This window comes from Halorubrum sp. Atlit-28R, assembly GCF_003665955.1.
In the GTDB taxonomy this organism is placed as follows: Archaea; Halobacteriota; Halobacteria; order Halobacteriales; family Haloferacaceae; genus Halorubrum; species Halorubrum tropicale.
In genome coordinates this window covers 54,386-163,259 of sequence record NZ_QPLS01000005.1, presented here as the reverse complement: position 1 = coordinate 163,259, position 108,874 = coordinate 54,386, and the positions used below count along the sequence as shown (strand labels likewise).

Annotated in this window: 114 protein-coding genes and 1 pseudogene (2 of these 115 cut by a window edge); 40 read left to right on the top strand and 75 right to left on the bottom strand. The window is 72.1% G+C overall.

Annotated elements, in window-relative coordinates; translation table 11 throughout:
- From DVK06_RS09920 to DVK06_RS09905, 4 genes are all read right to left on the bottom strand, one after another.
- A protein-coding gene (locus DVK06_RS09920; protein WP_053770691.1) for a DUF106 domain-containing protein crosses the window boundary here: on the bottom strand, positions 1–810 show its 5' portion. 96 nt of this gene lie to the left of the window's left edge; the window shows 810 of its 906 coding nt (coding positions 1–810); it begins with the start codon at positions 808–810; its stop codon lies off the left edge, out of view.
- A gap of 115 nt (positions 811–925) precedes the next feature.
- On the bottom strand, positions 926–1,549 hold the full coding sequence (locus DVK06_RS09915) for an adenylate kinase (RefSeq protein WP_053770690.1): 624 nt from the start codon (positions 1,547–1,549) through the stop codon (positions 926–928).
- Between the two features lie 50 nt (positions 1,550–1,599).
- Positions 1,600–2,190, bottom strand: coding sequence for a GNAT family N-acetyltransferase (locus tag DVK06_RS09910; protein WP_121600154.1), 591 nt, complete (start codon positions 2,188–2,190; stop codon positions 1,600–1,602).
- Positions 2,187–2,555: a universal stress protein gene (locus tag DVK06_RS09905; protein WP_053770688.1), complete on the bottom strand. Its 369-nt coding sequence runs from the start codon at positions 2,553–2,555 to the stop codon at positions 2,187–2,189. Before DVK06_RS09905 ends, DVK06_RS09910 begins: the two co-directional genes overlap by 4 nt.
- 89 nt (positions 2,556–2,644) lie before the next feature.
- Here DVK06_RS09905 and DVK06_RS09900 point away from each other — a divergent pair, with 89 nt between their 5' ends.
- Positions 2,645–3,361 (top strand): DUF5806 family protein, encoded by a 717-nt coding sequence (locus tag DVK06_RS09900; protein WP_121600153.1) that lies wholly within the window; start codon positions 2,645–2,647, stop codon positions 3,359–3,361.
- A 2-nt stretch (positions 3,362–3,363) separates the two neighbouring features.
- Entirely contained in the window at positions 3,364–5,013 is a 1,650-nt protein-coding gene (locus tag DVK06_RS09895; protein ID WP_233561656.1) for an ATP-binding protein, read from the top strand.
- Positions 5,014–5,041: 28 nt separating this feature from the next.
- Here DVK06_RS09895 and DVK06_RS09890 read toward each other — a convergent pair whose 3' ends face one another.
- The 6 genes from DVK06_RS09890 to glyA all read right to left on the bottom strand — a co-directional run bounded on the left by DVK06_RS09890 (position 5,042) and on the right by glyA (position 10,712).
- Positions 5,042–6,763 carry an aldehyde ferredoxin oxidoreductase family protein gene (locus DVK06_RS09890; RefSeq protein WP_121600151.1) on the bottom strand — a complete coding sequence of 574 codons (1,722 nt, stop codon included), beginning with the start codon at positions 6,761–6,763 and terminating at the stop codon, positions 5,042–5,044.
- A gap of 94 nt (positions 6,764–6,857) precedes the next feature.
- Positions 6,858–7,400 carry a metallophosphoesterase gene (locus tag DVK06_RS09885; RefSeq protein ID WP_121600150.1) on the bottom strand — a complete coding sequence of 181 codons (543 nt, stop codon included), beginning with the start codon at positions 7,398–7,400 and terminating at the stop codon, positions 6,858–6,860.
- A 36-nt stretch (positions 7,401–7,436) separates the two neighbouring features.
- Positions 7,437–8,438, bottom strand: coding sequence for an ornithine cyclodeaminase family protein (locus tag DVK06_RS09880; protein ID WP_121600149.1), 1,002 nt, complete (start codon positions 8,436–8,438; stop codon positions 7,437–7,439).
- A 95-nt stretch (positions 8,439–8,533) separates the two neighbouring features.
- Positions 8,534–8,788: a hypothetical protein gene (locus DVK06_RS09875; RefSeq protein WP_053770682.1), complete on the bottom strand. Its 255-nt coding sequence runs from the start codon at positions 8,786–8,788 to the stop codon at positions 8,534–8,536.
- Between the two features lie 188 nt (positions 8,789–8,976).
- Positions 8,977–9,387, bottom strand: coding sequence for a DUF3054 domain-containing protein (locus tag DVK06_RS09870; protein ID WP_053770681.1), 411 nt, complete (start codon positions 9,385–9,387; stop codon positions 8,977–8,979).
- 77 nt (positions 9,388–9,464) lie between these two features.
- The gene (gene glyA, locus DVK06_RS09865) at positions 9,465–10,712 is read right to left on the bottom strand and encodes a serine hydroxymethyltransferase (RefSeq protein ID WP_053770680.1); all 1,248 of its coding nucleotides are present in this window, start codon (positions 10,710–10,712) and stop codon (positions 9,465–9,467) included.
- Between the two features lie 232 nt (positions 10,713–10,944).
- On the opposite strand from glyA, the gene tbsP reads away from it, so the two are divergent.
- The 5 genes from tbsP to DVK06_RS09840 all read left to right on the top strand — a co-directional run bounded on the left by tbsP (position 10,945) and on the right by DVK06_RS09840 (position 16,236).
- Entirely contained in the window at positions 10,945–11,766 is an 822-nt protein-coding gene (tbsP, locus tag DVK06_RS09860; RefSeq protein ID WP_121600148.1) for a transcriptional regulator TbsP, read from the top strand.
- 122 nt (positions 11,767–11,888) lie between these two features.
- The gene (locus DVK06_RS09855; protein ID WP_121600147.1) at positions 11,889–13,580 is read left to right on the top strand and encodes a YcaO-like family protein; all 1,692 of its coding nucleotides are present in this window, start codon (positions 11,889–11,891) and stop codon (positions 13,578–13,580) included.
- Between the two features lie 89 nt (positions 13,581–13,669).
- Positions 13,670–14,008: a cupin domain-containing protein gene (locus DVK06_RS09850; protein ID WP_053770677.1), complete on the top strand. Its 339-nt coding sequence runs from the start codon at positions 13,670–13,672 to the stop codon at positions 14,006–14,008.
- Between the two features lie 101 nt (positions 14,009–14,109).
- Positions 14,110–15,387 carry an aminotransferase class V-fold PLP-dependent enzyme gene (locus DVK06_RS09845; protein WP_121600146.1) on the top strand — a complete coding sequence of 426 codons (1,278 nt, stop codon included), beginning with the start codon at positions 14,110–14,112 and terminating at the stop codon, positions 15,385–15,387.
- Between the two features lie 255 nt (positions 15,388–15,642).
- Positions 15,643–16,236: a response regulator gene (locus tag DVK06_RS09840; protein WP_121600145.1), complete on the top strand. Its 594-nt coding sequence runs from the start codon at positions 15,643–15,645 to the stop codon at positions 16,234–16,236.
- Positions 16,237–16,298: 62 nt separating this feature from the next.
- Here DVK06_RS09840 and DVK06_RS18950 read toward each other — a convergent pair whose 3' ends face one another.
- Positions 16,299–16,460, bottom strand: a complete 162-nt coding sequence (locus DVK06_RS18950; RefSeq protein ID WP_167551888.1) for a hypothetical protein — start codon at positions 16,458–16,460, stop codon at positions 16,299–16,301.
- Positions 16,461–16,573: 113 nt separating this feature from the next.
- Between DVK06_RS18950 and DVK06_RS09835 the strand changes: the two genes are divergently transcribed.
- From DVK06_RS09835 to DVK06_RS09825, 3 genes are all read left to right on the top strand, one after another.
- On the top strand, positions 16,574–17,674 hold the full coding sequence (locus DVK06_RS09835; protein ID WP_121600144.1) for an NADH:flavin oxidoreductase/NADH oxidase: 1,101 nt from the start codon (positions 16,574–16,576) through the stop codon (positions 17,672–17,674).
- A 105-nt stretch (positions 17,675–17,779) separates the two neighbouring features.
- A complete protein-coding gene (gene eis / locus DVK06_RS09830) occupies positions 17,780–19,021 on the top strand; it encodes an enhanced intracellular survival protein Eis (RefSeq protein WP_121600143.1) in 1,242 nt (413 codons plus the stop codon).
- Positions 19,022–19,096: 75 nt separating this feature from the next.
- Entirely contained in the window at positions 19,097–19,915 is an 819-nt protein-coding gene (locus tag DVK06_RS09825; RefSeq protein ID WP_053770672.1) for a hypothetical protein, read from the top strand.
- 6 nt (positions 19,916–19,921) lie between these two features.
- Here the strand turns inward: DVK06_RS09825 and DVK06_RS09820 are convergent, their stop codons facing one another.
- The 8 genes from DVK06_RS09820 to DVK06_RS09785 form a co-directional block, all read right to left on the bottom strand.
- Positions 19,922–20,671: a sugar phosphate isomerase/epimerase gene (locus DVK06_RS09820; RefSeq protein ID WP_121600142.1), complete on the bottom strand. Its 750-nt coding sequence runs from the start codon at positions 20,669–20,671 to the stop codon at positions 19,922–19,924.
- A gap of 115 nt (positions 20,672–20,786) precedes the next feature.
- Positions 20,787–20,993, bottom strand: coding sequence for a hypothetical protein (locus DVK06_RS09815; RefSeq protein WP_121600141.1), 207 nt, complete (start codon positions 20,991–20,993; stop codon positions 20,787–20,789).
- Positions 20,994–21,147: 154 nt separating this feature from the next.
- Entirely contained in the window at positions 21,148–22,221 is a 1,074-nt protein-coding gene (locus DVK06_RS09810) for a methionine synthase (protein WP_121600140.1), read from the bottom strand.
- Positions 22,221–23,237, bottom strand: a complete 1,017-nt coding sequence (locus DVK06_RS09805; RefSeq protein ID WP_053770668.1) for a 5-methyltetrahydropteroyltriglutamate--homocysteine methyltransferase — start codon at positions 23,235–23,237, stop codon at positions 22,221–22,223. Before DVK06_RS09805 ends, DVK06_RS09810 begins: the two co-directional genes overlap by 1 nt.
- Positions 23,238–23,312: 75 nt before the next feature.
- The gene (locus DVK06_RS09800) at positions 23,313–23,912 is read right to left on the bottom strand and encodes a HemK2/MTQ2 family protein methyltransferase (RefSeq protein WP_121600139.1); all 600 of its coding nucleotides are present in this window, start codon (positions 23,910–23,912) and stop codon (positions 23,313–23,315) included.
- On the bottom strand, positions 23,909–25,093 hold the full coding sequence (locus DVK06_RS09795) for a mechanosensitive ion channel family protein (protein WP_394345503.1): 1,185 nt from the start codon (positions 25,091–25,093) through the stop codon (positions 23,909–23,911). Before DVK06_RS09795 ends, DVK06_RS09800 begins: the two co-directional genes overlap by 4 nt.
- The gene (locus tag DVK06_RS09790) at positions 25,090–26,001 is read right to left on the bottom strand and encodes a 16S ribosomal RNA methyltransferase A (protein WP_121600138.1); all 912 of its coding nucleotides are present in this window, start codon (positions 25,999–26,001) and stop codon (positions 25,090–25,092) included. The genes DVK06_RS09795 and DVK06_RS09790 overlap by 4 nt, the downstream gene beginning before the upstream one ends.
- Before the next feature lie 73 nt (positions 26,002–26,074).
- Entirely contained in the window at positions 26,075–26,710 is a 636-nt protein-coding gene (locus DVK06_RS09785; RefSeq protein WP_121600137.1) for a DUF655 domain-containing protein, read from the bottom strand.
- A gap of 102 nt (positions 26,711–26,812) precedes the next feature.
- Here DVK06_RS09785 and DVK06_RS09780 point away from each other — a divergent pair, with 102 nt between their 5' ends.
- Positions 26,813–27,616 carry a hypothetical protein gene (locus DVK06_RS09780; RefSeq protein ID WP_053770663.1) on the top strand — a complete coding sequence of 268 codons (804 nt, stop codon included), beginning with the start codon at positions 26,813–26,815 and terminating at the stop codon, positions 27,614–27,616.
- Positions 27,574–28,323: a class I SAM-dependent methyltransferase gene (locus DVK06_RS09775; RefSeq protein WP_121600248.1), complete on the top strand. Its 750-nt coding sequence runs from the start codon at positions 27,574–27,576 to the stop codon at positions 28,321–28,323. The genes DVK06_RS09780 and DVK06_RS09775 overlap by 43 nt, the downstream gene beginning before the upstream one ends.
- A gap of 27 nt (positions 28,324–28,350) precedes the next feature.
- Here the strand turns inward: DVK06_RS09775 and DVK06_RS09770 are convergent, their stop codons facing one another.
- From DVK06_RS09770 to DVK06_RS09760, 3 genes are all read right to left on the bottom strand, one after another.
- On the bottom strand, positions 28,351–28,785 hold the full coding sequence (locus DVK06_RS09770; RefSeq protein ID WP_121600136.1) for a universal stress protein: 435 nt from the start codon (positions 28,783–28,785) through the stop codon (positions 28,351–28,353).
- Positions 28,786–28,860: 75 nt separating this feature from the next.
- Positions 28,861–29,217: an RNA polymerase Rpb4 family protein gene (locus tag DVK06_RS09765; RefSeq protein WP_053770661.1), complete on the bottom strand. Its 357-nt coding sequence runs from the start codon at positions 29,215–29,217 to the stop codon at positions 28,861–28,863.
- Position 29,218: 1 nt separating this feature from the next.
- Positions 29,219–29,512 carry a 50S ribosomal protein L21e gene (locus DVK06_RS09760; RefSeq protein ID WP_006112901.1) on the bottom strand — a complete coding sequence of 98 codons (294 nt, stop codon included), beginning with the start codon at positions 29,510–29,512 and terminating at the stop codon, positions 29,219–29,221.
- A gap of 271 nt (positions 29,513–29,783) precedes the next feature.
- On the opposite strand from DVK06_RS09760, the gene mptA reads away from it, so the two are divergent.
- On the top strand, positions 29,784–30,710 hold the full coding sequence (gene mptA / locus DVK06_RS09755) for a GTP cyclohydrolase MptA (protein ID WP_053770660.1): 927 nt from the start codon (positions 29,784–29,786) through the stop codon (positions 30,708–30,710).
- 15 nt (positions 30,711–30,725) lie between these two features.
- On the opposite strand, the gene DVK06_RS09750 is transcribed toward mptA, so the two are convergent.
- The 3 genes from DVK06_RS09750 to DVK06_RS09740 form a co-directional block, all read right to left on the bottom strand.
- A complete protein-coding gene (locus DVK06_RS09750; RefSeq protein WP_053770659.1) occupies positions 30,726–31,529 on the bottom strand; it encodes a TrmB family transcriptional regulator in 804 nt (267 codons plus the stop codon).
- 124 nt (positions 31,530–31,653) lie between these two features.
- Positions 31,654–33,312, bottom strand: coding sequence for a DUF255 domain-containing protein (locus DVK06_RS09745; RefSeq protein WP_121600135.1), 1,659 nt, complete (start codon positions 33,310–33,312; stop codon positions 31,654–31,656).
- Between the two features lie 177 nt (positions 33,313–33,489).
- The gene (locus DVK06_RS09740) at positions 33,490–33,711 is read right to left on the bottom strand and encodes a hypothetical protein (RefSeq protein ID WP_121600134.1); all 222 of its coding nucleotides are present in this window, start codon (positions 33,709–33,711) and stop codon (positions 33,490–33,492) included.
- Positions 33,712–33,990: 279 nt separating this feature from the next.
- On the opposite strand from DVK06_RS09740, the gene DVK06_RS09735 reads away from it, so the two are divergent.
- Positions 33,991–35,046 (top strand): asparaginase domain-containing protein, encoded by a 1,056-nt coding sequence (locus DVK06_RS09735; RefSeq protein WP_121600133.1) that lies wholly within the window; start codon positions 33,991–33,993, stop codon positions 35,044–35,046.
- 105 nt (positions 35,047–35,151) lie between these two features.
- Positions 35,152–35,808, top strand: a pseudogene (locus DVK06_RS09730) (hypothetical protein); the annotation flags it as partial.
- A 112-nt stretch (positions 35,809–35,920) separates the two neighbouring features.
- Here the strand turns inward: DVK06_RS09730 and DVK06_RS09725 are convergent.
- The 9 genes from DVK06_RS09725 to cheB all read right to left on the bottom strand — a co-directional run bounded on the left by DVK06_RS09725 (position 35,921) and on the right by cheB (position 46,079).
- Positions 35,921–37,162, bottom strand: a complete 1,242-nt coding sequence (locus DVK06_RS09725) for a carbohydrate kinase family protein (RefSeq protein ID WP_121600131.1) — start codon at positions 37,160–37,162, stop codon at positions 35,921–35,923.
- Positions 37,159–38,130: a ribose 1,5-bisphosphate isomerase gene (locus DVK06_RS09720; RefSeq protein WP_121600130.1), complete on the bottom strand. Its 972-nt coding sequence runs from the start codon at positions 38,128–38,130 to the stop codon at positions 37,159–37,161. The genes DVK06_RS09725 and DVK06_RS09720 overlap by 4 nt, the downstream gene beginning before the upstream one ends.
- 98 nt (positions 38,131–38,228) lie before the next feature.
- Positions 38,229–38,921, bottom strand: coding sequence for a class II aldolase/adducin family protein (locus tag DVK06_RS09715; RefSeq protein ID WP_121600129.1), 693 nt, complete (start codon positions 38,919–38,921; stop codon positions 38,229–38,231).
- A complete protein-coding gene (locus tag DVK06_RS09710; protein WP_121600128.1) occupies positions 38,918–39,631 on the bottom strand; it encodes an HAD family hydrolase in 714 nt (237 codons plus the stop codon). Before DVK06_RS09710 ends, DVK06_RS09715 begins: the two co-directional genes overlap by 4 nt.
- Positions 39,632–39,764: 133 nt before the next feature.
- Entirely contained in the window at positions 39,765–40,637 is an 873-nt protein-coding gene (locus DVK06_RS09705) for a CheF family chemotaxis protein (RefSeq protein WP_053770651.1), read from the bottom strand.
- Positions 40,638–41,852, bottom strand: coding sequence for a HEAT repeat domain-containing protein (locus DVK06_RS09700; RefSeq protein WP_121600127.1), 1,215 nt, complete (start codon positions 41,850–41,852; stop codon positions 40,638–40,640). It lies immediately after the preceding gene.
- Complete coding sequence (locus DVK06_RS09695) at positions 41,852–42,670, bottom strand: protein-glutamate O-methyltransferase CheR (protein WP_121600126.1); 819 nt, start codon at positions 42,668–42,670, stop codon at positions 41,852–41,854. The genes DVK06_RS09700 and DVK06_RS09695 overlap by 1 nt, the downstream gene beginning before the upstream one ends.
- A complete protein-coding gene (locus DVK06_RS09690) occupies positions 42,667–44,985 on the bottom strand; it encodes a chemotaxis protein CheA (protein WP_121600125.1) in 2,319 nt (772 codons plus the stop codon). The genes DVK06_RS09695 and DVK06_RS09690 overlap by 4 nt, the downstream gene beginning before the upstream one ends.
- The gene (gene cheB, locus DVK06_RS09685; RefSeq protein ID WP_121600124.1) at positions 44,985–46,079 is read right to left on the bottom strand and encodes a chemotaxis-specific protein-glutamate methyltransferase CheB; all 1,095 of its coding nucleotides are present in this window, start codon (positions 46,077–46,079) and stop codon (positions 44,985–44,987) included. The genes DVK06_RS09690 and cheB overlap by 1 nt, the downstream gene beginning before the upstream one ends.
- Before the next feature lie 102 nt (positions 46,080–46,181).
- Here cheB and DVK06_RS09680 point away from each other — a divergent pair, with 102 nt between their 5' ends.
- The 4 genes from DVK06_RS09680 (at position 46,182) to DVK06_RS09665 (ending at position 48,501) form a co-directional block, all read left to right on the top strand.
- Positions 46,182–46,655, top strand: coding sequence for a chemotaxis protein CheW (locus tag DVK06_RS09680; protein WP_053770646.1), 474 nt, complete (start codon positions 46,182–46,184; stop codon positions 46,653–46,655).
- 106 nt (positions 46,656–46,761) lie between these two features.
- Entirely contained in the window at positions 46,762–47,457 is a 696-nt protein-coding gene (locus tag DVK06_RS09675; RefSeq protein ID WP_121600123.1) for an ATPase domain-containing protein, read from the top strand.
- Positions 47,457–47,849: a hypothetical protein gene (locus tag DVK06_RS09670; protein WP_053770644.1), complete on the top strand. Its 393-nt coding sequence runs from the start codon at positions 47,457–47,459 to the stop codon at positions 47,847–47,849. The genes DVK06_RS09675 and DVK06_RS09670 overlap by 1 nt, the downstream gene beginning before the upstream one ends.
- A 43-nt stretch (positions 47,850–47,892) precedes the next feature.
- Positions 47,893–48,501: a hypothetical protein gene (locus tag DVK06_RS09665; protein ID WP_053770643.1), complete on the top strand. Its 609-nt coding sequence runs from the start codon at positions 47,893–47,895 to the stop codon at positions 48,499–48,501.
- Positions 48,502–48,554: 53 nt separating this feature from the next.
- Here the strand turns inward: DVK06_RS09665 and DVK06_RS09660 are convergent, their stop codons facing one another.
- Positions 48,555–49,145: a hypothetical protein gene (locus DVK06_RS09660; RefSeq protein WP_121600122.1), complete on the bottom strand. Its 591-nt coding sequence runs from the start codon at positions 49,143–49,145 to the stop codon at positions 48,555–48,557.
- Positions 49,146–49,271: 126 nt separating this feature from the next.
- Here DVK06_RS09660 and glmM point away from each other — a divergent pair, with 126 nt between their 5' ends.
- Entirely contained in the window at positions 49,272–50,636 is a 1,365-nt protein-coding gene (gene glmM, locus DVK06_RS09655) for a phosphoglucosamine mutase (protein WP_053770641.1), read from the top strand.
- Between the two features lie 245 nt (positions 50,637–50,881).
- On the opposite strand, the gene DVK06_RS09650 is transcribed toward glmM, so the two are convergent.
- From DVK06_RS09650 to DVK06_RS18945, 7 genes are all read right to left on the bottom strand, one after another.
- A complete protein-coding gene (locus tag DVK06_RS09650) occupies positions 50,882–51,556 on the bottom strand; it encodes an Sjogren's syndrome/scleroderma autoantigen 1 family protein (RefSeq protein ID WP_121600121.1) in 675 nt (224 codons plus the stop codon).
- A gap of 87 nt (positions 51,557–51,643) precedes the next feature.
- On the bottom strand, positions 51,644–52,066 hold the full coding sequence (locus DVK06_RS09645; RefSeq protein WP_053770639.1) for an iron-sulfur cluster assembly scaffold protein: 423 nt from the start codon (positions 52,064–52,066) through the stop codon (positions 51,644–51,646).
- Between the two features lie 116 nt (positions 52,067–52,182).
- Positions 52,183–52,566, bottom strand: coding sequence for a co-chaperone YbbN (locus DVK06_RS09640; protein WP_121600120.1), 384 nt, complete (start codon positions 52,564–52,566; stop codon positions 52,183–52,185).
- Positions 52,567–52,669: 103 nt separating this feature from the next.
- Entirely contained in the window at positions 52,670–52,885 is a 216-nt protein-coding gene (locus tag DVK06_RS09635) for a hypothetical protein (RefSeq protein WP_053770636.1), read from the bottom strand.
- A complete protein-coding gene (locus DVK06_RS09630; protein ID WP_053770635.1) occupies positions 52,882–54,672 on the bottom strand; it encodes a b(o/a)3-type cytochrome-c oxidase subunit 1 in 1,791 nt (596 codons plus the stop codon). Before DVK06_RS09630 ends, DVK06_RS09635 begins: the two co-directional genes overlap by 4 nt.
- Positions 54,669–55,178, bottom strand: coding sequence for a cytochrome c oxidase subunit II (locus DVK06_RS09625; protein WP_053770634.1), 510 nt, complete (start codon positions 55,176–55,178; stop codon positions 54,669–54,671). Before DVK06_RS09625 ends, DVK06_RS09630 begins: the two co-directional genes overlap by 4 nt.
- A gap of 6 nt (positions 55,179–55,184) precedes the next feature.
- Positions 55,185–55,361 carry a hypothetical protein gene (locus DVK06_RS18945; RefSeq protein WP_167551887.1) on the bottom strand — a complete coding sequence of 59 codons (177 nt, stop codon included), beginning with the start codon at positions 55,359–55,361 and terminating at the stop codon, positions 55,185–55,187.
- Positions 55,362–55,458: 97 nt separating this feature from the next.
- On the opposite strand from DVK06_RS18945, the gene DVK06_RS09620 reads away from it, so the two are divergent.
- Positions 55,459–55,659, top strand: coding sequence for a hypothetical protein (locus DVK06_RS09620; protein WP_053770633.1), 201 nt, complete (start codon positions 55,459–55,461; stop codon positions 55,657–55,659).
- Positions 55,660–55,734: 75 nt separating this feature from the next.
- Complete coding sequence (locus DVK06_RS09615; RefSeq protein WP_121600119.1) at positions 55,735–58,155, top strand: cation-translocating P-type ATPase; 2,421 nt, start codon at positions 55,735–55,737, stop codon at positions 58,153–58,155.
- Between the two features lie 5 nt (positions 58,156–58,160).
- On the opposite strand, the gene DVK06_RS09610 is transcribed toward DVK06_RS09615, so the two are convergent.
- The 5 genes from DVK06_RS09610 to DVK06_RS09590 form a co-directional block, all read right to left on the bottom strand.
- Positions 58,161–58,748 carry a hypothetical protein gene (locus DVK06_RS09610; RefSeq protein WP_121600118.1) on the bottom strand — a complete coding sequence of 196 codons (588 nt, stop codon included), beginning with the start codon at positions 58,746–58,748 and terminating at the stop codon, positions 58,161–58,163.
- Positions 58,749–58,862: 114 nt separating this feature from the next.
- Positions 58,863–59,105 (bottom strand): SelT/SelW/SelH family protein, encoded by a 243-nt coding sequence (locus tag DVK06_RS09605; RefSeq protein ID WP_053770630.1) that lies wholly within the window; start codon positions 59,103–59,105, stop codon positions 58,863–58,865.
- A 71-nt stretch (positions 59,106–59,176) separates the two neighbouring features.
- Positions 59,177–60,580, bottom strand: a complete 1,404-nt coding sequence (locus tag DVK06_RS09600) for a heme o synthase (RefSeq protein ID WP_053770629.1) — start codon at positions 60,578–60,580, stop codon at positions 59,177–59,179.
- A gap of 79 nt (positions 60,581–60,659) precedes the next feature.
- A complete protein-coding gene (locus DVK06_RS09595) occupies positions 60,660–61,112 on the bottom strand; it encodes an adenylyltransferase/cytidyltransferase family protein (protein WP_053770986.1) in 453 nt (150 codons plus the stop codon).
- A complete protein-coding gene (locus DVK06_RS09590) occupies positions 61,109–61,624 on the bottom strand; it encodes a Mov34/MPN/PAD-1 family protein (RefSeq protein ID WP_121600117.1) in 516 nt (171 codons plus the stop codon). The genes DVK06_RS09595 and DVK06_RS09590 overlap by 4 nt, the downstream gene beginning before the upstream one ends.
- A 141-nt stretch (positions 61,625–61,765) precedes the next feature.
- On the opposite strand from DVK06_RS09590, the gene DVK06_RS09585 reads away from it, so the two are divergent.
- A complete protein-coding gene (locus DVK06_RS09585) occupies positions 61,766–63,712 on the top strand; it encodes a DHH family phosphoesterase (RefSeq protein ID WP_121600116.1) in 1,947 nt (648 codons plus the stop codon).
- A 63-nt stretch (positions 63,713–63,775) separates the two neighbouring features.
- On the opposite strand, the gene DVK06_RS09580 is transcribed toward DVK06_RS09585, so the two are convergent.
- Both DVK06_RS09580 and DVK06_RS09575 read right to left on the bottom strand, forming a co-directional pair.
- Positions 63,776–65,488, bottom strand: coding sequence for a phospholipase D-like domain-containing protein (locus DVK06_RS09580; protein ID WP_394345509.1), 1,713 nt, complete (start codon positions 65,486–65,488; stop codon positions 63,776–63,778).
- Between the two features lie 120 nt (positions 65,489–65,608).
- Positions 65,609–67,054 (bottom strand): HEAT repeat domain-containing protein, encoded by a 1,446-nt coding sequence (locus DVK06_RS09575; protein WP_053770626.1) that lies wholly within the window; start codon positions 67,052–67,054, stop codon positions 65,609–65,611.
- A 262-nt stretch (positions 67,055–67,316) separates the two neighbouring features.
- Here DVK06_RS09575 and DVK06_RS09570 point away from each other — a divergent pair, with 262 nt between their 5' ends.
- Positions 67,317–68,792, top strand: coding sequence for an MATE family efflux transporter (locus tag DVK06_RS09570; protein WP_121600114.1), 1,476 nt, complete (start codon positions 67,317–67,319; stop codon positions 68,790–68,792).
- 20 nt (positions 68,793–68,812) lie between these two features.
- Here DVK06_RS09570 and DVK06_RS09565 read toward each other — a convergent pair whose 3' ends face one another.
- Both DVK06_RS09565 and DVK06_RS09560 read right to left on the bottom strand, forming a co-directional pair.
- Entirely contained in the window at positions 68,813–69,376 is a 564-nt protein-coding gene (locus DVK06_RS09565) for a cysteine hydrolase family protein (protein WP_121600113.1), read from the bottom strand.
- On the bottom strand, positions 69,369–70,244 hold the full coding sequence (locus DVK06_RS09560) for a YqcI/YcgG family protein (RefSeq protein WP_121600112.1): 876 nt from the start codon (positions 70,242–70,244) through the stop codon (positions 69,369–69,371). The genes DVK06_RS09565 and DVK06_RS09560 overlap by 8 nt, the downstream gene beginning before the upstream one ends.
- Positions 70,245–70,349: 105 nt before the next feature.
- On the opposite strand from DVK06_RS09560, the gene DVK06_RS09555 reads away from it, so the two are divergent.
- On the top strand, positions 70,350–70,781 hold the full coding sequence (locus tag DVK06_RS09555) for a DUF1810 domain-containing protein (protein WP_121600111.1): 432 nt from the start codon (positions 70,350–70,352) through the stop codon (positions 70,779–70,781).
- A 46-nt stretch (positions 70,782–70,827) separates the two neighbouring features.
- Here DVK06_RS09555 and DVK06_RS09550 read toward each other — a convergent pair whose 3' ends face one another.
- Both DVK06_RS09550 and DVK06_RS09545 read right to left on the bottom strand, forming a co-directional pair.
- Positions 70,828–72,312, bottom strand: a complete 1,485-nt coding sequence (locus DVK06_RS09550; RefSeq protein ID WP_053770621.1) for a sodium:solute symporter — start codon at positions 72,310–72,312, stop codon at positions 70,828–70,830.
- Entirely contained in the window at positions 72,309–72,578 is a 270-nt protein-coding gene (locus DVK06_RS09545; RefSeq protein ID WP_053770620.1) for a DUF3311 domain-containing protein, read from the bottom strand. The genes DVK06_RS09550 and DVK06_RS09545 overlap by 4 nt, the downstream gene beginning before the upstream one ends.
- 179 nt (positions 72,579–72,757) lie before the next feature.
- On the opposite strand from DVK06_RS09545, the gene dnaG reads away from it, so the two are divergent.
- Positions 72,758–74,335, top strand: coding sequence for a DNA primase DnaG (dnaG, locus tag DVK06_RS09540; protein WP_121600110.1), 1,578 nt, complete (start codon positions 72,758–72,760; stop codon positions 74,333–74,335).
- Between the two features lie 18 nt (positions 74,336–74,353).
- On the opposite strand, the gene DVK06_RS09535 is transcribed toward dnaG, so the two are convergent.
- Positions 74,354–75,421, bottom strand: coding sequence for a prepilin peptidase (locus tag DVK06_RS09535; protein ID WP_121600109.1), 1,068 nt, complete (start codon positions 75,419–75,421; stop codon positions 74,354–74,356).
- A 226-nt stretch (positions 75,422–75,647) separates the two neighbouring features.
- Here DVK06_RS09535 and DVK06_RS09530 point away from each other — a divergent pair, with 226 nt between their 5' ends.
- A complete protein-coding gene (locus DVK06_RS09530) occupies positions 75,648–76,136 on the top strand; it encodes an HPP family protein (protein ID WP_233561654.1) in 489 nt (162 codons plus the stop codon).
- 6 nt (positions 76,137–76,142) lie between these two features.
- Here the strand turns inward: DVK06_RS09530 and DVK06_RS09525 are convergent, their stop codons facing one another.
- The 7 genes from DVK06_RS09525 to DVK06_RS09500 form a co-directional block, all read right to left on the bottom strand.
- On the bottom strand, positions 76,143–77,438 hold the full coding sequence (locus DVK06_RS09525) for a DUF6498-containing protein (protein WP_121600108.1): 1,296 nt from the start codon (positions 77,436–77,438) through the stop codon (positions 76,143–76,145).
- 113 nt (positions 77,439–77,551) lie between these two features.
- Positions 77,552–77,764, bottom strand: coding sequence for a hypothetical protein (locus tag DVK06_RS09520; RefSeq protein WP_121600107.1), 213 nt, complete (start codon positions 77,762–77,764; stop codon positions 77,552–77,554).
- On the bottom strand, positions 77,761–78,813 hold the full coding sequence (locus DVK06_RS09515; protein WP_121600106.1) for a GNAT family N-acetyltransferase: 1,053 nt from the start codon (positions 78,811–78,813) through the stop codon (positions 77,761–77,763). The genes DVK06_RS09520 and DVK06_RS09515 overlap by 4 nt, the downstream gene beginning before the upstream one ends.
- The gene (gene gatD, locus DVK06_RS09510) at positions 78,810–80,108 is read right to left on the bottom strand and encodes a Glu-tRNA(Gln) amidotransferase subunit GatD (protein WP_121600105.1); all 1,299 of its coding nucleotides are present in this window, start codon (positions 80,106–80,108) and stop codon (positions 78,810–78,812) included. Before gatD ends, DVK06_RS09515 begins: the two co-directional genes overlap by 4 nt.
- A gap of 130 nt (positions 80,109–80,238) precedes the next feature.
- The gene (locus DVK06_RS09505) at positions 80,239–80,514 is read right to left on the bottom strand and encodes a PadR family transcriptional regulator (protein WP_004597247.1); all 276 of its coding nucleotides are present in this window, start codon (positions 80,512–80,514) and stop codon (positions 80,239–80,241) included.
- Positions 80,515–80,973: 459 nt separating this feature from the next.
- Entirely contained in the window at positions 80,974–81,120 is a 147-nt protein-coding gene (locus DVK06_RS18940) for a hypothetical protein (RefSeq protein ID WP_006112955.1), read from the bottom strand.
- Between the two features lie 131 nt (positions 81,121–81,251).
- Positions 81,252–81,476 carry a hypothetical protein gene (locus tag DVK06_RS09500; RefSeq protein WP_053770613.1) on the bottom strand — a complete coding sequence of 75 codons (225 nt, stop codon included), beginning with the start codon at positions 81,474–81,476 and terminating at the stop codon, positions 81,252–81,254.
- Positions 81,477–81,580: 104 nt separating this feature from the next.
- On the opposite strand from DVK06_RS09500, the gene priS reads away from it, so the two are divergent.
- From priS to DVK06_RS09480, 4 genes are read left to right on the top strand one after another with little or no spacing between them, the layout of a single operon-like run.
- The gene (gene priS / locus DVK06_RS09495; protein WP_121600104.1) at positions 81,581–82,744 is read left to right on the top strand and encodes a DNA primase small subunit PriS; all 1,164 of its coding nucleotides are present in this window, start codon (positions 81,581–81,583) and stop codon (positions 82,742–82,744) included.
- Positions 82,745–82,754: 10 nt separating this feature from the next.
- The gene (locus DVK06_RS09490; protein ID WP_121600103.1) at positions 82,755–83,831 is read left to right on the top strand and encodes a hypothetical protein; all 1,077 of its coding nucleotides are present in this window, start codon (positions 82,755–82,757) and stop codon (positions 83,829–83,831) included.
- A 9-nt stretch (positions 83,832–83,840) separates the two neighbouring features.
- Complete coding sequence (locus DVK06_RS09485; protein WP_121600102.1) at positions 83,841–84,482, top strand: DUF998 domain-containing protein; 642 nt, start codon at positions 83,841–83,843, stop codon at positions 84,480–84,482.
- Positions 84,483–84,507: 25 nt separating this feature from the next.
- Positions 84,508–85,764, top strand: coding sequence for an MBL fold metallo-hydrolase (locus DVK06_RS09480; RefSeq protein WP_121600101.1), 1,257 nt, complete (start codon positions 84,508–84,510; stop codon positions 85,762–85,764).
- A gap of 55 nt (positions 85,765–85,819) precedes the next feature.
- Here the strand turns inward: DVK06_RS09480 and DVK06_RS09475 are convergent, their stop codons facing one another.
- Positions 85,820–86,077: a hypothetical protein gene (locus DVK06_RS09475; protein ID WP_053770607.1), complete on the bottom strand. Its 258-nt coding sequence runs from the start codon at positions 86,075–86,077 to the stop codon at positions 85,820–85,822.
- Between the two features lie 117 nt (positions 86,078–86,194).
- Here DVK06_RS09475 and DVK06_RS09470 point away from each other — a divergent pair, with 117 nt between their 5' ends.
- The 4 genes from DVK06_RS09470 (at position 86,195) to DVK06_RS09455 (ending at position 89,590) form a co-directional block, all read left to right on the top strand.
- On the top strand, positions 86,195–87,064 hold the full coding sequence (locus DVK06_RS09470) for an inositol monophosphatase (RefSeq protein WP_121600100.1): 870 nt from the start codon (positions 86,195–86,197) through the stop codon (positions 87,062–87,064).
- A gap of 466 nt (positions 87,065–87,530) precedes the next feature.
- On the top strand, positions 87,531–88,061 hold the full coding sequence (locus tag DVK06_RS09465; RefSeq protein WP_121600246.1) for a DUF5817 domain-containing protein: 531 nt from the start codon (positions 87,531–87,533) through the stop codon (positions 88,059–88,061).
- A gap of 69 nt (positions 88,062–88,130) precedes the next feature.
- The gene (locus DVK06_RS09460) at positions 88,131–89,144 is read left to right on the top strand and encodes a PGF-CTERM sorting domain-containing protein (protein ID WP_121600099.1); all 1,014 of its coding nucleotides are present in this window, start codon (positions 88,131–88,133) and stop codon (positions 89,142–89,144) included.
- On the top strand, positions 89,141–89,590 hold the full coding sequence (locus tag DVK06_RS09455) for a hypothetical protein (RefSeq protein WP_121600098.1): 450 nt from the start codon (positions 89,141–89,143) through the stop codon (positions 89,588–89,590). The genes DVK06_RS09460 and DVK06_RS09455 overlap by 4 nt, the downstream gene beginning before the upstream one ends.
- Before the next feature lie 18 nt (positions 89,591–89,608).
- On the opposite strand, the gene DVK06_RS09450 is transcribed toward DVK06_RS09455, so the two are convergent.
- Both DVK06_RS09450 and DVK06_RS09445 read right to left on the bottom strand, forming a co-directional pair.
- Positions 89,609–89,989: a hypothetical protein gene (locus DVK06_RS09450; RefSeq protein ID WP_053770602.1), complete on the bottom strand. Its 381-nt coding sequence runs from the start codon at positions 89,987–89,989 to the stop codon at positions 89,609–89,611.
- A 92-nt stretch (positions 89,990–90,081) separates the two neighbouring features.
- Positions 90,082–90,921 (bottom strand): cytochrome b, encoded by an 840-nt coding sequence (locus DVK06_RS09445; RefSeq protein WP_053770601.1) that lies wholly within the window; start codon positions 90,919–90,921, stop codon positions 90,082–90,084.
- Between the two features lie 224 nt (positions 90,922–91,145).
- Here DVK06_RS09445 and ppc point away from each other — a divergent pair, with 224 nt between their 5' ends.
- Positions 91,146–93,848 carry a phosphoenolpyruvate carboxylase gene (gene ppc / locus DVK06_RS09440; protein WP_121600097.1) on the top strand — a complete coding sequence of 901 codons (2,703 nt, stop codon included), beginning with the start codon at positions 91,146–91,148 and terminating at the stop codon, positions 93,846–93,848.
- A 53-nt stretch (positions 93,849–93,901) separates the two neighbouring features.
- Here the strand turns inward: ppc and DVK06_RS09435 are convergent, their stop codons facing one another.
- From DVK06_RS09435 to DVK06_RS09415, 5 genes are all read right to left on the bottom strand, one after another.
- On the bottom strand, positions 93,902–94,378 hold the full coding sequence (locus DVK06_RS09435) for an MOSC domain-containing protein (RefSeq protein WP_121600096.1): 477 nt from the start codon (positions 94,376–94,378) through the stop codon (positions 93,902–93,904).
- 339 nt (positions 94,379–94,717) lie between these two features.
- Positions 94,718–95,173: a 30S ribosomal protein S19e gene (locus DVK06_RS09430; protein ID WP_053770598.1), complete on the bottom strand. Its 456-nt coding sequence runs from the start codon at positions 95,171–95,173 to the stop codon at positions 94,718–94,720.
- A 134-nt stretch (positions 95,174–95,307) separates the two neighbouring features.
- Positions 95,308–96,651 carry a hydroxymethylglutaryl-CoA synthase gene (gene hmgB, locus DVK06_RS09425; protein WP_121600095.1) on the bottom strand — a complete coding sequence of 448 codons (1,344 nt, stop codon included), beginning with the start codon at positions 96,649–96,651 and terminating at the stop codon, positions 95,308–95,310.
- Positions 96,652–96,780: 129 nt separating this feature from the next.
- A complete protein-coding gene (locus DVK06_RS09420) occupies positions 96,781–98,001 on the bottom strand; it encodes a hypothetical protein (RefSeq protein ID WP_121600094.1) in 1,221 nt (406 codons plus the stop codon).
- A 97-nt stretch (positions 98,002–98,098) separates the two neighbouring features.
- Positions 98,099–98,287 (bottom strand): hypothetical protein, encoded by a 189-nt coding sequence (locus DVK06_RS09415; protein WP_121600093.1) that lies wholly within the window; start codon positions 98,285–98,287, stop codon positions 98,099–98,101.
- A 187-nt stretch (positions 98,288–98,474) separates the two neighbouring features.
- Here DVK06_RS09415 and DVK06_RS09410 point away from each other — a divergent pair, with 187 nt between their 5' ends.
- Positions 98,475–99,200 (top strand): nucleoside phosphorylase, encoded by a 726-nt coding sequence (locus DVK06_RS09410; protein WP_053770593.1) that lies wholly within the window; start codon positions 98,475–98,477, stop codon positions 99,198–99,200.
- A 30-nt stretch (positions 99,201–99,230) separates the two neighbouring features.
- Here the strand turns inward: DVK06_RS09410 and DVK06_RS09405 are convergent, their stop codons facing one another.
- Entirely contained in the window at positions 99,231–99,677 is a 447-nt protein-coding gene (locus DVK06_RS09405; protein ID WP_121600092.1) for a UPF0179 family protein, read from the bottom strand.
- A gap of 130 nt (positions 99,678–99,807) precedes the next feature.
- Between DVK06_RS09405 and tmcA the strand changes: the two genes are divergently transcribed.
- Positions 99,808–102,120, top strand: coding sequence for a tRNA(Met) cytidine acetyltransferase TmcA (gene tmcA / locus DVK06_RS09400; protein ID WP_121600091.1), 2,313 nt, complete (start codon positions 99,808–99,810; stop codon positions 102,118–102,120).
- 442 nt (positions 102,121–102,562) lie between these two features.
- On the opposite strand, the gene DVK06_RS09395 is transcribed toward tmcA, so the two are convergent.
- Both DVK06_RS09395 and DVK06_RS09390 read right to left on the bottom strand, forming a co-directional pair.
- A complete protein-coding gene (locus tag DVK06_RS09395; protein ID WP_053770590.1) occupies positions 102,563–102,892 on the bottom strand; it encodes a ferredoxin family protein in 330 nt (109 codons plus the stop codon).
- Positions 102,893–102,976: 84 nt separating this feature from the next.
- Positions 102,977–104,749 carry a glutamate--tRNA ligase gene (locus DVK06_RS09390; RefSeq protein ID WP_121600090.1) on the bottom strand — a complete coding sequence of 591 codons (1,773 nt, stop codon included), beginning with the start codon at positions 104,747–104,749 and terminating at the stop codon, positions 102,977–102,979.
- 357 nt (positions 104,750–105,106) lie between these two features.
- Here DVK06_RS09390 and DVK06_RS09385 point away from each other — a divergent pair, with 357 nt between their 5' ends.
- The gene (locus DVK06_RS09385; RefSeq protein ID WP_082356852.1) at positions 105,107–105,343 is read left to right on the top strand and encodes a hypothetical protein; all 237 of its coding nucleotides are present in this window, start codon (positions 105,107–105,109) and stop codon (positions 105,341–105,343) included.
- A 57-nt stretch (positions 105,344–105,400) separates the two neighbouring features.
- On the opposite strand, the gene surE is transcribed toward DVK06_RS09385, so the two are convergent.
- Positions 105,401–106,285, bottom strand: coding sequence for a 5'/3'-nucleotidase SurE (surE, locus tag DVK06_RS09380; protein WP_053770588.1), 885 nt, complete (start codon positions 106,283–106,285; stop codon positions 105,401–105,403).
- A 262-nt stretch (positions 106,286–106,547) separates the two neighbouring features.
- Positions 106,548–107,609, bottom strand: coding sequence for a glutamine-hydrolyzing carbamoyl-phosphate synthase small subunit (gene carA / locus DVK06_RS09375; protein ID WP_121600089.1), 1,062 nt, complete (start codon positions 107,607–107,609; stop codon positions 106,548–106,550).
- Between the two features lie 96 nt (positions 107,610–107,705).
- Here carA and DVK06_RS09370 point away from each other — a divergent pair, with 96 nt between their 5' ends.
- On the top strand, positions 107,706–108,119 hold the full coding sequence (locus DVK06_RS09370; RefSeq protein WP_053770586.1) for an Lrp/AsnC family transcriptional regulator: 414 nt from the start codon (positions 107,706–107,708) through the stop codon (positions 108,117–108,119).
- A 456-nt stretch (positions 108,120–108,575) separates the two neighbouring features.
- On the opposite strand, the gene icd is transcribed toward DVK06_RS09370, so the two are convergent.
- Positions 108,576–108,874 carry the final stretch of an isocitrate dehydrogenase (NADP(+)) gene (icd, locus tag DVK06_RS09365; RefSeq protein WP_053770585.1) on the bottom strand. Its footprint extends 964 nt past the window's final position, so the window shows 299 of its 1,263 coding nt (coding positions 965–1,263); its start codon lies beyond the right edge, outside the window; the stop codon is at positions 108,576–108,578.

Genomic DNA, 108,874 nt, shown 5'->3' with positions numbered 1-108,874 from the left:
GATCGGGCCGACGATCCCCGTGTCCCACGTGACGGTCCCGGCGAGCGGGACGACGAGCTCCTGGGCGGCGACGGCCGGGTACGCGGCGTCGGAGCCGCGGTAGCCGATCACCCAGAACATCCAGAGGAACGCGGGGATGGTGAGGAACATGATCCACACCATCGGGCGGAACTGCTCTTTGAACATGCCGAGCTGGTCGCCCATCGCCTCCATCTGCTCTTCCTGGATCTGGTCGAGCGCCTCGTCGTCGTCGCGCTTCTCGGCCTCCTTCCGGCGCTCCTGGATGTCTTTCATCCGCTCCTGGTACGCGCCCATCTTCTCCATGTCCATGAGCCCGGCGCGCAGGAGCGTCGAGTACAGCCCCGTCCCGAGCGCGATGACCATGATGACGACGTAGAACGGGACGAGGTTCAGGAGCGGGCCGAGGACCACGTCGATGGCGCCCGCGATCGCGTCGCGGACCGGCGGGACCGCGTAGCCGACGAACGCGCCGACGGTCGCCAGCCCGGCGAGCTTGTCCCACTTCGACCAGCTGGTCGTCTCGGGCGTCTCGACGTCGCCGCCGCCCCCGTCGTCGTCCTCCATGCCGGCCTCGATGCCGTCGCGGTCGGCCAGCGCGAACCCCTCCTCGCCGTCGACGAGGATCTCCTTCTCGATGAGCCGGCCCCACTGCCCGCTCGTGATCTCGTCGCGAACGTCGACCCAGCGGACCTCGCCGCCGCTGGCGTTGTCGAGGACGACTTGGATGGCGTCCCGCATCTCGCCGTCCTCGCGGACCAGCGAGCGGACTCGCCGTTCGACTTTGCTCATTACCGGCCGGTTAGCGGTCGACGGTTAAGAACCTTGTAGAATCGCCGCTCGAATCGCTTCCGGGGGCGACGCGGATCGGTTCGCGGCGGCGCGCGTCGCCCCTCGGCGCGCCGCGTCAGTTCTCGACGACGTCGCGGATCCGCTCGAAGACCTCGTCCGGGGTCGCCTCGCCGTCGACCTCGACGAGGACGCCCTCGTCGCGGAAGTGGTCGACCACGGGCTCGGTGTTGTCGTAGAACACTTCGAGGCGCTCTCGGGCCGTCTCCTCGGTGTCGTCCTCGCGCTGGACGAGGTCGCCGCCGCACTCGTCGCAGACGCCCGGCTCCTCCGGGGGCTGGAAGTCGACGTGGTAGTTCGCGCCGCAGTCGTCGCAGACGCGGCGGCCGGTGAGGCGGTCCACGAGGACCTCCTCGTCGACGTCGAGGAGGACGACCGCGTCGAGGTCCGTAATCTCAGAGAGGTACTCGGCCTGGTCGAGGTTGCGCGGGTAGCCGTCGAGGACGAACCCGTCGGCGTCCTCGAGCGCGGCCTTCACGATCTCGTTGACGACCGGGTCCGGGACCAGTTCGCCCGCGTCCATGAACGACTTGGGCGTCCCGTACTCCGTCTCCATCTCCTTGTTCGCGCGGAGCGCGTCGCCGGTCGTGACGTGCTCGACGCCGTACTCGTCGGCGAGCTTCGCGCTCTGCGTCCCCTTCCCGGCGCCGGGCGCCCCCAACAGCAGAATTCGGTGACTCATACCGGAGCGGTCGCGGGCCGCCCCTAAAGGCTTGAAGATTCCGGCCAGCCCTACTCGTCGCCGTCGGGCTCGTCCGCGGATCCGCCGGCCTCCTCCGCGGCCGCCTCGTCGGCGCAGAGGCGCAGCCCCATCTCCAGTTCGAAGCTCTCGGCGTCCGAGGTCTCGAAGCCGATCTTCTTGTACAGCGAGACCGCGGCGCGGTTCCACCGCTCGACGGTGAGCCACACCTTCGCGACGCCGTTCGCCTGCCCGTGCCCGAGCAGCCCGCGGATGAGGTGGGTGCCGATCCCGGCGCGCTGGTACTCCTGGTGGACGAAGATCGCCAGCTCGTAGGCGTCGCCGTCGGGCACGAGCGTCGCGTGGCCGGCCGCCTCGTCGCCGCACCAGGCGATCACGTTGTAGCAGTCGTCGGCGAGGATGGCGCCGAGCCACTCGCGGATGCGCTCCTCCCCGCCCGGCGGGATCCCCTGCGCGCGGTCGGCCGGGTCGAAGTCGTCGTACATCTCGACCAGGGCCTCGCGGGCCGCCTCGTCGCCCTCGTACGGCCGGACCTCGATCTCGCGGTCCTCGCGGTCAGTGAACGCGGTCGGCGGCGGCGGGAACTCGTCCGCCACCGCGTCCGGGTAGCCTCGGTCGCTCATCTGACCAGCGTCACCGATGTCTTTGCGTTCAACAGGACGAACTCCGCGATCGACCCAATCGTGATCTTCCCCATCGGGCTCGTGTGGCCGCCGCCGAGGACGATTTCCTCGAACCCCTCGGTCTCGGCGATCTCGACCAGCCGGCTCCCCGGGTCGCCCTCGACGCGCCGCACCTCGGCGTCTATCGCGGCGTCGTCGACCGCCTCCCGGGCGCGGTCCAGCACGTCCTCGGGGGCGACCGACGAGTCCTCGTTGTCGACCACGGCGATCGTCAGGTCGTCGTCCGCGACCGCCGCGCGCTCGACCGTCCGGTCGAGCGCGCGGAACGAGTCGTCGCTGCCGCCGATCCCGCAGAGCACTTTCATGCCCCATCCCTCCACGCGACGGTACAAAAGTGGATCTCCGGCGTCCGACCACCGACAACCCTTTTGCCCGCCCGCGGGGTTTCGAACGTATGAGCGACAACACCGGTCCGGCGGCCGACGACGCCGAGAGGACCGGCGACGCCGCCGCGGACCGCGTTCCCTCCGAGGGCGGCGACGGCGGTGAAGCGACCGGCGGAGACCCGACGGCCCCCGACGAGGACGCGGCGGCCGAGGACGCGACGGACGGCGAGAACGCGGCGGCCGAGGACGCGACGGACGTGCCCCGCGACGTCCAGAAGTACGAGCGGTTCCAGAAGATGGACGGGGCGCGCTACGAGCGCGTCAACGAGTTCCTCCGCGACCGGACGTACATCACGGCCCGCGAGTGGGCGATAGCGCGGCTCTGCGCCGACTTCCGCACGGAGACAGGCGTCGAGATGACGAAGATCGGCGAGAACCTCCCCGAACTCGTCCCCTTCATGACCGACACCTACACCCCGCAGGCGGTCAACCAGGCGCGCTACTCCTTCGAGGAGAAGGTGACGAAGGCGGGCGCGACGTTCCTCTACGGGGCGATGTCCGGCTTCTTCACCGCCGAGGACTTAGACGAGATGATGTACGAGGTGACGGAGGTCGCGAAGTTCCTCCTCGAAGTGGAGGGCGTCGACCTCGCCGTCGCCGACGAGCTGGAGGCCGAAGACAAGATCAGCGAGGTGATGCGCGACGTGCGCGCCTCCTCGGCGGACCTCCGCGGCGAGGAAGTGCGCTGCCCCGAGTGCGGTCACGTTCACGAGCCGGAGGAGTGACGATGGACGGCTTCCCGGAGGCGCTCGACGCGACCCCGGACCCGACGCTCGTCGTCGACGGCGACGGCGTCGTCCGCGCGGGCACGCCGAGCGTCGAGGGGGTCTTCGGGCTCGAGCCGGCCGAGCTCTCGGGGCGGTCGGTCAGCGCCGTGTTCGAGGACCCGACGGAGGTGGACCGAGACGACGCCGCGGCGACCGCGGCCCTCGACGCCGACCCGGGCGACGGCGACGCCGAGCCCGCCGGCGAGGCGACGGGCGACGGGGAGGCCGACGCGGGCGACACCGTCGCCGCGCTGGTCGACGCGGTGCGCGCCGGGGAGTCCCGGTCGCTGGCCGACGGGTTCGAACTCGTCGTGCGCCGCGGCGACGGCGTCCTGATCCCGGTCCGCGTCAGCGTCGGCGCCTTCGGGCTCGACGCCGACTCGTACGCGGTCGTCACCGCGATAGACGTCTCGAACGAGCGGACGCGGCAGCTGGCGCTCCGGCGCCGCACGGAGACGCTCGAATCGCTCCACGAGGCGACCAGGGAGCTGCTGAAGACGACGGACAGGGAGGCGGCCGCCGAGGCGGCGGTGTCGTACGTCGACGACGTGCTCGGCCACCCCATCGCCGCGATCTGGTTCCACGACGAGCGGCGCGACGCGCTCGAACCGGCCGTCTGGACCGAGACCGCGGAGGCGGTGGTCGGCGACCACCCGACGTTCGACGCCGCGGGGCAGAGCATCACCTGGGAGGTCTTCGAGAGCGGCGAGCCGACCTACGTGGCGGACGTCGCCGACGACCCCGACCGGTACACCGAGGACGCGACGATCCGCAGCGAGCTCGTCGTCCCGCTCGGCCGGTACGGCGTGTTGAACGTCGGCGCCACGGTCCCCGACGCCTTCTCCGAGTCCGACCTGGCGATCGCGCGCATCTGGGCGGCGACGGTGACGATGGTGCTCGTCCGCATCGAGCGGGAGCGACAGCTCCGCCGCCGCGAGGCGGAGGTGGCCCGCGAGCGCGACCGCCTGGAGGAGTTCGCCAGCCTCGTCTCGCACGACCTCCGGAGCCCGCTCAACGTCGCGACCGGCAACCTCGAGATGGTCGCCGACCGGCTCGCCGAGGAGTCGATAGAGGTCGCGGAGCTGAGCGCGGTGAAGCGCTCGCTGGACCGGATGGACGCGCTCATCGAGGACCTGCTCGCGCTGGCCCGGCAGGGGGCCGGCATCGACGAGGCGGAGCCGGTCCCCCTCGCCGACCTCGCCGCGGAGTGCTGGGAGACCGTCGACACCGAGGACGCGACGCTCGCGGTCGAGACGGACGCCGTCGTCGCCGCGGACCGCAGCCGCCTGCGGCAGGCGCTGGAGAACCTCTTCGGCAACGCGGTCGAACACGGGGGGAGGGACGTCGCCGTCGCGGTCGGGACGCTCGACGACGGCGACGGTTTCTACGTCGAGGACGACGGCCCGGGCGTCGGCCCCGACGACAGGGAGTCGGTGTTCGAGGCGGGCGTGACGACGGACCCCGACGGCACCGGCTTCGGGCTGAAGATCGTCGCCGAGGTCGCGGAGGCGCACGGGTGGACGGTCGAACTGGCCGAGAGCGAGGCCGGCGGCGCGCGGTTCGAGTTCCGCGGCGTCGAGTTCGCGCCCCCGGACGAGCCGGCGGAGTGAGGCGGCGTCGCGCGGGAGCCTCGCGGGCTCAGTCGTCGGCGGGCGCCGCGCTCGCGGGGTCGATCCCGTCGCCATGTCCGGGAACGGTGCCGTCCTCGTTCCAGCCGCGGAGCGCGTAGTACTCCGACAGCGCCGCGTCGAACCCCTCGATCGCGTCGGCGTACGGGAGCGTGTCGTCCGCGCGGTCGAAGCCGCGGGCGTTGTTGAACGCGCGCTCTAACTCGACGACCCGGGCGCCGAGCGTCTGGAGATCCTCGTAGTCGGCGTCGAGCAGCGCGGCGAGCCGGTCGTCGGTGACGGTGCCCCGAGAGAACTTACAGACGACCGCGGAGTCCAGCACCGCGTTGCGGTTCTCCTTCGCGACGAGCTTCGGTGGCTTCCCCGCCAGCCCCTCGGGATCGAACGCCTCGTCGGGGTCGACGAGCGGGTACTCGTACGGGTAGAACTCGCCGTACATGTGGTCGGCGCCGCGGTTCGCGGTCGCGAACGCGAGCCCCTGCCCGTTGAGCGCGCGGCCGTCGTGCCCGGAGAAGGCCATCCCCTTCACCGTCCAGTCGTCGGCGCCGAACTCCTCGTGGGCGCGGTGGACGCCCTCCGCGAGCGTGTCGCCGACGCCCTCGCGGTAGGCGATCTGCTCGACGAGCTCGCGGACCAGCTCCGCGTTGCCGAACTCGTCTTCGCTCCGGAGGTACATCGAGACGGCGTCGCCACAGGAGATGGTGTCCATCCCGAGCTCGTCGCACAGCTCGTTGGCGGCCATCACGTCGACGATGTCGTCGACGCCCGCGTTCGACCCGAACGCCATCACGGTCTCGAACTCGGGTCCCTCCGTCTCGACGCCGGTGGCCTCGTCGCGGGTCGGGAGCTTACAGGCGAACGCGCACTGCGAGCAGGTCCCCTGCTTGTACTTCTTCTCCTCGACGCGGTCGCCGGAGATGCCCTCGACGCCCTCGAAGGAGGTCTCGGCGAAGTAGTAGGAGGGGAGCGCGTCCACCTCGTTTGCCAGCTCCGTCACGCTCGTCGTCCCCTGCCGCTTCATGATCGAGTCGGAGGTCGCCGCCTCGCGGTGGACCTCGGCCGCCTCGTCGGGCCAGTCGAGGTCGATGTCGGCCGCCGCGTCGCCCTCGAAGGTGAGCGCCTTCACGCCCTTCGCGCCGAGGACGGCCCCGAGCCCGCCGCGGCCGAACGCGCGGGTGTCCGAGGTCATGATCGAGGCGAACCGGACCTCGTTCTCGCCGGCGGGACCGACGCAGGCGACGTGTTCCGGCTCCAGGCCGTGCGTCTCCGCGAGGCGGTCCGAGACGGCGGACACCTCCGCCTGCGCGAGGTCCGGGACTTCCTCGAACGTCACGTCCGGCTCGCCGTCGTCCCCGATCTCCCGGACGTGAACCGCGAGCAGGTCGTCGCTCGCGCCGACGACCTCGACCGCGGCGTACCCCGCGCCCGTGAAGTTCCGCGAGAGGAACCCGCCGGCGTTCGACGACAGCAGGCCGTTCGTCAGCGGCGAGAGGCCCGTGGCGGCCATGCGGCCGGTGTAGGAGGTCGTCGAGTACTGCATCGGCCCGGTCGAGAGGTAGAGCCGGTTCTCCGGGCCGAGCGGGTCGGCGTCGAACGGGATCCGGTCGTACGCGAGCGACGTGTTGAGCCCGCGGCCGCCGACGAACGACGCGAGCCGGTCGTCGATCCGCGTCGTCGACGCGGTCCGCTCCGTCAGGTCGATCGTGAGGAGCGGTCCCTGCGCGTGTCTCATACAGGTACGGAGCGAGCGAGCGGCGATAAAACTCGGGGTGCGGGCGGCGCGCGCCGCGCCGCCGTCGAACGGCGCCGCCGGTCGCCGGGCGCCGTCAGCCGTCGAGGACGTGGTGCGTCACCGCGTCGACGCCGGACTCCGCCGTGTCGAGCGTCGCGACCCGGAACGCGTCGTCGGCGCCCTCGACCGGGATGGGGAGGCCGCCGGGGTTCACGCGGACGGTCCCGCCCCGCGCTTCGACGCCGTGCGCGTGGGTGTGGCCGTGGAGCACGTAGTCGTAGTCGCCGCAGTCGACGAGCGCGTCGACGACGAGGCCGCTCGTGCCGTGGGTGACCGCGACGTCGACCGCGTCGGCGCCGGTCGCGTCGCCGCTGCCCGCGCCGCCGAACGAGAGCGCGGCGGCCTCCCCGTGGTACTCACCGAACGCCTCGACCGTCGACTCGACGGCCCACTCCCCGTCGTTGTTCCCGCGGACCGCGTGGAAGTCGAAGTCCCCGTCGAACGGCGTCACGGAGAAGGGCGCGACGAAGTCGCCGCAGTGGACGACGGCGTCGACCCCCTCGCGCTCGAACAGCGAGACGGCCGCCTCGACGGCGGTCAGGTCGTCGTGCGTGTCGGAGACGATCCCAACGAGCATACCGGCCGAACGCCGGCAGGCCACTTCAACCTCCGGCTACTCCCCGGTCAGCGCCTCGCTCGCGGGCGCGAAGTCGATGGGCTCGCCCCGTCCGGCGTCGCTCGCGCGCTCGTAGAGCATGTGCGCGGCCGCGACCGTCTCGACCCCGGTCCCGCCCGAGTCGAAGACGGTCACCGCCTCGTCGCCCGTCCGGCCGGGGTGGTCGCCCGCGACGACCGCGCCCAGATCGGCCGCGATCCCCTCCCCTTCCTCGATCAGACCCGCCGCGACCGCGGCGAGGTACGAGCCGGCGTCCTGCGTCGCGCGCGCTCGGAGGTCGGGGACGTACGTGGCGCGCGCGACCAATTCGGGCGGCAGCTCGTTCTTCTCCGGGTGGTACTGGCCCATCGCCGTGACGTGGGTTCCCGGCTCGACGTCGGCGTCGGCGATCACGGGGTCGCTCGCGGTCGTCGCGGTGATCACCACGTCGGCGCCCGCCAGCGCGTCGCTCGCGCTCTCGACCGCCGACACGTCGGCGTCGAGTCGCTCGTCGAAGTCGGCGGCGAACGACTCGCGGTTCTCCGCGGTCGGGGAGAAGACGCGGACCGCCTCGAACTCGCGGACCGTCGCGGTCGTCGCGACCTGTCCGCGCGCCTGCGCGCCGCTGCCGATCACGGCGAGGTCGGTCGCGTCGTCGCGGGCGAGCGCGTCGACCGCGACGGCGCCCGCGGCGCCGGTCTTGAACGGGTTCATCGCCGCGCCGTCGAGCAGCGCGAGCGGCTCGCCGGACTCGGCGTCGAACAGCGGCGTCATGAACCACGCGTCGCTCGCGCCGAACCCCGCCGAGTAGGTGTACCCGCCCATCGCCCCCGTCTCCGGGAGGACCGCGGCGTAGGTGGTGAACATGCCCGGCGGCTCGCGGTTGAACAGCTTCGTCCGCGGTTCGGCCGGCGCGCCCTCGCCCACCTGCCGGTACGCGTCGCGGACCGCCGCGACGTAGTCGGCCGGCTCCGCGAGGTCGTCGACGTCGCCGCTCGACAGGAACAGGGTCTCCGTCATGCCCGACCACTCGCGGCGGGGGGACTAAACGGTACAGGACGCGGCGAGCGGGCGGGGCGACGGCCCCGGACCGGGGAGGCCGGGCGGCCGAGCGCTCAGTCGGCGGCGCCCGCCGAGGAGCCGCCGGTCGCCGAGCGCTCGCCGGCCTCCCCGTCGAGCGACCGGCGTGCGGGCGCCTCGCCCGCGACTGGATTTCGGACGAACATCGCGTGAGCCATCACCGCGCCCGCGGCCGCGGCGCCGACCGGGAGCGCGGCGGTCAGGGGCAGCCCGACCAGCGTGAGCGAGGCGGTCACACCGATCAACGCGCCCGGAATGAGCCCAAGGACGTAGTCGTAGTATCCAGCCATGCTTTCGTTGAATACTAAGTGGATAGTCCGTATTAAATTTTTCTCGCGGTTCGCAAGCGGTTCGGACGTGTACACACCGATGTGACTCATAACTTATGAGCCGCGCGGGGGACCGGGCAGCCGTGTCGGTCGGACGGCGAGAAGGGGCGACGCGGTCGGTCGCCGGAGTCGGCGCCGGTACGCGGGAGCTACCGCAGTCGGAAGTAGAGCGAGCGCCAGCCGCCGAGCGCGAGCGATCCCAGCACGAGCATGACGGCCGCGAAGGTGAGCTCGGCGCCGCCGCGGAAGACGAACGCGCGGAGCGCCAGCCCGACGACCGCCGCGGGGATCCACGACCTGACGACGAGCGGCACCGACGACTTCGCCGTCTCGGCCGCACCCGCGGAGTAGGCGCCGACGAGCGGCGCCACCGCCGCCCAGCCGATCAGGAACGGGGCGTAGACGCCGGGGAGGTACAGCGGGTTGGCGGTGAGGAACGCGACCGACTGGTGGTTGAGCGTCCCGACGGTCAAGAGTAGGATCAACGCGATCACGTCGCCGACGACCAGCGGGGCGGCGTCGCGGTCGAGACGAGCGGCGAGAAACGACGGAGCGTCCATACCGACCCCTGCGGGCCGCCCCCACTTTTACGCACGGATTCGTCGGCGCGGCCCGACTCCGCGACGGCGCCGGGCCGTCACTCGTACAGCGGGTGCGCCTCGCAGAGTTCGACGACGCGCTCGCCGACCTCGTAGATCACGTCGTCGCTGTCGACGTCGTCGACGACGCGGTAGATCAGCTCGCCGACCTCCTCGACCGCGTCCGCGTCGAAGCCGCGCGTCGTGAGCCCGGCGGTGCCCGCGCGGATCCCGGAGGGGTCGAACGGCGAGCGCGTCTCGCCGGGGACCGTGTTCCCGTTCAGGACGATGTTCGCGGCCGCGAGCGCGTCCTCGGCCTCGCCGCCCGAGAGGTCCGGGTGCGAGTCGCGCAGGTCGGCGAGCACGAGGTGGTTGTCGGTGCCGCCGGAGACCAGCGAGAGGCCGTGCTCCCGGAGGGTCTCGGCGAGCACCTCGGCGTTGTCGACCACGTTCCGGGCGTACTCCTCGAACTCGGGCTGGAGCGCCTCCTTGAAGCCGACCGCCTTGCCGGCGACGTTGTGCATCAGCGGGCCGCCCTGCCCGCCGGGGAAGACGGCCGCGTCGACGTCGTCCGCGAACTCCGCGTCGCACATCACGATCCCGCCGCGGCCGGCGCGGATCGTCTTGTGGGTCGAGCCGGTGACGAAGTCCGCGACGCCGACCGGCGAGGGGTGCACGCCGGCGGCGACGAGCCCGGTGATGTGCGCGATGTCGGCGAGGTGGTAGGCGTCGACCGCGTCGGCGGCCGCCTGGATCTCCTCCCAGTCGACGGTGCGGGGGTACGCGGAGTAGCCCGAGACGATGATGTCCGGGTCGAACGACTCGGCGGTGTCCCGGAGCCCCTCGTAGTCGATGTAGCCGCTCTCGGGGTCGACCTCGTACTGCTCGACGTCGTACAGCTGCCCCGTGAAGTTCGCGGGGTGGCCGTGCGAGAGGTGGCCCCCGTGGTTCAGCTCCAGCGAGAGGATCTTGTCGCCCGGTTCGAGGACGGAGTAGTACACCGCCTGGTTCGCCTGCGTGCCGGAGTGGGGCTGGACGTTGACGTGCTCGGCCCCCCACAGCTCCTTCGCGCGTTCGATCGCCAGCTCCTCGACCTCGTCGGCGTACTCGCAGCCGGCGTAGTAGCGCGACCCCGGGTAGCCCTCGGCGTACTTGTTGGTGAGGACGCTGCCCTGCGCCTCCAGTACCGCCTCGCTCACGTGGTTCTCGCTCGCGATCATCGCGAGCGTCTGCTCCTGTCTGTCGCGCTCGCCGGCCAGCGCGTCGGCGACCGCCGGGTCGACCTCCCGGACGTGCTCGTGGTCCATGTGCGAACCCGGGCGCGACCGCGCATTAATCCTTCCGTCGCCGCCGCGGCACCCCGCCGCCGATCGGTCGCGCACGCGGCGTCGACGGCGACCGTCGAGGCGCCGATCGACCGGCGACCGCGGTCGGGGCTGATCGGGCGATTTCGGCCTTTTGAGACCACCTACGTGAGTTGTCCGAAGCATGAATCCCGTTAATATTAAATACGCAACTGGCTTTTATACCGAGAGACAAATGGTATCGAATTTACTGGCGGCCGACGTCGAGGCGGCGCTCGAAGCGGCCTTCGCCGGGGGCGACGACGAGCTGCTCGTCGTGGACCCCTCCGCGGAGACGATCGTATCGCTGGTCGAGACCGCCGTCGGGCGGGACGACCTCCCGGAGCTGTCGATGCTCGCCGACGAGCGCACCCTCAAGGACGTCATGGACGACTTCGTCGTCGCGTCTCGGGCGGCCGACCTCGTGGCCGACGGCGCTTTGGACCTCAGGGTGCTGGACGGCGAGGTCGACAACGCGCTGTTCGTCTCTCCCTCCCGGGTCGTGGCGCTCGTCACCGCCGGGGACGACGTCGCCGCGCTCTCGACCGACGACGGCGAGTTCGTCGACCAGGTGTACGAGTCCCACCGCGGCGCGTTCGAGGACGCCGAGCCGTACACGCTCCGCACGCCGGCGATCAGCCGGGTCCGCGAGACGATGGCGTCGGAGATCGGCGAGGAGGCCCGCGCCGACTTCGACGCCGTCCTCGACGCGACAGAGGGCGGCGACGGCACCGACCTCGACGAGGTGACCGTCTCGCTGCTCGTCGCGGCGAAGAACGACGTGCTGCTCTACGACATCTCGAAGTGGGGCGAGGACGTCGGGATCGCCTCGAAGGCGACGTTCTCCCGGACGAAGACGCGCTTAGAGGACTTGGGGATCATCGACACCGAGAAGGTACCGATCGACGTCGGCCGCCCCCGGCTCCGCCTGAAGCTCGGCGACGAGCGGCTCGAAGGGGCCGACGCCGCCGACCTCGCCGCCGAGGCCGCCGAGATGTTGGCGGCCACGCCGGCCTGAGCGGGCCGCCCGCCCGACCGCCGCCTCCCTCTCTTTCCTCGCGTCCCCGAGCGTTCGTTCCCCGTCCGCCCTCCCGCGCCGCGGACCCGCGGCTTTTTTTCGCCGCCTCGCGTCCACGGGGTATGGATATCGGACTTGTCGGCGACGGCCCCGCGGTCGAGGCGGCCGGGGCCGCGCTCGGCGACGTCGACGTGAACGCGATGCCGGTCGAGGCCGACCTGCTCGACGGGTTCGACCTCGCCGTCGTCGTCGACACCGCCGGGTCGGCGGCGTTCGCGACCGCGGACGAGCTGCTCGACCGGTGGGTCGCCGTCGAGGTGGGCGGGACCGGCGGCGTCCCGCTCGCCGACCTCGACGCGGCGGTGACCGTCTTCGACGACGCCTGCTACGACTGCCTGCGCGCCCGGGTCGAGAGCGGCGGCGCGGAGCCCGCCGACGCCCCGACCGGCCGCCGCTCCGCCGTGCGCTACGCCGGCGCGGTGGCCGGGCGGCGGGCGATCCGACTGCTCGCCGGCGACCCGGTGGCGGACACGGTCGCGGAGGTGCCGGGCGGCGAGCGGACGCTCCTCCCGGCGCCCGGGTGCGGCTGCGGCGCCGACCCCGGCGACGCGCTCCCGCGCGACCACGCCGACCGCGACCTCGGCGAGACGCTCGACCGCGCGGAGCGCGCCGTCGACCCGCGGGTCGGCGCGCTGAGCGAGGTCGGCGAGCAGGAGTCGTTCCCGCTGCCGTACTACGTCGCGCGGGTCGCGGACACGACGCCCTTCTCCGACGGCGACGCGGCCGACTTCGGCGGGGGCGCGGCCGCCGACTGGGACGCCGCGTTCATGAAGGCGCTCGGCGAGGGGTTAGAGCGGTACGCCGCCGGCGTCTACCGCGAGGCCGCGTTCACGCGCGCGCCGGCCGCCAACGTCCCGAACCCGATCACGCCGGACGCGTTCGTGCGCCCCGAGAGCGCCGAGGCGTACGACCGCGACGACCGGCTCCCGTGGGTCCGGGGCGAGCGGCTCGGGACCGGCGAGCCGGCGAGCCTCCCGGCGGAGTTCGTCCACTTCCCGCCGCCGGAGCGCCGGTACCGCCCGGCGATCACGACCGGGCTCGGGCTCGGGAGCTCGGGCCCCGACGCCGCGCTCTCCGGGCTCTACGAGGCGATCGAGCGCGACGCGACGATGACCAGCTGGTACTCCACGACGGAGCCGCTCGGGCTCGACGTCGACGACCCCGGGTTCGCCGAGCTGGAGAAGCGGGCGCGCGCCGAGTCGCTGTCGGTGACGGCGCTGCTCGTCACGACCGACGTGGACGTGCCGGTCGTCGCCGTCGGCGTCGGCCGCGAGGGCGACTGGCCGCGGTTCGCCGCGGGGTCGGGCGCCGACCTCGACCCGGCCGCGGCGGCCCGGAGCGCGCTCGCGGAGGCGCTCCAGAACTGGACCGAGCTCCGCTCGATGGGCCGGGAGGCGGCCGACGAGCAGGGCGCCGCGATCGGTCACCACGCCGACCGCCCCGCCGAGACCGCGGCGTTCTTCGACCCGGACGCGACCGTCTCGACCGACGGGCTGGGCGAGCCGGAGCTGTCGGGCGAGGCCGAACTCGGCGCCGTCGTCGACCGCGTCAAGGCCGTCGGGCTCGACCCGTACGTCGCGCGGGTGACGACGCGCGACCTCGCGTCGCTGGGGTTCGAGGCGGTCCGCGTGTTGGTGCCCGGCGCGCAGCCGCTGTTCACCGGCGACCCGTTCTTCGGCGACCGGGCCCGCGAGGTGCCGCGGTCGATGGGGTTCGAGCCCGCGCTCGACCGGCCGTACCACCCGTTCCCGTGAGGGCGAGGACACGGCAGGCGCCGGCGTCGCCCCCGGCACCGGCTGCCCGTCCCCGCGGATTTAGGTGCCTCCGGACCGCCGGAGCGCGTATGGACGTCGCACCAGACGCGGACGTGAGGGCGGTGGAGGCGGTCGACGGCGCGTTCCTCAGCCAAGGGGCCGTCGGCGACGAGACCAGCATCCAGCGGTTCGAGATCGAACCGGGCGAGGGCGTGCCCGAACACGACCACCCGCACGAGCAGATCGGCGTGATCACGGCCGGCCGGCTGACGTTCCTCGTCGACGGCGAGGAGCGGGTCGTCGGCCCCGACGACACGTACGTGATCCCCGGCGGCGAGCCGCACGCGGCCGAGAACCGGACCGACGAACCCGTCGTCGGCTTCGACGTCTTCGCGCCGCCGCGGGCGAACCCGGACTGGGGCGAGTAGCGGGGCGAACCTCCGCGGATCGCGGCGTTCGGCGCGTCTGGGATAGCCGCAAGACGTACCGGACCGAAGGTGTGTTAGTGCTCGGGGCCCGATAACGGGTAATGGGAGTCCAAGAACAGTACCCGTTCGACGTGGAGGCGCTCCGCGCCGACTTCCCGGTCCTCGACCGGAAGGTCGGCGGGGACCCGGAGACCGCCGGGGAGGGCGAGGGCGACGACACACCCCTCGTCTACCTCGACAACGCGGCGACCTCGCACACCCCCGACCCGGTCGTCGACGCCATCGCCGACTACTACCGGAGCTACAACGCCAACGTCCACCGCGGGATCCACCAGCTGAGCCAGGAGGCCTCCGTCGCCTACGAGGAGGCCCACGACGCGGTCGCGGAGTTCATCGGCGCCGCGGGCCGCGAGGAGATCGTCTTCACCAAGAACACGACGGAGGCGATGAACCTCGTCGCCTACGCGTGGGGGCTCGCGGAGCTCGGCCCGGGCGACAACGTCGTCCTCTCGGAGATGGAGCACCACGCCTCGCTCGTCACCTGGCAGCAGATCGGCAAGCGGACGGGCGCCGACGTGCGGTTCATCGACGTCACCGACGAGGGGCGGCTCGACATGGACCACGCCGCCGAGCTCATCGACGACGACACCGAGATGGTCTCGGTCGTCCACGTGTCGAACACGCTCGGCACGGTGAACCCGATCCGCGAGCTGGCCGACGTGGCGCACGACCACGACGCCTACGTCTTCGCCGACGCCGCGCAGTCGGTGCCGACGCGGCCGGTCGACGTGGAGGCGCTGGACGTCGACTTCCTCGCCTTCTCCGGCCACAAGATGTGCGGCCCGACCGGGATCGGCGCCCTCTACGGCCGCGAGGCGATCTTAGAGGAGATGCAGCCGTACCTCTACGGCGGCGACATGATCCGCCGCGTCTCCTTCGAGGACTCCACCTGGGAGGACCTACCGTGGAAGTTCGAGGCCGGGACGCCCTCCATCGCGCAGGGGGTCGGCCTCGCGGCCGCCATCGAGTACCTGGAGGATATCGGCATGGACCGGATCGAGGCCCACGAGGACCTGCTGGCCGAGTACGCCTACGACGAGCTGACGGCGCTCGGCGGCGTCGAGATATACGGCCCGCCGGGCGACGACCGGGGCGGCCTCGTCTCGTTCAACGTCGAGGGCGTCCACGCCCACGACCTCTCCAGCATCCTCAACGACTACGGCGTCGCGATCCGCGCCGGCGACCACTGCACCCAGCCGCTCCACGACGAGATTGGCGTCGCCGCCTCCGCGCGCGCCTCCTTCTACTTCTACAACACCGTCGAGGAGGTGGACGCGCTCGTCGACGCGGTCCGCGAGGCGCGCGACCTGTTCGCCTGAGTTGGCCGGGGCCCCACCGACCCGCCGCTGCGGTCGGGTGATCGGACGCGAACGCGATCCGACGACGCGCCGCCCGCGCCGTCGGGGAACCGCTCGGCGTATCTTCGGTGATACCACCGAATAATCGGTGCAGGCGCCGTGACAACGGTGATCGCACAATTATTATACCACCGCTCCGGCAATTATTGTCCGAAGAGAAATTACAACTCTCGTAGTAAGTTGTCTTTCGCCGAGTCGTCGCCCGCCGCCAAACGAATGACCGACCACACATCTCCGCCGTCCGACGCGCACGCGGACACGAACGAAGCCGCCGACCGATCAGCACAGTCAGCAGACCGACCCGCGAGGGAGGCCGACAGGCCGATCACCGTTCTCCAGGTCGAGCCCGACGCGCGCTCCGCCGAGTTGCTAGAGGCGTTCGCGACGCGGCTCACCGAACGGGTCCGGATCCGCTCCGTCGACCGCGTCGCCGCCGCCGTCGACGCGGTCGAGGAGGGCGTCGAGGTCGACGGCGAGCGGGTCGCGGTCGACTGCGTCGTGACCGAGCAGCGGCTCCCCGACGGCGACGGCGTCGGCCTCACCGGACGGCTCCGCGAGGCGGGCCACGAGGTCCCGGTCGTCTTCCACACCACGTGTCCGGGCGAGGAGCGCGAGGCGGCGGCGTTCGGCGCCGGCGCGGACGCCTACTTCGAGAAGGGGTCCGAGCGCGGCCGGTTCGATTCGATACTCGATCGGATCCGCACGCTCGTCGACGGGGAACGGGAGCGCGAGACGGCCGCGGCGCGGGCGACCGCGTCGCCGCCGCGCACGTCGGACTCGCCCCGCGGGACGCTCCGCTCCGAGGAGTGAAGTCGGGGGCGCCGAACGGCGCCGGAAGCGGAGCCGCCGCGGCGGCGGCCAGAGGAGGCTCGTTAGCGTTCGAGTTCGACCGTGAGGTCGGTCGCGATCCACGCGTCGGTGTTGCCCTGTTCGGCGAAGACGGTCCGCTCTTGAGAACAGCGGGTCGCGGCGACGGTCGGCCGTTCGTCGGCCGCCGACTCGACGTCCCGCTCGATCCGGTCTCCCGTTGTCATTACCAGTCGGTCAGAGGCCGGTGGTGTTATAGATTTCGGTCGGCCTAAACCAGCAGCGGCGATCCGGGCAGGGGATCGGAGGGCCTTAGCTCACGGGGGTCGTTCGCCGCAGCGTGACCGACACGCTGTTCACGCCGCTCACGCTGCGCGACACGGAGTTCCGAAACCGCGTGATGCTGTCGCCGATGTGCCAGTACTCCGCCGAGGACGGGCTGGCGAACGACTGGCACCGCGTCCACCTCGGCGCCCGCGCCGCCGGGGGCGCCGGCGTCGTGATGACCGAGGCGACCGCCGTCGAGGCCCGCGGGCGGATCACCCCGGACTGCCTCGGGATCTGGTCCGACGAGCACGCCGAGGCGATCGAACCGATCGTCGAGTTCGTCTGGTCGCAGGGCGCGACGCCCGGGATTCAGTTGGCTCACGCCGGGCGGAAGGCCTCCCACAGTCCGCCGGGCGAGGGGAGCGGTCCGATCCCCGCCGACGAGCCCGCGGGCTGGGAGACCGTCTCCGCCACCGACGAGCCGTACCCGCATTCCGAGGTCGACGAGGACGACCTGGCCGACACGCGCCGGCTCGACGGGAAGGGGGTCGACGCGGTGATCGACTCCTTCGCGGCCGCCGCCGAACGGGCGCGCGACGTCGGCTTCGAGGTCGCCGAGGTCCACGCGGCCCACGGCTACCTGCTCCACCAGTTCCTCTCTCCCGTCACCAACGACCGCGACGACGTGTACGGCGGGAGCTTCGAGGACCGCACCCGGCTCCTCCGCGAGGTCGTCGCGGCCGTCCGCGAGGTCTGGCCCGACGGCAAGCCGGTCTTCGTCCGGATCTCCGCGACCGACTGGCTCCCCGACCGTGACTCGTGGGACGTGGACGACTCGGTCCGGTTGGCCCCCCTGCTGGCCGAGGCGGGCGCCGACCTGATCGACGTCTCCGGCGGCGGTATCCACCCGGACCAGGAGATTCCGAGCGCGGGGCCAGGGTACCAGGTGCCCTACGCCGAGGCGGTCCGCGAGGGGACCGACGTGCCCGTGGCCGCGGTCGGCGGGATCACGGAGCCGACCCACGCCGACGCCCTCGTCCGGAACGGGCGGGCCGACCTCGTCGCGCTCGGCCGCGAGCTGCTCCGCCACCCGTACTGGCCGCTGGAGGCCGCCCACGAGCTCGGCGAGGAGGCCGAGTGGCCGGTCCAGTACCGTCGCGGTCGGTTCGACTGAACGAGCCGCCGGGGCGACCGCCGACCGGGCGACCGGGCGATCGGAGCATGAGAACCGCGCGCAGGCGCCGGGAAGGCTTATCAGGCTCCCGGGCGCCGACGGCGTATGGGCGACCTCGACTACCGGCCCTTCCCCGAGGAGCGCGGCGACGAGTTCAGCGCGTTCATGCGCTACGCCTTCTCGCCCGAGGAGGGCCCGTCCGACCCCGAGGAGGACGACGACGACCGCGAGCACCTCGCGGACTACCGGGGGCTGTTCGACGGCGACGAGCCCGTCGCGGTGTGCGGGCACCACGACTTCTCGCTCCGGATCCGGGGACGCGACCGCGACGTGGCCGGCCTCTCTGCGGTCGCCTCGCCGCCCGAGCACCGGCGCAACGGGCACATCGAGCGGCTCCTCCGCGAGTCGCTGACCGAGTACCGCGACGACGGAGTGCGCTTCTCCGTGCTGTGGCCCTTCGAGCACCCGTTCTACCGCCGGTACGGCTGGGCGACGGTGAGCCGGTACCGACGGGTGAAAGCGCCGCCGGAGCAGTTGGCGTTCGCGACGAGCGAGCGCGGCGACGAGACGGGGCGGTTCCGTCGGCTCGACGAGGACGACCACGGCGCGGCCGCCGACCTGCTGGCCGCGACCGCGGAGCGCCACGACTTCACGATGGCGCGGACCGAGGCGTGGTGGCGCGAGCGCAGCCTCCGCGGGTGGCAGACGGACCCGTACGTGTACGGCTTCGAGCGCGGCGGCGACCTCCGGGCGCTCCTCTCGTACACCTTCGAGGAGCGCGACGACGGCGACGGGCGCGCGATGGTCGTCTCCGACGCCGCCGTCGCCGACCCCGCCGACTGGGACCGCGTCTTCCGGTTCTGTCGCGACCACGACTCGCAGGTCGAGCGCGTTCGGCTCCGCCTCCCCGCCGACGTGAGCCTCCTCGACCGCGTCGACGACCCGCGCGCGGTGACCGAGGAGGTCCGCGCCGGCCCCATGTTCCGGCTCGTCGACGTCCCCGACGCACTGACCGCGCTGGCGCCCGACCCCGACCTCAACGCCGCGTTCACGCTCGCCGTCGACGACCCGCTCGTCGACTGGCACGACCGACCGATTCGGGTGACCGTCGCGGACGGCGAGGTCGCCGCCGAGCGGGTTGAGGACGCCGACGGGGATGGCTCCGCGGTCGCGGACGTGACCGCCGGCGTCGGCGCGCTCTCGCAGCTGTACGCCGGCTACCGCGGCGTCGACGACCTCCGGGCGCACGCCGACCTCGACCTCGCGAGCGACGCCCCGGACGGCCTCGCGGCCGACCTGACCGCTCTGTTCCCGCCGCGGCGCACGTTCCTGCGCGAGGGGTTCTGAGCGGCGCGCCGCGACCGGTCGGGGCGCCACGCGGCGCTGCCGGGCTTTTTATTCGCGGCCCGCCTACGAGGCGGCATGAGTTCCCGCGACCGACGCGACGACGACCTCGAGGAGCGGCTCGACGAGCTCGAATCGGTGTTGAGCGAACTCCGCGCCGACCTCCGGGAGAACGAGCGCGACCGCCGCGGGCCGCCGCGGCCGCCCCGGCTCTCGGAGCTCGTGCGGTTCACCGAGCAGTACACGATTCCGACGCTCATCGCGCTGTTAGAGACGACGATCAAGTCGCTCGAACTGCTCCGGGGCACCCTCCGGCTCGCCGACCCCGGCCGGAGCGTCGCCGAGGGGACCGAGGGCGCGGGCGACCGCCTCGCCGACGTCCGCGACGGCGCGACGGCCGGGCTCGCCCGGTCGCTGTCGGAGCTCCGCACCGCGCTCTCGGAGGCCGACCTCCCCGAGGACGCCGCCTCCCGGTCGATCATCGCCGACGCGCGCGACCTCACCGCGGAGATCGAGTCCCGGATCGACGAGGGCCGCCGCGAGGCGGACGCCGCGCGAGACCGCCGGCTCGGGCGCGACCGCGACCGGGGCCGCGGCGACGAGGACGGACCGCGGAGCGCGCCGGACGCCGGGCGGGACGACGACAGCCCGGTCCGGATCGACGTGACCGAGCCCGGCGACGGCGGCGACGGCGACGCCGAGAGCGAGGAGGACGACCCGCCGGAGGTTGACGTCGAGTCCGAGCTGGAGTCGATAAAGCGCCAGATCGACGGGGACGCTGCGGGGGACGAGACCGACGCGGAGGCGGTCGAGGCCGACGATGCGCACGGCGACGGAGACGACGGGAGCGCGGACGACGATGCGGACGGCCGAAGCGACGGCGAGCGAGCGGACTGACGCCCGTCAGAAGGAGGCGCCGAGCCGGTCGGCGACGCGCTCCGCGGAGTCGACGAGGAGCGCCTCGTCGTCGGTGAACACTTCGAGCGCGACCGTGCCGTCGAAGTCGACGAGTTCGGACGCGACGAGGTCGTAGTCAACCTCGCCGGCGCCCACGGGGAGGTGCGTGTCGCCGCGGCGGCGCACGTCGTGGCAGTGGAGGTGCGAGACCCGGTCGCCGTGGCTCCGGAGGAACCGCTTGATCGCCTTGTTGCCGCCCTCCATGTAGGCGTGCCCCACGTCGAAGCAGACCGGCGTCCTGGTCTCGCGGGCGAGGTCGCCGAGGACGGAGAGCTGGAGCCCCGCGTGCTGGTGGCCGACGTTCTCGACGACGACCTCGACGCCCGCCTCGCGGCCGGCGTCCGCGACCCGCCGGAGCTGGTCGGCCGCGGTCTCCCGGAAGTCCACGTCGTCGCGGTCGGCGGAGGTGGCGTGGAGGACCGCCTTCTCGGCGCCGAGGTCGCCGGCGGCCGACAGGAGCCGGCGCTGGTAGTCGACGATGGCGTCGTTCACCTCGGGGACGTACGTCGTCAGCCGCTGGCTGTACGGGAGGTGGACGAGCAGGTCGCGACCGGCGAGCGCGTCCGTCAGCCGCCCCGGGTCGATCTCGCCGGGGACGAGCGTCGGCTCGCCGACCCCGACCTCGCAGAAGTCGAACCGCGCCGGCGACGCCGCGAGGCGGTCGAGGTCGTCGCCGACGGTGAGACCGATCTCCATGTCGGTGGTGGGGTCGGCGCGGTCTTATAAATAGTGGCATGGACCCCGCAGCGCGGTCGGGACCGAGCGCGGCCGCGCCGCACCCCGATCGCTCGGCCGCCGGGGGCCGCGTCCGTCAGTACCGGTCCGGCGCGGAGTCCACGTACCCCTTCAACGCGATCGGAACCACGAGGAAGCCGATCACGCAGGCGATCGTCACCGCGATCTGGTCCGCCCTCGGGAGGTCGCCGAGCCCGACGAGCAGCGTCAGCGACGTGCCGAGGTACAGGAACGCGATCGCCCATCGAACGGCGGGGTTCGCCAGCAGCCGAACGGCGTTCACTGAGGAGCCGTACGCGGTCTCAGTACGAAACGTTTGGCCTCGCTCCGACCGTGCTCGCGGCGGTCGGAGGCTTCGGAGGGGCTATCGCCGACCCGGAGCGCCACCGAAGGGGCGAGCCACGAGAGCGGTCCCGAGGCGAACCGTCGACGGCGCCTCAGTCGTCCGCGAGCGGGTTCTCCACGTCGATCTCGCCGGAATCGATCTCGGCTTCGACCTCGCGGACCGCGGTGACCATGTTCTCGGTCTTGCCGTACGCGATCTCCCGGGGGAGGAGCTTCAGCCCGCAGTCGGGGGAGACCGTGAGCTTCTCCGGCGGCACGACGCGCAGGCCCTGCCGGATGTTCGCTTTGATCTCCTCGACGGGCTCGATCTCGGCCGTGTGAGCGTCGACGACGCCGAGCGCGAGGTCGGGCTCGAACTCGGGGTCGGTGAACGTCGGGATCTGCTCGAAGTCGCCGTTACACAGCTCCACGTCGAACTCGTCGATCGGGTAGTCGTTGATCTCGGGGTAGATCCGCGAGTAGTCGCCGTAGCAGACGTGGAGGCCGATGCGGACCTCCTCGGGGATGCCCGCGGCGATGCGTTCGAGCGCCTCGCCGACGATGGCGTGGTCCTCGGGGGTCGTCGCCAGCGCGGGCTCGTCGATCTGGATGTACCGGGCGCCCGCCTCGACCAGCTTCTCGACCTCCTCGTTGACGAGGTCCGCGAGGTCGTAGACGAGCTCCTCGGTGGAGGGGTACGCCTCGTTGAACGCCCAGAAGCCGAGGGTGTACGGCCCCGTGATCGGGACCTTGACCGGGCGCTCGGCGACGTTCGAGGTGAACTCGAACTCGTCGACGAGCCACGGCTCGTCGTACGCGACCTCCTCGACGACGCTCGGCTTGTCGAAGTAGTTGTGGCCCCACACCTTCACCGGCCCGTTGAACTCGTAGCCGTCGATGCGGTCGGCGAAGAACTCCACCATCTCGTTGCGGCGCATCTCGCCGTCGACGACGGTGTCGAGGCCGGCGCGCTCGTGCTCGTGCGTGATGAGCCGACAGGCGTCGTCGTGGGCCTCTTCGAGGTCCGACTCGTCGAACTTCGAGTCGGGGTCCTCCACCAGCTCGCCGGCCCGGTTGAGCCACTTCGGCTTCGGGTACGAGCCGACGACGGTCGACAGCAGGAACGTGTCGTTCGGGTGGTCGTGCGGGCGGAACTGGTCGCGGTTGGCGGACGGGTTTCGGACCATCAGTCGAGCACCTCCGCGGCGGCGGCGAGCGCGTTCAGCTTCTCGCGGTACTTGTTCGTCGGCAGGTAGAACAGCTCGGTGTTCGGCGTGAGGTAGGTCCTGTCGAACCCTTCGAGCGGGATCTGCGACTCGAACCACTCGACGCGCTCCGCGACCGTCTCCGCGTCCTCAACGAGGGTGTTCTGCCCGTCGACGAGCCCGAGCGACAGCGAGTCGGTCGAGCCGAACTCCTGGACGTTGTAGACGGTGTCGTCGCGGTCGCCGGCGACGAGGTCGAGCCCGAGGGCGTCGGCGCCCGCCTCGTCGACGAGGTGGGCGTACAGCTTCTCGCCGAGCGCGCCGTAGAAGGTCTGGACGACCACGTCGGCGTCGGTCGCGTCGGCGACCGTCGCGATGGCGTCCGTCGCCGTCGACTCGTCGCCCTCGGCGGGCGGGTCCGTGACGAGCGACGGTTCGAGGAGGAACAGCGTCTCGTGGGCCGGGAACGCCTCGACTTCGCCCGCGAGGAAGTCGGCGACCGCGGCCTGGAACTCGGCCTCGTCGCCGTAGTGCTCGTCGGTCGCGAGGGCCGCGAGCGAGTACGGGCCCGGGAGCGTCGCGGCGAGCGACGCGTCGTCGCCGCCGTCGGCGGCCGCGAGCAGGTCGGCCGCGTCAGTCAGTTCGTCCGCCACGTCGCCCGAGAAGCCGAGGTCGTCGACGACGCGCGGGTCGCGGTAGAAGTTGTTGTTGTCGTAGTACCGGACGATCCCGCCGGTCTCGACGGCGTCGCTGACGGTCAGCGGGTGCGCGATCATGTCGTCCCAGCGGCCCTGCCCCTCGGAGATCAGGTCGAGGCCGGCGTCGAGTTGGTGGTCGACGTACTCGGCGCGCACCTCGTCGTACTCCGCGACGATCGCTTCGCCCTCGTCGCCGCTCAGGAGGTCCCCCTTCTGGTGTCCCTTCAGGTCGGAGAGCGTCTCTTTCGCCCGGTCCGGGAGCGGGTACAGCCCCGGCGTCGCCGCGACACGTTCGGTCATCACCGACCGTTGGATATGTCGACGTATAATATTTGCTAATACGTATTATTCTCTACAGTAATCTATTGCGGAGGCTTACGCCCGACGGAGGGCCAGCACGGTGAGCGTCTCGAAGGGGAACGACTCCTCGACGACCGGCTCGGCCGCGAAGCCGGCCTCGTCGACCAAGCCGAGCACCTCGTCGTAGCCGGTCAGCGAGGAGACGAGGAGGAGGACGACGCCGTCCGGCGCGAGCGCGCGTCCCACGTCCGCGAGGAACGGTTCGATGAGCTCGCGGCCCGACTCACCCCCGGAGAGCGCGTGCTCCATCCAGTCGTCCCACTCGTTGTCGGGGTCGGTGGGCAGGTACGGCGGGTTGAAACACACCGTGTCGAACGCGTCCGCGCGGAACGGCGAGAGCAGGTCGGCGACGACGGCCTCGACGCCGCGCTCGCGGGCCTGACGCGCGGCGTGCGGGTTGAGGTCGCTTCCGACCACGTCGAGGCCGCGCTCCTCGGCGACCCGCTCGGCGACCCACCCCGACCCGGTGCCGACCTCCAGCACGCGCCCGTGCGCCTCCGCGACCGCCGCCTCCGCGAGCAGGCCGGAGTCCTCCGCGGGCTGGTAGACGACCGCGTCGTCGGCGCCGCGTCGCGCCGCGAGGCCGTCGCCGCCCCCGCTCCCGTCGCCGCTCATCGGCCGCCCTCCGCCGCGTCGCCGTCGCTCGACGCACCGTCCGCGTCGCCGGCGTCGGCGGAGCCGCCGCGCGTCGCCGCGCGGCTCTCGACGGCGGCGTCCAGTTGGGGGCCGGAGGCGCCTTCCGTGCGGGCGGAGAGCGTCTGTTGCGGGAACGGGATGACGATCCCCTCGTCTTCGAGCGCGTCCTTCATCGCGCCCATCGCGGCGGTCTGGGTCCGCCAGCGCTTGCGCATGCTCGGGTTGCGGATCCAGTACCGGAGCCCCAACACGACCGCGGAGTCGCCGAAGCGCTTCGTCACGGCGTTCGGCTCGGGCATCTCGGCGACGTCCTCGACGCCCGCGACCGCCTCCTCGACCACCGCGGCCGCGCGCTCGACGTCGGTGTCGTAGTCGACGCCCACCTCGATCTCGATCCGCAGTCGGTTCCGGCGCGACCGGTCGACGATCGACCCGGACCGGACGTCGTCGTTCGGCATCGTGATCACCTCGCCGTCGAACGACCGGAGCCGCGTGCTCATGATCGATATCTCCGTCACCGTCCCCTCGTGGTCGCCGATCACCACCCAGTCGCCGACCTCGAACGGCCGGGAGAACATCAGCACGAACCCGGCCAGTATCGCGCCGAGCGTCTGCCGCGCCGCCATGCCGATAACGATACCCAGGAACCCCGCGCCGACGAGCAGGCTGCCGACGTTGTCGGTGAACAGCCCGACGACGGCGAGTATCGCGGACGTGTAGACGCTCAGCTGCGTGACCCGCAGGATGACCTCCTGCTGGTGTTGCGAGATCGAGGCGCTCTCGGCGCCGATCTCGCGGATGACGCCCCCGAGGAAGTCCGTGAGCGCGTACGCGATCGCCAAGAGCAGCACGGCGAGGACGACGTTCGACAGCTGGTTCGCGCTCAGCGCCGACCGGGCCGTCTCGAAGAGGGCGCCGCTCTGGTCCCACACCGCGATCAGCGTGATCGCGCCCAGCGCGGTGGCGCCGCCGACGCCCGCGGACAGCAGGAGCCGCTGCGTCGAGCTGAGCTCCCTGTCCCCGCGCCGCAGCCGCCGCGTGAGGAGCCGGACCCCGAGCACCGCGACGACGATCCCCACCGAGGCGGCGAACCGCTCGGCGTTGCCCGCGAGCGCGCGCTGAAGCTCCGTCACGAGGCCGACCCAGCCCGTCATCGTCACGCCTCCGCGGGGGAGCCGCGCTCGCGGGCCAGCTCCGCCAGCGCCGCGAACGCCGCCGGCTCCAGCGTGCCGGGGCGGCTGCGCAACAGCTCCTCGTCCGCCGCGTCGACGACGGCCTCCGGGTCGTCGAGCCCGGAGATGTGGGCCGTGTTCCGCACCGCGTTCCGCACCGTCTTGCGCCGCTGGGTGAAGAGCGCCTTCACGAACCGGAGGAAGAACGCCTCGTCGCCGACGACGTAGTCGGGGTCTCGGGGAGTGCAGCGCACGACGGCGCTCTCGACGGCCGGCTGGGGGTCGAACGCCTCCTTCGGCACGCGCTCGACGATCTCCACGTCGGCGTAGTGCTGCGCCGACACCGAGAGGCGGCCGTACGCGGACTCGCCGGCCGAGGCCACCATCCGGTCGGCGAACTCGGCCTGGAACATCACCACGAGCGGCTTCTTCTCCGGGAGCAGCCGGAAGGCGATCTCCGAGGAGACGCCGTACGGCAGGTTGGCGACGCAGGCGGAGAAGGGCGGGAGGTCCACGTCGAGCGCGTCGCCCTCGATCACGTCGAGGAGCCCGTCGGCGACCGCGGCCGCGAACTCCTCGCGGAGGAACTCGGCGAAGGCGCCGTCGCGTTCGATCACGGTGACGCGGCGGGACGGGGAGTCGCCGGTCGCGGCGGCGTCGCCCGTCGCCGCGGCCAGGAGTCGGTCGGTGAGCGCCCCCGCGCCGCCGCCGATCTCGAGGAGGCGGCTCCGGTCGGCGTCGTCCGGGAGGTAGCCCGGGATCCGGTTGAGGACCCGGTCGTCGACGAGGAAGTGCTGGTCGCGGTCGGGGTCCGCTCGCGCGCCGGCCCGCCTCGCGAGCGCGTCGGGGTCGCGCTGCCCGTACGCGGTGCCCTCACCCGCCGATGAGTCGGTCATAGCCGGGGTACACGCGGTGTTCGGGTAAAAGTCTCGTTTCGGGGACACCGGGAGGACCCGGGGGCGGCGCGGCTCACTCCTCGCGCCCGACGAACGTCCGGTACTTCAGGTCGGACTCGCGGATCTCCTCGACGATCCGTTCGAGGATCACCTCCCGGGGGCGGTGGAGCCCGGAGATCCGCTCTTCGACGTCGGCGAAGCTCTCGAACGGGCCGCGCTTCCGCTCGTCCAAGAGGTCGTTCCGCAGCTTCTTGCCGATCCCCGGCAGCAGGTTCAGCTGGTGGAGCCGGAGGGTGATCGGCCCGGCCTCGTTGTAGAAGTCGACGAACCGCTCCTCGTCGGCCTCGACGATCGCCTCGACCGCGTACTCGACCTCCGCGGCCGCGTTCCTGGTGAGGTCGTCGAACGACACCTCGCGGTAGCGGCCGACGTCCGAGCCGTCGAGGGCGATCCGGTCGCCCACCGAGACGTCCGCGTCGCCGGCGAGCGTCAGTTCGTACAGCGCGAACGACGGCGCGCCGAGCGCGTACGCCACCGGCGACTTGCGGGACTGCGGGCGGTCGTCGTCGGGGCGCCCGTTCGGCAGCACGTCGAGCAGGACGGCGGTGGGGCCGCCGCCGTCGTCGCTCTGTTCCGCTCCGGCGTCCGCGGCGGCGCCACCCCCGTTCCGGTCGTCTGCCGGCGTCCCGTCGCCGTCGGCGTTGTCCATGTATCGTTTATCGCTCCGAGCGGTGAAAAAACCGCTGGCGAGGCGGGTCGCGGTGCGGCCGCCGACGGTCGGATTCAATAGCGTCGGGTGCGACGTGGTACCATGGCGAAACCGGACCCCGAGGAGCTGGTTCGACTCGTCGAGGCGTTTCCCGGACCGTCGGTCGAGGCGGACGGCCCCGACCGCGGCGGGCCGACTGAGGCGGCGGAGATCGGTCGGGTCGACGAGTTGCTCGACGGCGCGTACGGCGCCCTGACGCGGCGCTGGTACCCCGAGCTCCGCCGACGCGCCGCGGCGCACGCGGACGGCGACTGCCTCCGCGAGCGGGTGCTCGAACACGTCGAAGCGGTGCCGTCGTTCCGCCTCTCGGACGGGCCGACCGCGCTGACGGAGCGGCGCGAGGCGCTCGCGGAGGCGGCGGCGCTGACCGACGAGGTCCGCGAGATCGCGGAGTGGTACGGCACGCTCCGGTCGCGGCTGGAGGGCGACCGCGCGTCGCTGACGCGGGCCGAGCGCCTGCTCCACGACTTCGGCTACGCGCTGGCGCACGTCCTGTTCCTCGGGGCGTCGTCGCCGGGGGCCGTCGTCCGGCGGCTCCGGCTCGCGTACCGGTCGGTCGGCGTCCGGATCGACGAGACGGCCTCCGAGGGCGGTATCGAGGAGACGACGTTCACCTGTCCGTACCGGAACGTCGCGGCCGGGCGGTGCGGCGAGCGGTGGGTGTGTCACGAGAAGCTGGACCGCGTCGACGACGGCTACGTGTCGTACCTCGCGGAGCGCGGGATCAGCTACCAGCGGCCGCGGGGCTGTGCGGGCTCGGAGCAGTGCCGGTCGACGGTCGCCCGCGACGGGCCGGCGCGGTGGTGGCCCAAGACGCCCCCGGCCGCGGTCGGCGCCGACCCGTGACCCGCGACGGCGCGGCGGGCGGCCGGGCGGGTTCGGAGGCGCCCGCCGCGGAGTCGGACCCGCGTCGACTGCGTCGGGTCCGGCGCAGCTACGACGCGTGGGCCCGCGTCTACGACTGGTTCGCGCGGGCCACGGCGTCGGTCGGCGGCGTCCGCGCCGCCTGCGTCCGATCGCTCGACCTCGCGCCGGGCGACACCGTCGTCGAGTTCGGCTGCGGCCCGGGGGTGAACCTCCCCGCGCTCCGCGAGGCCGTCGGACCGAGCGGCCGCGTCGTCGGCGTCGACGTCTCGACCCGGATGCTCGACCGGGCCGCGGGGCTCGTCGCGCGGCGCGGCTGGGAGAACGTCTCGCTCGTCGAGGCGGACGCCGAGCGCCCGCCGGTCGCGGCCGCGGACGCCGTCCTCGCGACGTTCGTCACGTCGCTTTTCCCCGACCCGTACGCGGTCGTGCGCCTCTGGTGCGACCTGGCGGACGCCGTCGTCGTCGCGGCGTTCGTCCCGGAGGGGAACCGCGCGGCGAACGCCGCGCTCCGGGCGTTCGTGGCGCTGAACGGGCGGCTCTTCGACGCCCGGACCGACGACCCGCTCGGGATGCTCGCGGAGCGGACCGCCGCGGCGCGGCGCGCGCTCGACGACGGCGCGACCGTGCGCGAGCGCGACCGGCGGCTCTTCGGAACGATCGTCGTCGAGGCCGGCCGCGATCGGTGACGCGCGGGGCCCGGCGCTCGGCCGGGGTCACTCGGAGACGGGGACGGAAACGACCGTCGCGTCGGCGGTCCGGATGACGCGCTCGGTCGTGCTGCCGAGGAGGTCGTCGGCCGCGGCGTCGAGGCCGCGCTTGCCCATCACGACCGCGTCGGCGTCGACCGCGTCCGCGTGCGCCGCGATCTCGTGGGCGGGGACCCCGGACTCGATCGCGGTCTCGCTGTCGATGCCCGCGTCCGCGGCGGCGGTCGCGACCCGGTCGACCGCCGCCGCCAGCCGCTCGCGGCGCTCGGGGTCGTCCTCGTCGAACTTCTCCGGCTTCCCCGACCGCTCGTACATCGGGATCTCCTCGACGACGCCGAGGACGTGTACTGTCCCCTCCGCCGCCGTGATCTCGATCGCGTCGTCGACCGCGTCGAGGGCGGCGTCGCCCTCGCCGGTCGGCACGAGGGTGGTCTGGTACATGCGGCTCGACGTACGGGCGGAAATCTGAAAAAACGTGTCGGTGACCCGTCCCGCCGGGCCGGGTGGGACCCGCGGTCAGGCGTACTTCGCGACGACGTCGAGGATCTCGTCGAGCTCGTCGCCGTCGAGCGAGTAGCGCTCTTGGGCGAACACCGAGCGGAGCTCCGTGCGGTCCTCGGGGAGCAGGTCGGCGATCTTCACCGCGGTCGGCACGTCGATCTGGTCGAGCTCGGTGAGCTCCTCGACGAGCTCACGGGACTCGTCGGCGTCGAGGTCCGCGAACCGGTTGACGTGCTCGATCGCGCGGGCCAGCTCGTAGCGGAGGTCGCGGTCCTCGTCGGCCGCCCGCTCTTCTTCGATCTCCACGAGGATCTCCTTCGCCTCGGAGGTGGTGACGTACTCCTCGTCGAGCTTCTCTTTGAAGATCGTCATCTCAGTTCTGCTGCGCCCGCATGTGGGCGGCGGTGACGATGAGGGTCTTCGTCTTGCCGCCGTCCGGAATCTCGACTTTGAACGCCGACCCCTGCTTGCCGACGACGGTTCCGGTCCGGCCGTCGAAGCGGGGGTGGAAGCGGCCCTTGGGGACGCTCGGGTCGATCTTGAGGTGGACCTGCGACCCCTCGTCGAACTCCTGGATCGCTCGCTGCGGCGGGGAGGTGCCGCGGTTGCGGGGCTTGTTCGAGAGCTTGTCGCGAGTCGCCTTCTGCGGCCCATTGGAACTCGGCATGGTCTTGGGATACCTTCCGCTGCCGCCGTTATAAATCGTGCGTTACGACCCGCAGGACGTTGGCTCCTCACACACGCGGCGATCCGCGGGACCCGACGACGCCGGAACCGCTCGGTCGACGGGGCTTCGAGGACGCCGCGCTCGCGACCCGGTTTCTCGCGCGACCCGCTCCTCTCACCACCCGCTCCTCGCGCGGCCGGGTGCGCGCGACTACCAGACGAACCTCCCCCTTCCGAAAGGGCTAATCCCGGGAGTCCCTATCATGTTCGTAATGAGTCATCAGCTGCCGGACGTACAGGCGTCGTCCCCCGACGTCACCGTCGGGCTATCGCAGGTCGGCGTCACCGGCGTGGAGAAGCTCGTCAAGCTGGCGCGCGGCGACAAGCGCCCCATCGTTCTCATGGCGGAGTTCGAGGTGTTCGTCGACCTCCCGAGCGGGCGGAAGGGGATCGACATGTCGCGGAACCTCGCGACGGTCGACGAGATATTGGAAGACATCACCCGCGAGGAGGCATACCGCGTCGAGGACGTCTGCGGCGACGCCGCCGAGCGGCTCTTGGAGAAGCACGACTACACGACCACCGCCGAGGTGTCGATGACGGCGGAGCTCGTCACCCGCGAGCACACGCCGGCGTCGGACATCGAGACCCAGAGCACGGCGACGATCGTCGCCAGCGCGACCGCCACCGAGGAGGGCACCCGCGAGGAGATCGGCGCCGAGGTCACCGGCATGACCGTCTGCCCCTGCTCGCAGGGGATGAGCGAGTCGCGGGCCCGCGAGAAGCTCGCCGAGCTGGGCGTCGACGAGGAGACGACCGAGGAGTTCCTCGACGCCGTCCCGCAACCGGGCCACTCCCAGCGCGGCCACGCGACCCTGACGATCACGACCGACGGCCACCCGGACGTGGACCTCCGGGACGTGATCGACGTCGCCCGCGACTCGATGAGCGCGCGCATCTACAACATGGCGAAACGGCCCGACGAGGACCACATGACCTACGAGGCCCACGCCGACGCGAAGTTCGTCGAGGACTGCGTCCGCGCGCTCGCCGAGGGCACCGTCACCGAGTTCCCGCACCTCTCGGACGACGCCGTGATCCACATGAAGCAGTCGAACGACGAGTCGATCCACCAGCACAACGCCCACGCCGAGCGCGAGGTCCGGCTGGGCGACCTCCGCGACGAGCTCGACCGATAGCCCGCCGCCACGGACTCAGAACGTCAGCAGCTCCGAGTCCGCCCAGCGCGGCTCGAACTGCTCTTTCACGCTCGTCGCGAAGTCGATGTCCTTCACGTCGATCATCGCGAACGGCTCGTCCGCCGACAGCGGGTGCGGGACCTCGATACACACCTCTATCTCGTCGAACACGTTGAACGTCCCGTCCACGTTCGGGGAGGTCCGGACCTCGAACCCGTCCACCTCGGCCAGCTCCGCGGTGTACCGGCGCCCGACGCTCCGCGGGAGCGCGTCGACCGTCGCCGGCGACAGCAGGACGCGGATCTCCACGCCGCGTTCGAGCGCGGACTCGAGCTCGGCGGTCACCTGCTCGCCGATCGTTCCGAGGTCGAAGCCGGTCGCCGGCGCGCCCGCGACCACGACGACCCGGCGCTCCGCGGCGGCGATCCGCTCTAAGAGGAGGTCCGTCGCCTCCTCGGCGCCGACGGCCGCGGTCCAGAACTGGCCGTCGACCGGCTCGCCGGCGTCGAGCTCCGCCGAGAGGTCGTCGACCACGGACTCGTACTGCTCGGCCTGCGTCCGCAGCTCCTCCTTCTTCTCGTCGAGCAGCCGGTCGAGCGCCGCGTCCGGCTCGACCGCGACGTACTTCTTCGGGCGGCTCGCGGCCTGACTGCGGACCAGGCTGTGTTGCTCCAAGCTGTTGAGCACGTCGTAGATCCGTCCCATCGGAACCTCGCTGGCCCGCGAGAGGTCCTTGGCCGTCGTCGGCCCGGTCCGAAGGAGCGCGCGGTACGCCCGGGCCTCGTACTCGGAGAGCCCCAGGTCGCGAAGAGATGCCATACGCTGGGATGCCCCGGCGCCCGTATAAACGCATCGTCCGTTTACGATCCGCGAGGTGCCTCGCGGGCGCCCGTCGAAGCGAGACCGCTGCCGCCGACGCGCCGATTCAGCCCGGCCCCGGATCTCAGGCGAGCACGTCGCCGACCCGGTCCATCAACTCGTCGGGCGTTTCCGCCGGCTCCGAGGCGCCGTCGCCGGCGAGGACGACCGCGGTCCCCTCGGGGACCGTCCGCGGCGCCGGCGCGTCGGCCTCGTGGGCGTTCGGCGCGACGACCTTCTCGTGGTCGGCGACCCGCCACGCGGCGCGGTGGAGGTCGCTCCCGGGCTCCGTCCCGACGGCGATGGCGGTCGTGCCGCGCCGGACCCGGGCCGCGAGGCTCCCGTAGGCGGCGACCTGAACGCTCAGCCGCTCGGTGGCGCCGGCGAACGCCTCGGCGGTCTCCCGCGCGACCTCGCGGTAGCGGTCCTCGCCGGTGAGCGCCGCGAGGTCGCAGAGCGCCGTCGCCATCTCGACATTGGCGTCGAGCGGGCGGAACGACCGGTCGAGCAGCCCCGGGCCCGAGCGCGGGCCGTCGACGAAGGAGCCGTCGACGCGGAGCCGGTCGACCGCTCGGTCCGCGACCGCGCGGGCGACGGCGGCGCCCTCGCCGCGCACGCCGGCGGCGCGGACGTACGCGCCGACGACGCGGGCGGCGTCTTCGAGCAGGTCGGACTCGCCGGCCTCGTCGCTGCCGCGGTAGTGCGTCACCTCGCCGGCGTCGGCGTCGATCAGGTCGCGTTCGAGCCCGTCGAGGATGCGCCCGCCGTACTCGCGGGCCCGCTCGTCGTCGGTGTAGGCGGCCACCGCGAGGAGCGCGTCCGCGGCGAGCGCGTTGCCGCCCGCGAACACGGTGAGGTCGCGGCGGGGGTCGTCTAGGTCGGCGCGGTCCTCGGCGGGGGCGGCGTAGTAGGCGCGGCCGAGCCCCGGGCCGAGGCTCCCGCCGACGCCGTAGCCCGTCCAGAGGTCGTCCGTGAGGAAGGAGACGGCGTCGAGCGCGGGGTCGAGGTAGGCCTCGTCGCCGGTGTAGAGGAAGGCGTTGGCGAACGCGCGGGTGACGGCGGCGTTCGTGTCGAGCGGCTTCTCGTAGGCCACGTCGCCCCAGTCCGACGTGCCCGCGTACCGGAAGAACCCGCCGTCGACGTCGTCGGTCAGGTGGTCGCGGACCGCGTCGAGCGTCCGGAGCGCCCGGTTCCGGTCGCGCTTCAGCGCGAACTCGACGGTGCGGGGGAGCGGGAACTTCGCGTCGGTCCCCCAGCCGGCGTGTTCGGCGTCGTACTTGGCCTCCAGCTGGCCCGCCAGGTGGCTCTCTATCGCGTCGGTCACCTCGCCGCGGGGCGGCAGGTCGGCGTCGAGCGCGCGGGGGACGCGCCCGGCCTCCCGACCCTTGTCGGCCCACATCTGCCGGACCGACTCGAGGACCTGCCGCATCCCGTCCACGTCGAGGTAGCCCGCGCCCGTCAGCAGCGTCCCCTCGGGCGTGAGGAAGGCGGTCGTCGGGAACCCGCCCATGTTGTACCGCTCGCGCACCCGCGGGCGGCGGTCGACGTCGACGCGGACCGGGACGAACCCCTCGTTGACGTTGGCCGCGATCCGCGGCTCCGCGTAGGTGATCGCGTCCATCTCGTGACAGCCCTCGCACCAGGTGGCCGACAGCGAGAGCAGCACCGGGCAGTCGCGCTCGTCGGCCTCGGCGAACGCCTCGGGGCCCCAGTCGCGCCACTCGACGCGGGTCTCGTCGCTCATATCCCCAGTCGGACTGGGGCGGGGGTAAGCGCTTCGAGAGCGGGCGGCCGGGGCGGGGAGCGGAGGGGACAGAGCGGCGGCTGTGCGGAAAACGACGGAGGGCGAGAGGAGGGCGCTGCGTCGGTGTCCACGCGACGTGTCGGCGTTCGGACGGGCGGTTCGGGCAGGGGTCCGGCGTCAGCGCTTGTAGTCGTGGCCGAGCGCGAGCGCGAGGACGTTCGCGAACAGGAGGGCGACGAACAGGCGCCCGGTGCCGCCGTCGAGCCCCGAGTACAGCAGCACGGGGTACGCCGCCGGGATGGCGATGGCCGCCCAGAAGGCGGCCGCCTTGACGGTACCGGTCATCAGCCCGGCGAGCCGGTCGCCGGAGGCGATCTGGGTGGGAGCGGGGGTTGACATGGACACTTCCGCGTACGACGGGGACCCACATATACCCCGACGAGGGTTCGGCGAATTTCACGGCGTTTCTCGACCGATCGAGTCGTTTCACAACCGCCGCAGAAACGTTTTAACCGTTCATAGAGCCCGCTAATCCTTTGTTCTGGAATCGTCTCCGATCCGCGCGCTCCGGTCGCTCGCGGGGCGTCACGCGGGACCGACCGCGGCGCCCCGGCGAACGCGGCCCCGGACGACTGCCGCGGCACCAACCGCTTTGTCCGTCGGGCGGCGAGGGGGGGCATGACCGAGACCGATCGCCGCGACCGACGCGATGACCGGAGGGACCGAGACGACGCGCGCGCCGACGGCGGCCGCCCGCGGGTGGCGGTCGTCGCCTGCGGCGGCACCATCGCCTCGGAGCCCGGCGACGACGGCGCAGCGCCCGAGAAGACCGGCGAGGACCTCGTGGCCGCGGTGCCGGCCGTTTCGGACCACGCCCGGGTGACGACGACCGAGGTGTGCTCGCAGCCGGGGTTCGACGTGCGGTGGCGGGACGTGCTCGCGACCGCGGCGGCCGCCCGCGACGCGGTCGGCGAGGGGGCCGACGGCGTCGTCGTCACCCACGGGACGGACACCTTGGCGGACACCGCGTTCGCCCTGGACCTCCTCACGGACCTCGGCGCGCCGGTCGTCGTCACGGGCGCGCAGCGCCGCCTCGACGAGCCCTCCAGCGACGTCCCGGCGAACCTCGCGCTCGCGGTCCGGGCTGCCGCGGACGCCCGGTTCTCGCGCGGCGTTCACGTCGCGTTCGACGACGAGCTCCACGCCGCCCGCGACGTCGTGAAGGGGCACAGCAACGCGCTGTCGACGATGACCTCGCCGGGGACGGGGCCGGTCGCGACGTTCACCCGCGACGCCTCGCGGCTCGTCCGTACCCCCGAGCGCTGCGCCGCGGTCGATCCGCTGGCAGACGCGATCGAGAGCGCGTCCGACGTGCCCGAGGTCCCGGTGATCCACTCCGGGACCGGCGTCGGCGCCGGGGCGATCGAGCGCGCGCTCGACGCCGGCGTCGGCGGGATAGTCGTCGAGGGGACGGGCCTCGGCAACGTCACCGGCGCGCTCGGCGACGCGCTCGGCGAGGCGGTCGCGTCCGTGCCGGTCGTCGTCGCCGGCCGCCCGCCGGCCGGACCGACGGAGCCGGTGTACGGGACGCCGGGCGGCGCCGTCACGCTCGCGGACCACGGCGCGACGTTCGCCGGCGACCTCCCGGCCGCGAAGGCGCGGGTCGCGCTCGCGCTCGGCCTCGCCGCCGGCCTCGACGGCGAGAGGATCGAGGCGCTGTTCGCGCCGGCGTGAGACGACCGCGGACGCGCTGAACGGGCGGAATCGCCCGCCGGTGTCGGTCAGACGGTTGTTTTCGTTTACACGAGACCCTTATGTACCGCCCGCGTATGTGGAGGTATGAGTCAGTTCACGCGACGAGCGGCCCTCTACGGCGTCGCCGGCGGCGTCGCCGCGCTCGCGGGGTGTACCGAGGCCGGCGTCCCGGCGGACGGGAGCGGGACCGACGGCGGCGGAACCGACAGAGACGGCGGCGACGGAACCGACGGAGACGGCGGCGACGGGGCCGACAGCGACGACGAGGAGGTAACGACGGTCGTCCGGCAGGTCGGTGCCGCCCTCTCGGGCCCCGCGTGGGACCGGACCGAGCGGCGCGGCTTCTGCACGCTGATCACCGAGGAGGGGGAGGCCTCGTGGCTCCTCGACGACGCGCCCGAAGCGGTCCGCGCGTTCGTCGAGGAGACCGACTTCGCGGCGTCGGTGCTCGTCTACGTCGAGTCCGTCGGTCCCGACACCTGTCACGACGAGATCACGTTCGATAGCACCGGCATGGGCGTCGAGGACGGGACCTTCGTCGCGGACGCGACGGTCCGGGGGCCGGGGAGCGACGACGTCGCCTGCGGCGACGCGATCACCTACTCGGCCGCGCTGATCCGGGTCACGAGCGACCCGCTCCCCGACGCGGCCCGGCTCTCCGTCACCGACGGCTGGGGCGAAACGGGGACGGTGCGCGACGGCGAGGGCGTCCCGGACTCGGACCGGCTCGCCGGCGGGATCTGATCCGCCGGGGACGGCTCGACCGTTCCTGTTTCGGTCGACAACGACGTGGAGCGGCCCGCTCCGCGCCGCTGCGCGAGGGCGCGACCCGCGAACGACGCCCGCGCCCGGTTCAGGCCCGTACTTCGATCAGGAGGTCCGTCTCGGGCGACTCGCCCATCCGCTCCCGGACGCGGTCCCACGAGAGGTCGGTGCGAGCGGTCACCGATTCGGTGGCGACGGCGCCGCAGGCGTTGCCGACGAGTATCGACGCCTGATAGTCGCGCGGGTCGTGCGAGAACCCGTCGCCGGTGATCTCCGGCTCGCGGAGCGCGGCCGCGAGGAACCCGGCCGCGAAGGCGTCGCCCGCGCCGGTCGTGTCGACCGGGTCGGCGTCGAACCCCGGGTGCGAGACGCTGCCGTGCGGCGTCCGCACCGTCGCGCCCTCGTCGCCGAGCTTGATCGCGACGACGCGGTCGTCCGGCTCCCACGGGTCCACGTCGGTCGCCGCGTCGAGCGCGTCGGCCTCGCGGTCGTTTACGAAGAGCACGTCGCTCGCGTGGAGCGCGGCGTCGAACTCGCGGTCGGCGACGCGGCGACCGGGGTCGAAGCTGCGGGTCGCGCCCGCCTCCGCCGCCGCGGTCGCGAGCGCCGCGGCGGTCTCGGGCTGCTGGCCGGTGAGGTGGAGGTGGTCGGCGGCCGCGAGCGTGTCGCGGTCGAGCCCGGCCGCGGAGAACGACTCGTTGGCGCCGTCGTTCGCGAGCATGAGCAGCTCGCCGCCGCCGTCGACGATGACGTACTTCACCGAGGTTGGCTCGTCGGCGTCGACGAGCACCTGTCCGGGGTCGACGCCGGCGCTCGCGAGTTCGCGCAGCGCCAGCGCGCCCGACTCGTCGCCGCCGACGCTGCCGTAGACGACCGACTGGCCGCCGAGGTCGACGAGCCCGACCGCGACGTTCGCCGCGCTGCCGCCGCCGGACTGTTCGAGCCGGTCGATCCGCGTCTCGCCGTCCGGCTCGGGGAGGCTGTCGACGTGGATCGTCACGTCCCAGTTGATGTGGCCCGCCGAGACGACCTTCGGCACGCGGTCGGCGTCGTCCGGGGTCAGGTCCGGGTCGCGATCGATCGCGGGGTCGACGTCGTCGTCGGAGGCGGCGTCGGCGGCGGTCCCGTCACCGGCGTCGCCGTCGGCGTCGCTCGCGTCGCCGGAGGGGTCGCCTTCCCACTCGTCGACCTCGCTTTCCCACTCCGCGACGGTCTCGTCCCAGTCGTCGACGCCCTCGCCCTCGGCGGGGTCGGCGCCGTTGGAGGGATCGCCGTCGGCCGGATCGCCCGCCGGCGGGTCGTCGCCCGGAGCGCCGTCGCGCCCGCTCATGGCTCGGCCCACGGCTCGGCGGCGCCCTCGCCGAACAGCTCCCGCATCAGCGTCACGATGCTCTCCGGGGGGAACTGGCCGTGCTCGGTGACGATCGCGTCCATGTACCGCGGCGGCGTCACGTCGAACGCGGGGTTCTCGACGGTGATATCGCCGATCGCGTCGCGCGTCCCCGGCTCGATCACCTCCTCCTCCGAGCGCATCTCGATCTCGACGGTGTGGCCCGTCAGCGTCTCCGGGTGGAGCTTGATCGTCTGGGCCGCGGTCATGATCGGGACGCCGCGCTCGCGGGCGTTGACCGCGAGCCCGGAGGTGCCGATCTTGTTGATCACGCCGCCGTCCGCCGCGATCGAGTCGGCGCCGACGACGACGTGGTCGACCTCGTCGAGGTAGCGCCGCGCCGCGGAGTCGACGATGAGCGTGACCGGAACGCCCATCTCGCGGAGCGCCTCGGCCGTGATGTGGCCCTGCTGGCGCGGGCGCGTCTCCTTGACGACCGCCGAGATCGACTTCCCCTGTTCGACGGCCGCCTCGATGCACGCCAGCGCGTCGGTGGAGTGGCAGTGGGTCATCACCGTGTCGCCGTCCGCGAGGCGGTTCGCGCCCACCAGCCCGAGGTCCTCCTGCGCGCGGTCGAGCTGGTCGACGAACGACTCGCTGGCGTCGACGACGCTCCGCCGGAGCCGGTCGACCGAGTCGCCCTCCATCCGCTGGAGGACGTAGCGGAGGGCGTTCGGCAGCGACACCGCTGTCGGGCGCGTCTCGCGGAGCGTCCGCGCCGCGGCGCGCATCGACGCGCGGAACGCCTCGGGGTCGCTCGCGGTCGCGTCCGCCTCGGCCGCGGCGGCGGCCTGGTCGGCGAGCGCCTCGGCGGCGGCGGAGGCGATGGTGGCCGCGCCGCGGATCTCCATGGTCGCGATCGACTCGGCGGTCTCGCGGACCGCCGGCGACGGCTCAGTATCTGTCATACCGATCCGGTAGCCGCCCGTGTATTTATAGAACCGGCCGACCGGCGGCGCGGAGCCTCGGGCCGCGCAGCGTCGGGTCCACTCCGCGTCAGCCCGCTCTACTCCGCGTCGGGCTGCTGCCCGTAGCTCTCGAAGCGCTCCTCGACCGTCGCCATCTGCTCGTCGGTGAGGACGTGCGGCTCGCCGACGGCGGACGCGCGCAGGTAGAGCCGACAGATGTCCTCGACGTGGCGGGTGTTCTCGACCGCCGTCGCCACGTCGGGGCCGGTGACGACGAGCCCGTGGTTCGCTAAGATTGCGGCGTCGGAGTCGGCCTCGGCCATCGCGGCGACGACGTTCGCGGCCAGCTCCTCGGTGCCGTACGGCGCGTAATCCGCCAGCGGGACCTCTCGGCCCACCGCGGCGATCATGTAGTGGATCGGCGGGAGCCGCCGGTGGAGCGTCGCCATCGTCGTCGCCCACGGCGAGTGGGTGTGGACGATCGCGCCGGGCCGGTCGTGTTGGTAAATGCCCGTGTGCATCGGCACCTCGCTCGACGGCGCCATCCGGCCGGCGAGCCGCTCGCCGTCGAGCGAGACCACCGGCACGTCGACCGCGTCGAAGGAGTCGTACGGGACGCCGGTGGGCGTGACGGCGACGCGGTCGCCCTCGCGGACGCTCAGGTTCCCGGTCCGGCCGGGCGTCAGGTCGGCGAGCGCCGGGGCGTACTCGACGACCGCCTCGCGCGCCTCGCGCAGCAGGTCCGGGTTCGCGTCCGGGTCGGAGCCGGCGCCGGAGCCGTCGGGGCTCACGCCGCCACCTCCGTCAGGTCGGCGAAGGCGTCGAGCCGGTGGTCCGGGCGCTGTCGCGCCGGGAGGTCCGCATTGGGGGGCGCGTCGCCGTCGGCGACGAACAGCGCCGAGTCGATGCCGACGGCGTCCGCGCCGGAGACGTCCGTTTCGACGTTGTCGCCGACGGCCAGCGCCTCGCTCGGGCGGTGGTCGAGCGCCGCGAGCGCGGTCGTGAACGGGAGCGCGCTCGGCTTCTCGCGGCCCACCTCCTCGGAGGTGACGAGCAGGTCGATCCGGTCGTCGATCCCGAGGCGCACGAGCTTGCGAAGTTGGACTCGCGTGGTGAGATTCGTCACGACCGCGACGTCGGCCCCCGCCGCGTCGAGGGCGTCGAAGACCGCCTCGACGCCGTCACAGAGCGACATCGCGCCGAGGAAGCCGTTCCAGTAGGCGTCGCCGGCCGCCAGCGCGCCCGCGGGGTCGGGCCCGCCGGCGTGCCGGGACAGCCCGCGCTTGAAGTAGACGTGTCGGGAGTGCGAGGCCGCGGTGCCGCCGGTCTCGCGCTTCGTCTCCCGCCGCCCGGCCGCGTACAGGTCGTCGAACGCCGCGCGGTCCAGCTCGTACCCGCGCTCGCGGAGGGCGTCGAGCGCGGCCCGCTTGCCCGCCTCGTTACAGGGGGCGTACGGGTACAGCGTGTTGTCGAGGTCGAAAAGCACTGCCTCGTAGCTCATGCCCGTACTGCGCCGGGCGGCGACTTAAGCGTGGTTCGACGCGCCGACAGGGCGGCGCGGCGGCGGAGCAGCGGCGCGGCAGCAGAGCAGCGGCGCGGCAGGGCGGCCGTCGCTCCCGGAGAGCGGGCGCGTCCTACTGCTCGTTCATCGCCTCGCTGGCGATGTTGCGGCCGCGGGAGTTGAGCGCGACCTCGCGGCGGATCCGGACCTCCTCGACGACCTCTAACTCGACGAGCCGCTCGAACGTCTCCTCCACGTCGTCGACGTCCATCCCGAGGAACGAGGGGATCTCGAACGGCGAGACGCCGGAGTACAGCGCCATCAGCACCTCGCGGTCGCGGCTGGAGAGGTCGACGTTCGTCGACGAGCGCTCCTCGCCCTTCCGGAGCCACGACTCGACGAACCGCATCCGGCTCGGCTCGCCGGCGACGTGCGTCTCGATGCTCGTCCCCTCGTCGTCGGTGTGCGACACCTCGATGACGGGCTTCTTCTCGCCGTTCACCGTGCGCTTCGCGGCGTCGAGGCCGCTGATGTCGTCGAGGTCGAACTTCACGAAGGCGCCGCGCTCTAGGGCCGCGTTGAGCCCGTTCTCGTCGATCTTCACGCGGGCCTGCTCCCACTCGGTGTCCTGGACGACGCCCCCCTCGATGGCGGGGTGTTTCGCCATCACGGTCTTCTGGTCGAGCAGCGCGCGGTACACGTCACGCTCGAACAGCTCGTGGTCCGAGGCGGCGACGAGCAGCACCTGCTCGCCGAGGTCGAAGCTCACGTAGTTGGAGACGCGCGCGACCGACTGGTTCGCGTCGTGGCGCCCGCCGAGCCGCTCCAGCTTCGACAGCGGGACGGTCCGCTTCCCGTCGTTGCCGGCCAGGATCAGCCGCCGGTTCGAGAGGAGGACGCGTCCGGGCGTCCACGACACGTCGCTCACCTTGCGGCCCTCGCGGACCGCGACGGCGAACTTCGCCTGCGTGTCCGTGATCTTGTACTCGCCGTCCTTCTGCGCCATTTAGGGACCCCCCGCGCGGAGCTTCGAGACCGCCGAGAACACGCGCTTCCTGACGGCCTGGCTGTCGTCGTCGGCGTACTCTTCGAGCCGGTTGAGCGTCTCCTGCCCGCCGATCTGTCCGAGGACGAACACCGCCTTCGCGCGGGCGTCATCCGGGTGTTCGGGCCCGAGCCTGTCGAGCAGTCGGTCCTCGGCGACCGGGCCGCCGAGGCTCTTCAGGCTCGTGGCCGCGAACTGCGCGGTCTGCGGGTCGTCGTCCGCCAGCGCGTCGGCGAGCGCCTCGACCGCCGCCGACGCGTCCGGGTCGGCCACGCGCCCGAGGATCCACGCCGCGTTCCGCCGCTGGCGGGACTGCCGGCCCTCGGTGAGGATCTCGACCAGCGGCTCGACGACGGTCGCGTCGTCGGCCGCCTTCAGCTCCGAGACCACCTGGTCGCGGACCGCGTGGCTCTGCTGGGTCGGCACGTTCGAGAGCAGTTCGATCACCGAGTAGACGGCGGCGTTGCGGACGACCCCGCTCTCGTCGCCGAGCGCCCGCGCGAGCGGCTCGACCGGCTCCGGGGTGCTCGCCTTCCCGAGCGCGCCGGCCGCGATCCGGCGGATCGACTCGTCGCCGTCGTCGAGCAGGTCGAGGAGGGGCGACAGCGCCTCGTCGGTCCCGATCGTGCCCAAGGCGTTCGCCGCGGCGCGCCGGACCCGCGGCTCAGCGTCGTCGAGGCGCTCTCGCAGCCCCGGGATCGCTCGGGGGTCGGCGAAGGTCCCGCAGGCCTGCGCCGCGCGGAGCCGGACGCGGGGGTCCTCGTCGTCGAGCGCGGTGACGAGCGGTTGGAGGCCGCTCGCGTCGTCGAGGCGCCCGAGCGCGTTCGCCGCCGCCATCCGGAGCTCCGGGCGGTCGGCCTCCAGCGCGCGGGCGAACTTCTGGGCGGTCACCCACTCGGCCTCCGAGTCGCTGCGGCCCCCCGTCAGCTCCTCGAGGAGCTGTTGGAGCGCGGCCTCGCCGATCTCGTCGAGCGCGTCGACCGCGGCCCCGCGGACCTCGGGGTCGTCGTCCGTCGTCGCCGCGCGGAGCAGCGCGTCGACGGTCGCCTGATCGCTCTCGTCGGCGATCTCCCCGAGGAACTCGGCGGCGCGCCTCCGGACGGCCGCGCTGTCGCTCGCGAGCGCGTCTCGGATGCTGTCTACGTCCCCGTCCCGAGCGTGCTGGTACAGCGACATCAGCGCCTCCCGAACACCCGCCGTCGCTTGTCGATCGGTTCGTAGCGGTCGCTCCGGTCCGGGGGGACGCTCTCGGTCATCCCTAAGACGAGGACGCCGTCGTCGGCGAGCGACGCTTCCAACGTGTCGAACAGGGCCGACTTGTGGTCGACGTCGATGTAGATGAGCAGGTTCCGGCACAACACCACGTCGAACGGGTCGCGGGCGCCGTCGCGGATCAGGTCGTGCGTCTCGAAGTCGACGAGTCGCTTGACCGCGGCACGGACCTGGAACGTGTCGCCGTCGCGCTCGACGTAGCGGTCCGGATCGGAGAGCGGTTCGAGCTCCTCGGCGATGTCAGTCGTCCGCGTCGTGTGGTAGACGCCGTCACGGGCGTTGTCGAGCGCCTCCTCGCTGATGTCGGAGCCGAGCACCTCCACGCGCGACTCGTCGATCTCGGGGTCGTCGCAGGCCAACATCGCGACCGAGTACGGCTCGCGGCCGTCCGCCGAGGGCGCGGACCAGACGCGCACGCGCCGCTGGTCCGCGGTCCGCTCGCGCAGCACGTCGCAGAGCACGTCCCACATCTCCGGGTTGCGGAAGAACTCCGTCACGTTGATCGTGAGCGCGTCCATCAGCGCCTGCCGCTCCTCGGCGTCCTCGCGGAGGATGCGCTCGTACTCGGCGTGCGACTCGGTGTCGCGGCGGCGCATCCGCGCCGTGATCCGGCGGTCGAGGTACGACTCGTTGTAGTACCCCGGCTCGAACGGGACCGTGTCGTCGATCTGGCGGAGCACGCCTTCGAACGCCGTCTCGCCGTCGTCCGTCGACCGGCTCATAGGCTCACCACGTCGAGCACGGCCACGACATCGCCGTCGCCGAGGACCGCCGTGCCGCTGAGGCCCGGCGTCCCCGAGAGCGGGCCGTCGAGGGGTTTGACGACCACTTCCTCCTGGTCTAACACCGCGTCGCAGTGGAGCGCGACCTGGCGCGTCTCCTCGCGGATGCGGACGAGCATGCCGTCGTCGGTCGGGTCCCCGCCGGGCTCGTCGGCGGAGTCGGCCGCCGTGGGATCGGCCGGGACGAACCCGTCGTCGCCCGGCTCGTCGACCGCGACGCCGCCGTCCGCGGCGGGCGACTCGGTCGGGGTCGACTCGGCCGCCGTCGCGTCGATCTCGCCGAGCCGCTCGTTCAGCCGGACGACCGGGTAGAGGTCGTCCTCGTGTCTGACGACCTCGTCGCCGTGGACCTCCTCGACGTCGTCGGCGCGGGCGACCTCCGCGATCGACTTGATCGGGATGCCGTACTCCGTGCCACCGACGTCGACGAACATCACCTTCACGATGGCGACGGTGACGGGCAGCCGGAAGCGGACCGTGCTCCCCTCGCCCGGCTCGCTCTCGATCGAGACGGAGCCGTCGAGGTCGCGGGCGGTCGTCCGGACCACGTCCATCCCGACGCCGCGGCCGGAGACGTCGGTGACCTCGTCCGCGGTGGAGAAGCCGGGGTGGAAGACGAGGTCGTACACCTCGCCGTCCTCCATCGCCTCGACCGCCTCGCGGCTCTTGACGCCCTCGTCGACCGCCTTGTCGCGGAGCTGGTCGGGGTCGAGTCCGCTCCCGTCGTCCGAGACCTCGATGATCACGTGGTCGCGCTCGCGCTCGGCCGTGAGCTCCACGCGACCGGTCGGGTCCTTGCCGGCGGCCTCGCGCTCCTCGGGCGGCTCGATCCCGTGGTCGACCGCGTTCCGCAGGACGTGGACGAGCGGGTCGCGCATCTCCGTGAGGATCGTGCGGTCCAACTCCACGTCGTCGCCCTCGATCTCGAAGTCGATCCGCTTGTCGAGGTCCCGCGAGATGTCGCGCACGAGCCGCGGGAACGAGTCGGACACCTGCGAGAACGGGATGAGCCGCATGTCCATCGCCGTGTCCTGGAGGCTGGAGGCGAGCTTGTCGAGCTCGTCTAAGGCGTCGGACTCCGCGTCCGTCCCCTCTATCTCCCGGCGGAGCTTGATCCGGCTCGTCACCAGCTGCTCGACGAGGCCGTACAGCTCGTCGACCTGGTCGACGTCGACGCGGATCGACTTGATCTCGTCGCCGGACTTGGAGTCGGACCCCCCGGCGGAGCCGGAGTCGCCGCCGTCGTCGGACCGGTCGTCCGCCTCGTCGGCCTCCTCGTCCGAACTCGCTTCATCGGCTGCTTCGGCGGGCGTCGGGTCGGCGGCCGCGTCGTCGTCGTCGGCCGGGTCGCCCCCCGCTGCGTCGTCCGCTGCTGTGTCGTCCTCCGCCGCATCGCCCGCATCGGCGTCGACCGACTCGGGTTCCTCGTCGTCCGCGTCGCCCGAGTCGCCGACCGCGACGGCGGCGACCGACTCGACCTGCGTGAGCGCCCGGATCCCCTCTGCGACGACGTCGGGGTCGGCGCCGCCGACGAAGGCGTCGAACGACTCGTCGTACTCGCCGTCCTCCAGCGCCTCCGGCGACGGGTCGGTCGCGTGGCCGTCGAACTGCTCGTCGAGGGCCTGGAGGACGAGCGCCGCGTCGACGCCCGGCATCTGGGCGTCGCCGATCGTCACGTCCGCGTACGCGACCGGGTCCGGCAGGTCGGCCGCGCCCGCCGGCGGCTCCGGCACCGAGAGGTCCGGGGCGTCGTCGGCGTCGCCGCCGGAGTCGCCGTCGTCGGGCTCCTCGGCGTCGGCGTCCTCGGCATCAGCGTCTTGATCGTCGGCTTCTGCCGCGTCCTCGCTTCCGCCGTCGGCGCCGTCCCCGCCGCCGACGGTGCCGTGTTCCTCCATCTCGCGCAGCCGCGATTCGAGGTCGGAGGGGTCCGTCGACACCTCGCCGGCGTCGGCGATCTCCTCGACCATCGCCTCGACGGCGTCGACCCCTTCGAAGAGGAGGTCCATCAGCTCCGGCGTCACCTCGCGCTCGCCCTGTCGGACCGCGTCCAGCAGGTCCTCCAGCGCGTGCCCGAAGTCGGAGACGTCCTCGTACCCCATCGCCGCCGCGTTCCCCTTCAGCGTGTGGGCGACGCGGAACACGTCGTCCATCGCCTCGGCGTCCTCGGGGTCGGCCTCCAGAGCGAGTAAGGCGTTGTTGAGGTCGGTGATGCCGTCCTCGGCCTCGGCGACGAACGCCGCGCGGTGGGAGTCCATCAGGCCTCACCCCCGACTATCGCGCCGGCCACGTCGTCGAGGTCGTACACCGCGTCGACCCCGCCGGTCTCGACCGCGCGCTTCGGCATCCCGTAGATGACGCAGGTGTCCTCGCTCTGCGCCAGCGTGCGCGCCCCGGCGTCGGCCATCGCGCGGACGCCCTCGGCGGCGTCCGACCCCATCCCGGTCAACACGACGCCGACGAGCGGGTCGTCGACCACCTCTGCGGCTGACCGCATCGTCACGTCGGCCGCGGGGGTGACGGTGTGGGTGTCGTCGTCCGCGTCGAGTTTGACGCGGAGCCGGCCCGCCCGGTAGCTGTCGATCACCGTGTGGCTCCCGCCGCGGGCGACGAGCGCCTCGCCGGCGCCGATCCGCGCGCCGTCGCTCGCCTCCCGCACGTCGTACGCGGAGGCGGCGTCGAGCCGCTTCGCGAACCGCGAGGTGAACGCCTCCGGCATGTGCTGGACGATCACCACGCGGCAGTCCGCCATCGGCAGCGCCGACAGCACGCGCTCGACCGCGTTCGGGCCGCCGGTCGAGGCCGCGATCACCACTGTCAGCGGTCCGTCGACGGCCGCTCCGTCCGCGTCGGAGCCCGCGTCCGGCGACCGCGACGCCGCCCCGCTGGGGTCGTCGCGCTCCCGGGTCGCGGCGTCGAGGTCGGCGCCCGCGACCGAGCGTACCGCCTCCACGAGCCGGTCGGACTCCCGCGAGACGCCGGTCGACACCTCGCCGCCGGGCTTCGCGAAGAAGTCGACCGCCCCGCGGTCCAGCGCCTCGAATGTGACCTCCGCGCCCTCGTCGGTGTGCGCCGACAGCATCAACACCGGCGTCGGCGTCTCCTCCATCAGCCGCTCGACCGCTTCGAGTCCCCCCATCCCGGGCATCTCTACGTCCATCGTGACGACGTCCGGACGGGTCTCGGCGACCACCGAGAGCGCCTCTTCACCGTCCCCCGCCTCGCCGACGACCGCGACCCCGGCGTCGCTCAGGAGGTCGCTTATCAGCCCCCGCATGAACGGGGAGTCGTCGACGACCACCACCCGCGGCGACCCGTCCCGACCGCCGCGCCGATCCGTCGTCCTGCTCATGTCACAGGGCGGGCGCAGAATCAGCATAAATCCACGGACCCAGTAATCACCCCTGATAATTCAGGGAACACGGTTATTTGTCGGTTTACCGCAGGTGTGGGCATGGCAGCCACAGAGGCGGAAGCCGAACCGACCAAGGTGTTGGAGTTCGGGCTAGGCGACGGGACGTACTGTCTGGACATCGGCGTCATCGACGAGATCGTCGACGCGGGCGAGCTCACGCGGATCCCCAACTCGCCGGACCACGTCGAGGGCGTGATGGACCTCCGCGGCCGGACGACGACGATCGTCGACCCGAAGACCCTGTTCGACATCGAGGGGGACGGGAAGCGCGAGCGGATCGTCGTCTTCGACGACGCCGAGATCGACGAGGGCGGCACCGTCGGCTGGATGGTCGACGAGGTGTTCCAGGTCCGCGACGTCTCGCCCGAGGACGTCGACCGGGGCACCACCGTCGAGGACGAGGGCGTCCGCGGCATCGTCAAGTCCGACGACCGGTTCGTCGTGTGGGTCTCGCCGGACGTCGACGACGCGCTCGCCGCCGACCTCGACGACGTCGACGCCGCGGAGGCGTAGACGGCGGATCCGGCCGTCGGCCGCGCCGGGCCGCCGCGGCCGATCGGTTCTCACCCGTGAGAACCGGGTGCCAACGCTTATCAGCGGCCCAACGTGTCACGTACGTATGCGCGTCTCAAGCGGCGTCCCGGGGTTCGACGGCCTCGTCGACGGCGGGTTTCCCGACGGTCGGCTGTACGTGGTGAGCGGGCCGCCCGGGAGCGGCAAAACGACCTTCTGTTCGCAGTTCGCGGCCCAGGGCGCCCGGAACGGCGAAGACGTCCTCTACATCAGCATGCACGAGACCAAGGAGGGGATTCGCGAGGACATGAGCGGCTACGAGTTCGGGTTCGACCGCGCGCTCGACTCCGACCGCGTCACCTTTCTCGACTCCTTCTCATCAGACGGTCGCCGCTTCTTCGGGCTCCCCGGCGACCGCCGCGACCGGTCCGGCGTCACCAACCGGCTCACCGGCTTCATCAACTCCCGCGACATCGACCGGGTCGTCTTCGACTCGACCATGCTGTTGCGGTTCCTCCTCGACGACGACGAGGACACGATGATCCAGCTGCTCTCCTCGCTGAAGCGGACCGACGCCACGACGCTCCTGATATCGGAGATGACCGACCCGAGCGCCTACTCGGAGGAGCACTACCTCGCGCACGGCGTCGTCTTCATGCACAACTACCTCGAGGACGAGGGGATGCGGCGCGGGATCCAGGTACTGAAGATGCGAGGGACGGACGTCGACACCGACATCCAGGACGTGGAGTTCACCGACTTGGGGCTCCGCGTGGGGTCGGCAGCGACGGTGACGCACTGATGTACGCCCGCACGTTCGGCACGGAGTGGGACGACCTCTCCCGGGAGGAGGCCGTCGAGCGCGCCTTCGCGCTGGGCGTGGCGTCGTGCGTCGGCGACCCCCGGCCGGCGGAGCTGGACCGCGTGCTCCGGGATTTCGACGGCGAGTACGACCGAAGCATCATCCAACTGGCGTACGACCAGGGCCGGACGAAGGCGCTCGAAGCGACGGCGGAGCGGGACGACCCCGAGGCCGACGAGGTCTGGGCGGAGCTGGTCGACGGGCTCGGCGAGCCGCGGGAGTCGCCGGTGCCCGCCGCGCTCCCCGGTGCGATACGCGAGTTGACACTTACCGACGAACCGCCGGAGGGCCCGCCGTCGTCGCTCGACCTCCCCTCGATGCTGCGGAAGTGATCCCTCGGAAGGGTTTTACCCCGCACTCTCTCACACTCGACACATGACCGTGCTTCCCGACGCTGTCCGCGGTGCCGACAGCGTCCTCATCAGCGGTCCCCCGATGAGCGGGAAGTACGACCTGTTCAACCGGCTGCTCGCGGCGTGGTCCGACGGCCCGGTCGTCATCTCGACGGGGCGGACCGCGGAGAAGGTCCGCGACGACTACGAGGGGCTGACGGGACGCGACGGCGACGACGTGGTCGTCATCGACTGCGTCACCCACGAGCAGGGCGACAAGCGCGAGGACACCCCGACGACGAAGTACGTCGCCAGCGCGGGCAACCTCACCGACATCGGGATCAAGTTCACCGACGTCGTCGAGTCCTCGGCGGGCCGCGACCGCGCCGTCGGCGTCTACTCGCTCTCGCAGCTACTCATGTACTGGGAGCCCGAGCGGATCTACCGGTTCACCAGGGTGATGACCTCGCAGACCTCCGGCGAGGGGTGGCCGTTCGTCGGCGTCGTCGGCTCGACCGCCCACGACGAGCAGGTCGTCCACACCCTCCACGAGCCGTTCGAGGTCGTCGTCGAGACCCGCGTGGACGACGACGACCGGGAGTTCCGCGTCCGCGGCCGGGTCGGCAAGCCCTCCGACTGGCGGCCGTTCTGAGCCGCCTCCGAGCCGCCCCCTCGGCGACGCTCCGGTCGGGCGTCGGCCCCGCCTCACCCGACCAGTTCGAACGCCGCGCCGATCGGCGGCGCGTCGACGAGCCCCCAGTAGACGAACCGGTAGCTCCCGGGGCCGAGCGGCGGACAGACCGCCAGGTCGACGCCGTCGACGGCCTCGGCGATGCCCGACTCGGTCAGCGTGACGTCCCAAGCGTACGCCGAACTCGTGTCGAGCGTCGACTCGCTCCGGGGGAGTTCGACCGCCCGACCGGTCGTCGACCCGCGGACGTCGAGCCACCCCTCGCCCGTCTCGCGCTGGATCGAGTAGGCGGCCTCGCCGCGCGTTGGCGTCGGGGCGTCGCCGGTGTTCCGAAGGACGAGCCGGAACGACTGGCCGTACGTCTCGGCCGTCCCCTCGGAGGAGAGCTCCACGGTGGTCTCGCCCGTCTCGACGAGGGTCTCGGTGACCGGCGCCTCGAACGGCCGATCGAGGCGGACGAACCCGTCGTCGTCGCAGGTCAGCGTCGCCGGCGTGCCCTCGGGGCCCTGCGGCCCGTCGCCCGCGGCGAAGTCGAGGCAGCCCGCGGTCGCGAGGGACAGGGCGAGCGCGCCCCCGGCGAGCGCGTCGCGTCGCGTGTGGTCCATACGGGGCGAACGGGCGCCACCGCCATGAACCGCACGCGTCGTCGCGGCGGGCTCCGTCCCGTCGCTCCCGGCGGGCGGCCGCGGCGGTTCGGAACCGCTTTCCCCTCGGCCGGCGGATGGCCTCGCATGGAGCTGTTCGGATCGAGCGGCATCCGCGGGGTCGCGCTGCGGTACCTCACGCCCGCGCTCGTCCTCGACATCGCGAAGGCGGCCGGGACGGTGTGGGACGCCGACCGCGTCGCCGTCGCCCGGGACACGCGGACCACCGGCGAGCTGTTCGCGAACGCGGCCGCGAGCGGGCTCGCCGCGGTCGGCTGCGACGTCGACCGCCTCGGGGTCGTCCCCACGCCGGCGGTCGGCAACTACTGCGAGTCGGCGAGCGTTCCCGCCGTCCTCGTCACCGCCTCGCACAACCCGCCGGAGTTCAACGGGATCAAGCTCGTCGGCGACGACGGCGTCGAGCTCTCCGTCGACGTGTTAGAGCGGATCGAGCGGCGCGTCCTCGACGACGAGTACGACCACGCCGACTGGCGGTCGGCGGGCGCGACGACGCCGGTCGAGGGGGTCGTCGACGACTACGCGGCCCAGCTGACCGCTGCGGTCGACGCCGAGGCGGTCGCCGACGCTGACCTGACGGTCGCGGTCGACCCGGGCCACGGCGCCGCGTCGGTCGCGTCTCCGCGGATCTACCGCGAGCTGGGTTGCGAGGTGCTGACCGCGAACGCGACCCCGGACGGGCGCTTCCCCGGCCGCGACTCCGAGCCGGTGCCCGAGAACCTCGCGGACCTCTCGCGCCTGGTGGCGACCACCGACGCCGACGTGGGGATCGCCCACGACGGGGACGCGGACCGGGCCGTGTTCGTCGACGAGGACGGCGAGTTCGTCGACGGCGACACCTCCTTCGCGGCGCTGGCCGACGCCTGCCTCGAACCCGGCGACGCGGTCGTCAGCGCGGTCAACGTCTCCCAGCGGCTCGTCGACGTCTGCGCCGCCAACGACGCCGACCTCGAGTTGACCCCCATCGGGGCCACGAACATCATCACCCGCACCCGCGAGCTCCACGAGGAGGGGACGAACGTCCCCATCGCGGGCGAGGGCAACGGCGGGGTCTTCTTCCCGCCGTACCGGCTCTCGCGGGACGGGGCGTACATCGGCGCGCGGTTCCTCGAACTGCTCGCGGCCGCGGACGGCGCGCCCGTCAGCGAGGTCGTCGCGCCGTACGCCGACTACCACTTCGTGCGGGAGAACGTCGAGTACGCGGACGACGGCGAGCGCGACGAGATGCTCTCTGCCGCGCGGGCGTACGTCGAGACCGCCGAGGCGGAGCCGAACACGACCGACGGCTACCGGCTCGACTACGGCGACGCGTGGGTGCTCGTCCGCCCCTCCGGCACCGAGCCGAAGATCCGGATCTACGCCGAGTCCGCCGACGCCGACCGCGCCGAGCGACTGGCGGCCGACATGCGCGTCGCCGTCGAGAGCGGGCGATAACGCCGGACCTGTCTGCGAGTACGATCGCGGTGGCGAGTGCCTGCGAGCGGTCGCTCCCGGCGGCAGCGAGACAGCACGCGCGGGGTCGTCAGGCTGCGCCCGACTGTCAGAGGGGCCGCTGGTCCCTCGCTGGAGTCGGCCGACCGTGGGGAGGCCGACGAGACCGGGGAGGTGTGAGGTGCTGTGCGGTCGGGCGGGGCTGGTGGTATTCCCGGGGACTCGTCGGGAGCAGTCTATGAGCGGTTTCAGTCCAGCGCCGCGAGCGCCTCGGCCGCCTCGCGGGCCGCTTCGAGGTGGTCCCGGGCGCGTCGCGGGTCGTCCGTCTCCTCGGCCGCGCGGGCGAAGCGCGTCAGCGTCCGCGTCAGCGACGCGCGGGCCGCGCCGACGCTCTCGGCGTCCGCCGCCGCCGGCGACGGAGACGACCGGGGGGTCTCGGCCTGCGGGTCGGCGGCGGACCGGGCCTCGGTCCCTCGGGCCGCCGTCCGCTGGGGCGGCGCCGGAGGTTGTGACTGCGCGGGGCTCGACGCGGACGCCCCCGACCGACCGGCGTCGCTCGCGGCCCCGTCGACCGCGTCCCCGTCGACCGCGCCGTTCTCGGTCGCTGCGTCGGCGCCGCCCTCCGGGACCTCGTCGGCCGGGGTCGCGGGCTCTGCGGGCGGAGCGTCGCCCGCGTCGGCCGGCGCCCCGCCGGCGTCCGCGGCCGACGCGCCTCCGACCTCGTTCCCGCAGGTGGGGCAGAACTCGCGGCCGTCGTGGCGGAAGATTGGGTCGCCGCACTCCCCGCAGTGGCGGTTCGTCATCGTCGCGCCCTTCAGGAGGAGTTCGGACATCCGCTGGGTGTGCTCGCGCTTCTGCTCGTCCTCGGCGAACTTCTCGCGGAGCTTCTCGCGTTCCGCCTCCTTGTCGAAGCCGTCGCTCATGGGCGGACGAACGTTGTTCGCGGGCAAAAGTCCGGTGGGCTCAGGACGGGCGCCGCGAGGCGGCCGAGAGCCGGCGGCCGCGGCCGGCTACTCCTCCGTAATCGTGCGGTCGTCGGGGTCGAGCTCGCCCCGGTGGATCTTCGCGCCGTCCTGCGCGACCTGCCGCCCGAGCACCGCGCACTTCACGCGCATCGGAGAGATGTCGACGCCGAGCATCTCGGTGACGTCGTCGGTGTCGAGCGCGTCGAGGTCGTCGACGGGCATCCCGTGGAGCCGCTCCGAGAGCATGCTCGCCGAGGCCATCGAGATGGCGCAGCCGTCGCCGGTGAACCGCACCGCCTCGACCGTCTCCTCGGCGTCGTCGAGCCGCACCTCCATCCGGATCGTGTCACCGCAGGAGGGGTTCTCGCCGACGTGCGTGAAGTCCGGATCCTCGAGTTCCCCGTAGTTGCGCGGGTTCTTGTAGTGGTCGAGGATCTGCTGTCGGTACATGTCCGAGCCCAGTCCCATACTGGCTCCGAGTAGGCCGGTCCGGCTCAAAAGGGTTCCGTCGGTCCGGCTCCGCGCCGTAATCGCCGACGGTTCATCCCACGGACGGCGGCGCGTCCCGCCAACGGGATTCCCGCCTACGGCGCGTGTTCCTCGACCCACGCCGTCAGCTCGTCGCCGGGGACGAACCCATCGGCGCGGCGTGCGACCGGCTCGCCGTCGACGAAGAGGACGAACAGCGGGACGCTCCGCACGTCGAACCGCTCGACCAGCGGCGGGTCGTCGCGGGGGTTCACCAGCCCGACCGCGAGGTCGGCCTCGACGCCGCGAGCGACGTTCCCGATCACCGGTTCCATGCTCGCGCAGATGCCGCAGCCGTCGGTGTAGAACTCCACGAGCGCGACGGCCGCGTCGCCGACGAAGGCGTCGAGGTCGGCCTCGTCCGACAGCGAGACCGGACGCTGAGCGTCCGCGGAGCCGCCGGTCGCTTCGGACGCGTCTGCGGCAGTATTGGATTCCATGCGCACGATCGGTCGCGGACGGGCATAACTGCTTCTGTCGGGAACACCGGCTCCGGAGGTGATACGGGAAGCGAGGAGAGCGTGAGCGACGGCGCCCGCGTCGCTACGCAGGCCTGTCGCCCTCGGGTTCGGTCCGCCACCCGCCCTTCAGCGTGACGTACCAGACCGAGGCGCCGGCGAGGACGAAGACGGCGGCCATGTAGGGGATGATCGGGAGTTCGATCCCGATGAAATCGAGCACGGTGCGCAGCTCGTAGACGATCACGCCGAAGATCGCGAGCGTGACGAGCAGCCCGCCGCGAGAGATGTCGACGCTCATCGGACCACCTCGGCGAACGCGGCCGACGCGTCGCCGACCGTGCCGGCGAGCGGCTCGATCGCGTTCGCCAACGCGTCGACGAGCGGCACGAGCCACACCGGATAGGTGCCGACGCCGGGGCCGAGCAGGCCGCCGCGGCTGATGATCGCCGCGATCGGGAGGGCGTACGCGAGCACGACCAGCACGACCGCGATGCTCACCCACAGGCGAAGGTTATCGAGCACCTGCGGGGCGTCCTCCGGTCCGGAGACCGGTGTGGGGAGCGTCTCCGCGAGCCCGGAGACCGTCGGGTTCCCCATCGTCAACACGAGGTTCCCGAGGAAGAGGATCGTCGAGATGAAAAGCAGCGTCCCGCCGATCGCGATCTGGATGTTGAGCTCCTCGAACCCGCCGAACATCGTCGGGTAGTCGAAGCCGGTGTACTCCGGTTCGGCGGTCCGGCGCGGCACGCCGAGCAGCCCTTGCGCGTGCATCGCGTTCGACATCAGCGCCATGCCGATGAACCAGAGCACTACCTGGAACAGCCCGATCGTGCGGCTGTAGATCGGTTTGTTGCTGATCTGCGGCCAGATCCAGTACGTCCCGGCCATCATCGTCAGCGCGACCGCGGTCCCGACGGTGAGGTGGAAGTGGCCGGGGACCCACAGCGTGTTGTGGATGAGGTAGTTGATGTTCATCCCGGCGTTCACCATGCCGGAGAAGCCGCCCGCGGCGAACATCAACCCGGCCAGCATCATACCGGTGAACTCCGGCTTCCGCCACGGGAGGTTCGTGAGCCAGCCCAGCAGTCCGGTACCGCCGTTCTGACGGGCGCCGTACTCGACGCTCGCGACGACGGTGAAGGCGGTGAGCAGGCTCGGCAGCAGCAGGAACATCGTGTTCGTCATCGAGATGAACTTGAACCCCTCCGCGATTCCGGGGTCGAGGTACTGGTGGTGGATCCCGACCGGGGTCGAAAGCAGGAGGAACAGCACGAACACCACGCGAGCGAGCGGGTCGCTGAACAGGCGCCCGCCGGCGATCTTCGGCAGCACGGTGTACCAGAGCATGTACGCCGGCATCAGCCAGAAGTAGACGACTGGGTGGCCGAAGAACCAGAACAGCGTCCGAGTGAGCGTCGGGTTCACCTGGTCGATCAGGCCGAGCGACCACGGGAGCAGGAACAGCAGCACCGAGGCCGCCACGGCGGACGTGGCGATGTACCACATCGTCATCGTCGTCAACACCATGAACGCCTGAAGCGGAATCCGTTGGTCGGGGTGGTCGCTCCGCCACGCGAGGAACGTCCGGAACCAGTCGGCGCCGGCGATCCACGTGCCGACGATGAACACCACGAGCCCCGTGTAAAACAGCGGATGCGCCTGAAGCGGCGCGTAGAAGGTGAACAGCACGTCCGCGCTCATGTCGATGGAGTCGACGAACCCGGCGAGGATCGAGATCCCGGTGAGCGTCATGCCCGCCGCCATCAGACCGTACCACGTCCACGTTATTTTGATGTTGATCAGGGGCCGATCTAGGCTGCGCGTCAGCGCCCAGGTGAACAGCCCGACGAGGAAGAAGATCGTGAAGCTGATCACCATGAAAACGCCGTGTGCGGTGAGAACGGTGTAGTAGTCCGTCGAGGGGATGATGCGCGCGATGTCGGTCCGGTGGAGCGTCTGGACGATCCCGAAGATCGCGCCGAGGAACAGCGCGAAGAAGGCGCTCAGGAAGGCCGCGCGGACGACGCGCGCCTCGTCCGGGAACTTGTCGACGAACGTCCGTTCGGACTCGATGGCGGTGCTCACGCCGAGTCACCCCCGCGGTTCTCGAACTCCGACTGGCTCACGACGTGGATCTTACCCTCCATGACGTGGTGGCCCGCGCCGCAGTACTCGTTACAGAGAAGCCCGTATTCGGTCGGTTCCGCCGTCTCGACCGTGATCTCGGAGACCTCTCCCGGGACGACCATCGTGTTCGCGTTCGTGCCGACCACCTCGAAGCCGTGGATCACGTCGCGTGAGGTGACGTGTAACGTCACGGTACTGTTCGCCGGCACGACGATCGGGGAGGGTTCGAAACCGAACTGGTAAGCGACGACGTACGCCTCGTACTCGTTTTCGCCCACCTGTTCGACGCGGGGCTCAGAGAACCGCTCGTCCTCGTCGAGCGCCGTCGCGTCGACGGTCTGCTGCGTGTCGGCGACCATCGCTACGCCGGGACCGACCGCCCCGTACGTCACGGTGCCGATGAGCGCGAGGATCAACACGACCGAAAGCGCGAGCCACAGCTTCTCGTACGCATGAATGTGCACGTCTGATCACCCCACCACCACGAGATCCCGCCCGAGGAACTCTACGAAGTAGATATACACCCATGCGAGTACCAATATCGCGAAGTAGATCCCGATCAGCGTGAGCGTGCCGATCGGGTCGAACTCCTCGCCGTCGGCGCCCACGTCGTCTGCGCCGGCGTGTGCGGTCTCGTTTTGTCCCATAGGCGGCGTTATACACAAGGAAACATATAACGTCTACCCGTTCTCGAACCCTGATAACACGGGCATTATATATGGCCGGGGAAGCCTTGCGTCCCGTATGAACTTCTCGATCCAACAGGCCGTGCTCCTCGTCTTGGGCGGGCTCGTCCCCGCGCTGGTGTTTATCGCCGACCGGGCGGAGTTCGTCGTGGCGGTGACGCTGGTGAACGTCCTACTCATCTGGGCGAGCCTCCGGATCGCGACCGGCGGGAGCCTACCGGGGTTCGCCGGTGACGCAGACGAGCCCGAACACGCGTAGCCGAGCCGAATCGCACCGCGGGGACCGGCGGGCCCGCTCCACGGAGCGCTCGGAGAGAACCCGAACGAACCACGCATGACAGACTGCACGCTCTGTGACCTCCCGACCGGGGACGACCCGCACACCGCCCCCGACGTCGACGGCGAGTTCTGCTGCCGCGGCTGTCTGACCGTCGCGCGCTCGCTCGACGGCGTCGAGGACCTCGACGACCTCGACGAGCGGCGCCCGGACGCGACGCCGGGCGACGAGTTCGACGGCGAGACGACGTTCCTCCACGTCGACGGGATGCACTGCGCGACCTGCGAGTCCTTCCTGGAGATGACGGCGGGCGAGCAGGAGGGGGTCGCGGCCGCGGAGGCGAGCTACGCGACCGACACGATCCGCGTCGACTACGACCCGGACACGGTGGACGCGGACGAGCTCCCCGACCGACTCTCCGTCGCGGGGTACGCGGCGAGCGACCGCGCGGACCCGGACGCGGACGAGGACGACGCAGTCGTGCGGTTCCTGATCGGCGGCGGGTTCTTCGGAATGATGGCGATGCTGTGGTACGTCGTCTTCCTGTACCCGACCTACTTCGGGTACGAGCCGATCGTCGACTTAGGCGGCGTCTCCGGCACGTACCTCTTCGCGCAGATCTGGCTGTTCGCCTCGATCGTGCTGTTCTACACCGGCTACCCGATCCTGCGGGGCGCGTACGTGAGCCTCCGGGCGCGACAGCCCAACATGGACCTCCTCGTGTCGCTCGCGGCGACCAGCTCGTACGCGTACAGCACGCTCGCGCTGCTCGTCGGCCGGACCGACCTCTACTTCGACGTGACCATCGCGGTGATCCTCGTCGTCACCGCGGGCAACCACTACGAGTCGATCATCAAGCGCCGCGCGACCGGCATGCTCACCGACCTGACGACGACCGAGGACCGGGCCGTGCGGACCGAAGCGGGAGAGACCGTCGCGGCAGACGCGGTCGACCCCGGCGACCGCCTCCTCGTGCGCCCCGGCGAGCGGGTGCCGTTCGACGGGACCGTCGCCGAGGGGACCGCCGCGGTCGACGAGGCGCTCGTCACCGGCGAGTCGCTCCCGGCGACGAAACGCGAGGGGGACCCGGTCCGCGGGGGGACCGTCGTCACGGACTCGCCGGTCGTCGTCGAGGTCGGCGAGGACGCGGCGAGCACGCTCGACACCCTCGTGCGGCTGCTGTGGGAGATTCAGAGCTCGCGGTCCGGGATCCAGCGCCTCGTCGACCGGCTGGCGACGGTCTTCGTGCCGCTCGTCGTCGCGGTCGCGGCCGTCGGCGCCGCCGCCACGCTGGCGCTCGGATCTGCCCCGATCGACGCCGCGCTCGTCGGGTTGACGGTGCTGATCGTCTCGTGTCCCTGCGCGCTCGGGCTGGCGACCCCGCTCGCCGTCGCCGCCGGGATCCGCGACGCGGCGAAGCGGGGCATCGTCGTCGTCTCCGACGCCGTCTTCGAGTCCGCCGCCGACGTCGACACCGTCGTCCTCGACAAGACCGGCACGCTCACCGACGGCGAGATGCGGCTGCTCGACGCGACGGCGGCCGAGGGGGAGTCGGTCGAGCGCGTGCGGCGGCGCGCCGCGGCCGTCGAGCGCGCGTCGGTCCACCCGGTCGCGGAGGCGATCGTCGCGGGCGTGCTGGGCGACGGGGACCGACCGGCGGGGTCGCGGCCGGCCACCGACGGCGGCGCCGGCGCGACCGACGGCGCGCCGGCCGAGGTCGGCGCGCTCGACCCCCCGTCCGCGACCGGCGTCGACGTGTTCGACCGCGGGGTCGCGGGACGGGTCGACGGCGACGAGGTCGTCGTCGGCCACCCGGACTGCTTCGACGAGCGCGGCTGGCCGGCGTCCGACCGACTGCGCGAGGCGGGAACGGCCGCCCGCGACCGCGGGAACGTCCCCGTCTACGTCGGCTGGGCGGGTCGGGTGCGCGGGGTCCTCGCCGTCGGCGACGAGGTGCGCGACGGGTGGGAGTCGGTCGTCGCCGACCTCGACGCGGACGGGCGGCGCGTGGTCGTGCTCACCGGCGACGCGCCGGCGGCCGCGGCGCGGTTCGCGGAGCACCCCGCGATCGATGAGGTGTTCGCCGAGGTGCCGCCGGAGGCGAAAGCCGAGACGGTCCGACGGCTAGGGGTCGACGGCCCGGTCGCGATGGTCGGCGACGGGAGCAACGACGCGCCGGCGCTCGCGGCGGCCGACCTCGGCGTCTCGGTCGCCTCGGGCACGGACCTCGCGGCCGACGCCGCGGACGCGGTCCTACTGGAGGACCGGCTCTCGGCGGTGCCGGAGCTGTTCGCGGTCACGCGCGGGACGAACCAGCGCCTGAAACAGAACCTCGGCTGGGCGTTCGTCTACAACGCGGTCGCGATTCCGCTCGCGCTGACGGGCGTCCTCAACCCCCTCTTGGCGGCGCTCGCGATGGCGTCGAGCAGCATCCTGGTGGTGACGAACTCCGCGCGGGCGGTGTTCGACCCGGACTGACGCGGTCAGGTCCCGCCCCGCCCGGAGCGGTCCTCCCCCTGACCGCTGCCCGAGGGGAGGAGCCGGCGTGCCAGCGCGCCGAGTCGCTTGTACGCGAGGTTCACGTACAGCCCCGAGAGGAAGACGAGCCCGACGACGAGCGGCACGTCGTCGACGCCCTGGCCGAGGACGAGGTCCGAGAGCAGGTAGACCCCGACGCCGAGCGGCAGCGCGGCCGGCAGCCGGAGGTTGTACCGGAGGAGCCTGCCGACCGAGGCGTCGAAGCGCTCGATCAGGGCGGTGGAGACGAACCCCAGCGCCCCGAGCAGGCTGAACAGGGGGACGAACGGGGGGACGATCCCGGGCCCGAGACCGTCGATCCCGGCGTACGGCGCGTCGACCGCCACGGAGGCCGCGGCGGTGAGGGCGACGGCGAGGAGGACGTCGCCGGCGACGACGGCGGTTCCGAGCCGGGACCGATACCAGGCCCGCGCGAGCCACGGCCGGTCGTCCCCGCCCAGCGCGGCGTCGCCGCCGAGCGTCGGGTCGTCGGCCCCGAGCGCCGGGTCGTCGGCGGGAGGGTCGCCTCGCTGCCGCTGCGATGAGTCCGACATCGCCAGGGCTGTTCGCGGCCGAGCGACAATTAGCTTGTGCCGCGTGAACGAGACGCAAGGATATTCGGGACGGCTCGTCGACGGACCGGCGGCGCCGGAGGCGCGGTCGGGCCGTTACGCGGTCGCACCGACGTGCGGCTTGACCGCCCGGACGATGGCGTCGACGTCGTACTCGTCTTCGGTCTTGTCGAAGACGACCTCGCCGTCGGCGCGGACGACGAACACGCCGTCGTCGCCGGTCACTAAGGCCACCTCGTCGACGCCCTCGCCGAACTGCTTGAGGATAGCCTCGGAGACGTCTTGCGCGCGGTTCAGCATGCCACAGGGGACGCAGTACTCGACTTCGACGCGTGTCATACCGTCCGGTAGAGCGCGAATCGGATTAAAAGGGCTGGTCGCGCCCGGGGCGGCGGCGGGCGCCGACCGGCTCAGACCACCAGCGCGTCGAAGACGACCGCGAACAGCAGCAGCCCGAGGTAGGCGTTCGAGGCGTGGAACGCGCGGAACGCCGCCTTCTCCGTCTGCTCGTAGTGGAGCCGGACGACCGCCCAGAGGAAGGCGGCGCCGACGCCGACGCCGACGACCGCGTACAGCGCGCCGAGCGGGTCGGCGGCCGCGGCGAGCGCGACCGCGGCGACGAGCGTCGCGCCGAGGTACCAGAGGATGTGCCGGCGGGTCGCGGTCTCGCCGCGGACGACGGGCATCATCGGGAAGCCGCCGCGCTCGTAGTCGTCCTTGTACGCCAGCGCGAGGTTGTAGAAGTGCGCGGGCGTCCACAGGAAGATGACGAGGGCGAGCAACAGCCCGCCGCCGCCGACCTCGCCCGTGACCGCGGCCCAGCCGATGAGCGCGGGGAGCGCGCCGGCCGCGCCGCCGATGACGGTGTTCTGGACCGTGTTCGGCTTGAGGACGAGCGTGTACACGACGCTGTAGAACACGATCGCGACCAGCCCGAGCGCGGCCGTCAGCGGGTTCACGCTCCAGAACAGCCCGAGCGAGACGACGGTCAAGAGCCCGCCGAACGCCAGCGCGTGCGAGACCGGGACGAGGTCGGTCGCGAGCGGGCGGTCGCTGGTGCGTTGCATCCGCTTGTCCACGTCGCGTTCGAGGACGTGGTTGAACGTCCCGGAGGCGCCGATGGAGAGCGCGCCGCCGGCGAGCGTGGCGGCCACGACGCCGGGCGTGAACCCGGTCCCGCCCGCGAGCGCCATCGCGGCCGCGGCGACGAGGCAGAGCAGCCACATCAGCCGCGGCTTCATGAGCCGGAAGTACGCCGCCGCGGTCGCCCGCAGCCGGGGGAGCGTCGCGCTCGGGATGTCCGGCTCCGGCGCCTCCTCGACCGGCGGGAGGTCGTCGGTGCCGGCCTCGAAGTCGTCGGGGGCGTCGTCCGGGACGCCCGTCTCTGCCTCCAGCCACCACGCGAGCGCGGCGAGGACGGCGCCGAAGATGCCGATCCCGAGGAGGAGGTGGGCGGACCCGAGGGCGGCGGGCAGGTCGCCGAGCGCGACGAGCGCCCCGACGCCGGCCTGCGCGGGGTAGACGGCGAGCGCGACCGCGAGGGCGGCGCGGACCCGGCGGTCGGCGCCGTTCCGCCACGCGAGCGCGGCGGAGAGCGCGACGAGGAGGCCGACGACGACCGCGAGGACGCGGTGGCCGAGGGCGATCCAGCCCTCGGTCGCCGTCGGCAGGGCGGCGCCGCTCCCGCAGGCGGGCCAGCCGCCGCAGGCCGCCGCCGCCTCCGTGAGGGAGGTGGTGGCGCCGGCGACGACGAGGAGGTACACGCCCATCGCGGCCGCGGCCAGCACCGCGGGGAACTTGTCGGGAATGTTCACTCACCCCGGTTAGGGAGTCAGTCCATTTAGATGCCGCGCTTCCCCGCCCGCGCGCCGTCAGGCGGGGCCGACCGCCGGGTCACCCCGGCGTCCCGTCCGAGCCGTCGCCGCGCTCGCGGACGATCCGGTCGACGATGTCGCCGCTGGAGAGCAGTTCGTCGTCGTACTTCGGCTCCCGGCCCGACGCGCGCTCGACCCGGCAGTCGATGCCGCGGGCCGCGAGCGCGTCGGCGATGGCGGCCTCGTCGTGGTGCTGGTCGAACCCCAACACGATCACGTCGGGGTCGAGCCGCTCGATGGGGACGAACACGTCCTCCGGGTCGCCGAGGTGCGCCTCGTCGACCGCGGCGAGCGCGGCGACCATGTCGCGCCGCTGGCGGGCGCAGAGCACCGGCGCGGGCTTGTGCGTGACGTTGGTCCGGCGGGCGACGATGGCGTGGAGCTCGTCGCCGTACGTCGCCGCGTCTTCGAGGTAGTGGACGTGACCGGGGTGGAGCAGGTCGAAGGTGCCCTGCGCGACGACCCGCGTCATCGGAACCACGAGAGGAAGCCGCCGCCGTCGCGGTCGTCCAGCTCCCGGTCGATGTCCTCCTGGGTGAAATCGAAGAAGTGCTCGTCGGGCACCGCCACGTCGAGCACGTCGAGGGTCGTCTGCTTCCCCTCGTTGTCGAACGCCTTCCAGTCGCCCCATCTGTAGGGGGCGCCCACGATGATGTGCACCTTCCCCTGCCCGAACGTGGCGAGGTCGGCGTCGCTCGGTCGGAGCGCGCCGTTCGGGTGGGAGTGGACCGAGCCGACGGCGCGCATGTCGTTCGGCTTCATGTTGGTGCGGACGGTGGCGCTCGTCGGGCTCGACTCCGTGCCCGGGATGACGAGCACGTCGGTGATCACCTGCCCGTCTCGGTCGAGGTCGAGCTTCCGGGCGTCGTCCGCGCGGAGGAACCCCATGTACTCGTTGGGGTGGGTCTCCTCGCTCGCCTCGAGGACGAACTCCAGGGTCTCTCGGGCGATGCCGAGGAGCTCGTCCGAGCGGAACAGTCGCATGGGTCAGACAAGTCGCCGTCGCCTCATAGGGGTTCCGGACCGCGGGACGCCGGGCGGGCTCCACGCGCCGGGCGTCCGCCGGTCCGCGGGCGAGAGCGCCGAGAGAACAGGCTTAACACCGGCCGTTCCCGATTGCTCTCCATGAGCGAGAACACCGCCGGGGATTCCGGCACGCGGGGCGATTCGAGCCCCGAACCCGACGCCGACGCGGCGGAGGGGGCGGCCGACGACCGGCCGACCGTCTACGACCTGGCGCCCGACTGTACCCTCGAAGACGCCGAGGTCGACGCCCTGTACCACGCCGAGGTCAACGGCGTCGTCGACTACGGCGTGTTCGTCGACCTCTCCGACGCCGTGAGCGGCCTCGTCCACGAGTCGAACCTCGACGGCGACTACGCCGTCGGCGACCGGCTGATCGTCCGGCTCACCGAGGTGAAGGAGAACGGCGACGTCGCGTTCGACGACGTCGACCCCGACGACTACCGCACCGAGACCGTCGCCCACGAGCCGACGGTCTCGCGGGTCCGCGGCCTCGCGCCGGGCGACGAGGCGACCGTCGAGGGCGAGGTCGTCCAGGCGAAACAGACCGGCGGCCCCACCATCTTCGCCGTCGCGGACGCCTCCGGGGTCGTCTCCTGTGCCGCCTTCGAGTCCGCCGGCGTCCGGGCGTACCCGGAGGTCGAGGTCGGCGACATGGTCCACGTCTCGGGGACGATCGAGAGCCGCGAGGACGCCCTCCAGCTGGAGGTCGACTCGCTGAAGCGCCTCCCCGACGGCCGCGCCGCCGAGGCCCGCGAGCGCTTCGAGGCCGCCCTCGACGAGCGCGCCGAGCCCGCCGACGTCGACCCCCTCGTCGAGTGGGAGGCGTTCGAGCCCATCCACGAGGACCTCCGCGACCTCGCGCGGCTGCTCCGCCGGACCGTCCTCACCGGCCGCCCGATCCGCGTCCGGCACCACGCCGACGGCGACGGGATGTGCGCCGCGATCCCGGTCCAGCTCGCCGTCGAGAACTTCGTCCGGGAGGTCCACGGCGACCCCGACGCGCCGCGGCACCTGTTCAAGCGGCTCCCGAGCAAGGCCCCCTACTACGAGATGGAGGACGTCACCCGCGACCTCAACTTCGCCCTGGAGGGCCGCGCCCGGCACGGGCAGAAGCTCCCCTTCCTCCTCATGTTAGACAACGGGTCGACCGAGGAGGACGTGCCGGCCTACGAGAACCTCGCGCACTACGACATCCCCATCGCGGCCGTCGACCACCACCACCCGGACCCCGAGGCGGTCGAGCCGCTGCTCGACGCCCACGTGAACCCCTACCTCCACGGCGAGGACTACCGGGTCACCACCGGGATGATGTGCGTCGAGCTCGCGCGCCTCATCGACCCGTCGCTCACCGAGGAGCTCGAACACGTGCCGGCGGTCGCCGGGCTCTCCGACCGCTCGAAGGCGGAGGCGATGGACGACTACGTCGCGCTCGCCGAGGGCGCCGGCTACGACGAGTCCGACCTCCTCGACATCGGCGAGGCGCTCGACTACGCCGCCCACTGGCTCCGCTACTCCGAGGGGAAGACGCTGGTCAACGACGCCCTCAACGTGGGCTGCGACGACGAGGAGCGGCACGAGGAGCTCGTCGAGTTCCTCTCTGAGCGCGCCGAGCGCGACGTGGAGCGCCAGCTCGACGCGGTCGACGACCACGTCGAACACGAGCGGCTCGCCTCCGGCGCGCACCTCTACCGGATCGACTTAGACGAGTACGCCCACCGCTTCACCTACCCCGCTCCGGGCAAGACCACCGGCGAGCTCCACGACGAGAAGGTGACCGAGACCGGCGACCCCGTCATCACCATCGGCTACGGCCCCGACTTCTGCGTCCTCCGCTCGGACGGGGTCCGGCTCGACATCCCGAACATGGTGACCGAGCTGAACGAGGAGCTGCCCGAGGCGGGCGTCTCGGGCGGCGGCCACCTCGTCGTCGGCTCCATCAAGTTCGTGAAGGGCCGCCGGAGCGAGGTGATCGAGGCGCTCGTCGAGAAGATGGCGGGCGCGGAGATCGACGAGGCGCTCTCGTCGACCATCGCACTCGACGACTGACCCGGCGGTCGCGACCGCTGTCCGGCGCCGCGGTCGGAAAGCCGTTCGCCGCGGCCTCGCTTCTCAGCCGAACGCGATCTCCCGTCGAGCGACGGCGCTGGCCCCCGCGAGCGCGACCCCGAGGCCGGCGGCGAAACCGACCGGCAGCTGGACGCCACCGCCGCGCCAGTCCGCGGCGTACGCCCGGGCGTAGAAGTCCGCGGCCGACTCGCTCTCTATCGCGAGCAGCACCTCCCGGTTGTTCGTCGCCGCGCTCGGGTTCCAGTTGAGGCTGCCGACGACCGCCGCGTCGTCGACGACGAGCCCCTTCGCGTGGACCTTCCCGAACCGGCCGCGCGGCGCCGCGAGGTCGACCGCGATCGGTTCGTCGGCGAGCCTCGCCGAGAGGTTCCGGTTCGCCTCGCGGTCGTACCAGGCGTCCGAGAGCAGCAGGTGGACGTCGACCCCGCGGTCCGCGGCGCGCCGGAGCGCGCGGACGATCCGGTCGTTCGGCCCGCCGACCCGCGGCACGACCGCGAGCACGCGCTCGTCGGCGGCGTCGATCCGGGCGACGATCCGGTCGGCGGCGTTCCCCGGCGCCGTCAGGAGCGTCACGTCGGCCGTCGACGGCGCCGCGGGCGCCTCGAACCGCGTCGGGTAGGAGCCGTTCGCGCGACCGCCGTCGTGGAACTCGGTGTCGGCGCGGAAGGCGCGCCACGGCCGCGCGTCGCGCGCCTCGAAGTCGGCCAGGAACAGTTCCGCGAGGTCGTCCGCGACGCCCGCGTCGCGGTCGGCACCGCCCCCGGCACCGGCGTCGGTCCCGCCCGCGGCGCCGTGGTCCCCCCCGACGAGGACGCCCCACCCGCGGTTGCCGTGCCCGCCCGTGCCGGACGGCTTCCAGTTCTCCGTGAGGACGACGGCGCGGCCGTCGGCAACCGCGTACTTCGGGTGGTGGAACCGGAACCGCTCGACCTCGCCGTCGAGGACTCGGACCGCGACGCCGGCGGCCGTCAGCCGGTCGGCCAGCGCCGCGCTCCGGGTCGAGAACCCCCCGACCGGCGACCCCTCTAACAGCACCCGGACCCGCACGCCGCGGTCGGCGGCCGCGACGAGCGCGTCGGCGACCCGCTCCGAGGTCAGCGTGTAGCCGGCCAGGAACAGCCGCTCGTCCGCGGCCCGGAGCGGCTCGACCGGCATCCCGGGACTGTCCGGGAGGACGAAGGGAGTCACGGCGGCGTCGGCGGTCGGCTCCGGGGAGCGGGAGTCGTAGCCGCGCGGGCGCCACTCCCCCCAGTCGGCGCGCCAGCGGTGCCCCTCGGGCGCGCGGTCGTACGCGACCACGGCGACCGCCGTGCCGTTCCGGCGGAGCTCGATCCGGTCGCCCGACGCGGCGAGCGGGAAGTGGTCGTCGAGCGCGCGGAGCGTCGGGTCCCCGGTGCCGCCGTCGCCGGCGACCGCGGTCTCGTCGGCGAGCAGCGGCGTCGCGTTCGCGGGGTCCGTCGAGAGGGCGACGACGCCGCTGGCGTTCGCCGGGATCTCGGCCTCGTGGTAGCCGTCCGAGAGCGACCAGTCGCCGCGCTCGGGGAGCCGGACGACGAGGTACTCGCCGCGGTTCTCCGCGGCCGCCGGGTTCGGGAACAGCTCGACGATCCGCGGCGTCGTCGAGACGAGCGTTAGGTTCGCCGCGCTCCCGTTCGAGCGTTCGGCGGCACCGCCGGAGTCGACGGCGGCGGCCGGCGAGCCGGGGCCGGCGCCGCCCGCGGCCGCGACCGGGACGAGGGCCGCGAGAGCGAGCAGCCCGAGCGCGACGGCGGCGACGCTCACAGTCGCGTCGCCTGCGCAGGGAGATGAAACGAACGCCACGCCGGGTCTCGCCCCGACTTCCGATAAGAAGGGTCGGCCGAACGGCGGGCCGCGTCAGGCGGTCGGGGCGGGCTCGGCGCCGTCGTCGAGCGCGTCGCGCGCCTTCTCGCCCTCGGTCGAGACGACGAAGGAGCGCTCGTCGGCGTACTCGGCGACCGCTTCGAGCGCCTCGCGGGTGCCGATCTGCCGGAGCGCCCAGCCGGCGGCGGCGCGGACGTCGTCGGACGGGTGCGCCTCGAGCGCGTCGGCGAGGGGATCAACCGCGCGGGTGTCGCCGATCAGGCCCAGCGCGCGGGCGGCGTGGGGGCGGACGAGCTCGTCGGTGTCGCCGTCGGGGTCGAGCTGGTTCGCGAGAGGCTGGACGGCCTCCGGGGCGCCGATCTCGCCGAGCGCCTTGAACACCGCCTTCTGGAGCTGCGGGTTCGAGTCCTCGTCGACGTACTCGACGAGGGTGTCGGTCGCCTCCTCGGCGGCCATCTTCCCGAGGATCCGGATCGCGGGGCGGTCGCGCTTCTCGGCGCGGCCGAGGATCTCCTCGACGGACGCCTCGGTCTTTCCGCGCTTGCCCATCCGCTCGAACGCCTCCAGGCAGTGGCGCTCCATGAACTCGGACTGGAGCGAGTCGAGCGCGAGCAGGATCATGTCGACGTTGCCTCGCGCCTCGTGCTCCTTCAGCGCGGACCACTCGACCGGGAAGTCCTTGTAGTGGCCGAGCACGTCGTAGTACCCCTGCGCGCGGAGCTGCTCGTGGGTCTCGAGGTCGTCCCACTCCTCGGCGTCGTCGAGGGCGGCCTCCAACTCGTCGGTCGCCGCGAGCAACGCCGCGATGGCGTCCGCGTCGTCGTCCGCGTCGAAGCCGGCCTCGACGACCGTCGCCGCGACGGCGTCGAGCGCGGCGGTGAGCTGATCGACGGGGATCGGCTCCGCGGCGTCGGTTTCCTCGTCGTCCGCGGGCTCCGCCAGGAGCGCCTCGGGGTCCTCCTCCGCCTCCTCGATCGCGTCGGGAGCGGCGTCGTCGATCGCGTCGGCGGCCTCGTCGACGAACGACGTGACGGCGGCCGCGACGGCGTCGTGGCCCGCCTCGGTCCACTCGGTGTCCGCGACCGTCCCGGACGCGGCCTCGACCGCGTCGGCGACGTCCTCGCCGTATGGGCCGCGGGCGTCGTCGACGCCGTCGCGGAGCTCCGCGACGCGGTCCTCGAGGTCGCCGCGGGGGTCGTCGGCGTCCTCGTCGTCCTCGTCCGGCTCGGGGAGGTCCGCGTCCTCGATGCCGGTCGCCGCGTCGTCTAAGAGCGCCTCGACGTCGTCGAGGTCGGCCTCCGTCTCGGCGGCCTCGAGCCGGTCGGCGATCTCGTCGAGGTACTCGTTCAGGGACTCCTCGGTCGCGTCATCGGGGAGCGTCGGGGCGGCCGTCTCCGTCGACTCGTCGGCGTCCCCGCCGTCGTCCGCGGCCTCGGCCTCCTCGGAGGCGTCGGCCGGGTCGTCGTCGCCGTTGCTCATATATCACGAACTCCGTGTGTAGTCCATTAAGAGGTTTCCCTTCGCGGGCGCCGGGCGACCGCGTGCGGGGGCGAAACGGTGCGCTCGCCGGGCCGGACGGGCGCGCCGGTCCCCGACTCGCCTCTCACCGGAACCCCACCCCGGCGCGGGGCGGTCGACCGCTCGCCGCCCCGGATCGAACCGGCGGACCGCGCCTCGATTCGAGAGTCGTGTTCACGACCAGCACACTTTTATTATCGCCTTCTAATACCGTAACGATTCGATGCTGGACGTCGACCGCGAGGCGATCACCGACGGGCCGGTCGGGCGGGTGCTGCTGGCTCTCGCCGCGCCGCTCGTCGCGCAGAACGTCGTCTACGTCGCCAACGCGCTGGTCGACACGTTCTGGCTCGGGCGGGTGGGCGAGGACGCGGTCGCCGCCGTCGGGCTCAGCCTCCCGGTCCAGTCGCTGCTCGGCGCGACGGTCGTGATCGGCGCGGTCGGCACCCAGATCCTCGTCTCGCAGCGCGCCGGCGACGGCGACGAGGCGGGCGCGCGCCGGGTCGCGGTCAACGGGGCGCTGGTCGCGCTCGCCGTCACCGCGGCGGTCGCGCTCCCGGTGGTCGCCTACGCCGACGAGGTCGCGGCGCTGCTCGGCGCCGACCCCGCGCTCGCCGGCGCGACCGCGACGTACCTCGCGATCGTGACCGCCGTCCTCCCGGTCGGCGCGGTCGGCGACACCGTCGAGAACTGCTTCACGGCGTACGGCGACACCCGCGCGGTGTTCCACGTGACCCTCGTGGGCGTCCTCGTCAACGCCGTCGCCGCGCCGGTCCTCATCTTCGGCGTCGGTCCGGCGCCGGAGCTCGGCGTGGCGGGCGCCGCCCTCGGCACCGCGCTCGCGGGCGTCGCCGGCCTCCTGTGGGTCCTCGGCTACGCCGCGGGGATCGGCCGCGACACCTTCCGGCTCACCCGGGACGCGTTCGCGCTCGACGCCGCGACCGTCCGCGAGGTCGTCGCCGTCGGCCTCCCGCTCGGCGGCCAACGCGGCGTGAGCGAGCTGGTCCGCGTCCTCGTCGTCGGCCTCGTCGCGGTCGCCGGCGGCGCGGCGGGCGTCGCGGCGTACACGGTCGGCGCCCGGGTCGCGACGCTCGCGATCGTCCCGGCGCTCGGGATGCAGCAGGCCGCGCAGTCGATGATCGGACAGAACCTCGGCGCGGCCGCCCCCGAACGCGCCCGCCGGACGACCACGGTCGGCACCGGGATGGTCGTCGCGGGGTTCCTCGCGCTCGGCGCCCTACAGCTCCTGTTCGCCGGCGAGATCGCGGACCTCCTCGCGCCCGACCTCACCGCGACCGGGCGCGACCTCGCGGTCACCTACCTCCGGATCCTCGGCGCCTCCTACTGGGCGCTCGGCGGTACCTACACGCTGTTGGCCGGGTTCAACGGCGCCTCCCGCACCCGGACCTCCTTCGTCGCGGACCTGGTCAAGTACTGGGCGGTCCGGCTCCCCATCGCGGTCGCGGCCGTCCCGGTCGCGACGACGGTCGGCGCGTTCGGCGTCACCGTGACGCCCGGGCTCGGCTGGGGGGTCGAGGCCGTCTTCTGGGCGGTCGCGGCCTCGAACGTCCTCGGGTTCCTCGGGCTCAGCGCGTACTTCCTGTACACCACTCGCCGCGGCATGTTCGCGAACGCCGCCGAGCACGCGGCCGGCGGCGAGGCCGACGCGACCGCCCCGGAGGCGGCGGACGACGACTGACGGCGGTCGGGTCGGGCGGGTCAGTCCGCGAGCAGGTCGGCGCTCTCGACGACGGTCGCGAACTCGCCGTCTAAGTGCGCGAGCGCGACGCGGTGGGAGGTCGCCGGGTCGATCCGCTCGCCGTCCGGCGCCTCGCGGGCGTGGGTCGCGGTCGCGTCGGCGACCACGGACACGTCGTAGCCGCGGTTCTCCGCCTCGCGCGTCGTGGTCGAGACGCAGTGGTCGGTGGTGAGCCCGCAGACGACGAGCGACTCGTACCCTCCCTCGCGGAGCCACGCGTCGAGCCCGGAGTCGAGGAAGGCGCCGTTGACCGACTTCTCGAACGTCGGCTCCCCGTCGACGGGGGCCGTCTCCGGCTTCCACGCGAAGCCGGGGGCGTCCGGGCGCAGCGGCGAGTCCGGCTCCGTCGAGGCGTGCCGGACGTGCGCGACGGGGCGGTCGTCGTCGCGCCAGCGGTCGAGCAGCGCGGCCGCGGCCGCCTCGGCGTCGGGGTTGTTGCGCTCGCCCCAGCCCGGCTCGTCGAAGCCCGTCTGGAAGTCGACGAGGAGGAGGACGGCGTCGTCGTCCGGCGCCCGCTCAGTCATCGCCGAGCCCAGACGTGACCGCCGCGTCCCCGTCGGCTGCCGAGGCGTCGTCGTCCGCGAACCGGCGCCACGCGCCGGGTTCGAGGAGGTCCGCCGCCGCCCGCGGGTGGTCGCGGGCCGGCGAGAGCGGGCAGGCGTCCGGGCTCGCGTCGTCGTCCTCGCGGAACAGGTACTGCGTCCACTCGCGGTCGCCCTCGACGCCCCAGTCGCCGAGGTCGGCGTGGGGGCAGACGCCGTCGTAGTCGCTCATCCGGTCGCGGATCGTCTCGCGAGCCCGCTCGCCGGCCTCGGTGTCGGCGGTGATCCCCTCGAAGACGGCGCGGGGCTGGAAGGTTATCTCCAGCCCGACCGGCGAGTATCGGCTCTTCCGCTCCTCGTAGAACGGCGCCCGCGACGTGGGGAACAGCGGCTCGCCGCCGAAGCAGAACTCCCAGCGCGGGGTGTCGGGATCGGTCGGGATGTCGTCGGGCCACGGCTCCGGGTCGTGGACGTGGAGGAACTCCAGCACGTGCCAGAGCCGCTCGTGGTAGTGCGCCTCGCCGCGCTCGCCGTCCGGCGGCCTGAAGAACACCGCGAGCGGCGCGCGGTCGGCGTGGTCGGGGTACGTCTCCAGGTACTCGACGAGCACGTCGCGCAGGCGCAACAGCGCGGCGGGGTCCGTCGTCGACTCGCAGGCGGCGTACAGGAGGTCGCCCTCGCGCTCGACCTCGATCCCGAAGTAGCAGGGGAACGGCGACCCGTCGCGCTCGCCCAGCATCGACTCCCGGAACGTCCGGTAGTGTTCGCGGAGCCACGGCGGCGCGTCGTCGAGCCGACCGCGGAGCGTCGCCTGGTCCAACAGCACGCCCTCGGTTCCGGGCTCGTTCATACCCGCATTCGGGGACAGACCGGCTTTTGGCTTTCGGGGAATCCGGCGCGGCGGGAGCGCGGGGGCGAAGGATTATCAGCGATCGCGCCGACGCTCACCGGCGGTATGGCGGCGGACGACCCGCGCGACCTCGAACGCTTCCTCGACGCGCAGGACGGCGTGATAGAGGCGGCCAGGCGGGAGCTGCGGTCGGAGCGGAAGCGCGGTCACCGGATGCGGTTCGTGTTCGCGCAGGTCGAGGGGGTAGGGAGCGGCCGGACCTCGCGGCGATACGCGATCGGATCCCGGGAGGAGGCGGCCGCGTACCTCGCGCACCCGACGCTCGGGCCGCAGCTGCGGGAGTGTACGGCGATCGGCAACGGGACCGACGGGCGGACGGCCCGCGAGGTGTCCGGGGCGCCCGACGCCCTGAACTTCCGGTCGTGGATGACGCTGTTCGACGCGGTCGCGGACGGGTCCGAAGCCTTCGGGGCCGCGCTGGACCGCTACTACGACGAGCGCGACGAGGGGACGCTCCGGTTCCTGCGAGAGGAGTGAGGTCGGCGGTCGGGAAGTCGACCGCCCGACCGGGCCGACGCCCGGCTCAGTCGCCCGCCACCGCGAACCGCGAGGCGTCGCCCTCCTCGGTCGGCGCGGTGAGCAGCGAGACGCCAACGGTGAGGACCGCCGACAGCGCCATCAGCCCGAGCGCCACGTCCCAGCCGCCAGCGACGGTGCGCGGCAGCGTCGGGACGGCGTCGACGACCGCCGACAGCACCACCGCGAGGTACGCGACCTGCGGGACCGCGACGCCGGCGAGCATGCCCGTGCGCGTCGTCCGCGGCCAGTAGAGCGCGCAGATCACGGGGAGCGCGAGCAGCGCGAACCCGGAGAACGCGGTGCCCCCGACCTCGACCAGCGTCCCGGGGCGGAACAGGCTCGCGACGAACGCGAGCGCCGCGAACCCGGCGACGCCGACGCGCGCGACCCACGCCTCGCGGCGCTCGGAGGCGTCGGCGTTCACCACGGGCCGGTACACGTCCCGGGTGAAGTACGACGACCCCGACAGGAGCATCGAGTCGGACGAGGACATCATCGCGGCCATCGCGCCGGCGATAACGAGCGCCGTGAACCACGCCGGCGTGTACTCGCCGAGCACGACCGGGAGCACGTTCGCGTTCTCGGGGACCGTGACCGGCGTCCCGGCCGCCCACGCGCCGAGCATGAACGCGGGCAGGAAGAGCAGGAGGACGAGCACGGGCCACAGCGCGAACGACCGCTTCAGCGTCGCGGCCGACTTCGCGACGAAGAAGCGCTGGTTGATCTGCGGGAACATCGTCACGCCGAACGCGATGGTGACCGCCGTCGAGATGATGAACCCGGGCGTGTACGTCCCGCCGCCGAAGCTCCCGAACTCGGGGCGAGCGGCCAGCATCCCCTCGGTCGCGGCGCCAACGCCCCCGAGCGACGAGACCAGCCACGCGGCGGCGATCCAGACGACGGAGAGCATGAACAGCCCCTGAAGCGTGTCGGTCCACGCCACGCCGCGGAGCCCGGCGACGGCGACGTAGAGGATCATGAACGCCGTGATCAGCGCCGCGCCGCCCCAGTAGGGCACCGCGCCGTTCGTGAGCCCCACGAGCGCCTCGCCGGCGCCCATCTGCTGGAGCATGACGTACGGGAACAGCCAGAGGAGGCTGACGCCGGCGACCAGCGCGCGCAGGCCGGTCGAGCCGAACCGGTCGCCGAGCATCTCGCCGAGCGTCACGTAGCCGTTGCGGGCGCCGATCAGCCACTGCTTGTAGCCGATCACGTACCACAGCACCGCGAACAGCACGCCGTCGAGGGTGCCCATCACGATCAGCCACTCCGGGCCGGCCGCGTACGCGAGGTTCGGCCCGCCGAAGAAGGTGAACGCCGACAGCAGCGTGGCGAACGTCGTGAAGAGCAGCACGAGCGTGCCGATCGACCGGTTCGCGAGGTAGTAGTCCTCCGCCGTCGACTCCGAGACGCGGTACGCGACCAGCCCGAGCGCGAGCGCGGCGACGAGGTAGCCGACGACGACGCCGAGCGAGAGCCCCAGCGTCATCGGCGATCACCGTCGACGGGCGTCGGCGCGTCGCTGCCGGCGACGTCGCGATCCGGTCGCCGCCCCATCCCGCGCTCCCACGCGCCGCTCCGGACGAACAGCGCGAACAGGGCCGTACACAGTCCGAGCCACGCCACGTGCCACCAGATCCACACCGGCAGCCCCGCGACGACAGCGTCAACGCCCCACAGGGGCCACGGCACCGCGAAGGCCACGAGGACCGCGAACGTCGGTATCCACACGAGATCGCTCCGTGAACGCGTCATGTGAGAGAATAGTGTTTCCATAGGTACAAAGAACTATCGAACAGATTCGGATAGGCTTTTCGTAGAGAAATTTTCTTCAATAGTCGGCGACGGAGGAGGAGGGTGCGATAGCTATTTTCCGCGAGGAGCGCAACCATACACGGACGGGCGCTACCGCCCGACATCACCATTCACCACTCATGAAAGACACAGAGAAATACCTGATACACGCCACCATCGCGGCCGACGGCGTCGTCGAGCGGAGCGACGTCGTCGGGGCGGTGTTCGGCCAGACGGAGGGGCTGCTCGGCGACGAGTTAGACCTCCGCGACCTCCAGGAGTCCTCGCGCGTCGGCCGGATCGACGTCTCCGTCGAGTCCGAGAACGGTCAGTCGTTCGGCGAGGTCACGGTCGCGTCGAGCCTGGACAAGGTCGAGACCGCCATCTTAGCGGCCGCGCTGGAGACGATAGACCGCATCGGTCCCTGTCACGCCTCCGTGGAGGTGACGAGCATCGAGGACGTGCGGGCGGCCAAGCGCCGCGAGGTCGTCGAGCGCGCCAAGGAGCTGATCGCCGGCGGCTTCGAGGAGACGAGCCTCGCGAGCAGCGACGTGTTAGACGAGGTGCGCGACGCCGCGCGCGTCGAGGGCATCGTCGACTACGAGGGGCTTCCAGCCGGACCGCGCGTCGGCGACTCCGACGCCGTCATCGTCGTCGAAGGGCGCGCCGACGTGCTCACGCTCCTCGACTGCGGGATCAAGAACGCCGTCGCGGTCGAGGGGACGAATGTCCCCGAGGCGGTCGCCGGCCTGACGGCCGACCGGACCGTCACCGCGTTCCTCGACGGCGACCGGGGCGGCGAGCTCATCCTCCGCGAGCTCGCGCAGGTCGGCGAGGTCGACTACGTCGCGTTCGCGCCGCCCGGCGAGTCCGTCGAGGACCTCGACCGCGACGCCGTCTTCGAGGCGCTCCGCGGGAAGGTGCCGTACGCCAGCCTCGCGGACGCCGCCGACCTCCGCGCGGCCGCCAGCGACGAGGAGGTCGCCGACGGCGACGACTCCGGGTCGGTCGCCCGCGTCGGCGACGGCGGGGCGGTGCCGGGCGACGCATCGGGCGGTGGCTCGACCGGCCCGTCGACTGAAACGACCTCGTCGCCCGAGGTCGAGCCGGAAGACGAGTCGTCCGAACCGGAGTCGACGCCGCCCGACGACGCCGACTCGACGCTCGACGCCGACGTGGCCGTCGAGCCCGAGTCGGGACCCGTCGGCGAGCCGAACGCCGGGTCAGCCGAGGAGTTGGATACCGAGTCGGCCGCGGAACCGGACACCGAGGCGGTCGAGGAGCCGGAGACGGAGGCGGTCGAGGAGCCGGACGCCGAGTCGGCTGAGGAGTCAGACACCGAGTCGGCCGCGGAGCCGGAGCCCGACGAGAGTAACGACGAACGGGGCGACGCGACCGACGACGGACCCGACGAACAGCGGTCGATGGCGGTACACGTCGACGAGGTCGTCGACGGCGCGACCGGCCGCGCGCGGCTCCTCGGCGACGAGTTCGAGGTCCTCGACGAGGTCGACGCCGGCGAGGCGTTCGACGCGGTCGAGGGCGCCGAGCCCGCGCCGCACGCCGTCGTCGTCGACGGGACCGTCGACCAGCGGCTGCTCGACGTGGCGGCCCAGCGCGGCGTCGCCGACGTGGTGGGCCGCGACCTCGGCGAGTTCGTGAAGCGCCCGGTCGGAACGCGCGTCCTCGCGGCCGACGACGTTTGGGCCGGGAACTGAGGCGGGCCGGCCGGCGTTTCAGACCAGTCCGACCGCGCCCAGCAGCGCGAACAGCGCGTCGCCGTACGTCAGCGAGACGACGAGGCCGACCGCCATCGGGACGACAAACGGCATCCCGGGCGAGACCAGCACGCTGTCCTCGTGAGCGACGACGTCGAGACCGTCGCGGAGCGTCGCGGCGTCGGTGCCGTAGGCGCCGTGGTCGATGTCGTCGAGGAAGCGCTCGGCCGCCCAGGGGTCGTCGACCTCTGGGTCAGCGTCGACCGCGTCGGCGGCGTTCGCGTCCTCGACTGCGCGTCCCCCGTCTGGGGTCGCGTCGTCCACTGCGCGTCCCCCGTCTGGGACCGCGTCGTCCACTGCGCGCCCCCCGTCGGTCCGCGGGCCGACGTGAGTCCCCCCGTCCGTCGGGTCGAACGTCTCGCCGACGGAGGCCGGGTCCCGGAGGCCATCGGGGTCGGCGCGCAGGTCGGCGAGCGTGAGCCCGCGCCAGCGGAGGTACATCCGGAGCGCGTCCAGGTCGAGCCCGCCCCGGGTGGGCCCCTCCGGGTCCTCGAACAGGCGGCCGTGGCGGTCCGGCAGCGAGTCGGTCGCGACCGGGCGCGCGAGGAACATGCTCGAGGAGACCTCGCCGCGGACGAGGTTGAGGGCGGCGAGGCCGACCGGGTACGCGAGCCCGATCAGGACGGTGTTCGTGAGGATCGTCAGCGAGAACACGCCGAGCTGGGTGCCCACGAGCGGGAGCGTGGCGCCCCCGACCTCGTAGGCCGGGAACGTCGGGAAGACCACCGCGAGCGCGATCATCGCCTTCGCGTCGGCGCCGCCGAACGCGCCGAGGTACCAGAAGGCGTAGCCGAGCGGCGCGACGAACAGCAGGCTGATCGCGGCCCGAACGAGGAAGATCCGCCCGTCGAACCCGGCAAACGGCCACAGCGAGGCGGCCACCCAGACCAGGAGCAGCGCGCCGAACAGGTACAGCGGCGGCCAGAGCCGGTTCGGGAGGCGCCGGGTCCGGACGTCCCGGATCGCCGCCCACGCGAAGACGGGGACGACGAGCAGTCGGAGGAGGTCCGGCAGCGTCGCGACCATGTCACCACGGGCGAGACGGGGCCAATTAGGCGTTCGGGTTCGGCTATCGCGAGCGATAGCGCCCCGCGGTCCGCCGGGCGTCTCGTCCCGGTCCGGCGAGGCCCCGTCCCCCGATCCGCGGGGCGTCCCGCCCCGCGATCCGCCGGCCCTTCGTGAGTCGCCCGCCGACCGGAGCGCGAGGCGCCACCGCCTCGGGACGAGCCTGTACGCCGGCCTCCTGTTCACCGTGCCCGGCCTCGTCGCGCGGGCGACCGGCCGGCCGTTCGTCTTCCCGAGCCTCGGCCCGTCCGCGTTCGTCCTCGCGTTCGACCGCCGGAGCGTGCGGGAGCGGGCCGTCCGCGTGGTCGGCGGTCACCTGATCGGCGGCGTCGCCGGGCCGGCGGCGCGGACGGCGATCGCCGACGGCGCCGCGCTGACGGCGACGCCGCCCGCCCTCTCGCCCGAGGGGGTTCGCCTGACGGCGAGCGCGGTCGCCTCGCTCGTGGCGACCGGCTGGGCGATGATCGCGACCGGGACGGTCCACCCGCCGGCGTGCGCGACGACGCTCATCGTCTCGCTCGGCCTCCTCTCGACGCCGACGGAGGTGGCGATCACCGTCGCGAGCGTGACGGTCCTCGTCGCCTTCCACGCCGTCGTCATCCTGGCCTTCAAGCGCCTCGTCGGGGACACGCACCCGCTGTACGGCCGGGACGAGGCGACCGACGCGGACGGCTGACACGAGTCAGTCGCCGGACCGCTCCGATTCGTCCGGGCGGTCCGGCCGCCGGTCGAAGACGGCGAGTATCGGCTCGGGGTCGGCGAGGCCCGGGATCCGGTACTCGTCGTCGCGGAGCTCGATCGCGACGGTCTCGGTCCCGAGCCGCCGGTCGAGCCCGCTCCGCTCCACCCGGAGGTCCGTCTCGTCCCACGGTTCGACGCGCCAGAGCGCGGTGCCGAGCAGCCGGTCGCGGGCGACGAGCGCGTCGTCGCCGGCGCGGTACTCGACGAGCCCGTGCCGGAGTTCGTGGTCAATTGCGGCGAGGCCGAGCGGGAGGGCGACGGCGACCGCGAGGAGCGTGACGGCCGTTCCCCACTTCCCGCCGAGCGCGAACAGCGCGGCGCCGAGCGCGGGGAGCGCGGCGAGGTACCACAGCCCCGGGTGGCCGATCGGGGTCGTCAGCGCTCCCGCGATCCGCGCGCGAGGGGGCTGGCGGACCGTCTCGACCGGCTCCGCGAGCGAGCCGTCGACGGGCTCCGCCGCGGGCGGGTCGTAGGAGAAGCCCAGGTCGAGCGCGGACGACTCGTCGAGCGCAACTAACCGGTCGCCGTAGAGGCTCGCGAGGTCGAACGCGAACTTCACCGCGACGATGCCGAGCAGGAGGGGGAGACCGATCGCGTCCGGGTCGAGCGCCGATATCGGCGCGTCGCCCTCCAGCGTGCCCGCGGCGACGACCGTGACGGTGAACAGCGCGCCGAAGAAGATGGCCGCGCCGCGCGCGAACACCCCCTGAGTCGCCGTCTGGGCGCTGTGGTCGCGGTACTCGCCGCGACCGAAGTACTCGACGAGCGTCGTCGCCCCCTCGCCGACGAAGACGGCGAGGACCGCGAGCGTCACGGTGTCGAGCGCCCGCGGCGACAGCCCGCCGTCCGCGACGACGCCGACCGTGAGCGTGCCGACGACCCCCCAGACGACCGCGAGGATCGGGGCGGCGACCGGGAGGACGAGCAGCGACGAGACCCGGACCTCGACGCCGGTCCGCGGGACCGACAGCCCGCCGCGGCGCTGCGCGAGCGGGCCGACGATCAGCCCGTCGCGCTCGATCTCGGACGGCCGGCCGGCGAACAGCGCGCGGACGAGCGCCCAGCCGGAGGCGATCCCGAGTTCGAACCAGTACAGCGTCATCAGCGCGGCCGCGTTCCAGCCGAGCGCGACGACGCCGACGAGCGGGAGCAGGGTGGCGACGGCGACCGAGAACGCGCGCGGTCGGCGGCCGCGACCGAGCGCGCGCAGGCGGTCGGGCAAGCGGGAGGAGGGCATCCGTCGGTCGTTCCGCGTCGTCGCACATAAGCGGTCTGGAGCGGGCCACCACAGGAACCGAGCGAGAGAACCGGCGCGGGCCGCCGCGGGGCCCGACCGACGGCGGCGTCCCCTTACCGCGCCGGGCCGGCCTCCCGGTGGAGGTAGAGGTACGCGAGCACCGGGACGATGGTGAAGACGAGCGTCGAGAGCGCCCAGAGGAGCGCGTAGCGGCTCCCGCGGGCCTTCGCGTCGCGGTAGATCCAGACCGCCGCGGCGACGACGACGCCGTAGATCACGAGCGTGAGCGGGAGCGACCACGGGAGGGCAATGCCGAGGGGGGTCATGGCTCACCGGTGAGGTCCGCGCACATCACGAAGTCGGGTTCGGTCGCGACCGACACGCGGTTCGCGGCGACGTCGCTCACGTGGTCGACCGTCTCGGGGATCAGCACGCGGGCGCCGTCGGCGTCGGCCGCCGCGGCGTCGGCGGCGACGGCGTCGAACAGCGTCCCCGCCGCGTCGGCGTCGCGCCACGCGGCGACGCCGTACGTCGCCGTCCGGGTCGTCTCGCCGTCGACCTCGCGCTCCGTCACGCGCGTCCGGACCGCGACGCCGGCGACCGCGTCCGCGTCGCCGACCGCGAGGAGGCGGTCCTCGGCGGTCGCGGCCGCGAGCCGCCCGCGGGTGAGCTGCGAGCAGGCCCACGACTCGTCGGGGTCGAGCGCGAGCCCGCGCAGGTGGTCGCGCGCGTCGCTGTCGCTCCAGAACGCCCACGCCGCGTTCGGGTCCGGGTCGGCGAGGGGGCCGACGCCGGCGTCGGCCGCGCCGTCGAGCGCGGTCGCGGCGGGATCCGGCTCGGCGAACCGGAACTCCGTCTCGGGCTCGAAGCCGACGGCGCGCGACTGGCCGAGGCCCATGGCGTTCCACGAGAACACCATGTTGCGGCAGACGGCCGCGCCGCGCTCGCGGGCCCAGTCGAGGGCGGCCTCCGAGAGCGCCGTGCCGACGCCGTGGCCGCGGGCCGCGGGGTCGACGCGGATCCCCTGTCCCCACGCCTCCCACTCCGACAGCGAGACGGCCTGGATACAGCCGACGACCGCCTCGGGGTCGCCGGCGTCGGCGGCGCCGGTCCCGTCGCCCTCGACGCGCGTGTCGCCCGCTTCCCGGCCGTCGAGGTCGGCGGAAGCCGCGGCCTCCGGCGGGAGGGTCGCGACGAAGGTGCCGCGGTCGGGGTCGTCGTCGGCGGCCCAGTCGGGGAACACCCGCGGGATGTAGTCCTCGTGGCGCTCGCCCCACGTGTCCCGCGTGAAGGCCGCGACCGCGTCGGCGTCGGCGGGGCGCGCCTCGCGGACGGCGACCGCCGGGCCGCCGGCGGCGGACCCGCGACCGCTCATCGCCAGGGCCGCGACTCCTCGGTCAGCTCGCCGGCGAGGTCGCGGCCCATCGCCTCGGCGGGGTCGGAGCGGTTCGCCAGCGCCCACATGAGCTTCACCTTCGCGGTGCCGGGGAGGGTGTCGCCGGCCTCGACGACGCCCGCGTCGAGCAGGTCGCGGCCGGTGTCGTACACGCGGTCGCATACCCGGCCGGCCAGGCACTGGCTCGTCATGGCGACGACGGCGCCGCCCTCGACCAGCTCCTCGATCCGCGGGATGAGGTCGGTGTGGACGTGGCCGAGCCCGGTGCCCTCGATGACGACGCCGTCCTTCCCGTCGAGGTAGTCCCACGCCGCCGGGTCCATCCCGGGCGTGAACTTGACGAGTTCGACGTCGCCGTCGAGGCCGGACTCGACGCCGACGGTCCCCTCGTCGTCGCCCCGCGGGAGCGGCTCGCGGTTCCACTCGACGGCGGCGTCGGCCGCGTCGCCGTCGGCGCCCGCCTCGGCGGCCGCCTCGTAGTCGATGACGCCGAGGGGCGCGGCGCCGACCGTCTCGAAGGCGTCCCGACGGGAGGTGTGGTTCTTGCGGACGCGCGTGCCGCGGTGGAGCGCGCAGGCGTTGTCGGAGGGAGCGGCGTGCATACAGACGAGCGTCTCGGCGTGGTCGGCCTTCGCGGCCTCGACGGCGCAGACCGCGTTCATCACGTTGTCGGAGGAGGGGCGGTCCGCGGAGCGCTGGCTCCCCGTGAACACGACCGGCACGGGCGAGTCGAGCATGAAGGAGAGCGCAGACGCGGAGTACTGCATCGTGTCGGTGCCGTGCATCACCACGACGCCGTCGGCGCCCGCCTCGACCTCCTCGGCGACCGCCGCGGCGAGGTCGCGCCAGATGGACGGCTCCATGTTCTCCGAGAGGATGTTCGCGACGACCCGGCCGCGGTAGTTCGCGCGGCCGGCCAGCTCGGGGACCGCGCGGAGCACGTCCTCCGCGTCGAACTGGGCCGTGACGGCGCCGGTCCGGTAGTCGACGGTGGAGGCGATGGTCCCGCCGGTGGAGATGAGCGAGACGGTGGGCAGGTCGTCGTCGAAGGTGATCTCCGAGGTGGCGTCCCCGTCGCCGTCGGTCTCGGCCGCGGGGTCGACCTCGCGGACCCCGGACTCCACCACCTCGACGTCGGCCGCGTCGCGGTCGATGCCGACGTTGTAGCCGCCGTCGAGCTTGACGACGAGGTGGTCGCGCGTCGTGGAGGGGAGCAGTACGCCCTCGTTGGTGACGCCCCCGCGCTCGACGCGGACGCGATCTCCCGGTTGCATACGCCCCGGTTCCGCCGGGGCGGACTTGAATCCAACCGTTCGCGGCGCGGAGCGGTAGGGCGACGGGAAACAGGAGAGAAGACGGAGGCCGGCGGCTATCGGCCGATCGCGGGAGCGGCGGGCGGCGGGGTCAGTGCTCGATGTACTCGGCTTCCCAGTCGGTCCGGGCCTCGATTTCGCGTCGTCCGCGGCGAGTCAGCGTGTAGTAGTTCGTGCGGCGGTCGCGCTGGCCCTTCTCGACGAGCCCCTTCTCGACGAGCGTGTCGAGGTTCGGGTAGAGGCGGCCGTGGTGGATCTCCTTCTCGTAGTACTCTTCGAGCTCCTCTTTGATGGCCAGCCCGTGCGGCTCGTCGAGCCCCGCGATCACGTAGAGCAGGTCTCGCTGAAAACCTGTGAGGTCGTACATACAACTGCCTCTACATACCTGTCGAAAATAAATAAATATACCGTTATATCAGTCCACGTACGACCGGCGAGCGGGCCCTGCGTCCCCGGAACACCGGACTCCGTTCTGTCAACTCCGCAACCGTCGCGTGAGTCCGGACCGCGTGTTCACCGGCGGCAGTCGTTTCGGTTGAGTGATATGTGTCGTTGACCGGGGCGAAAGGCGCACTCGGAGGCGAGTGACGGAACTGCGCTGCGGTCCGGCGGCGACGCTCGGTCCGGACGTGGTACCGCGCGCTCCGCTCGGGCGCGACGCGAGACGGACCGACCGCTAGGCGGTCGAGCGTCGGAAGAAGGCACGCCCGACGCGGAAAAAAGCCGCGTCGGGCCTGCCGATTGGTCCCCGCTGACGCTTCGGCCCTCCAGACGAAGCGTCACCCGATTGTACAGCGTAGAGAGTCATAAACGTGTCGTACGTCGCTCACATATGTTCCTCTTCTAACACCCAGCCGAGCGCGCGCTTGTAGTGCGCGAACAGTTCCTCGACGCCGCGGTGGTTCATCTCCTCGTCGTCCAACTGCTCGCGGAGGAACTCGTACTGCTCTCTGACCTCCTCTTCGGAGCGCATGCGAGACGGATAGGGAGCGGTCCCGGATAGTGTTGTGGCCGACGGTGGCCGTTTCGGGGTCGGCGGCGGAGGACGGTCGGCGTCCGACCCGCGGCGCTCGGGGGACGGGGACCGCGCGGCTGGGACGCCGATCAGCGGTACCACGCGACCAAGACGCCGCCCACCATCGACACGCCGACGGCGGTCAGGAGTCCGCCGAGGCGCACCGACCCGTCGAGCGTCGTCACTCCGAGGAGCATCGACACGCCGATCATCGTCGCCAGGGCGCCGGCGATCAGGAACAGGGCGCCCCACACGACGTCGGGGACCAGTTCCGCTACCGCGCCGAAGAGCACGTCGAATATCTCGTCGAGCATGGGGACCGGGCGTGTGCGGTGACGGCGCTCCCGAAGAAAACGCTGTCGCCGGTCGCCCGCGAACGGTAACGTTGATACGTCGACCGCGGGTACGAGAGGAGACGATGGACGACCGGACCCGCGAGTACCTCCGGGGGCGGTTCGGCGACTACTACCGGTCGGTGTCGCTGTCGCTCCCGCCCGACGCGAACCTCCGCGAGTGGGGCCACATCCCGTGGACCCCCGGGTCCGGGACGACGATGGTCCGGCACCAAGGGCTAACCGAGCTCGGCCACGTCGACACGTTCTTCGCGGACAACGCCCCCCGGCACGCCTACTTCTCGGCCGCGCGCTACGACGACCCCGGCGCGGCGACGATGGGACAGAAGGGGTGGCGGAACGCCGACCTCGTCTTCGACCTGGACGCCGACCACCTCCCCGGCGTCGACCCGGAGACCACCACGTACCCGGAGATGCTGGCGGCGTGTAAGGACGCGCTCCTTCGGTTGTTGGACTTCATCGACGACGACTTCGCGTTCGAGGACGTGACCGTCGTCTTCTCGGGCGGGCGCGGCTACCACGTCCACGTCCGCGACGAGGGCGTGAGGGGGTTAGACAGCGACGCGCGCCGCGAGATCGTCGACTACGTGCGGGCCATCGACCTCGACACCGACGGCCTGATCCGGACCGTCTCCGACCGGGGGACGACGAAGCGCGTCCTCCGCACCGAGGGCGGGTGGGGGGCGCGCGTCCACGACGCCCTGGTCGAGTACGCCGACGACCTCCGGGAGATGAACGACGAGGCCGCGCGCGAGGAGCTGATGAAGTTTGATGGGATAGGTGAGAAAGGGGCGAAGACGATCCTCGGCGCGTTCGACCGGAACCCGACGGCGGTGCGCGAGGGCAACGTGGAGGCCGGCGGGCCCGGGGTGCGCCGGCTCGTCTCGGCGCTCGCCGCGCGCGTCGCCGCGGAGGACGCCGCGCCGATCGACGAGCCGGTGACCACCGACACGCGGCGGCTCATCCGGCTGCCGGGGACGCTCCACGGCGGCTCCGCCCTGGTCGTCACGCCGCTGCACCGGGACGAGATCGCCGACTTCGACCCGCTCCGGGACGCCGTCCCGGAGCGGTTCGTCGGCCGCGAGATCCGGATCGAGACGGACGCGGATCGGACGGTAGAATTAAACGGCGAGCGCGTCAGAGTTGAATCCGGTAGAAACACCGTGCCCGAGTTCGCGGGGGCGTTCCTGATGGCCCGCGGCGAGGCGCGGAAAGCCCCCGAACGATGACCGACGAGCAATGAACCTCGACGAACTCCGGTCCGCGCAGGCGAAGGAGCGCCGGAAGGACAGCCTCCAGCACCTGCGGGACTCGTTTTACGACGACGTGGGCGCGTACGTCGCGGACCTCCGCGCCGCGCGCGACCGCCGCGCCGAGCAGGTCGAGAACCCGTTCGCGGACGACGACGTCCGCCGGCTCTCCGACGAGGTCGAGACCGCCGAGGAGGTCGCGGAGGCCCTCTACGAGCGCCGGGTCGGGAAGGTCGTCAAGCTCGCCTCCTTCGCCGCGGCGGACATGTCCGTCGACGAGGAGGGGATGACGACCGAGGAGCGCCGGCTGTTCGACGACCTCGTCGAGCGCATCACCGCGAACAAGTCGGAGGTCCTCGACGTGCTCGCGGGCGAGTCGCCGGTCACGGACTCGTCCGGGACCGGCGACGCCGCGTCGGCCGCCCGCGACGCCGGGGGACCGCGCGACGCGACGCCGAACGCCCCGGCGGCCGAAGCCGAGACGCCGCCCACCGGGACGGGGCCGGACCCGGCGGGCGCCGGCGACGCGACCCCCGAGAGCGGGTCCGCCGCCGCGGACGCGCTCGCCGGGGCGATGGGCGGAGGCGAGACCGAGTCGACCGGCGACGCCCCGGCCGGGCCGACCGAGGGCGACGCGGACCCCGCCGCCCCGGAGCCGACCGGCGACGCCGGGACCGCGGGGGACGGCGAGCCGACGCCGGTGCCGCCCGAGCCGGCGCCCCCGGGTGCGGTCGGGGTCGACGACGATCCGGACGGGACCTCCACGGGCGACGCCGACGAGGAGCCGACCGCCGGCGCGACGACGGACGGCGGCGCGGTGCCCGAGGGGACGGCGACCGACTCGCCGCCCGCCGAGGCGGAACCGGCCGCGGGTTCGGAGCCGACCGCAGATCCGGAGCCGGCCGGCGGAACGGAGCGAGCGACCGTCCGGATCACCCGCGACGTCGGGGCCATCTTCGGCGTCGACGAGCGGGAGTACGAGCTCGCGAGCGAGGACGTGGTCTCCCTCCCGGTGGAGAACGCCGACCCGCTGGTCCAGCGCGACGCCGCCGAACGCATCGACTGACCGCGGCCGATGGCCGCCTCCGCGACCGACGGCCGGGGCGGCGCCGGCCCCAAACCTGATTCCCCGGTAGCCGGACGTGTCGCGGCCGCGTGCGGCGCGGTCGCGACGCTCTCCGCGCTCTGCGGCATCGCGCTCGCCGTGCTGCTCGACCCGACCTTCTCGTGGACGACCGACGCGCTCTCCGACCTGGGGGTCCGCGACGGGAGCGCCGCCGCGTTCAACTGGGGGCTGATCGCCGGCGGGGCGGCCGGGGTCTGCTACGCGGCGGGCCTCGGACGGGCCGGGCGCCCAGTCCTGGCGCCCCTCCTCGCGCTGGCGATGGTCGCGATGGCCGGCGTCGGCGTCTTCGACGTCACAGAGCCGCTCCACGCTCCGGCCGCGATCGGGTTCTACGGACTCGTCACCGCGGCGTTCGCCGTCGACGGCTGGTTCAGGCGACGGGAGCCGACCGGCCGCGTCGCGCTCGCGTTCGCGCCGGTCCACGTCGCCGTCTGGGCGACGTTCGCCGCCGGGTGGTGGCCCGTGACCGGCCTCGCGCTCCCCGAGCTTCCGGGGGCGCTCATGTTCGCCGCGTGGGTGTGGGCGGTCGGGCCGGCACCGGTGGTCGAGGCGATCCGGTCCCCGCCCGGCGGCCCGACCGACGGACACTAACGCCGCGGGCGGCTACGGCCCGTCGATGGAGTTGGAGTTCCTCGGCGGCGCCCGCGAGGTCGGCCGCAGCGCCCTCCTCGTCGACGACGCGCTGCTGCTGGACTACGGGCTCATGACGGCGGACCCGCCGCGGTACCCGGTCCGAGACCCCGAGCCCGAGGCCGTCGTCGTCTCGCACGGGCACCTCGACCACGTCGGCGCGGTGCCCGCGCTGCTGAAGGGCGACCGCCGACCGCCGGTCCACTGGACGCCGCCGACGGGCGAACTCGCGCGCACGCTCGCCGAGGACACGCTGAAGCTCCACGGCAACAGCCCGCTGTGTCCGTTCGGCGCCGAGCACGTCGCCCGGCTGGGCGAGGTGGAGCGCCGGCACGGCTACGGGGAGCCGTTCCCGGTCGCGGGCGGGATCGACGGCGGCGGATACGAGGTGACGCTGTTCTCCGCGGGCCACATCCCCGGCTCCGCCCACGTCCTCGTGGACGACGGCGACACGCGGCTGCTGTATACCGGCGACTTCCACACGCACGACCAGCGGCTGGTCGCGGGGACGACCGCGCGCCCGGACGCCGACGTCGTCGTCTGCGAGTCGACCTACGCCGACGTGACCCACGAGGACCGCGCCGCGGTGGAGTCGGCGTGGGCCGAAAGCGTGGAGCGGACGATCTGGGAGGGCGGGACGGTCGTCGCGCCCGCGTTCGCCATCGGCCGGACGCAGGAGCTGCTCCTCGTCGCGGCCGCGAACGGCCTCACGCCGTACGTGGACGGGATGGGCGTCGAGGTGACGGAGACGCTCCGGCGGTACCCGTCGTTCCTGCGCGACGCGGACGCGTTCGGCGAGGCGGTCGGCCGGGCCCGCGTCGTCACGGGCCGCGACGGGCAGCGGAAGCGGATCGCGGCCGAGAACGCGCTGGTCGTCACCACCTCCGGGATGCTCGCCGGCGGGCCCGTCCAGACGTACCTCTCCGAGATCCGGGCGAACCCGACGAACCTCGTCACGCTCACGGGGTACCAGGTGGAGGGCACGCCCGGCCGCGAGCTCCAAGACCGCGGGCAGTTGGAGCTGAACGGGCGCGTTCAGCCGGTGAGCGCGCGGGTGAAGTCGTACGACTTCTCCGCGCACGCCGACCGCGAGGGGCTGGAGTCGTTCTTGACGTCGTACCGCGGGGCGCGCGTGCTGGTGACCCACGGCGACCGCTGCGAGGCGTTCGCGGCGGACCTGCGCGCGGACGGGTTCGAGGCGAGCGCGCCCGAGATCGGCGAGCGAGTCGCTCTGTCAAAATAGGTGAGCACGATGCTGAACGACAATTCGGGGGCGAAAGAAGCAGGTTCGTCGAGTGCTACTCCCCGCCGTCGGTGTACGCCCAGTCGTCGAGCACACGTTCGGCGACGGCGTTCGCCTCCGCCGGCGACGGACAGGAGCCGGCGACGACCTCCTCGGAGAGCTCACCCGCGAGGTCGTACACCGCGCTTCCGTCGCCGCGCTCGGCCACGCGCTCGAAGGTGGGCCGGTAGCCGGCGGCGGCGCGCTGACCGATCTCGTCGAGCGAGGCGTCGATGGTGTACTCGAGCTGACGGACCGCTTCCTCTGGTTCCATACGCGATCCACCGGCCGCGACCTACTTAAATGTACTCGGATTCGGAACTGAGTTAATTCCGCGGCGTCGTCCGCGCCGAACCGACGTTTATACGCCGCCGGAGGGTCGACCGGGGCCATGACCGACGCAGACGAGCACGACGCCGACGCGACCGGACGCGGCGACGAGTCCGTCCCCCCCGTCGCGGAGCGCGCGGACGACGTCGCGGAGCGCGCGGCCGTCGCGAAGCGCGCCGCGGAGGCGGGCGCCGCCGTGGCCCACGAGCACTTCCGGAGCGACATCGCGGTGGAGACGAAGGGCGAGGACGACGTGGTGACCGAGGCCGACCGCGCCGCCCAGCGCACCGTCATCGAGTCGATCCGCGAGTCGTACCCCGACGACGCGGTCGTCGGCGAGGAGGAAGACGAGCGCAAGACCGTGCCCGAGGCGGGCCCCGCGTGGGTGATCGACCCCATCGACGGGACGAACAACTACGTCCGCGACGTTCGCGTGTGGGCCACCGCGGTCGCGGCCGTCGTCGACGGCGAGCCGGTCGCGGCGGCGATCGTCGCGCCCGCGCTCGGCGACACCTACACCGCCGACGCCACGGGCGCGTACCGCAACGGCGAGCCGATCGCGGTGAGCGACGTGGCCGACCCCCGCGACGCCGCCGTCGACCCGACGATCTGGTGGGATTACGACGCCCGCGACGAGTACGCGGCCGCCTGCGAGGCGATCGTCACCCGCTTCGGCGACATGCGCCGGTTCGGCGCCGCGCAGGTGGTGCTCCCGACCGTCGCCGCCGGCGGGCTTGAGGGGACGATCACGAACGTCGCCGCGAACCCCTGGGACACGGTGGCCGGGGTGTTCGTGATCCGGCAGGCCGGGGGGCGCGTGACGGACCTGAACGGAGAGCGGTGGCGCCACGACTCGACGGGCCTCGTCGCCTCGAACGGCGCCCTTCACGACGAGGTCCTCGCGGCCGCGAACGAGATCGAATCGGACTGATACGTGGGTTTCGAGGTGGTTTCCGACCGATTCTCGGGCGGCCGTCAATGAGGCGAGACCACAGATCACTCTGGGTGGAACACCGTCAAAGCCCCAGCCGCTCGGTTCTGCGTCGTCGCTGACGGATCGCCGGAGAACACCGTCAAAGCCCCAGCCGCGAGGACTCGATGGGCTCGCTGCGGTCCTCGTCGCTCGCTTCGCTCACTCCTGCGGTCCTTACGTCGCCCGTCTTTGCCCTCGCGGCTGCCCCTTTGAGTCCCGCCCCGCACCGTCCCGCACCTCACGCCTCCCCAGCCTCGTCAGTCGCCTCCGCTTCGCTCCGACGACTGACTCCCTCGCGCGTGCTCCTCGCGGCCGCCTTCGGCGGCCACTCGGAGGCACGCGCCACGGCAGTGATGGTGTGGTCGACGACGGCGTCGTATTCTGGGACCGAGGGTTCAACTTCGGGGCCGTCGAATCCGGGGACATGTACGCGGTCGTCGGCTGCAACGAGTGCGCCAACATGTGGCTGGTCACGGACCCCGAGACGAGCGAGACCGCGCAGTGCTCGCGGTGCGGCAAGACCCACCGTACCGCCAAGCTCAAGCGCTTCTTCGAGTCCGAGGACCGCGCGGCCGCGCGGGAGGCGCGGTCGGCACTGCTCGCGAAGAAGCGCGGCGACAGCGCGGCGTTCGCGGAGGTCGACCACGTCTCGGAGCTGGAGGCCGCGGTCGAGGACGCGGGGATCGACGACCGCGAGTACCTCGAAGCGTCGGGGCTCGACGCCGACGCGGTCGACGCGGCCGGCGAGCGAGCCGAGGGCGGCGGGGGCGGGTCGCGGAGCCGAACCGAGGTCGTCCGCGACGCGGTCGACGCCGTCGACGACCCCACCGAGGCGGCGGTCGTGGAGCGCGCCGAGCGGGACGGCGTCCCCGCCGACGCGGCCCGCGAGGTCCTGACCCGTCTCACGCGCCGCGGCGAGCTCACCGAGTCGAACGGGCGGTATCGCGTCCTCTGACCCCGGTTTCGCCCGGCGGCCGTCGGCGGCTGGACAAAGCACTTATATCAGGCTCGTAACCGGTCGCACATGGACACCCGCACGGCCCTCCTGGCGGCGGCCGCCGCGCTCCTCGTCGCGGGCGCGGTCGGCGCGGTCGCCGCGCCCGACGCCCTCACCGACCCCCGAGCGACGGACGAGCCGCCCGGGCGGATCGACGTCGCCGGCGCGACGGTCGCCCCCGGCGAGGTGCGCGGCGAGACCGCCGAGCTCCGGCTCGGCACCGACCTCCGCCACCGCGGCGGGCCCGTCGAGAACGTCACCGTCCGCCACCGCGCGATCGGTTCCGAGTCCGGCCTCCTCGTCGACGAGACGACCGTCGAGGTCGGCGACGTCGACGCCGAGGGGGAACGCACTGTCAACGGCACCGTCACCGTCGAGCGCGAGGGCGGTTACCGCATCGAGACGGTCGTCTTCGCGGACGGGCAGCGCCGCGAGCAGCAGACCACGCGCGTCGCCGGCGTCGCGGCGCTCACGCCCGACTACGCCGACACGCAGGTCGGGTTCACCGACGGGAGCGTCTGGCCGACCGTCGCCGTGAGCGTGGCCGAGGCCGGCGACGGGACCGCGACGCTGTCGGCGTCGGTGTCGGTGACGAACCGCGGCGACGAGGCGAGCGACGACATCGACCTCCGGCTGTACCTCCGGCAGGCGGAGTCGAACGTCATCGCCGCGGAGGCGACGGAGACGGTCGGCACCGTTCGCCCCGGCCGCACCGACACCGTGACGGCGACCGTCGAGGTGCCCGACGGCTACAACTACTACATCGACGCCGCGCTGTTCGACGACGACGTGCTCGTCGACGAGACGCAGGGCGTCGCGAACCTGAACCCGCGGGAGACCATCACCGCGAACGAGACGGTCCGCGACGTGGCGTTCTCCGTCGAGGACTTCGAGCGCGACGACGTCGGCGGCGACGGCGCCGACGGCGCCCGCCGAGAGGGCGGCGACGGTGCCAGCGCCGACGCGACGCCCGGCTTCGGTCCGCTCGCGGCGCTCGTCGCGCTCGTCGTCGCGGCGCTGGCGGCGCGGAGGCGACGATGACGGACGACCCGCCGCGCGGGGAGCCGAGCGACGAGGAGGCGGCCAGCGACCGCGATCACACGAGCGACCCACCACAGCCCATGACCGACGACACCGACGCGACCGAGCGCACGGCGACGGACGCCGACCGCACCGACCGCGAGGAACCGGACCCCGACCGCGACGAGGGGAGCTACTGGACGGACCCGGTCGACTCCCCGGGAGGCGGCGGTCTCTCGACGGGCGGCCTCCGCGGCCTGCTCGACCGGGTCGGGCTGGCGGCGCTGTCGCTGCTCGCGGTCGTCGCCGGCTGGGGGTTCTACACCCAGTCCGGGGACGCGATCCGCACGTGGCTGGACCCGGCCTACGAGCCGATCGCGCTCGCCGTGTTCAACCTCGTGGTCCTGTTCGTCGCGCTCGCCGGCGTCGCTCACCAGCTCCGCCGGATCCGCGCGACCGAGTCCTGACCCGACCCGCGGCCGGCGTCACTCGTCGGGGAGCTGATCGGTGCTGGCCGGGATCTGCTCCACCTGCCCCGCGAGCGTCGCGGCGTCGCCGGCGACGGTGGAGGGCTCGACGCCGGCCTCGCCCGCGACCAGCCTGACGTGCGCGGCGAGCAGCGCGAGCGCGCGGAGGCCGGCGCCGTCGGGGTCGTCGTCGGTGCGCTGGGCGAACGTGGTGTCGACCTCGCCGTCGCGGACGACGCCGACGTGGACCGCGTCGATGTCGTCGCCGTCGAGGAGGTCGCGGGCGCGGGCGATCTCCGTCTCGAAGTCGTCGCCGTCGGCCGCGTCGGAAGCCGCGGATCGGTCGTCGCGGGCGGCCTCGTCGGAAGCGGGGTCGTCGGAAGCGGGGTCGTCGCTCATGTCGTCCTCTCGGGCGAGCGACGTGAAAAGCGCGGCGGGACTCTCGGTCGCGGAGCGGGAGACGGAAGGAAGGCCGGAACGCGGAGGCGGCGTTACTCCTCGGGGCGAGGCCGGGCGATGAACAGCGCCTCCTCGATGGTGAACGGGTCGTACGTCGACTGGTGGCAGACGCAGTAGGTCCCGTCGGCGGCGTCGTAGCGGGCGGACTCCTCCAGCACCTTGTACCCCGGGATACAGCAGAAGTGGGTACAGACGTTGAGGTACGCCATGAACCCCTGGTCGGTGGAGGCCTGAAGCCACTCGTCGTTCTGGGCCGCCTCCTCGATCTCGGGCGATCGGAGGACAATCGCGTTGAGGTTCGTGTCGGCGTCCTCGGAGCGCCACGTGACCGACGCGGGCTTGCCGACGCCCGCGCTGCCGATCCCGTTGCCCCACTCCTCGTAGTCGGAGAAGTCGTCGACGTGGATCCGGTCGCCGCCCGAGTAGGTGTTCGACTGCCAGTCGTACGGCGGGCCGCTCGCCGCGCGGAACAGGTTGTCCGACTCGAAGTTCGGCTGGACGTTCTCCTGCGACTCGACGCCGCAGTACTGGAACCACGCGCCGGAGTAGGTCACGCCGCCGAGCTCTTCCTGGGCGACCTCGATCTCCTGTCCCTCCTGGGTGACGGTAGTCGTCTCGGGCCAGATGCCCTCGATGTACCCCTCGTCGGTGACCCGAACGGGGATCTGCGGGAGCCCCCGGGGCGCCGGGCCGCCGGTGTGCGCGATGGTCCTCGCGACCGTCGACCCGCCGCCGACCCCGCCGGCGGTCGTCAGGGTGTTCACGGTCGCCGACCCCATCGCACCGACCCCCGCGAGGGCCGCGCCGCCGACGACGCCCTTCACGAAGCGTCGCCGCCCGGACTCGGACGGATACTTGTCGGACGCACTCATACCCGAACCTGAGGTTGGATCGGTAAAAAGGGTGACGAACCCTCCACCGGCGCGAGAATCGCCGCCGTCGCCGGTCGTCGCCGGCGCTCCGGACGTGGACTCCGCCGACCACGCCGCCGCGACCGCCGTCGAACAGGAACGTTCGTGATCGAATTAACTCGGAACCGAGGCAAGCATTCGTCCAGACCGCGGTTTTAACCGACCGCGACCGCAGTATGTGTGGTATGAAGTTGCACAATCGGGACGTGCGGACGGACGTTCGGGAACTCGGGGCGCTGGTGGGAGACGTCCTGGCCGCGCAGGCGTCGACGGAGGCGTACGAGACGGTCGAGACGCTTCGGAACGCGGCGATCGACTACCGGCGCGGCGACGCCGAGGACCGGGCGGCCCTCCACGAGGCGGTCGGCGACCTCTCGACGACGCGGGAGGAGGTGGTCGCCCGCGCGTTCACGACCTACTTCGAACTGATCAACCTCGCCGAGGAGCGCGAGCGGGTCCGCGCGGTCCGGAACGCCGACGACGGGAGCGCCCTCCACGACTCCTTCGACGCGACGATCGCCGAGTTCACCGAGGCCGGCGTCGACGCCGACGAGCTGGAGGAGCTGCTCGCCGACGTGCTCATCGAGCCGACGTTCACCGCCCACCCGACGGAGGCCCGGCGCTCGACGGTGAAGTCCAAGCTCCGCTCGATCGCGAACCACCTCGGCGAGCTCGACGAGCGCAACCTCACCGAGCGCGAGCGCCGCGCCGTCTGGCGCGACGTCACCGCCGAGGTGACCAGCCTGTGGGGCACGCGACAGGTCCGCCAGCGCGCGCCGGAGCCGGAAGACGAGGCGCGAAACGTCCAGTGGTACCTTGAGAACACCCTCTTCGACGTGGTCGGCGACGCATACGAGGAGTTCGAGGAGACCATCTCGAAGGAGTACGACGACGTCGACTGCCCGAAGCTCTTCGAGTTCCGCTCGTGGGCCGGCTCCGACCGCGACGGCAACCCGTTCGTCACGCCGGAGGTGACCGACGAGACGCTCGAACGCCAGCGCGAGGTCGCCGTCGAGAAGTACCGCGACCGGTGTAAGCGGCTCTCCGCCGTGCTGAGCCAGGACGGCGAGCGCTACGCCGCGGGCGACGCGCTGGCGCGGTCGCTCGCCGCCGACGCCGAGCGGTTCCCCACCGTCGTCGAGGAGGCGCGCGAGCGCTACCCCGACGAGCCGTACCGGCAGAAGCTCAGGCTGATGCGCGAGCGGCTGGACCGCGTCAACGACGTGCGCCCGGGCGAGTACCCCGACGGCGACGCGTTCCTGGACGACCTCGACGTCATCGCCGAGTCGCTGCGCGAGGACGGCCAGGAGTCGGTCTTGGAGTCCTTCGTCGAGCCGTTCCGCCGGCAGGTGGACACGTTCGGGCTCACGCTGGCGTCGCTCGACCTCCGCGACCACCGCGAGAACCACACCGAGGCCGTCGCCGAGGCGGTCGCGGTCGAGGGCGTCGACTACGAGGGGATGAGCGAGGACGAGCGCGTCGACTTCCTCACCGAGGCGATCCTTCAAGACGAGCCGGTCGTCGACGTCGACGAGCCCGGCGACGTCTCCGAGACGACGGAGCGCGTCCTGCGGCGCTTCGCGTCGTTCGCGGAGTGGCAAGAGGAGTACGGCCAGCAGGCGATCGACACCTACTGCATCTCGATGACCGAGGAGCCGAGCCACGTGCTGGAGGTGCTCTTCTTAGCCGACCAGGTCGGCGTCGTCTCCCTGCCCGACCACTGCGCGGTCGACGTGGTCCCGCTCCTGGAGACCGAGTCCGCGCTCAACGGCGCCGAGCGCATCCTCGGTACCCTCTTCGAGAACGAGGCGTACGCCGCCGCGCTCAAAGCGCGCGGCGAGGTCCAGGAGGTCATGCTCGGTTACTCCGACTCCAACAAGGAGAACGGGTTCCTCGCGGCGAACTGGGACCTCTACGAGAACCAGCGCCGGATCGCCCGGTTCTGCCGCGAGGAGGACGTGACGCTCCGGCTGTTCCACGGCCGCGGCGGCTCCATCTCGCGCGGCGGCGGCCCGATGAACGAGGCGCTGCTCGCGCTCCCGAACGAGACCGTCACCGGGCAGGTGAAGTTCACCGAGCAGGGCGAGGCCATCGCCGAGAAGTACGCCAACCCGCGGATCGCCGAGCGCGAGCTGGAGCAGATGCTCGACGCGCAGATCCGCGCCCGGAAGGAGGCGAACGAGGAGCCGGTCGAGGACGTGCCCGACCGCTGGGTCGAGGCGATGGAGATCATGGCGCCCGCGGCGCGGGAGACGTACCGCGACCTGCTGAACACGGACGGGTTCGTCTCCTACTTCGAACAGGCGACGCCCATCAGCGTCGTCGAGGACCTCAACCTCGGCTCCCGGCCCGCCTCGCGGTCGGGCGAGCGCAGCGTCGAGGACCTGCGCGCCATCCCGTGGGTGTTCTCGTGGACCCAGACCCGGCTCATCCTCCCCGGCTGGTACGCGATCGCCTCCGGCATCGACGCCTACCTCGACGAGGTCGGCGAGGAGGAGGGGATGGAGACGCTCCGCGAGATGTTCGACGAGTGGCCGTTCTTCCGGACGACGCTCGACAACGCCTCGCTGGCGCTCGCGCGCACCGAGCCGGAGATCGCGGCCGAGTACGCCGACCTGGCCGACGACGAGCTCCGCGAGCGCTTCTTCCCCGACTTGGTCGCCGAGTACGAGCGCGGGCGCGAACTGGTCTTGGCGATCAGCGGCCGCGACCAGCTGCTCCGCCGCGAGTGGCTCGAAGAGAGCCTCGACCGGCGGAACCCCTACGTCGACCCGCTGAACCTCCTCCAGGCGAACCTCCTCGGGCGCACCCACCGCACCGACGAGGAGGAGCGCACCCTGCGGCTCACGGTCAACGGCATCGCCGCCGGGATGAAGAACACGGGATAGCTCGGGTCGCGACGCCGCACCGCCCTCGTTTCTTTCCCGCCGCCGTCGAGTGCCTATCGGACGATCTCGTCGCCGACCGCGATCGTCCCCGACTCGACGATCCGGGCGTCGAGCCCGCCGCGGCCGTCGAGGGCGGTCGCCGCGTCCGCTTGCTCCGCGAGGTCCGCCATGTAGCCGCACGGCTCGCAGTGGCCCGTCCCCTCGACGACCGCCTCGCCGACCCGGAACCGCTCGCCGATCAGTTCGTCGAGGGCGACGCCGCGCGTCGTGACGTTGCGCCGGTGGGCACCCGCGTCGAGGTCGACGCCGTACTCCTCGGCCGCGGCCGCGAGCGCCTCCGCCGCGATGAACGTCACGTCGCTCGGCTCCAGGTCCGCCTGCTCGTTGTAGATCCCGTCGCCGTCGAAGTAGCGGTCGCCCCTGAGGCCGCGGTCCGCGACCGCCTCGACCGCCTCCCGCGACTCCGGCTCGCCGCCCGTCCCCGAGGCGACGTGAATCCGTTCGACCGTGCCGACGCCCGATCCCGTCATGCGCGACTCACAGACGGACCTCGGCGCGCGGGATCAAGAAGGTAGCGGCGGGATGAGAGTCGGGAACGCGGCGGAGTGATTGTCGGCGAGAGCGATGGGATGAGAGTCGCGAACGCGTCGGCGGGTGGCGTCCGCCCGCGACGACGCGACCGGCGCGACTGCGCGTCGGGTGTGGACCCGCCCGATCGCAATTCGATATAGCGGTATCGAGTGTATGGCGCGTATCGGGGGCGAACCGGACGGTCGGAGCGATCGCTCGCGGGGTCGGCGCAGCGTACCCGAAATTGAGCGAAAAGCAGTGGCTAAGGGAGTTACGCGGGCAGAAACGAGAAAAACTGCTTACGCGTAGCGTTCGAGTTCCGGCCGGTCGAGGTCCTCGAAGACGTCGGTCGCAACCTCCGAGAGGAACGCCTCACCCTCGTCGGAGAGGCGGCGGCCCTCGCCGGAGGCGGTGGTGACGAGCCCCTCCTCTTCGAGCGCCTGCAGGGCCGTTCGGATGAGGTTCCGGGAGCCGCCCTCGTGTTCCGGGGGACGGACGACGTAGCGGTTCGAACCGCGCTTCTTCGAGCCGTACTCGGTCGCGAGCCGCTCGATGCCGATCGGTTCGTTCTGGGCGACCTTCCGCAGGAGGCTCGCGGAGCGGACGTACCAGAAGTCGTCCTGCTCCGGCGGGAGCTCCTTGCCGGCGCCGGTCTTGGCGAACTCCACCCAGTCGGGCTCGTCGATGCGGTCCTCGAGTCGCGCGGCGACGGCCTCGATGAGGTCGTCGGCCGGCACGTCGTAGATGGTTACCATTGGGTCTCGATTCACGCCAGCGTCGTTTAAAACCATCGTATCGCGTACGGCCCGTGTGAGCCGTTTTCACGGTGCTGCGGGCCGCTGCGGAGGACTCGCGGATCGGAGCGAGGCCGAGTGCGGGGGCCGCGCCGCTACTCGACGTACTCGTACTGCCGCTCGTTCATCCGACCCCAGCCGGTGAAGACGAACTCCCCGTCGGGCTGGGTGAACTCCTCGATCTCGCGGCCGAGGTCGGCGTCGTACTCGTGGACGTCGTGGACGTCCTCGTACTCGTCCCACGTCAGGTCGTAGCGGGCGTCGAGCTGGGCGTCGATGTCGAGCGCCTCGACCTCCGCGCGCCACCCCTCGCGGATCGTCTCGGCGTGGATCTCGGCCTGCGCGCCGGAGCCGTAGGAGGCGACGAGCAGCGTCTCGTCGACGAACTCGCGGTCGCGGCTCAGGGCGTCCCGCAGGGCGCTCACGCGGGCGATGTGGACGGAGCTGGTGTACCAGTTGCCAACTTCCCGAGAGAGCCCGAGCGTCGGCTCGACGGCCGCGTCGTACCACGACTGGTACTGCTCGGTCGTCTTCAGGTCGTCCATGTAGCCGCGGATCGCCTCCTCGTAGGCCTCGCGGTCGTCGTACTCGTCCTCGCGCGGCTGACGGCCAATCTCGGCGGCCAGCGCGTCCTCGTGGTCGGTGTCGCGGATGACGTGCCGGTAGGCTAACAGCGCCGCCTTCCGGACCATCCCGGGGAACGGCGTGTGGAACGGGGCGTACGCGAAGTCCTCCAGTTCGATGTCGTCGGTGACGGACTCGTAGTCCTCCAGGGCCTCGCGCATCCGGGAGAGGTACACCTGGACCGAGCGCTTCCCGTCGACGCTGGGGAACTGCTGGTTCGGCTTGAGGAAGTCCGTCTCGTCTTTCGACCCGTACCCCTGGTCGGCCGAGAGTTCGACGATCGAGGGGTCCTCGTCGATCAGCATCGCGACGGCGCCCGCGCCCTGCGTCGCCTCGCCGGGGTCGCCGCGGGCGTACAGCGCCGTGTCGGTCGTGATGACGATCGCCGGTCGGTCGCGGTTCCGACCCGCTCGGATCCAGTTGTACGCGTCGTCTATCGCCTGCGTGCCGGCGAGGCAGGCGAACTTGCGCTCGCCCTTGTTAGCGTGGGTGAAGTCGCCGTCGTACACCTGTTCGAGACAGCCCGCGATGTACGTCGACACCGGCTTCGAGTGGTCGAACGCCGACTCCGTGGCGACGTCGATCCGGCCGACGTCCGCGGGTTCGAGCCCCTTCCGGTCCATCAGCCCCTTGGCGGCGTTGGCGCCCATCGTGACGATGTCCTCGTACACGTCGGGGAACGAGGAGTTGTTGAGCCCGAGCCCCTTCGTGTACTTCTCGGGGTCGTCGCCCTGCTCCGGCGCGAACGTGCCCGGCAGGTCGAGCTTGAGCTTTCCGGTCCAGATCTCGACGCCGTCGATCCCGACTGCGGTCATACGCGGTCGTTCATGCGGCCGGCATATGGCTTTGTCGATGAGAAGTACGTCGATCGTGGAAATAATAAAATCTGTTTCCAGAGCAGAATAATAGATACTGTCCAACTAATATAACCTAAGATTATATATTTACGTACAGGTAAAGTCCCCATCTTCGGTATCTAGAGGGGAGTTTGAGATGGTTAGTTGGCTATTGCTCTCACAGTTCTCTACCACGTTTCCATTATCGTCTATAAGATCAACAGTCACATTGACTTGATTTGGGTTGCCTGGGGAGTCTACCGTTATAGAGAAGGGGTCAGTCATTTGTATTGAGTTTGTATTTGTATTTCTACCGTTGCCTTTTATTTCGACCTGGATCTGGTAGTTGGGATCGACGTTTAATGTCGTTCCATCAATAGTAATATCCTCAATCTTATTATTATTCGATTCGGCAGCAGACGCAGAAAACTCGCCGAATGCCGGCTGACTCGGTGTGGGATCAGTGCTATCACCGTCCTCATTGCTACTGGGTCCGACGTTATCTTTCGCCGTTTCTCCAGTTGGTTCTTGCTGAATACCAACAGAGTTCACGCTGATGTTGTCAGGGCTATCGACGCGAAGCAGCAACGCCGAGACCTCGCTTGAATTATACGCGGTGTCGTTCATCCCCTGATACGTGACCGAACCGTTCTCGATCGACTCGTTCCAGTAGCCGTCTTCGCTGCCGAGCCGGGTCGGTATCCGGACGTCGAGTCCCCCTGACAGGCTCGACAGATTGGTCGCGTCACTCGTCGGGTACAGTTCCACGGCGACCTTCCGAGTTCCGGACGCGCTAAAGTCGTTCTGGACGGCGGTCAGCCTGAGCGTGTCGTTGTCGACCAAGATGTTCTGGTCTTCGACGATCACCGCGGGACGGTTCGAATCCGTCTCTTCAACGTAGAGAACGGAGTTATCGTACCACGTCGATCCCGATTCAATCTCGTTGTATCCCGGCCGATACTCGATGAACCGCGTCGAGACATTCACTGTGGTGCCAGAGTCGTCACTAATCGTAATGTTGTACGCGTCGCTCGTCCGTAGCGTTCCTGCCGGGTCAGGTGGGTTAATTGTGAACGTCCTAGTCCGGTAGCTTGTCCCGAGTTTCACGTCAACGAACTGCGGACGCTCGGAGCTCCCTGCCGATAAGATTCCGTTCCTGAGTTCAACGAGGTCGTTTTGTACCTCCTCGAAGTGTTCGAACTCCGTCTGTCCGTTCTGTTGCGGAACGACTTGGACCTGATACAGCGACAGTGCGACGATCAGGAACCCGAACAGGATCACCGTCCCGACCACGACCGACTGGCCCCGACGGTCGCGACTGAATCGCATTGTGAGAGGTCGACGCCGAGCGGGTATAAAATCCTCCGTCCGACCTCTCAGTCGCGATACTCGGGCGGGTGCGGCCGAGCGCCGGCGACGAAGACGGCTAGTCGTCCCCCGCCCGCCGAGCCGTCAGCCACGCCGACGCGACGGCCACGGCGCCGGCGAACCCGCCGAGCAGCACCGCCTGCGTCCAGTTGAAGTCGAGGAGCGTCCCGGCGACGAGCGTGACGAGGACGAACGCGACCGCCAGCGCGCCGAGCGTCGAGCCGAGGTCCGCCGAGGCGTCGGGCATACGCGAACGTCGAGCCGTCGAGCGATAAAGCGGGCGATTCGACCGGACCCGCCGCGCTCGTTCGGGAGCGAACGGCGCCGGGATCGCGCACTAATAAATCACATAGCGCGATATCAAATCCGCACCGCGGCGCGATCCGGGGCCGCCGACCGGTCCGTTTTTGCGCGCGGCGGCTGTTGGCGCGCGTATGGCGAAACAGCCGCATCTGCTGGTCGAGGAGGGCGACGTACACGAGGTCGCGGTCATCCCGGGCGACCCGGGGCGCGTCGACCGGATCGCGGACCTCTGTGACGACAGCGAGGTCGTCGCGCAGAACCGCGAGTACAAGGTCGTCAACGCGACGTACGAGGGCGTCGCCCTCACGATCTGCTCGACCGGGATCGGCTGTCCCTCCGCCGCCATCGCCGTCGAGGAGCTCTCGCGGGTCGGCGTCGAGACGTTCGTCCGCTGTGGCACCTGCGGGGCGCTCCAGCCCGACATGGAGGTCGGCGACATGGTCGTCGCGACGGGCGCGGCCAAGGAGGAGGGGACGAGCAAGCGCTACGAGTCGGCGAACTACCCTGCGGTCCCGGACTACGACGTGCTCACGGGGCTGGTCGGGGCGGCCGAGGAGAACGGCGAGGAGATCCACGTCGGCCCGATCGTCTCCGACGACGCGTTCTACAACGAGGACGACGAGTACGTGGCCGACTGGAACGACGCCAACCTGCTCGCGATCGAGATGGAGGCGGCGACCGTCTTCTCGCTCGCGCGGCGCAAGGGGCTCGCCGCCGGCGCCATCTGTACCGTCGACGGGAACCTCGTCGCGGGGTCACAGAAGGGCGCTGACTCCGACGACGAGCTGCCGGCGAAGGCGAAGGACAACGTCGAGCGCGCGATCCGGATCACGCTGAACGCGATCACGTCGCTGTAACGCTCCGGGCGGTCGGCCCGCCCCGGCTCCTCACTCCTCCGGGCGGAACTCCACGAGCGTCAGGTCGCGGTCGAGCGCGCACGTCTCGTGAGGCGGGTCGCCGAGCACCTGGTCGATGACGCGCTCCTCGTCGAAGTCGGCGCCGTCGGGGACGCAGTAGCCGTGGCTCGGGCACTCGGTGTGCGGGCAGGGGCCGGCGAGCGACGCCTTGCTCCCGGCGTACGCGCGCTTCGCGGGGACGTTCGCGGGGACGGAGGCGGGCTCGACCTCGACCGCGCGGACGCCCGCGTCGTGGACGGCGCAGTCGAGCGTCTGGGCGTTCTCGCGGATCCCGGTCACCCGGTAGCGGGTGCCCTCGGAGAGGTTGAGACACTGGCCGCGGTAGGGACACCCCTCGCAGTCGGCCGATTCCCCCTCGTAGACGAACTCGCGGCCCACGTCCGCGAGCCGGGTCCCGATGAGCGTGACCGTGGTCATGTCCGGAGCGACGCGCCGAGCGTCCGTAAGCCTCCCGCCTTCGCGGCCGTCGGCGGGTCGCCGGGTAGTCGGGACGACGGCGGCGCGGAGAGTAAGACACATCCCCGCGCCTCGGCAACGACGAGCGGAGATGATCGCGGGAGTCGCGCGCGACCTGCGCGCCGAGGCCGAGCGGGCGAACGAGCGGCGCGTCCTCGTGCTCGCGGGCGACCGGGACCGCGGGGTCGACGCGGCCTACGACGCGGTCGAGTCGCTCGGGGTCGACGACGGGGCGGTGACGATGGTCTCGACGCGCGAGGGGTTCCGGTTCGAGGAGACGCGCCCGCGGAACGCCGACGAGCTCCTCGGCCGCACCCGCGAGGCGGTCGTGCTCGACTGCCACGAGCGGTTCGTCCCGAACGCGCTCGGCCGGGCGGTCGGCGCGGTCGACGGCGGCGGCCTCCTCGTCCTCCTGACGCCTCCGCTCGACGACTGGCCCGGGATCCGCGACCGGTTCGACGACTCGCTGGCGGTGCCCCCGTTCGGGATCGGCGACGTGACGGGGCGGTTCCGCGAGCGCCTCGTCGCGACGCTCCGCGCGCACCCCGGGGTCGCGGTCGTCGCGCTCGGCGACTCCGCGGCCGACGACGCGGTGGAGCGCGACGGGCTGACGGGCGCCGACGGGGGCGGGGACGACGGCGCGCCCGACGGCCCCGACGCCGTCGGCGGACCCGACGAGCGAAGCGCACCGCCGGGCGCGAGGTTTCCCGCGGCCGCGTACGGAGCGTGCCTCACGGCCGACCAGGCGCGGGCGCTGCGCGCGTTCGAGTCCCTCGCCGACCCCGGGGCCGCGGTCGTGGTCGAGTCGGACCGGGGGCGCGGGAAGTCGAGCGCGGCCGGGCTCGCGGCCGGCGCGCTCGCCACCGCGGGCCGCGACGTGCTCGTCACCGCGCCCGCGTTCCGGAACGCAGCCGAGGTGTTCGCGCGAGCCCGGGATCTGATCGGGGGCGAGGCCGACGGCGACGGCGACGAGGCCGACCCGGGGAGCCGCGAGGACGGCGCGAACGAGCGCGAGATCCGAACGCCGGCCGGCGGTCGCGTCCGGTTCCTCCCGCCCGCGACCGCGGCAGACGTCGCCGGCGAGGCGGACGCGGCGGTCGTCGACGAGGCGGCCGCGCTCCCGGTGCGGCTGCTGGAAGGGCTCCTCGACGCGCCGGCGGTCGCGTTCTGTACGACGGTCCACGGGTACGAGGGCGCTGGCCGCGGGTTCGCGGTCCGGTTCCGCGAGCGGCTGCTCGACTCTCGGTTCGCGGTCCGCGACGTGCGGCTCGACGAGCCGATCCGGTACGCGCGGGACGACCCCGTCGAGGCGTGGGCGTCGCGCGCGCTCCTGCTCGACGCCCGGCCCGCGGTCGACGCGGCGGTCGGCGATGCGGCGGTCGGAGACGCGACCTATCGCGCGCTGGACCCGGACGACCTCTGCGCCGACGAGACGCTGCTCGGCGAGGCGTTCGGCCTGCTCGTCGCCGCCCACTACCGGACGGAGCCGAACGACCTCGCGCGGCTGCTCGACGCGCCGAACCTCGTCGCCCGGGCGCTCGTCGCGGACGGGCGCGTGGTCGCCGTCGCGCTGCTCGCGCGCGAGGGCGGGCTCGACGCCGCGACGCGCCGCGGGATGTACGAGGGCGAGCGCGTCCGCGGCAACATGGTGCCGGACGTGCTCACGAGCCAGCTACGCGACGAGGGCGCGGCCGCGCCGCGGGGCCTGCGGACGGTCCGGATCGCGACCCACCACGCGCTCCGGGACGCGGGGTTCGGGGCGCGGCTGCTCGACGAGGTCCACGCGGAGTTCGCGGGCGACCTCGACTACTTCTCGGTCGGCTACGGCGCGACGCCGCGGCTGCTCCGCTTCTGGCGCCGGGCGGGCTACCGGACCGTCCACCTCTCGACGAGCCGCAACGACGCATCGGGCGAGTACTCCGCGGTCATGCTGCGTCCGGAGACCGCGGCCGGCCGCGATCTGCTGGACCGGCACGCGGTCGCCTTCCGGGACCGGGAGCGCGACGGGCTCTCGGACGCGCACCGCGACGTGGACCCGGACGTGGTCCGCGGGGCGATCCGCGCGTGCCCCGCGCCCGGACCGGTCGACCTCACCGAGACCGAGTGGCGCTCGGTCGTCGGCGCCTCGGTCGGGCCGGGGATGTACGACACCGCGCCCGGCGCGTTCCGGGACCTCGCGCTCGCGGCGCTGATCGACGGGGAACCGGCGCTGGACGACCGAGAGGAGCGCCTGCTCGTCCGGAAGGTCCTCCAGGGCCGACCGTGGGAGGAGGTCGCCGACGAGCTCGGCTACGTCTCGACGAGCGCGTGTATGCGCGCGCTCGGCGACGCGTACGTCCCCGTCGTCGAGCGGTACGGGACCGAGTTCGCGCTCGCGGAACGGGAGCGATTTTCGAACGAGTGAGCGGGCAGGCGGCGGCTATTCATAGATAGGTCCGCGGTGGCGCGTGCCTGCGAGCGGCCGGAGCGAAGCGACGGCCGCGAGTCGCACGCGCGAGGGACGCGGCGAACGCGAGCGGCGAAGCCGCGAAGCGTGAGCCGCGAGGCTGGGGAGGCGTGAGGTGTGGGGCTGTGCGGTCTGGGTGGGGCTCGAAGGGGCAGCCGTGAGGCCGCCGTAGGCGTTCACGAGGGCAAAGCTCTCGTGAGCCAATCAGAACGCGAAGCGTTCTGATGACGACGCAAGCACTGAAACGAGGGAGCACGGAGTGAGCGACCGAGTGTAGCGCACAGCGAGCGTACGGCGGCCTCACGGCTGGGGATTTGGCGGTGTTCGCCGTCGACCGGAGAGTAAGTGAGCGAGCGAGACGCGAGCAACTCACCGTGCCATCAACGCCGACACCGACCGATTAGATCCGGTTCTCGCGCCCGGGGTCGACGTCGATGGCGTCCACGGGACAGACGTCGACGCAGAGCATACAGTCGATACACTGGTCCTCGTCGGCGGGGTTCGCCTTCCGCTCGGACTCGGGGTGGCCGGGGGTGTCGACCCACTCGAACACGTCGACCGGGCAGTCCTCCAGACACGCGCCGTCCGCGAGACAGATGTCGAAGTCGACGGCGACGTGAGTGCCGCGGATCCCCTGCTTCTCCGGCGGTTCGACGGGGCCCCACACGGCGACGCCGTCCTCCTCGCCGACCCGCTCGCGGTTCACTTCGAAGTTCGAGTCGATGGCCATCGTTGCCCTCGCTTCGCCGCTCGCGGGTTTAAACTCCCCGACGAAGGGATTCGGGAGGCGGTCCCGCGGTCAGGGCTCCGCGACCTACGGGTGCGCGTAGTACGCCAGCGCGTCCTCGGTGCCGTCCGGGCCGTCGTCCTCGTCGGTCGCCGCGGGCTCGAACGCGTCGATCCGGGCGAAGCCGACGCGCACGAACTGGACCACGGTGTCGGGCTCGACGTCGGCGAGGGCGGGCTCGGCGACGCCTCGAACGTCGCCGTCGACCGTGCGGAGGAGGGTGTCGAGGCCCTCGTCGGCCGGCGCCCAGTGGATCACGTCCACGTCGCCCTCGCGGACGACGTCGATGTCGGCGTCGAGGAAGGCCAGTTCGTCGCCCTCGTAGCGGACGCAGCCGTACCCCTTCAGCCAGACGCGCTCGCCCTCGCTCGGGAGGTCCGGCGACTCGACGACGACCGTCCCGGCGGGCACCTCGCGGTCGCCGCGGTCCGGGTGGTCGGGATGGAGCGGCGGGTGACCGGCCTCGGGCGCCGGCGCGTCGCCGTCGACGACCGGGAGCTCGACCGCGGGCGCGTCCTCGCGGTCGCGGACGAAGAAGTAGCGGTTCGCCGCGTCGTCGACCAGGTCGCGGTTGTTCGCGTAGACGGAGGACATCGCGAGGTCGACGTCGGAGGTGGACATGCCGAGCTCCGTCATCGAGTCGACGAGCGCCTGGCCCTGGATCCCGCGGCGGCGCATCGACTGGATCGTCGGGGCGCGCGGGTCGTCCCAGCCCGTCAGTTCGCCGTCCGCGATGAGCTGCTTGATCGTCGACGTGGACAGCTTCACGTCGTACTCGTCGACCTGGACGTGGCCCCAGTGGAGCACCTCGGGGTACTCCCAGCCGAAGTAGTCGTAGACGAACCGCTGGCGCTTCGCGGAGTCTTGGAGGTCGATGCCGCGGATGATGTGGGTGACGCCCGTGAGGTGGTCGTCGACGCCGGACTGGAAGTCGAGCATGGGCCAGCAGCGGTAGTCGCTGGCCGCCTCGCGCGGGTGCGGCGTGTCGATCATCCGGAAGGCGACCCAATCGCGGAGCGCGGGGTTCTTGTGCCCGATGTCGGTCTTCACGCGTAACACCATGTCGCCGGAGCCGTACTCGCCGTCGACCATGGCGTCGAACTCCTCGTGAACCGTCTCGGCGTCCTTCTCGCGGTGCGGACACGCCTCGCCGGCGTTCTTCAGCTCCGAGAAGTCGTCGCCGGAGCACGAGCAGGTGTAGGCGCCGCCGGCGTCGATCAGGTCGCGGGCGTGGTCGTAGTACGTCTCCAGCCGGTCGGACGCGCGGAGCACGCGGTCCGGCTCGAAGCCGAGGTACTCGATGTCGTCGAGGATGGCGTCGTACGCGTCGAGGTCGGGGCGCTTCGTCTCCGGGTCGGTGTCGTCGAACCGGCAGATGAAGTCGCCGTCGTAACGCTCCTTGTACGTCCCGATGACGGCGGGCATCCGCGCGTGACCGACGTGCCACGGGCCGTTCGGGTTCGGCGCGGCGCGCATCACGACCTCGCCGTCCTCGGCGTTCGGGAGGTCGGGGAGGACGTGCTCGTCCTCCTCCTCGTCCGCCTCTAACTCCGCGAGCTTCTCGGGGGCGAGCTCGCCGAGCCGCTCCCGGCGCGCCGCCTCGTCCATCTCGCCGACCTCGTCGACGACCGGCGCGAGGACGCCCGGTATCTCGTCGCCGTGCGGGCGGAACTCGGGGTTCTCGCCCATGATCGGGCCCATGATCGCGCCCACGTCCGGGTCGCTGCCGTGCTTGAGCGCGTTGTAGAGCGCCGCGGCCTCGCCGGCCGCCGCGACGCGATCGCGGAGTTCGTCGTCCATGGGCGTCGCTTGTCGGGGTCGGGTCAAAAACGCCGCGAAACGGCGGGGAGGGGCGGATCCCGAGTGACCGCCGGGGCGGCGGGCGCCGGTGGCGGCCCGGGAGCGGGTAGGGGCGCTCGACACCAGCGGTCGGACGGGCTTAAACGGTCCAGACCGTTCACGCCCGCGACGGTCCGCGACCGGCGTGAACGGTCGAGACGCTTTTTACCGATCGGGTCCGATTGGCATGGTCGGTCGCCGTGTCGACCGGGCGTCGCGCCGACGGACCGAACGGGTTCGTCGCCTTGATAGTCGCCGGGAGCGTGGGTGGCGCATGAGCGTCGCGTCGGTCGCCGTCGGAACGCGGGGGGGATCGCGGTGGTAGGACCAATCTCCGAGGCGGAGCGAGACGCCGGCAACCGGAAGATCAGGCTCGTGCTGCTCGCGATCGTCACGGCCACGCCGCCGCTTATCGCCCTCCAGTTGGACCCGACGCCGGTCGAGCTGCTGGCGGCCGCCGGGGGCGGGTTCGGCCTCGGCCTCGTGGTCGTGTGGTACCTCGGGCGCCTCGCGGCGGAGTTCGCCGGCAGCGGGCGTCGGCGCCCGCGGCGCTGAGGTCGGGGAGTCGTCCGTTTCTGCCGCGTCGGCCTCTCGCCCGAGCGGCGCGACCGGTCAGTCGGCGCCCGTCTCGGCGCCCGGAGCGGGGTCGACGAGCTCTCCCGTCCGCTCGCCCGCGACGGACCGGGAGCTCGACAGCGGCGAGATGCTCACCTCGCCCTCGACGGCCGCGCGGCGGTCCGAACCGGGGTCGTCCGGGACGTTCCCCCGCAGGAACTCCCGCCAGAAGCGGTCGCGGAGCTCCATCCCCATCTCGCCGCGGCGCTCGCCGAACTCCCACCCTTCCGGGACGTCCTCCTCCTCGGGCCCCTCCTCGCCCGGACGGAACTCGATGACGTCGAAGCCGCGCGCGGGCTCGGTCAGCCGGTAGGTCGGGTTCTCCGCCGCCTCGTCGTCGGCGGCCGGGACGTTCACGTTCAGCACGTCGGCGCCGAACGGGAGTTCGAGACCCCCGTCGCTGCCGACCGCGGCGCGGTCGATCAGGTCGGCGACGACCGATCCGGCGACGGCGAAGTCGCCGTTGTCGAGCGTCGGCGGCACGGGGAGGTTGCCGCGGTCGTACAGCGAGACCGCGACGGCGGGCGTGCCGAGGAACGACGCCTCCATCGCGGCGCCGACCGTCCCGGACTGGCCGAGGATGTGCGCGCCGATGTTCGGCCCGTGGTTACAGCCGGAGACGACGACGTCGGGGTCGAGTTCGAGCGCCACGTCCGCGACCGCGACGCAGTCCGCGGGGGTCCCCTCGACCGCGTAGCCGCGGTCGGTCTCGGTGTAGTCGACCGTCGTGTCCCACCACGAGCGCGCGCCGCCGACGCCGGACTGGTTCGTCGCGGGCGCGACGACCGTCACGTCGTAGTCGCGGGAGAGCGCGTCCGCCAGCGCCCGGAGGCCGACGGCGTCGATCCCGTCGTCGTTGGTGAGCAGGATCTCGGTTGGCATACGACACCGTGCGCGGGGACGGGAGAAAACGTCGCCGGTCCGAGGCGAGGAGCGTGACGGGCGCGGGGCGTGGCGGGCGCGAGGAGCGTGACGGGCGCGAGGAGCGTGACGGGCGCGGAGGACGAGGCGAGAGGAAACGAGGAACGAGCGCGAGGGGAGAGCGGGCGCGAGGGGGACGAACGTCGCGGGCGTCGGCCGGGTGGTACTCCGTGTGGTCAGCGGAGGGCGTCGGGACCGCGGAGAACGGGGTCGGACCGCCGGGTCAGTCGGCCGCCACGCGACGCGACGAGGACGCGAGGTCCAGCACCTCGTCGAAGAAGCCGAGCGAGTCGTGCGGGCCGGGGTTCGCCTCGGGGTGGTACTGGCGGGTGATGACGTCGAGCTCCTCGCTGTCGAGCCCCTCGACGGTGTCGTCGTTGACGTTCACCTGCGTCACCTCCAGCGGGCCGGTGTCGTCGACCGTGTAGCCGTGGTTCTGCGTGGTCATCACGACCTTGTCGGTGCGGAGGTCCTTGACGGGCTGGTTGACGCCGCGGTGGCCGAACGCCATCTTCTCCGTCGAGCCGCCGAGCGCGCTCGTGATCACCTGCTGGCCGAGGCAGATGCCCGCGAGGGGGAGGTCGCCCGCGAACTCGTCGACCACGTCCTGCGCGGCGACGAAGTTCTCCGGGTCGCCCGGGCCGTTCGAGACGAAGAGCACGTCGGGCTCAACGGCGGCCACGTCCTCGGGGGTCGCGTCGTACGGGAGGACGTGGACGTCCGCGCCGCGGTCGGTGAGCGAGGAGATGATAGAGCCCTTCGCGCCGCAGTCGAGCATCGCGACGTCGACGTCGCCGCCGCCCTCGTGGACGGTCGGCTCGGTCACGGACACCTGCGCGCCGATGTCGACGTGATCGCTCATCGGCTCACACGCCTCCATCTCGTCGACCGCGTCCTCGGGGGTCGCGTCCGGGCCGGCGGCGATCCCGCAGGCCATCGCGCCCTCCTCGCGGACGGTGGTGACGACCTCGCGGGTGTCGACGTGGTCGACGGCCGGCACGCCCTCGTCGGCGAGCCAGTCGGCGACGTCGTCGGTCAGCTCGCGGGCGATCGCCGCGCGGGGCTGGACCGACTCGGACTCGAACCGCTCGGTTCGGACGCCGTAGTTGCCGATGAGGGGGTACGAGAAGGTGAGGATCTGTTCGGCGTAGGAGGGGTCGGTGAGCGACTCCTCGTAGCCGGTGTACGCGGTCGTGAACACCAGTTCGCCGCGAGTGCGCCCCGGCGCACGGGCGCGCGCTTCGAGCACGCGTCCGTCGGCCAGCGCGATGTAGGCGTCCGACATTACGAGAAACGTACGCGCAGTGGATAATAAATGCGTCGTTCGTAGGTTCGTTACGATATTCGTAACGGGTAAGGCGACGGGGAGAAAGGCAGTGGTATGGACGACCTCGACCGACGGATCCTCTCGATCCTGCGACGGGACGCGCGGACCCCGTACACGGAGATCGCGGACCGGGTGGGGACCTCCGAGGGCACCGTGCGAAACCGCGTCGACCGCATGACCGAGGAGGGCGTGATCGAGCGGTTCACCGTCACGACCCGCACCGGGAACGTGAAGGCGATGATCGAGATATCGGTGGAGATGAACGTCAACACCGACGCGGTCGGCCAGCGGATGGTGGAGTGGGAGGAGGTCGACTTCGTCTGGCAGGTGTCGGGCGAGGAGGACGTCGTCCTCGTCGTCGACGCGGTCGACACGCGCGCCGTCAACGAACTGATCACGAAGGCCCGGGAGATGGACGAGGTCAAGTCGACGAAGACGCGGCTCATCCTCGACGAGCGGTTGGGGTAGGCGGGCGACGCGGCCGCGATTGATAGATGAATCCGCGGCGGCGCGCCTGCGAGCGGCCGCGAGCCCGCCCGCGAGGGAGTCGGTGGTCTGGAGCGGAGCGACGGACCACCGACGAGGCTGGGGAGGCCTGCGGTGCGGTGCTGTACAGGGTGGGACTCAAAGGGGCAGCCGGGAGGCGGGCGCAGGCGAGGTAAGGACCGCAACGAGGGAGCACGCAGTGAGCGACCGAGTGAGGACCGCAGCGAGCGTGCGCCCGCCTCCCGGCCGGGGCTTTGGCGGTGTTCACCGTCGATCTGTGGCCACTTGCGTACAGCCGAGCGGCTGGGGCTTTGACGGTGTTCGCCGTCGATCCATCGACAACAGTCGTTTATAAGTAAAGACGCCCCTCACGCTCGCGGGCAGAGAGAGATAGAAAACGGGAGTCGTCGGCCGCGAGGTCGACGACGCCGAACCGGCCTACGCCAGCTCGTCGATCTTGTCGACGACGGCGTCGGCGAACTCGCTGGTGGCGAGCTTCTCGCCGCCCTCGATCTGCCGGTGGAGGTCGTACGTGACCTTCCCGGAGGCGATGGTCTCCTCGACGGCGTCGCGCACGAGGTCGGCGGCGTCGGACCAGCCGAGGTAATCGAGCATCTCGCGGCCGGAGAGGATCATCGCGGTGGGATTCACCTTGTCCTCGCCGGCGTACTTGGGCGCGGAGCCGTGGACGGGCTCGGCGAGACAGCGGCCGTGGCCGAAGTTGGCGCCGGGCGCGA

Excerpts from the sequence above, each read along its gene's own strand:
- DVK06_RS09915 (WP_053770690.1), bottom strand. The coding sequence starts at position 1,549 with ATGAGTCACCGAATTCTGCTGTTGGGGGCGCCCGGCGCCGGGAAGGGG.
- DVK06_RS09910 (WP_121600154.1), bottom strand. The coding sequence starts at position 2,190 with ATGAGCGACCGAGGCTACCCGGACGCGGTGGCGGACGAGTTCCCGCCG.
- DVK06_RS09905 (WP_053770688.1), bottom strand. The coding sequence starts at position 2,555 with ATGAAAGTGCTCTGCGGGATCGGCGGCAGCGACGACTCGTTCCGCGCG.
- DVK06_RS09900 (WP_121600153.1), top strand. The coding sequence starts at position 2,645 with ATGAGCGACAACACCGGTCCGGCGGCCGACGACGCCGAGAGGACCGGC.
- DVK06_RS09895 (WP_233561656.1), top strand. The coding sequence starts at position 3,364 with ATGGACGGCTTCCCGGAGGCGCTCGACGCGACCCCGGACCCGACGCTC.
- DVK06_RS09890 (WP_121600151.1), bottom strand. The coding sequence starts at position 6,763 with ATGAGACACGCGCAGGGACCGCTCCTCACGATCGACCTGACGGAGCGG.
- DVK06_RS09885 (WP_121600150.1), bottom strand. The coding sequence starts at position 7,400 with ATGCTCGTTGGGATCGTCTCCGACACGCACGACGACCTGACCGCCGTC.
- DVK06_RS09880 (WP_121600149.1), bottom strand. The coding sequence starts at position 8,438 with ATGACGGAGACCCTGTTCCTGTCGAGCGGCGACGTCGACGACCTCGCG.
- DVK06_RS09875 (WP_053770682.1), bottom strand. The coding sequence starts at position 8,788 with ATGGCTGGATACTACGACTACGTCCTTGGGCTCATTCCGGGCGCGTTG.
- DVK06_RS09870 (WP_053770681.1), bottom strand. The coding sequence starts at position 9,387 with ATGGACGCTCCGTCGTTTCTCGCCGCTCGTCTCGACCGCGACGCCGCC.
- glyA (WP_053770680.1), bottom strand. The coding sequence starts at position 10,712 with ATGGACCACGAGCACGTCCGGGAGGTCGACCCGGCGGTCGCCGACGCG.
- tbsP (WP_121600148.1), top strand. The coding sequence starts at position 10,945 with ATGGTATCGAATTTACTGGCGGCCGACGTCGAGGCGGCGCTCGAAGCG.
- DVK06_RS09855 (WP_121600147.1), top strand. The coding sequence starts at position 11,889 with ATGGATATCGGACTTGTCGGCGACGGCCCCGCGGTCGAGGCGGCCGGG.
- DVK06_RS09850 (WP_053770677.1), top strand. The coding sequence starts at position 13,670 with ATGGACGTCGCACCAGACGCGGACGTGAGGGCGGTGGAGGCGGTCGAC.
- DVK06_RS09845 (WP_121600146.1), top strand. The coding sequence starts at position 14,110 with ATGGGAGTCCAAGAACAGTACCCGTTCGACGTGGAGGCGCTCCGCGCC.
- DVK06_RS09840 (WP_121600145.1), top strand. The coding sequence starts at position 15,643 with ATGACCGACCACACATCTCCGCCGTCCGACGCGCACGCGGACACGAAC.
- DVK06_RS18950 (WP_167551888.1), bottom strand. The coding sequence starts at position 16,460 with ATGACAACGGGAGACCGGATCGAGCGGGACGTCGAGTCGGCGGCCGAC.
- eis (WP_121600143.1), top strand. The coding sequence starts at position 17,780 with ATGGGCGACCTCGACTACCGGCCCTTCCCCGAGGAGCGCGGCGACGAG.
- DVK06_RS09825 (WP_053770672.1), top strand. The coding sequence starts at position 19,097 with ATGAGTTCCCGCGACCGACGCGACGACGACCTCGAGGAGCGGCTCGAC.
- DVK06_RS09820 (WP_121600142.1), bottom strand. The coding sequence starts at position 20,671 with ATGGAGATCGGTCTCACCGTCGGCGACGACCTCGACCGCCTCGCGGCG.
- DVK06_RS09810 (WP_121600140.1), bottom strand. The coding sequence starts at position 22,221 with ATGGTCCGAAACCCGTCCGCCAACCGCGACCAGTTCCGCCCGCACGAC.
- DVK06_RS09805 (WP_053770668.1), bottom strand. The coding sequence starts at position 23,237 with ATGACCGAACGTGTCGCGGCGACGCCGGGGCTGTACCCGCTCCCGGAC.
- DVK06_RS09800 (WP_121600139.1), bottom strand. The coding sequence starts at position 23,912 with ATGAGCGGCGACGGGAGCGGGGGCGGCGACGGCCTCGCGGCGCGACGC.
- DVK06_RS09790 (WP_121600138.1), bottom strand. The coding sequence starts at position 26,001 with ATGACCGACTCATCGGCGGGTGAGGGCACCGCGTACGGGCAGCGCGAC.
- DVK06_RS09785 (WP_121600137.1), bottom strand. The coding sequence starts at position 26,710 with ATGGACAACGCCGACGGCGACGGGACGCCGGCAGACGACCGGAACGGG.
- DVK06_RS09780 (WP_053770663.1), top strand. The coding sequence starts at position 26,813 with ATGGCGAAACCGGACCCCGAGGAGCTGGTTCGACTCGTCGAGGCGTTT.
- DVK06_RS09770 (WP_121600136.1), bottom strand. The coding sequence starts at position 28,785 with ATGTACCAGACCACCCTCGTGCCGACCGGCGAGGGCGACGCCGCCCTC.
- DVK06_RS09765 (WP_053770661.1), bottom strand. The coding sequence starts at position 29,217 with ATGACGATCTTCAAAGAGAAGCTCGACGAGGAGTACGTCACCACCTCC.
- DVK06_RS09760 (WP_006112901.1), bottom strand. The coding sequence starts at position 29,512 with ATGCCGAGTTCCAATGGGCCGCAGAAGGCGACTCGCGACAAGCTCTCG.
- mptA (WP_053770660.1), top strand. The coding sequence starts at position 29,784 with ATGAGTCATCAGCTGCCGGACGTACAGGCGTCGTCCCCCGACGTCACC.
- DVK06_RS09750 (WP_053770659.1), bottom strand. The coding sequence starts at position 31,529 with ATGGCATCTCTTCGCGACCTGGGGCTCTCCGAGTACGAGGCCCGGGCG.
- DVK06_RS09745 (WP_121600135.1), bottom strand. The coding sequence starts at position 33,312 with ATGAGCGACGAGACCCGCGTCGAGTGGCGCGACTGGGGCCCCGAGGCG.
- DVK06_RS09740 (WP_121600134.1), bottom strand. The coding sequence starts at position 33,711 with ATGTCAACCCCCGCTCCCACCCAGATCGCCTCCGGCGACCGGCTCGCC.
- DVK06_RS09735 (WP_121600133.1), top strand. The coding sequence starts at position 33,991 with ATGACCGAGACCGATCGCCGCGACCGACGCGATGACCGGAGGGACCGA.
- DVK06_RS09725 (WP_121600131.1), bottom strand. The coding sequence starts at position 37,162 with ATGAGCGGGCGCGACGGCGCTCCGGGCGACGACCCGCCGGCGGGCGAT.
- DVK06_RS09720 (WP_121600130.1), bottom strand. The coding sequence starts at position 38,130 with ATGACAGATACTGAGCCGTCGCCGGCGGTCCGCGAGACCGCCGAGTCG.
- DVK06_RS09710 (WP_121600128.1), bottom strand. The coding sequence starts at position 39,631 with ATGAGCTACGAGGCAGTGCTTTTCGACCTCGACAACACGCTGTACCCG.
- DVK06_RS09705 (WP_053770651.1), bottom strand. The coding sequence starts at position 40,637 with ATGGCGCAGAAGGACGGCGAGTACAAGATCACGGACACGCAGGCGAAG.
- DVK06_RS09700 (WP_121600127.1), bottom strand. The coding sequence starts at position 41,852 with ATGTCGCTGTACCAGCACGCTCGGGACGGGGACGTAGACAGCATCCGA.
- DVK06_RS09695 (WP_121600126.1), bottom strand. The coding sequence starts at position 42,670 with ATGAGCCGGTCGACGGACGACGGCGAGACGGCGTTCGAAGGCGTGCTC.
- DVK06_RS09690 (WP_121600125.1), bottom strand. The coding sequence starts at position 44,985 with ATGGACTCCCACCGCGCGGCGTTCGTCGCCGAGGCCGAGGACGGCATC.
- cheB (WP_121600124.1), bottom strand. The coding sequence starts at position 46,079 with ATGAGCAGGACGACGGATCGGCGCGGCGGTCGGGACGGGTCGCCGCGG.
- DVK06_RS09680 (WP_053770646.1), top strand. The coding sequence starts at position 46,182 with ATGGCAGCCACAGAGGCGGAAGCCGAACCGACCAAGGTGTTGGAGTTC.
- DVK06_RS09675 (WP_121600123.1), top strand. The coding sequence starts at position 46,762 with ATGCGCGTCTCAAGCGGCGTCCCGGGGTTCGACGGCCTCGTCGACGGC.
- DVK06_RS09670 (WP_053770644.1), top strand. The coding sequence starts at position 47,457 with ATGTACGCCCGCACGTTCGGCACGGAGTGGGACGACCTCTCCCGGGAG.
- DVK06_RS09665 (WP_053770643.1), top strand. The coding sequence starts at position 47,893 with ATGACCGTGCTTCCCGACGCTGTCCGCGGTGCCGACAGCGTCCTCATC.
- DVK06_RS09660 (WP_121600122.1), bottom strand. The coding sequence starts at position 49,145 with ATGGACCACACGCGACGCGACGCGCTCGCCGGGGGCGCGCTCGCCCTG.
- glmM (WP_053770641.1), top strand. The coding sequence starts at position 49,272 with ATGGAGCTGTTCGGATCGAGCGGCATCCGCGGGGTCGCGCTGCGGTAC.
- DVK06_RS09650 (WP_121600121.1), bottom strand. The coding sequence starts at position 51,556 with ATGAGCGACGGCTTCGACAAGGAGGCGGAACGCGAGAAGCTCCGCGAG.
- DVK06_RS09645 (WP_053770639.1), bottom strand. The coding sequence starts at position 52,066 with ATGGGACTGGGCTCGGACATGTACCGACAGCAGATCCTCGACCACTAC.
- DVK06_RS09640 (WP_121600120.1), bottom strand. The coding sequence starts at position 52,566 with ATGGAATCCAATACTGCCGCAGACGCGTCCGAAGCGACCGGCGGCTCC.
- DVK06_RS09635 (WP_053770636.1), bottom strand. The coding sequence starts at position 52,885 with ATGAGCGTCGACATCTCTCGCGGCGGGCTGCTCGTCACGCTCGCGATC.
- DVK06_RS18945 (WP_167551887.1), bottom strand. The coding sequence starts at position 55,361 with ATGGGACAAAACGAGACCGCACACGCCGGCGCAGACGACGTGGGCGCC.
- DVK06_RS09620 (WP_053770633.1), top strand. The coding sequence starts at position 55,459 with ATGAACTTCTCGATCCAACAGGCCGTGCTCCTCGTCTTGGGCGGGCTC.
- DVK06_RS09615 (WP_121600119.1), top strand. The coding sequence starts at position 55,735 with ATGACAGACTGCACGCTCTGTGACCTCCCGACCGGGGACGACCCGCAC.
- DVK06_RS09610 (WP_121600118.1), bottom strand. The coding sequence starts at position 58,748 with ATGTCGGACTCATCGCAGCGGCAGCGAGGCGACCCTCCCGCCGACGAC.
- DVK06_RS09605 (WP_053770630.1), bottom strand. The coding sequence starts at position 59,105 with ATGACACGCGTCGAAGTCGAGTACTGCGTCCCCTGTGGCATGCTGAAC.
- DVK06_RS09595 (WP_053770986.1), bottom strand. The coding sequence starts at position 61,112 with ATGACGCGGGTCGTCGCGCAGGGCACCTTCGACCTGCTCCACCCCGGT.
- DVK06_RS09590 (WP_121600117.1), bottom strand. The coding sequence starts at position 61,624 with ATGCGACTGTTCCGCTCGGACGAGCTCCTCGGCATCGCCCGAGAGACC.
- DVK06_RS09585 (WP_121600116.1), top strand. The coding sequence starts at position 61,766 with ATGAGCGAGAACACCGCCGGGGATTCCGGCACGCGGGGCGATTCGAGC.
- DVK06_RS09575 (WP_053770626.1), bottom strand. The coding sequence starts at position 67,054 with ATGAGCAACGGCGACGACGACCCGGCCGACGCCTCCGAGGAGGCCGAG.
- DVK06_RS09570 (WP_121600114.1), top strand. The coding sequence starts at position 67,317 with ATGCTGGACGTCGACCGCGAGGCGATCACCGACGGGCCGGTCGGGCGG.
- DVK06_RS09565 (WP_121600113.1), bottom strand. The coding sequence starts at position 69,376 with ATGACTGAGCGGGCGCCGGACGACGACGCCGTCCTCCTCCTCGTCGAC.
- DVK06_RS09560 (WP_121600112.1), bottom strand. The coding sequence starts at position 70,244 with ATGAACGAGCCCGGAACCGAGGGCGTGCTGTTGGACCAGGCGACGCTC.
- DVK06_RS09555 (WP_121600111.1), top strand. The coding sequence starts at position 70,350 with ATGGCGGCGGACGACCCGCGCGACCTCGAACGCTTCCTCGACGCGCAG.
- DVK06_RS09550 (WP_053770621.1), bottom strand. The coding sequence starts at position 72,312 with ATGACGCTGGGGCTCTCGCTCGGCGTCGTCGTCGGCTACCTCGTCGCC.
- DVK06_RS09545 (WP_053770620.1), bottom strand. The coding sequence starts at position 72,578 with ATGACGCGTTCACGGAGCGATCTCGTGTGGATACCGACGTTCGCGGTC.
- dnaG (WP_121600110.1), top strand. The coding sequence starts at position 72,758 with ATGAAAGACACAGAGAAATACCTGATACACGCCACCATCGCGGCCGAC.
- DVK06_RS09535 (WP_121600109.1), bottom strand. The coding sequence starts at position 75,421 with ATGGTCGCGACGCTGCCGGACCTCCTCCGACTGCTCGTCGTCCCCGTC.
- DVK06_RS09525 (WP_121600108.1), bottom strand. The coding sequence starts at position 77,438 with ATGCCCTCCTCCCGCTTGCCCGACCGCCTGCGCGCGCTCGGTCGCGGC.
- DVK06_RS09520 (WP_121600107.1), bottom strand. The coding sequence starts at position 77,764 with ATGACCCCCCTCGGCATTGCCCTCCCGTGGTCGCTCCCGCTCACGCTC.
- DVK06_RS09515 (WP_121600106.1), bottom strand. The coding sequence starts at position 78,813 with ATGAGCGGTCGCGGGTCCGCCGCCGGCGGCCCGGCGGTCGCCGTCCGC.
- gatD (WP_121600105.1), bottom strand. The coding sequence starts at position 80,108 with ATGCAACCGGGAGATCGCGTCCGCGTCGAGCGCGGGGGCGTCACCAAC.
- DVK06_RS09505 (WP_004597247.1), bottom strand. The coding sequence starts at position 80,514 with ATGTACGACCTCACAGGTTTTCAGCGAGACCTGCTCTACGTGATCGCG.
- DVK06_RS18940 (WP_006112955.1), bottom strand. The coding sequence starts at position 81,120 with ATGCGCTCCGAAGAGGAGGTCAGAGAGCAGTACGAGTTCCTCCGCGAG.
- DVK06_RS09500 (WP_053770613.1), bottom strand. The coding sequence starts at position 81,476 with ATGCTCGACGAGATATTCGACGTGCTCTTCGGCGCGGTAGCGGAACTG.
- priS (WP_121600104.1), top strand. The coding sequence starts at position 81,581 with ATGGACGACCGGACCCGCGAGTACCTCCGGGGGCGGTTCGGCGACTAC.
- DVK06_RS09490 (WP_121600103.1), top strand. The coding sequence starts at position 82,755 with ATGAACCTCGACGAACTCCGGTCCGCGCAGGCGAAGGAGCGCCGGAAG.
- DVK06_RS09485 (WP_121600102.1), top strand. The coding sequence starts at position 83,841 with ATGGCCGCCTCCGCGACCGACGGCCGGGGCGGCGCCGGCCCCAAACCT.
- DVK06_RS09480 (WP_121600101.1), top strand. The coding sequence starts at position 84,508 with ATGGAGTTGGAGTTCCTCGGCGGCGCCCGCGAGGTCGGCCGCAGCGCC.
- DVK06_RS09475 (WP_053770607.1), bottom strand. The coding sequence starts at position 86,077 with ATGGAACCAGAGGAAGCGGTCCGTCAGCTCGAGTACACCATCGACGCC.
- DVK06_RS09470 (WP_121600100.1), top strand. The coding sequence starts at position 86,195 with ATGACCGACGCAGACGAGCACGACGCCGACGCGACCGGACGCGGCGAC.
- DVK06_RS09465 (WP_121600246.1), top strand. The coding sequence starts at position 87,531 with ATGTACGCGGTCGTCGGCTGCAACGAGTGCGCCAACATGTGGCTGGTC.
- DVK06_RS09460 (WP_121600099.1), top strand. The coding sequence starts at position 88,131 with ATGGACACCCGCACGGCCCTCCTGGCGGCGGCCGCCGCGCTCCTCGTC.
- DVK06_RS09455 (WP_121600098.1), top strand. The coding sequence starts at position 89,141 with ATGACGGACGACCCGCCGCGCGGGGAGCCGAGCGACGAGGAGGCGGCC.
- DVK06_RS09450 (WP_053770602.1), bottom strand. The coding sequence starts at position 89,989 with ATGAGCGACGACCCCGCTTCCGACGACCCCGCTTCCGACGAGGCCGCC.
- DVK06_RS09445 (WP_053770601.1), bottom strand. The coding sequence starts at position 90,921 with ATGAGTGCGTCCGACAAGTATCCGTCCGAGTCCGGGCGGCGACGCTTC.
- ppc (WP_121600097.1), top strand. The coding sequence starts at position 91,146 with ATGAAGTTGCACAATCGGGACGTGCGGACGGACGTTCGGGAACTCGGG.
- DVK06_RS09435 (WP_121600096.1), bottom strand. The coding sequence starts at position 94,378 with ATGACGGGATCGGGCGTCGGCACGGTCGAACGGATTCACGTCGCCTCG.
- DVK06_RS09430 (WP_053770598.1), bottom strand. The coding sequence starts at position 95,173 with ATGGTAACCATCTACGACGTGCCGGCCGACGACCTCATCGAGGCCGTC.
- hmgB (WP_121600095.1), bottom strand. The coding sequence starts at position 96,651 with ATGACCGCAGTCGGGATCGACGGCGTCGAGATCTGGACCGGAAAGCTC.
- DVK06_RS09420 (WP_121600094.1), bottom strand. The coding sequence starts at position 98,001 with ATGCGATTCAGTCGCGACCGTCGGGGCCAGTCGGTCGTGGTCGGGACG.
- DVK06_RS09415 (WP_121600093.1), bottom strand. The coding sequence starts at position 98,287 with ATGCCCGACGCCTCGGCGGACCTCGGCTCGACGCTCGGCGCGCTGGCG.
- DVK06_RS09410 (WP_053770593.1), top strand. The coding sequence starts at position 98,475 with ATGGCGAAACAGCCGCATCTGCTGGTCGAGGAGGGCGACGTACACGAG.
- DVK06_RS09405 (WP_121600092.1), bottom strand. The coding sequence starts at position 99,677 with ATGACCACGGTCACGCTCATCGGGACCCGGCTCGCGGACGTGGGCCGC.
- tmcA (WP_121600091.1), top strand. The coding sequence starts at position 99,808 with ATGATCGCGGGAGTCGCGCGCGACCTGCGCGCCGAGGCCGAGCGGGCG.
- DVK06_RS09395 (WP_053770590.1), bottom strand. The coding sequence starts at position 102,892 with ATGGCCATCGACTCGAACTTCGAAGTGAACCGCGAGCGGGTCGGCGAG.
- DVK06_RS09390 (WP_121600090.1), bottom strand. The coding sequence starts at position 104,749 with ATGGACGACGAACTCCGCGATCGCGTCGCGGCGGCCGGCGAGGCCGCG.
- surE (WP_053770588.1), bottom strand. The coding sequence starts at position 106,285 with ATGCCAACCGAGATCCTGCTCACCAACGACGACGGGATCGACGCCGTC.
- carA (WP_121600089.1), bottom strand. The coding sequence starts at position 107,609 with ATGTCGGACGCCTACATCGCGCTGGCCGACGGACGCGTGCTCGAAGCG.
- DVK06_RS09370 (WP_053770586.1), top strand. The coding sequence starts at position 107,706 with ATGGACGACCTCGACCGACGGATCCTCTCGATCCTGCGACGGGACGCG.